We start from the raw sequence: 115,343 nt of genomic DNA on the forward strand, positions 1-115,343 counted from the left end.
TATCTTCTAATTTTATTTCTACATTAACAAATAATCCAGTTAATGCAGCTATAACTGCATATAATGCTTGTTCTATCGGAGTATTCCAAACAAGCCATTTCTTTCTTGTTTCAAACCAAAGCGTTAAGTGGTACACTAAAAAATCTAATATTATCATAACTAATTTATTTTTTAAAATAATCTATTACTCCATCCACAACCATAGTTCCCAAATTCCAGCCTAATTCTATATCTTCCCCTCCGCCTGCCAAGAATATAGTAGTGGCTGTAGCCTCTGTTCCTTTCCAAATACCCATACTTATGTCCTTGCTTAAATTGTAAAGTTGATTCTTTGTAATTAGAGTAAATAGAATAGACACCTGTTGCTTTTTGTATAGCAGCAAAAGATGGTATTTTCTTTCATAAACATTTACAAAGTTCTGATACGACTTTTAAGTGCTTATTTGGGCCGATGAGAAGCTATTTCACTCATTGCCTTAATAGAGATACCGGAAGTGACCAAAATAAATGCAACTATCAAAATCACTACCCAAGTGCCAATGATATTCTTGTATCTTGGTAGCTTATCGAACTCTTTAAAGTAATGTTTCCACTCTTCCTTAAAAATGAATAAAAATGAATTTATTGAAAGTATTACTGATACTGCAATGATCACTTGTAAAGACGTAAGCTCATTAGTTGGATCTATATATTCAATGTAATAGAATTTCAGTGAGAATATGAACACTATTTCCAACATGGATATAGCTGTGGCTGCAGCCATATCGTGTGGAAATACAGTATGCACCGCATCTGTAAACTTATAAAATTTATAAAAAAGATAGAAATAGGCTTTTTTTATCATCAGTATATGTTTAAGTTATAAACCTCCGGATTCCATTTTAACTTGCCTCCATTGTTGTGCATGTTGTGACCAGTCGGATACTGCTTGATTTGCTCCGCCTGGATAAAAAGCATTTAATCCAAAATAACCCACCGATATTGAAGCGCCACCTGGCCCTAAAAAACCAATTATCGTAAATACCCCATTCTCCCCAGCCTCTCCCCAAGTTGTCGTTCTATTAAATATACCAACTAGATCACTTGCTGTTCCAAGTCCTGCCACTGTAAAACCACCAAACTTACCAATTTTGGAGATGCTAATTGTCTTAACAAACTGATTAGCCTTAAAAACACCCCCTTTAATTGTTGCCATATAAATATGTAAATTAGACCCAATTCTTGCAATACCTGATAGATTTTCAGTAGCACTAGTAGCCCCGCTTACGATTGAAAGTATCTGATCCATAATACTTGGACCTCTATTGTCAGCTTTATGATTGGCATGAATTTCCTTGTGTTCATCATCCGCTTTTGAATTTGATGAACCTATATTATCATTAAATAAGGGCACATGCTTTAAATCAGGCTTTTGATAATTATTTTTGGGTGGTATAGGGCCGTCTTTCTTCTTTTTACTTTTATCCTCTCCTTCAGACTCGTTGGTGCTGCCGCCTCCACCTGAACCACTCCATATAACACTTCCACTTGAACCATAAAGATAACCATCAGTAACATTTACCGCATCGCCACTTTTTTCCCAATCCGATAAATTCGAACCATAAGGCCCATCATTATTTTCCACCGCTTCCATCCCATCTTTATCTATAAACCGTTCCGGGTTATCTAATGCATAGTTGTAGGGAGAAAAGCGGCGCATTTGCTCTGCCAATGGATCAACACCATTCCACCGGCCTAATTGAGGATCTTGCATTCTGGCTCCAAAATCATACAGTTCTATACCACTGCCATCACCAAACTCCCTGTGCTGTAATTCCTTGCAGTTGTATTTGTATTTGTTCTCAGTGCCGCCTGCTGCCTTACTGCTTATTCCCGCCATTGTTAAGCCGAACGGATAATAATGTGTTTCTTCCAACAAAGGCCCTCGGGTATGTACTACCTGTACATTATCAAAGAACACATCTACCGGACTTTCATTGCTGCAGTAAATATAAATATATCCATTTTTGGGTATTTGTATACCCTGCATACTGGCATCGTTATGGTGGTCTTTTACTACTCCACTACTGCCTACCACACTAAAGCCTCCGCTAATATACTGAAATAATAATGCTATACAAAATTATTAATATGGGTTTTTGCAAGAAATTCATAAGCGTTTAATATCAAATAAAAAAGCAACCTTTTACAAGATTGCCTTTTGAAAGAATATGTTGGCAGTGGTGGGGTTTTGATGTAGAGGTGATTATTGGATGAAATTTGCTACGGGTAGCTGGAAGCTACAAGAAAATACGGCGTAGGCTAAGCCAACGCCGAGGGGAAATTTTTATGTTGGATAAACTTAAACTACGCTTAGGTTGGGTAATAGTAAAAAAGCTGCCGTAGATAAACAAACATTGAAGCTGATGCATGAGATTGAAGACCTGGAACCTGCTGTAAAAGACAAGCTCCTGTTCCTGGCTAATGCTGTCATCAGAGATGCAAAAACCGGTAAAGCGTATGCACATTAAAAAAGCAGGTCAAAAGACCTGCCTTTATCTTTTACTTCGCGGTGCACTGTCGCTAACACTACGAAGAACTGGGCGATGCGGCGAAAAAAAATAATTATTCAAACCCATCACAGCTTTTCTGAAGAAACGAAAGTAATGAAGTACTCACTCCAATAAACTCATTATCTAACATAATATCGCCAAACCGATCTATACAAGCCACTGAAGTTTTACCATTTGAATAATGGATATAAGCCTTTGCTCTAACATCTATATTTTTTACTAATGGCGGCGCTTTATAATTACTCAATGATTTCATGAATAGACATATTTGGGCTTTAATTGTTAGGTTTTTAACCATAAAGCCTCCTTTCCCCTTATAAGCATCAAAGTCATTACAGGATATATCATGTTGAGTATCTGTTTTTGAATAAATATAATGAATAGTAATTCGCTTGACCGCAACGCTATCATTTGCTTTTAAGACATTCCAAAAAGACATAACTAATATGATATATATTATCTTAATTTTCATTTTTTTTCTTATGTGGTTTTGATGTAATAATCACGGGAGCTAAAGTGCCTACACTGCCAGGAGCTGGAGTGACTATGCCATTTGTTGACAATGGGTCGCTTGTCGCAATCGTCCCCGAATAACTATGGTCAGTGCGGGTTACTTGACCGTCTTTAATCTCACCCATACCCAAAGCAGTCGTTTGTTCGGAACCTGTAATTACTCTGGCTTCTTCAGCATTACCGTAATTCGCATCCGGAGTATTTTCCCTTGCTTCATGACCTTTGGGGTCAGTTAACGCGTCATTGGCATGATCGGCTTCATGCTCCAAACCCGTTGCAGCTGAAATCTTTGTACCATTAGTTGTCTCCAAGCCTTCTTTAGGATTCCAGTATATTGTATTGGTTTTAGAGTCATACCGATCCCCTTTTTTATCCTTACTATTAATTTCAACAACATTGACCTTTTCTTTTCCTGCTGCTAAATTTGCTATGTGCTGCCCGACACCTTTATTTACCATACCCATGATTGCTTGCCCTGTGGCTTTTATAAATTGCTTTGAACCATTTGGAAAAACTAATGTATCACCCAAAGGGTCATTATGTAAAACAGGATTATTGCCCATTGAACTATATGGGCTTTCTGCATAATCCGGCTTTGGGTCGATCTGCCACCATCTTCCTAACTGTGGATCAAGTTGTCTAAAATGTGTATCATACATTTCCAATCCGCTACCATCAGAGAACTCTTTATTCTGCAACTCTGAACCTTTATTGAACTTGCGGAGATTTTCTAATTTTCCTGCGGCTTGTGAAGATATGCCCGCCATTGTCAATCCGAACGGATAATAATGCGTCTCTTCAAGTATCGGCATTCGTGTATGCACTACCTGCACATTATCAAAGAACACATCTACCGGACTTTCGTTGCTGCAATAAATATAAATATACCCGTTTTTCGGTATTTGTATACCCTGCATACTGGCATCATTATGGTGGTCTTTTACTACTCCACTACTGCCTACAACGCTAAATCCTCCGCTAATATACTGAAATGAATAATGCTATACAAAAGGATGAAAATTGGTGATGGTAGCTGAAAACTACAAACCTGTGCGGCGTAGGCACAGCCTTACGCCGAATGCGTTTTATTATTTTGATCTTGATAAACTCGGCATATCCAACAACTGACGTATTAAAACAACAAAGCCCCGAAAGGAGCTTTGTTGTTACTCAAATTTTGGTAATGTAAATTTTTTAATGTTAGGAACAGGAGGTTTAAACATTTCCTCATCCGTTAATATTTTAAATAATAAGGCTGTTATTTGTAGATAGTCCTTGCTGTTATTGTCAACATCTAATATTTTCCCCATTCTCCATGTGTTTGATTTACTAATTAACAATCCTATTTCAGGATTAAAAAAATAAGAAGTGGCTCCATCAGTTACGTTTTTGTCTGCTATTAGCTTTAGTAACTTAAAATCTTTTCCATTTACAGTGTAAAACTTTTCTACCTCTAAGTCAAAGATTACGGTATCAGCTTTAGTAAATATGCCTTTATAAGCTCTATTAGCTGTATCACATAGAAAAGCAAAGTTTTCCCTATCACCCTTGTAGCTAAAGACAATTGTTCCGTTTGGAAAAGTTTGCTTACTAATTCTATAATTAAGAATATAGGCACTATCTTTTTCAATAACAGAGAAAGTCCTCGAACTATTTTCAGGTGATGGTAACTCTTGCTCATTTTTATTACTTCCCTCCTGAGTGCATGAGAAAAGAATTGTGAAGAGTAAACCTGCTATTATTAAATATTTCATAAGCTCTTACTAATAATTACGGAAGTCGTTAATCTTTTTATTAATATAATCAGATTTACTTGTAACCTTCCCTTGAGATTTTTGCCTGTTATAATCAGCCTGCCACAGTTGCTTATTTTCAATGTAAAAGCTATATCTCTCCTCGTATGCTTCAGATGTAACTGGTTTCATAAAATCTCTGTGAATAAGATAAGGGCTTATTATGGCTTTATCTGTAATTAAGGTTTGTTGGTCTGCTCGAACATGCTGAGTTTCATGCAAAATTGCTTCACCGCCCTCTACTTGTTCTGTAGAATTGTTCATGTCATCACCCTCTCGTAGGGTTACCTCGAACTTCAAATAGCTGTCTTTACTTTGTCCACTTGCAACTTTGTTTATACCAGCATACCTTTTATCTGCAATAAGTTCTGTAGATGATCCGTCTTTTCGATTTACTGAAAATGTTTTTGTATTTCCTTGAGCAGAGTTGTCTTGATTTGTTTTTCCGACTTTAAATATCACTTTTGTTGTCCCGTATTTGCCCCCGGGACTATATAGTTTAACAAATCTCTTTCCTGCTTTGGAGTTAAGGAAGGTATTATATGCCTTACCCCAATTTTTATCAGCTTTTATTTGTGCATCAATTATTGTATCTCCTAAAGGATCATTAAATCTAATTGGATTGTTACTCATTGAGGCATAGGGGCTTTCGCTTTCGGTTGCTTTCGGATCAATTTGCCACCATCTGCCAAGCTGTGGGTCTAAGCTTCTAAAGTTGGTTGCATACCATTCTAACCCCGAACCATCGGAGAACTCTTTGCTTTGTAACTCACTTCCTTTATTGAACTTGTATTTGTTTTCGGGTTGTCCGAAGTTGAGTGCCTGCGAGCTTATGCCTGCCATAGTGAGCCCGAATGGATAATAATGCGTCTCTTCCAACAAAGGCCCACGGGTATGAACTACCTGTACATTATCAAAGAACACATCTACCGGACTTTCATTGCTGCAGTAAATATAAATATATCCATTTTTGGGTATTTGTATTCCCTGCATGCTGGCATCACTATGATGGTCTTTTACTACTCCACTACTGCCTACCACACTAAAGCCACCGCTAATATACTGAAATTGATCATTCAAAATAATATAATTTATATAAGCCCTCGGTACGGTGGAGGTGGTGGGTAACCTGCCGGATGTTAAAAAACTACCCACGCCACTACTATTGTTGCCTATACTACTTAGCTGGCTTCCTGTTATTGCCCCATGGGTGGCCGCTGCCATTGGATTAGCAGGTGTACCCAATAAACCGCTTAACAGGGTTAATATGGGTAAATTATAATTGCTATTATCATTAGTGTTATTTTGGCTGTAATAGCTTTTACCAAAAATATCAATTACATCACCGGCCATTACTTTTAGGGTAATACCTAGTCCGCTCTTATCACCTGTACTGCTATTTAATTTGTACACCTGTGTACTATTGGCCGTGGTATTGCTATTGGGATTGTTGTTGGGTATGCCATTGTTATTGGCATAAGTTGGCATAAACCGGGGGTTGGGTACTATGGCTGCCGGATTAATGCTATAATATTGATTTTCTATGTACGCAGCACTGGTATTGCTGGTAATGCTGCCTTCTACTGTAGCAGCAGGGTATATGTCTTGTTTTTGCTCATCGGTCAGTACCATTCGTACATTACCCAAATGGTCTTTAATAAAATAATCCATTGCAAAGCTGGCCGGTACACTGCCAACCGCGGGTATAAATCTTGCCCTGCCTTCTTCATGGCTCACAAACTGTAGCACATCGTTTTGATACACAAAACCATTAATATACAATGTGGCATTGGTAACAGCAGGGTTTAGGGTATTATCCGTTGTTATTTTTGCCAGCTTGTTACCCGATGCATCATATACATATTGAATGTTTCCTTTTGCTGTTACACTTACCTGTTGTGGCAGGTTTAAATAATTGTATTGTATGCTGCTAATGGCTTTGTTCTGGTCGCTGATTAAATTGCCATTGGCATCATAGGCATAATCGGTAGTGGTTTTTGTGGCGGTATTATAATGAAAATCGCCTAAGGTGCTGCTTGGGTTATTGGCCGCATCGGTTACCTGTTGCAATTGATTACTGCTACCATTATTCTGATAGGTATAATTCAACTGGTCTATTAATCCTGAACTGCCAATTAAATACCCATACTGATTCATGGTTAGTATATTGCCATTGGCATCGTAACTAAGGTTGTTCACACTAAAATTTAAAAAGGCATTGTCCCAACTGTTGCTATTGCTGTTTTGCAGAAAATTGGCTGCTGTTATCCGGTTCACATTATCGTAAGTAAAATCATATTTACGGTTAGTGGCATCACCGGCAGATTTCCATACTGTACCTGTAATGTTACCATTGTATTGTGCATTGGCATAAGTTGTGCCTGCAACGGAATTGGTTTTGTCATAAGCTAATTCCATTCCAAATTTATTGGTGCTGCTGCCGCTAATATAGTTGCGGTTAATACCCAATAACCACCCTCTAATATTATAGTCATAGGTAAGCGATTCAATACCACTGCCCAGGGTTTTTGCTTTTAACTGCCCTAATTCATCATATTGATTGCTAACAATTGTTTTTTCAGGGCTGCTAACTGCAACACCAGTTACCGTACTATTGATGGTTTTTGTAATAGTAAGCAGTCGCCCTGCCTGATCGTAACTGTATTTGGATAAAACTGTATGGCTTTGGGCATTATTGCCAGCCTTATTGTGTTGCAGCAGGTTACGCAATATTTTACCGCTAAAATCGTATTGGTTGGTTGAAATATCTATACCGCCTGTATAGTTTTTTGTTTGGGTTTGTATAACCCGGTTATGATCATCATAAAATGTTACAGTCCAAATATATTGTGCGGGGTTACTGCCCATTACCTTTACCATAGTGCCTGTTGGCAAACCGGTAGTATTAGCGTAGGCAATAATGGGTTGTGCATAAGTTGGCGTAGTATTGTAAGCAGTGATGAAATAATTACTATTGGTAGTGTTTGAGGCATCCATAGTTGCCGGTAACGGACTGCCGTTGGCATTTACCCAATTATAATTATCATAAAAGGTTTGTGTTAATAGTTCTGTTGAGTAAGCTGTTAAATTGGGGTAACTATTGGTGTTATAAGCATTGGTAAGATGGTAATTAAAATTATTGTAATTGGCAGGGTCGTACATTAAACCGGTGGCAATGGGCCTGTTAAGATAGTCATATTGGGTATATAACCATTTCTGTGCATTGCGGAGATTGGCATCTTGCATCATCACTAAACGTCCCAGACCATCATACACCATCCAGGTTTCTCCTGCACCGGGTACTTTTTTAATCACCATGCGATGCCGTTGGTCATATTCATAACGAAAGCATAATTGATCGGCAATAGATGTGCTGATTAACCAGTTATTGTTAATGAGTTCAACTGCTCTGGGTGTAATAACAAAACGCAATAAATTAAAATCATCATACACATAATAGGTATTTAGCCAGCCTGTATGATCAATGCCAGGTGTATCAGATAATTGCACTTTTTTTAAAATCACTTTACCCTGCATGTCTTTATATTCAATTACCTGTTTTCCTCGTTCATCAATAGTAACAGTTTTATAAAGCAAGCCATCGGCATAATTTGCAGTTGAAACAGGTATACTTCCCCATACTGCACCAATCGTCCAGATACGAATATTTTCAGCAGCCGTATTCATCTGGTGTTGCACCGTAATTCCCCTGTTACTACCTATCCAACTTGTTCCAGGTGCATAAGTATTTTGAATCCTGTTGAGCGGTGATGCTTCATAAGCAGTTTGACTATAAGCCCAATTGAGGCCGGATGTACCTACATATGTTTCGCCTGTTTGCCCACTTAATTGATTATTATAAAAAGCAACCTGCTGTTGTATTGGATCGAGTTTAAAATTTCCATCATTAATATTGTCGGCACTATTTGCCCTTGTGTTTGCAGCAAAAGGCAGGTATTGGTATTGTTCTCTTCCAAGTGCATCATAAATATTGGCGGTAACCATATCATTTTGTAATGGACTGGTTTGTTTATGCACTGTTTGCACCAAACGGCCTAGCCCATCGAAGTATTGGGTAGTCTGATGCACATCAGTAAAAGGTCTGGTGATTAAATTGGAGGAACTTTGTTCCGGAGCCAAAGCCTCCCATGAACGCACATAATTTATTGTTGCTGCTGAACTGAATGCAGCAGGTGGTGCAATTTGTGCATCAGCAAATTGCACAGCGAAACATGTACAGAAGAGAAGCAAAGAGTTGAATAAAGATTTTGAATATACCTCTGTTCGCATAGGTTACGAATTAATTGTGATCATTCTGATTATTTGGAATGAATATATTTTTCAAAAGTTGTATGGTATTAATCTGTGGATGTTCATAGAAAGCAGATAGTAATTCACCCTTATTGTTCAGGATATAAATTTTATACGCAGCATGATTGTATTCATTTTCAAAATGCCGGTTATCCTTGGAATTATTTAGCCACCTTACCAAACTATTTTTTGTTGTATCATACAGGTTATACTTTGAAACAGAGGCAGAAATAGTAAAAGGGAAATGAAGCATATCCGACAAAATATGTTTCAATGCACTATCTGTTAGCATTGCGCTATTATCTTTTTTAGGCAAAAGAATAACCTGAAAAGCATGTTTAGTTTGTTGATATAAAGTATCTAAAGAAAAAAATAATTGAAATGGAATATCATTAGGTGTATTGGCTAAAAAATTAACCACTACTATTTGCTGTCCTTTTAATTTTCCGATATTCATCGGGTGGTGTTCTATATCCATTTGTTGAATGGCATAAATAGTATGTTCCTGTGCATGAATGAAATGTTGATTCATGAACATTAGAAGCAGCAATATGGAAACATTTTTTTTCATAATGATTATTTATAAAAAATAAATTTAATAAATGGCTACTGTTGTTGTAGCGGTTGATAGGGAAATATTATTGAATGTAGCAGTGGCCACACCCGATTCGGAATAAGTGTTATTAATCATCCACATATGATTGGCACTATAGTCAGACGCATGTAGTGTGATGTTGTAATTTCCATATGGAATCTGACCATAAACACCCGTTCCAATAATTTTAAAATTATAAATCTGGCCTGTGGCTACATTCGTTAATTGTATAAAATAAAATACGCCGGTGACAACATTGGTTACTGAAATGGATGTCATCTGAACTGTACTGGAATATGCGGGTTTTTGGTATTGATAATCAAATAGTTTAATAACATTATTACTATTATCACGAATATCTTTTAATCTGCCAAGACCCTCATACTCATAATAATTTAATATACCATTGGATGATGTAAAAGAAGTCATACCTAACAATGGTGAATAAGTGTAAATATTTGCCTGACTATTAGGTAAATTTTGCGGATTTAACTTACTTAATTCAGTTCTAAGTTGTGCATCAGTGGCTGGATTTTGAATAATACTTTGGTTCAATAAATTATTGGCTGAATAAAAATCTGCCCCAGTTATCTTAGCCACAGGATATTGGTTATTATAACCCCAAATGTAACTGTTTTTAATACCATCTTTTTTAGTAACACTTACCAAATTACCACCATAAAATATATAATTATTTTCATCCTCATATCTGTTATCTTTTGTAATAGAGGTATTATTATATGTTACAGCGTTTGTAAAGCTGGCAGATGGACTTATTATATTTATTTTCTGTGTTTTTTGTGGCGCAACAAAACCTGCGGGATTAGTTACATAGTCATATCTCGTAAAGTCTGCGCCAACTAAACTACTGTTTTTCCAATTTGATGTTTCAATTAATGCATTATCAAATTCATCCTGTAATTCCAATATCGGTTTTAATTCTGTATCAGCATTATTTTTGTCTTGAATGTGATTGTTATTGAAAGTGCTGGTTGGACTTGTAAAATTGGAATAGTGATAATTAACATAGTTGCTTCTTGCTTGAGCCTTATTTATACGATAATTTTCATAACTAAGCCATCTGCAGTTATTGGCGTCATTGGTGGTTGGAGTACAAGAATATATACTATTATAAAAGGTTGAAGTTGCTGTATTGTAATTGGTTAAATAATTTTGATAGCCATTATCAATGCCATCACAATTAGATAACCTGAAATCAAAGGCATAATTGTAATTTGTAATTAAGTTATCACCCAAAGAAGAATAAATAATTTTTTGTGATGGCTGATGATGGAAAGGACTTTGATAATTAATTATCGAGGTGGTACTTATTTGCTTACCATTAATAGGTTCATAATCTGTTTCAACGGTTTTATCTTGAGTCTTAAAAAAGGAATGTAATTCATACTCGGTTCCCCAAAGTAAGTTTGAGGTTGACGATATTGGCACATTCTTACAAATATATCCCGGGGTGCCAACAGAATCTTGAGAATAAGTCGGATAGTGCCATATGTCTTTTAATATTTGATTGCTTTGATTGAAATAGGCTTCATACTTTAGTTCCCCTGTAATTGAATCAAACGGAAGCGGTGCATAAGGATAGCTACTAACAGAACCATCACAACTCAAGTCATTCACATTTCTAACAACAACATCGTTACTATTTTGAAAGGCATCCCAATAATGAGCACTGTAATATCTATATACAGATTTTCCATTACCAGACTGAGATACATCTACCTCACTATAACCAATATGGTTACCCATTGTAGTACGCATCGGCAAAACGGAACTGGGAGATATTAAATAGGCAGCTTCAAATCCACCTCCCGTTAAAGTAGCACATCCATAAGGATTATAAACTCCATTAGAAGTATTACCCCAAATCAGTCCATACATATCATTACGCAACACATTAACATAAGTTGGCATACTATATAAAATACCAGTCGAGGAAGACCCACCAGCATTATAATCATAAGTAGTTACAATATCTTGAGATGCTAATGGGTCGTGATGTACCATGGAATTAATCCGAAGTCCTCCAATAGTAATATTCGTAATATTCGTTACGGGCATTTGATATGAAATGGAAGCTGAGCAACCTCCCCATGCTGTTGTAGTTGTAGTTCCGTATAATCTTGAAGTGTAAGTTGTGCCGGGTGTTAAAGTAATTGCCTGAGTAGTAGAAGTACCAGATTGAATAGTAGCATTAATCACCATATTGCCATTTGGATCAAAAACTTGATAGGTACCACTTACACCGGTTGTTGTACTACTTAAAGAAAGCATATAATTCGAGTATCCTGACGGGGTAGTAAAACTTAATGTCTGATAGGTACTGCCATCATATAAAACGGAAGAATTGGTAACATTGATTGTTTGATAACCGGGAACTGACCTTGTTACATAGTGGGGCTCAAAATTAAATTTGGTATATCCACCGGTAGGATAAGTAATTTGTTGTAATGCTCCACCTCTCATCGCTGGCCATTGTGCATCTCTATTAGCACCGTTAACCGTTTTTGTATTATTTACTGTATAGGTAGGAATTAATGTATTATTACTGGTAATTCCGTTATAATAACCCCAGTGATCAATACCAAAAGCCAATAATCTGGGTACCATTTCACCATAGTAACCAAATTGATAAGGCGGTTCAGTTATGCTTCCATCACAAGAGGACTCTTGTAATGCATCTAATCTTAAACGGTAGGTATCAGATTGTATATTTGATAAATAGGTACCTAATATTCCATTAAGTCCATTGACACCATCATGAAAATATCCATAAGTGAATTGAAATTTTTTACAAAATCCCAATCCATTACTGATTGTAATATTATCCAATGCATTTGCAGTAGTATTCGCATTATCAGCCATTGTTTGTGGCGTATATGCACTTAAATCTATTCTTGGTGTTGCTGCAGGATTAAAGCTAATTGTATTACCATTATAAGTAATAGAACTTAATCGAACCCCCTGTACAAACTGTTTTACTACATCATACTCATACTGTCCAATGGTATTGGTGCTATATATTGGGAACATAGATAAAGTGTAGTAACTATAATTTTCTTGTTGATAAGTAAAATTTATAGTGAACATATTATCTTTTGAGACAATTTTATTTAAATACCAACTTGAAACTGCAGAGCCACTTGATAAGCCGTTTTTCATAGAATATGGACTGGTTATTTCTAAAGGCATTACACTTCCTGTATTACCTGTATTTCCAAAGAAATATTGTGTCCCATCAGGGGTTGTTATTTTAAAACCTTGAAAACAGGTTCCATTCTGATAAGGAGTAGTCAGATATTTATAATCTGGTTCAATTTTCAAATCTTGTTCAGGTACTGTAATGGGAGTTCTATCATCTCTGAAATAAAATTTGCCTGTATATTTCCCGAAATTAAAAAAGTACAAGTCCGGTTCTCCATCTTTCCTGCCCTGATAAAATCCAGCATCATCAACATTCCCATTTGTTGTGCCGAGATAACTATTGTAACCAAAATCTGACCAATGCCCATTTGTAACATTTGTATTACTAAATCCACGATCATCTGGCAAACCCACAACTGAACGTGTTATAACGCCACCAGCATTTAAACTCCATCCTGCACCAACCCAACTAGCTAATTCCTGCACCTTTAGACCCGAAGCATGATAACTTAAACTAATGGGTACTTCCAATGGACCATTTTGTACTGTATAAATGGGAATATTAATATTGGGGATGCCAGTATGATAACTTACAGGATAATCAGCATATTTTACCAACGCTGCTGCAGTTGGTGGGGTAATATTGGTCTCTGCCAATGGATTATTTTGTGCTTCTATTTGACCATTTATGGTGAAAAAACAAAAGAATAAAAACAAAATGCGTTTCATAAAAACATACATAATATTATTTTTAAAAATTATATCCAATTCTAAATTTTAAAGGTTGCGTAACGGGTATATTACGATAGCTTAAAAAATCCCACAATAATTGTACATTACTAGCTTTTTTACCTACTTTCATTTTTTTGGTTATCCCAATTAGTCCACTAGTTTGCCATGCGCTGTAATTCTGTAATTGTGGGATTTGAGTAAAGGCTGATTGGTAATTTTGTTCATATCCTCCTGTAACCCATATACTGCCCTTTATTTTTATATCTAAAAAACTTCTCAGACCTATGCCCTGATTGCTTATTCTTACATCATTGATCCCATTTCCCCAACCCATTTTATAGGCAACACCTACACCAACTGTACTTTTATCATTCAGTTTATATCCTATGGTTCCGGCAATGTCGCTTGTTACAGGTAGATAATAATTAGTTTTTTGTGATTGTATGTTAATACCGTATTCAAATCTTTGCCAAATCGTTTTTGTTTTCTGCTTGTTGGGTGTAAAATCAGGCATGATTAATGCATTATTACCTCCGCCTAGTTGATTAATTTTATCTTTTAATGTATTAAGTTGATTTTGTGCAGACTGCATTTGTTGTTGTATAAACTGTTGTGGGTTACTGCCTGTAGTTACTACCGTGCCGCCCACCTGTTGGGTTAATAGTTGCTGCACCAGTGCTCTACTTTGTAATCCCGCTAATGCCTGCGTTGTACCTATATTGCCTGTAGCAGGAAATAATTGCGCCAACAGGCTATTGCGCTGCCAAAAAGATTGAAAAGCAGGAAGATTTCGCAATTCTGACAAGATTTTTTGTTCTAACAGATTTTTATCATTTAAAATTTCTTTGTAGTACTCAATTTGTTGTTGATAATAATACACCTGTTGCTGAAATAATTTAAAGGAGGATGCATTCAAAGATTGAGGGGAAAGTTGACTCATTAATTGTATTCGCTGGGATAATGCCTGTGTAGTAGCCTTAGTAGCATCAAAGTTTTCCTGCAATAAATTGGAAACCTGTTTTAAATGTGTCAACTGAGACGAATTTATTTTTAAAGCATTTTTTATTCCATTCAATAAATAACTAGTTGCTGTACTGATACTATCTAAAGAAGGAATATAAGCAGTGGCATTACTCATTCTACGATACACACTGCCAGTATTGGGTTGATTTGTCGCATAAATATTATTTCTACTTTCCAATAATTGTTTGACTATCACTGAATCTTTAGGTAGAAAACTTAAACAAACCTTTCTCTCTAAAAGCTTTAGCTTTCTTAAATATTTGCAATTTTTTTTATTAAACTGCTTGTTTAGGCTTGAATACTTTTTATCAAGCTTAGAAATAGGACTATTATAAGTGGATATAGAGAAAAGTACTTTTTGTGAAGCAGTATCAATTACAAAAACTGAATTAAATGTACCCGCATCAACACGGATAATTGAAAATAATAAATAAAAAAAGCAAATAATACCTTTTATGTATGTATTAAACACAAGCAATTAATTTAGTCTTCAAACTTAAATGCATTTTTACAACTATACAATGGGGAAAATTCCCTATTGTATATACAAATAATATTTTTAATAGAAAATAATAATGTTAGTGAAAAATAATATTTATTATATTTAATCACTAATAAAAAAAAGTTATATAATTTCAAAGTTTAAAATCCAATTTATAATGCAAACTTTTTTACTGGCAGATGATCATCCAATACTGAGAAAAGGGATTAGAAATATTTTAGAAAATACTGGGAAGTACAAAATTTTAGCTGAATTCAATAATGGAAAAGCACTGATAGATTTTATTATCAGTAAAAATCAATTCCCTGATTTTGTACTTTTGGATTTAAAAATGCCAATTCTGAATGGGTATGAAACTAGTGAAATACTTTTAAAAAAATATCCAACTATTAAAATAATTATATTTTCAATGTTTATTGATTTAAAAGAAATTAATTATTTACTAAAGCTCGGTATTAGCGGATTTATACAAAAAAATCTAGAACCAGAAGAATTACTAGAAAATATAGAAAAAATTCACCAAAATCAGAAAATACTATGTATAAATGGAATGAATGAAGTAAATAAATTTATTAATAAATCATATAATTTTTCAGAACGCGAAAAAGAATTATTACGTTATTGTGCATCAGAATTAACATATAAAGAAATTGCAGACAAAATGGGTATTAGTCCAAAAACGGTTGATAAATACAGGGAAGACCTATTTAAAAAACTAAGTGTTCATAGTAGAGTAGGATTAGCTTTATATGCATTACAAGTTGGTTTGTTTATGTTTTAAATAAATATTTATATAAACTAAAATAGAATTTAATTCATAATACATATTAGTTTAATAATCTCAAATAAATCTATAAATAGCTGATGGCAATTTTTATTAAATCATTAAAGCTTTCTAATAAATTTATATAAATATGAATTCTGAAAATGAATCAACTATGAATTACTTCATTAATGTTCCAGAAGAATTTAATACACTGTTTAAATGCAAATAAATAATGTAGCCAATTCCCTTTATTTGCAATGCAAAAAGCACTTTAATAATAAATGTATATTTAAATTACCATTACAGTAAACTATGATTCTGCCATTAAAAACAAAACAGTGAGCTACATTCTCCATGAAGAGAAATAAATTCCTGAAAAAAAGTTCAAAATCGAAAATTTTTTAACTATCAATAAAAATAAATCAAAACTTCATTTCTTAATCAAGTTAGTATTATAATGTAAATATTTATTAACTTAATCGATAAGGAACAATTGCAAATCATTCAAATATTGAACTGATTCTAAATAAAATAATTTAAAGAAAAAAAAGTTATTGGATGCTATAGTTTTTTAATCGCGAACTTAAATTCATATAATAAATATTCGTTGTGGATTTCAAAGAAAGAATAAGAAAACTTGTGTTATTTCACAATTCACAATCTTTATAATTTTATTGATTTTTTCAGAAATTCATATTCGTAATTTTTTATCAAAAAAAAAATCATCCATCATATTTATGTTGTTAGTTCGCGCAACATTTTATTATATCAATATGCGTATTTATTAAATGGAAATTAACTTTCTTTTTTTTGAAAATGTTAATAAAATGAAATTTTAAAAAATTAAGAAACTAGCTTTTAATTCAACTCATTAATTTTTGTAGGAGATTTTATAAATTTTTTAAAGAAAAAAATTTTACTCACCACTATTCAAAAGCAAAATACGCTTATTAAAATAATTGCTATTATTAGCCTTAATTTATCAATAAGCGAGATTTCATTTTTTGATTATGGGTTAAAGCTTAATAGAACATTATTTAAAAAATTCCGCTATTCAATTTTAACCATATAAAAAATGAAGTTGTTTTATATTTTAAAATTTTAATCTCACGACAATATAGGAGGCCTTTTTAAAAAGAAAAAAATCCGTAATTATTAATTTAATTATAAGTGGAAACTTTATTAATAATTTCTTAAAAATTAAAAGATACCCTCATGAATTTTGTATACCACATTTTATGTATTTCTTTCTTTAATAAATTCAATGATATTTATAATCTAGCAAAATTCAATTAACTATTATGATATTCACTCATTATGAAAAATAAGTTGTACTTAAATATATAAAGATTAATAAATAAATTTATAAATAGATAAATTCACAGATTGATAAATTGTTTGCTTTGGATTTTATCTGAATAAAATTCAAATAAAGCCTAAAATGATCTAGTTTAATTTTCTTCAAAATCCCCTCAAAAATTATTAAATAAAATAATTGATTGTTATTGTCAAAAAAGCACTAAATGATTCAAAGCATATAACATTCATTTTTATGGATACTGAACTCAAATAAATTAATAAGTATCTTGTTAAATATTTTGTACTTTTATTCAAATAAATTAATTTGCATTTTTAAATGCTAAAATGAAAAATAATATTTTTGATAATTTAAGCCATCTGAGAACCGAAAATTGGTTATTGCATTTGATAGAAGATGCGCCCTTAAATTATTTTGAAGTGATTGAACAACTTTATGAAGAAAAGTTCTCTATTAGGCATGTAGGAATCAATAGACAAGAAATACAGTTTTGGAAAGCTAATCAACTAGTAAATATATCGGAAGCAACAACTGAAAAAAGGGAATGGTCTAAAATATCGTTTTTTAATCTTTGTTGGTTACGTACTATCAAGGAAATGCGGCGTTTAGGAATGGATATATCCACTATTCAAAAAGTGAAAGAATTTTTATTCAACGTTGATCAAAATGCCTTAGACATGATTCTTGAGGCAATCACTAATGCTCCTGAATTTGAAAAATTAAGGGCAGTTGCGGGAGAAAAAGCAATTAAAGAATTTTGCAGACAATTACCAGGAGTGAAAGATTGGGCGTTTGGCCAATTCAATTATTTTGTAATGCTCATTTTGGTATTGTTAGATAAGGATATCCCCATTTATTTAATTGTATTCCCTGAACCAAATCAATCTACTTTCATCTTACCGATTTCAAACGAAATGATTGAAACGAAAGATTTATTGAATCAATTTTTGCAAAACCGTTCATTTTATGCTATTTTTCTAAATACTGTTACTAGTGCTTTTTTTGATAATCCCAAAATTAAAGAAACTGAAATTCAACAACTATTTAGATTATCCAAATCTGAAATAAAAATATTACAATTACTTCGTCAAGAAAACATTAAGGAGATCAAGATTAGGTATAGTATACAAGCTCAAAAAAGGTGTTTAATGGTTGAAGTAACGGAAAATAAGGATATCGGTAAAATGAGAAACAAATTATATGGTTTATTAGAAAAAGAAAAGTTTAAAAAAATTGTTATTCAAACTGAAGGTAAAAATTTGGTATTTGTAGAGGAAACAACCAAGATAAAAATACCAATAGAATAAACTTAGATGAATGTACTGTACACAACAGGCTTATTATATAAAAGAATGTAATATGGTAAACATCCAATTACTTCCCAAGCATTACAACAATGAAGGGAAGAAAAAAGCAACATGGTGATAAAAAGAAAATATTATTTAATAATCAATCCATCACCAATGAAGAACAAAAAATTATTAACAATGAAATATTGCAGCAATTAGAAATTCTTGCTGATATAATTATTGCTGTTGTGTTAGAAAAATCCAAAAAGTAATTTATGAAACATAATACCGTTACAACATCTGAACAATTACTTCAAAATAATTTTTGCAAAAAAGCCTCTACTAATGCTTTACGCAACGGTAATTTATGTTATAGTTATGAAAGAGTATCCAGTAAAAACCAAATGGTTAATGGAAACTCTTTGGTTTGGCAGTATGAACAGATAGATGCATTTGCAGAAAAAAATGGTTATATCATTAAACGTAGATATGGCGGAACATATGAATCAGCCCAAAATGATGAACGAAAAGAGTTTAAACGAATGCTGGAGGATATTAAAAAAGATCAATCAATTTCTGCTATCATCGTTTATTCTTATGATCGTTTTTCACGTTCCGGGGCTAATGGTATTTTTTTAATGGAAAACCTAAGAAAATTAGGGGTTCGGATTATAGCTATCACACAAAAAGTCGAATCTTTTACTCCAACCGGCACGTTTCAAGAAAATTTATACCTCCTAATTAGCAAACTCGATAATGATTTGAGAAAAGATAAGAGTATTGCTGGTACTAAATCTATGCTGCAAAAAGGATATTGGCCTTATTCATTACCAATTGGATATACCAATTTAAACAAAAAGATGACAGCAGACAAGCATCATTATATTATCAATGAAAAAGGTGATTTTATTAAAAAAGCATTTTTGTGGAAAGCCTCAGGCCAACTCACTAATCAACAAATAGTAGATAAATTAGGTACATATGGTTTTAAAATAGGATTAAGAAATTTAGCATGGGTTTTATCCAATCCCTTCTATTGTGGCTATATTTCTTCCTCCATGCTCCCTGGAGAACTTATCAAAGGCAAACATCCTGCTTTAATTGATATCAATACTTTTTTAAAGGCAAATCAAATAAAACAACAAAATCCAAGAACAGGTGTTCCTAAAAACCTAAGGAATGAGGAACTCCCTTTGAAGGTATTCATCAAAGATGAAATAAGTGGTAGCCCTTTTACAGGTTATTATAATAAACCAAAAAAAATTTATTACTATAAATCAAGAGCTAAAGGTACTAAAGTAAATGTTGCAGCTAAATCGTTGCATCAACTATTCATTCAAATTTTACAACAATTTGAGTTTAATGAAGCTTACCAAAGTGAACTTAAAAGCATATTAATTGAAAAATTTAAACAATATATAGAAAATACTCCTGATGAAATAATCCAATTAAAAAAGAATGCTTCTATTTTAAAAAATCAATTAGAACTTTTAGAAGAACGTTTTGTGCTGAACGAAATCACAAGGGAACAATACCAAAAATATTTTGAAAAATACAACGAATCCCTTTCAAAAACTACTGAAGAATTAGAACAAAGACAAGATTTGAGTTCGAACCTAGAAATGGCAGTAGAAAAAGGTTTAAAAATGGCTGCAAATCTTTGCTCTCTCTGGCTTTCATCAAAATTTGTGGAAAAACAAAAGTTACAATATCTCATTTTCCCAAGTGGCATAATGTATAACAAGAAAAATAACACAGTTCGAACCAACGAAGTAAATTCCATATTTGCAGCAATTGCAAGCCAGCAAAGCATATCATCACCCGATAAAAAAAGCAATCTTTGGCAAGATTGCTTTTTGAGTAATGATGTCGGGATGACTGGATTCGAACCAGCGGCCTCTTCGTCCCGAACGAAGCGCGCTACCGGGCTGCGCTACATCCCGCCTCGTTTTAAATCGGCGCAAAAATACAAATAAACCATTTTACAGTAAAACCTAAATCCAATGAATCATCATTTGGTTACATGAATTTCTAATTGAAATTTCTTATGCATCTTGCAACCTGCTTATCTTTACCCTACCATGAAATACTATATTATAGCCGGTGAAGCCAGTGGCGATTTGCATGGCAGTAACTTAATAAAAGCCTTAAAACAAAAAGATGATGCTGCCCATATTCGATGTTGGGGTGGCCATTTAATGGAACAAGCAGGTACCCAACTGGTTAAACATTATCGTGATTTGGCTTTTATGGGTTTTGCTGAAGTAATTAAAAACTTACCAACCATTTTAAAAAACATTGCTTTTTGCAAACAAGATATTATTCAGTTTAATCCTGATGTTTTAGTGCTGATTGATTACCCGGGCTTTAATTTGCGCATTGCTAAATGGGCAAAAAAACAAAACATAAAAGTTGTTTATTACATTTCGCCGCAAGTATGGGCATGGAAAGAAAACAGGGTTAAAGCTATGAAACAATGCATTGATAAAATGCTGGTAATACTACCTTTTGAAAAAGAATACTACCATGAAAAATGGAATTGGGAAGTAACCTATGTTGGGCATCCGTTGGTTGAAGTGGTTGAACAATTTCAATTTACACATTCCGAAAAAATTGCTGCTTCAAAACCTATTGTTGCCATACTGCCGGGTAGCCGTAAACAAGAAATTGAAAAAAAATTACCGGTTATGTTGCAGGTTGCACAACATTTTCCTGATTACAGCTTTGCAGTTGCACAGGCTCCCGGCCAAGAAGATGCATTTTATTCCGAATTTTTAGCTCCTTACAAAAATGTGTTATTGGTTAAAAACAATACATATGGGCTGTTAAACAGTAGTGTTGCCGCCTTGGTTACCAGTGGCACCGCTACACTTGAAACAGCTTTGTTTGGTGTTCCGGAAGTGGTTTGCTACAAAGGCAGTGCCGTTAGTTATGCCATTGCTAAAAGGCTGGTTAAAATTAAATACATATCATTGGTGAATTTAATTATGGATAAACCGGTTGTAAAAGAACTGATTCAACATGAAATGAATGTGGACAATATTGTGACTGAATTGAATGAATTACTAAACAACGCAGCTAAAATCAATGCAATGAAGCAGGATTTTTTGCAGTTGAAACTACTATTGAAAGCCGGTGGCAATGCATCGGAAAAAGCTGCTCAATGGGTGTACAGTATGGCTAACCATGCCGAATAAACTTGTTGCCGTACAAGTGTGCGACGCAACGAAAGTTGAATAGTTGCACAGCAGCCGGCTACATAATAACCCACTACCCTTTGCGTAACAAAGGAAGAATGACCAGTTTAATGAGCATTATAATTACCGCTACAATAAACATGAGTAATGAAATACGGTTCATGCCATGCATAAACTTTATATAGGTATTGCGAGGTTGGTTAGGATCGCGCTTTTTGATATACAGGTACTGTAATATTTGATTCCAAATGCCCATAATGCTGTTTTGTATTGAAACAACCAATGTTGTTTTTTGTTGACTTATTGTTTTAAAATGGGTGCTAAAACTTTTAATTGCCCATCAATTGCATCGGCCTGATATTGTAAACCCAATATTTTAGCTATTAAAGGAAATACATGCACATTTTCAAACCCACGAATTTTGAATTGTTGCTTAAATGCGGGTCCCCAGGCATAAAAGGTAGCCCGCATTTCGGTCATGTTATTATCATATCCATGCTTGCCGGGTGTAATTTTACGGCTGCTTAAATTAAATACTTTAGGGTATTGCGGCACTAGTAAAATATCGCCAACACGATTAAAATAATCGTTGGCGGCATTGTAATGCCAGTTTTCGGGAATTTCGTTGGCTAAATAAACATTATACCCTGTTGCACTATTTTTTAATGCCGTGTAAGTGGGCATAATAGCATTTTTGTTTTTGGCATATAAATGCAATAACATATCGCTACGGGGAACAATGAAGTTGGCAGTATCAACCTGAGCCGGCAAAGGAAGGGTATGGTTTACATCAACATCAACCATTCCATGGTCGGATAAAAATATGTAATTAATGGGCAGGTTTAAGGGGGCCAATGCCTCGTTTAATTTAGCAATGGCTTCATCTACAAACTGCACGGCATGGGCTGTTTCAGGACTAAATACTCCGTGCATATGCTCCTCATGATCTACTTCGGGCAAATAAAAAGTAATGAAATGCGGTCTTTTTTCGGGTGGTAATTGCAACCATTTTTTTACGGCAGCAATGCGCTCATCAATGCCAATTTTTTCATTATAGATGTAATAATAAGTGGGTCTAACACCCTGAATGGCTGCCTCAGATGCTACCCAATAAAAACTGGCCGATAACATTTGCTGTTGTTCGGCTAATACCCACAAAGGTGTGCCACCATACCATGAGCTATCGGCCACCTCGGTTTTATTACCCATTGTATATATTTTGTTTTTATTGGCATCGTAAAACGAATTATCCACCAAACCATTGTGGGCAGGATACATGCCGGTAATGATGGCATAGTGATTGGGAAATGTTAGCGATGGATAACTAGGTTTCATGTACTCGGCTTGAACGCCTTGCGAACGAAAACGAATTAAATTTTTTGCATGAAAACTATCGGCCAAATCGTAACGAAATCCATCGGCTGAAATTAATATTACGTAAGGTTTTTGTTGTTGCGCTTTACTGTTTTGGCGGCCGGGAACAATGTGTTGGGTAGTATCTTGTGCAAACGCCCACAAGCCTAACACTTGGGCAAATAACAATAGTACAAACGCTTTAGCACTTAATTTCATAGTATATAATTTATCTGAATGGTTGGCAAATATTAAGGTAACCAATGCTGCAAAGAACGGGTAATTTGTTCAGTTTCTATAATAAACCCGTCGTGTCCATAGGTTGAATCAATTTGAATTAATGTGGCATTGGGCATGTGTTGTACCATAAATTGTTGTTCGGCTATAGGGCATAAAATATCGCTGGTAATACCAATAATTAAAGTAGGTGTTTGTATTTGGTGCAACACCTGTATTAAATCGCCGCCACGCCCACGGGCTAAATGGTGACTATCCATTGCTTTGGTTAATAACCAATAACTATAGGCATTAAACCGATTTACTAATTTATCGCCTTGATAGTTGATGTATGAAGATGCCTTGAAGCCATCAATTTTTTCCGGATCGGGGTCGGTTTGTTTTTGTTGAAAAGTTTCATAATTCCGATAGGTAAGCATTCCAATTGCCCTTGCTGCTTTAAGCCCTTTTGCGCCGGCTTTTGCATTGGGTTGTTGCCAGGTGCAATCGGCTTCAATAGCTAAGCGTTGTGCAGTATGTACGGCCACTCCCCAAGCACTTTCAGAAGGGGAAGTGGCAATTAAAAACAATTGTTGCACCACTTGCGGTTCCATTACGGCCCACTCTAGTGCTTGATAACCGCCCATACTACCGCCCATTAGTAAGTGAATACTTTCAATGCCTAAATGTTTCCGCAATAGTATATGCGCCTGCACCATGTCGCGAATGGTTACAGAAGGAAAAGAAGCATAGTAGGGTTGTTGTGTTTGCGGATTGATGCTTAAAGGACCGGTTGTGCCATAACAGGAACCCAAAATATTGGCCCCTACAATAAAATGTTCATTGGGATTAATATAACACCCCTCGCCTACCAAGCCTTTCCACCATTCTGCTGCATCGGCATTAGCAGTAAGCGCATGGCATACCCAAACTACATTGTTTTTTTGTGCATTCAAAGTTCCGTAAGTGGTGTAAGCAATGCTAATTCCGGGCAATATTGCTCCATTTTCTAAAACAAAATTGTGTGGATACTCAAAAACATGCGTCATATTAATTCCGTATTTAAACAGCAAAATAAGTACATGATTAAATTACATTTGCATAAATCTTTTGAAGATGACAACAATTGCAATAAAAAGAGTGGATGATGCCTATGCATTTGAAGGAACGGATGCCAACGGACACACCATTAGAACTGATGGTGCCGTTGAAATTGGCGGACACAATAGTGGATTTAGACCTATGCAAACTTTATTAATGGGTTTGGGTGGTTGCAGTGGTGTAGATATTGTTTCTATTTTAAAAAAACAGCGCCAGGAAATTGAAGATTTTTCCATGAAAATTGATGCTGAACGTGAACATGGTAAAGAACCTGCTTTGTGGAAACACATACATATTCAATTTATTTTCAAAGGGAATATTGAGGTTGAAAAAGCTAGAAAAGCCTGCGCCTTATCGATTGATAAATATTGTTCGGTAGCAGCTACCTTAAGAGCTGCGGGTTGCACCATTGAATGGGATGTAACAGTACAATAATTATAAACCATAACAAAAGCGGTATGCAACAAAATAAAATTACACAAGCCATTCGCATTCAAACCGAACGTACACCGGAAATGGAACATAGCACTCCTATGTTTTTAACCAGTAGTTTTTGCTTTAACGATGCAGAAAGTATGCGGGCTGCATTTGCCGATGAAACTGACGATAACATTTACAGCCGCTTTAGTAATCCGAATGTGCAAGAATTGATTGATAAAGTGTGTGTATTAGAAGGTGCTGAAGCCGGATATGCCACGGCTTCGGGCATGAGTGCTGTATTTGGTTCATTTATGGCACTGTTAAAGCAAGGCGACCATTTGCTGGCTTGTAACAGTATTTTTGGAAGTACACATACCGTAATTACCAAGTATTTAAATCGCTATGGTATTGCTTACAGTTATATTAGTGCTACTGCTACTGAACAAGAATGGGCTGCCGCCATTCAACCCAATACAAAAATGATTTACGTTGAAACGCCCACCAATCCGGGGTTAGACATATTAGATTTGAAAATGTTGGGTAAACTGGCTAAGCAAAATGGCATTATTTTAAATGTGGATAATTGTTTTGCTACGCCTTTAGTGCAACAGCCTATTTTATTGGGTGCAGATTTAGTAATTCATTCCGCTACCAAATGGATGGATGGACAGGGCCGTGTGTTAGGCGGTGTAATTGTGGGCAGAAAAGATTTAATAAAAGAAATTTACGCTTTTTGCAGAAGTACCGGGCCTGCTTTATCACCATTCAATGCGTGGGTACTAAGTAAAAGTTTAGAAACATTAGAAGTGCGTATGGAACGTCATTGCAGCAATGCAATTTATCTTGCCAATGCCTTACAACACAATAATAAAATTGCTTTTCTAAAATATCCATTCTTACCAACACATCCACAATATGCCATTGCCCAACAACAAATGCAAAACGGAGGTGGTATTATTTGTTTTGAGCTAAAAGGCGGTTTAGAAAGTGGCAGAAATTTTTTAAATGCATTGCAAATGTTGTCATTAACCGCCAATTTGGGCGATAGCCGCAGCATTGCATCGCACCCTGCCAGCACTACACATGCTAAGCTTACAGAAGCTGAACGCCTGGCAGTGGGTATAACCCCCGGACTTATTCGCATAAGTGTAGGCTTAGAGCATAAAGATGATATTTTGAAGGATATTGAACAGGCTTTACAGCAATGCTAATCCGTTACAATGGTTTATTACAAGTGGCCACTGCAATGTTAGAATCGGCAGTGCCATAATATAACCACCATTTTTGTTGAAAATAAACCAGCCCTTCTATAAAACAAACATTGTTTACCTGTCCGGTAATTTCGTAAGGCTCTGTAGGCTTCATAAAATAATGATTGAGTCTGTGAATTAACTGCACAGGATTTTTTGCATTGAATAAAGCCTGCCCGGAAGCATAGGTACCCTCGGGTAAATTTTTGTCGCCAATGGCGGGAATATTTCTGCCATTGTACAGCAAGCGGATACCGTTAGGTGAATACATAGCAGCAGGCCCTGATTCTACCAAATCACTATCAAATTTTCCTTTTCGGGTGGGTAATACAATTTGCAGTTGTGGCATGTTGAATGCCTGACCTCTTAAAGCTACAGGCGGCTTCATGCCTTTAGGCATTTCAATGGGTTGCCAGTTAATAAGGTCGGTTGAAGTAGCAGCCCAAATAAATTGGTCGCCCCAATACATCCAATATTTTCCGTTTACCTTGGTTGCAACAATGTTATTGGGTGAATAAGTTGCCACAATAGCGCCGGATTTAGACCATACATTTAAGTATTTACCGCTGTAAGCTTTTGCAAAGGCAGGGCCATGTTTTTGCCAATGAATTAAATCGGTTGAGGTAGCCACCATTAAGCGCGCCAATTGCCCATCGAAAGCGGTGTAGGTTAAATAGTACGTACCATTGGCATCAGCAACAATGCGGGGATCTTCACAACCACCGGGCCATTCATATTGCTTAAAAGAGTCATTATCGGGAAACAATACCGGCTGTTGGTTGCGAGTAAAATGATGCCCATCGGTACTAACAGCAAGGCCTATACGTGAGGTACCGGCACTATCCTGCGCACGATATAACATATAAACAGTATCATGACGTATTATCATGGCAGGATTAAAAACATGCGCTGCTTCCCATTTAACCGTTTGTTGGGTAATGGGGTCGGTAAAAATGCTGCTACCCGGCGTAAGAATGGGATTGTATTGGTTTTCTTTTACAAAAGGCAAAAGCGCCCATTGGTTTTGGGTTTGAAGGTTTTGGGCAAATACGTTTTGAGAGGTGAATTGTAGCAGTAGTATGAGTAAAGCCACATTAACGAAAAGAATATGTTTATAATGTTTCATTCCCCAAACTTACCAGTTTATTCTTGATTGCAAATAGTGCCAATCCTACCCTATTTTTAATGCCTAATTTTTCAGAAAGCGATTGCCGATAATTTTCAACCGTACGCTCTGCAACGCCCATGGTTTCGGCAATTTGCCGATAAGTTAACTCGGTTGCGCACAATCGTAAAAATTCTAATTCTTTTTGATTGAGGCCATATTGTTCGTACCAATCTTCAATATGTTTACCGGACTTTAATGATTTGATGAGTTGATCGGAAACCAATTCATTGCTGTAGAATCCATTTTGATGAATAGCAGTAATGGCCGCATATAATTCCTCTGGGGAAGATTCTTTCAGCAAATATCCACCTGCACCTGCTTTCAACATTTTAATAATATCAATACTTTCATCAAACATACTTAAAGCCAAAACGGCCGTTTTAGGATAATGCGTACTTATCCATTCGGTCGTATCAAATCCATTTAATCCGGGCATTTTAATATCCATCAATACCACATCAATAGGCAGGTGTTGTGGAAGCAGTAATTGCAATTCTTTTCCGTTCGATGCTTCAAAAACAATCATTAAATCATCAAATTCTTTCAATAAAGCAGCAATACCACTTCTAAATAAAGCGTGGTCATCAACTAAAGCAATTCTAATAATTTCACTTTCCATTAGTTACAGGGTATATTAAACAAAATTCGGGTTCCTTTTTTTTCGGCAGTCATAATACGCATGGTGCCGTTCAATAGTTGAATACGTTTTTGCATGTTATTAATTCCCATTCCATTCGATTGAAAATTAGATTCATTATACCGAAAGCCCTTACCGTTATCACTAATTTCCATTGTAAAACAATCGTCTTTTACACCTAAAAATATAAAAATTTCGGTTGCGTCGGCATGCCGAACAATATTGCTTAAACACTCTTGCAATAAACGATAAACAAATAAGTTGGCATAAGGATGGGAAAGCGTAAAGTTATCGGGCAAATTATTTTTAAATTCAACTTTAAAATATGCATTGCGCTGAAACCATTGCACTTCCTGCGAAATGGCATCCGACAAACCATTTTCCATTAAGCTTTCGCCTTGGTGCAACTTGGCTAAAATTCGAATTTCTTTTATGGCTCGTTTAATTAATTCTTGTGCCGATGAAATTTTTGAAGCCGTTTTAGCAGCATCATTCACATTTACGGAAGCCAGGGTAACATTGGTTAAGCTTAGCAGTTGACCAATGTTATCATGTAAATCCGCGGCAAAATTTTGTAAGGTTTGTTCCTGCACTTCTAATTTGGTTTGAATCAGTTGTTCTTCAAACAATTGATTCATTGCGTTTTTCTCGGCTTCATATTTTTTCTTTTTACGGGCATAATTAATAACCTGTACTACAATGTAAAAAGCCACCAATAAAAAAACGGCCGTTAAACATAAAATGATGAAGATGATATAGTTTTCCGATACTTGCATATAAAAGCATAAAGCCAGGCGCTATAAAAAAACACATTGAATAATACTCTTAATATAGTGATAACCGATATGCCCCAATTGGCATGGTCGGATAAATATAACTGAACAATATAGGAAAAAAATAAATTAATAAAAAAACTGGCAAACTGATATAGAAATATTCCCGTAACCAACCAAAACACATAATCGTTTTTAGCCTGTACTGCTATTTCAAGCTGAATAAGGCGATAATAATAAACAAATCCTACTACTATAAAATAAAATGAAATAAAAGTATGGCTAAAGAACACAAAAGCATCCATAATGCCTTTATGGTATAAAATTTCGGCCAAGTATAATGCAAAAAAAATGAAAAGGCCAATTTTGGGCCATTTATGCCATTGCAATTTGGGCGGAATATTTTTTTGCATGATAATAACCAGCAAAACAAATTCAATTGCCACAAACACATTATAAATAGATTGATTGTGTATGTTATGTTGAGCCGTTATTTTGCCTAAAATTTCGGTAAAAAATGTTAAAACATACAGTATTTTAAAGAAAATTAGCCCGGGAAGGTTAAAATTTTTGAATTTCAGAAATAAATAATAAATCCCTGCCAGTAACAGTAAAAGCTCGATATAGACTAAAGTTCCGACCATTTATAGAATGATATATGTAAAAATAAGTGATTTCACTACGTAGAAATACGTTTTTTTGAATGCATGCTTTAAATTATGTTCGCACTATAATTCTAAACCAACCACAGCTTTATATTTTTTGGTTTTTGATTGGGGATAAGAGAGGGAAGGATTGTGGCCTCCCTCTTTTTTTATTCACCAATTTTGCTGTTAAATATCTCCACCTTTTAGTTGTGCCCTTTCAAATATGAGTTGAGCAATAAGACTGGTCCAGCCTGTTTGATGACTGGCCCCTAAGCCATGACCGGTATCACCATGAAAATACTCGTAAAACTGCAATAAATGCCTGTTTTCAGGGCGTTGATAAAACCAATTATATTTACCATATAATTTACGTTCGCCTTTTTCATTCAAAGTAAATAAGCGAATGACACGTTTTTCCAACTCATCTGCCACATCGGTTAATTCAATAAACTTTCCGGAACCGGTGGGGTATTCCACTTTTAAGGAACCATCATAAAATTCACCAAACTTTTGAATGCTTTTAATAATTAAATAATTAATGGGCATCCAAACCGGGCCACGCCAGTTGCTGTTTCCACCAAAAAAATCGGAAGTAGAGTCGCCCGGATCGTATTGTATGGAATATTGTACCCCATCAATGGTAACCGAATAGGGATTTTTTTCGTGGTACTTTGATAAAGCACGAATACCGCCATCCGATAAAAATTCAGTTTCACTAAGCAAGTGCTTCAATAATCCAACCAATCTATCTTTGGGCAATAAGGATATTAAAATTTTATCTTGTTCCGTTTTCTCTTCATTGGGCCAAAACTTGTTGTTTTTTAACCGATATTGTTTATACCAACTAATTCGTTTATCAAAATCTTGCAACTTTTTCAAAACTTTTTTATCAATTACCGAAACGGCAAATAATGAGGTAAGGCCAACAATAGATTGAATGCGCAATTGAATGGTTTCGCCACCGGCCAACCCCAGTTTATCGTAGTAAAATTCATCTTCTTCATTCCACATACCTAACTGGTTCAATGCCTCTGCAATTAAAATGAAGTGCTCAAAAAATTTAGTAGCACTGTCTTCAAATGCATCATCCTGCATGGCAATTTCAATGGCAATATCCATTAAATTCAAAGCATACATACCCATCCAACTGGTACCGTCTGCTTGCTCTAACTGTGCCTGATTATTAATTTGAATACTTCTATTAAACACACCAATGTTATCTAAGCCTAAAAAACCTCCTTCAAACATGTTATTTCCTTGCGGGTCTTTCCGATTAATCCACCAGGTAAAATTGATAATAAGTTTATTGAAAACTTTTTTCAAAAATCGAATGTCTCCTTTTCCGGTCTTTTCTTTTTCAATATTATAAATTTGCAGTGCGCTCCAGGCTTGTACCGGGGGATTAACATCACTAAAATGCCACTCGTAAGCAGGTAACTGACCATCGGGCTTCATGTACCACTCACGCATTATTAAAGTAAGTTGGTGTTTGGCGAAATTGGTATCAACCAAAGCCATTGAAACGCAATGAAAAGCCAAATCCCAAGCCGCATACCATGGATATTCCCATTTATCGGGCATCAATATAATATCTTGATTTTTTAAATGTTGCCATTCACTATTGCGACCATGAGTTCGTTGCCACGAAAGTGCTGTAATACCATCACTTTCTTGTAACCAGCGTTCAACATCGTAATAATAAAATTGTTTACTCCACAAAAGGCCTGCCAATGCCTGTCGTTGAATGTTTTTTAGTTCGGAAGAAATATTTTTTGGCAGAATACTATCATAAAATTCATCGGCTTCTGCTTTACGATTAATGAACAATTCTTCAAAATTATATCCAAAGGGATTGTATTGAAGTAAAGTAGATGAAATGCGTAAGTATAATACTTTGGTCTCACCTGGTTCAATTAAATATTCATAAACAGGTGCGAATTTAGTTCCCGATTTTTGTGAGCTTAACAATAACTTATTTTTATTGTGAATGATGGCATCATGAAAAGCATCTTTCACAAATGGGGTAGCGTTAGGAATACCGAATAATTTTTCCGTATTGGTTTCATTTTCAGTAAAAAGCTGCAAATGTGTTTCGGGATAATAGAAATAATAATTGCCTAATCGTTCATGCATGGCTTTTACCACACCCGGTCGATTCATTGTTTTTATTACAGGTTTTTCATCGGTAATTTTCGATTGCCATCTATTAAAAAACCAAATAGTGGGCAAAACCGTTATGGGTGCCGCTTTTGAAAAGCGATTGGTAATTTCTACTTTAATGCCAATATCTTTTTTATTTAATTTGGCATAAGTAACCAATACATCAAAATATTCATTGTTGTCGAAAATACCGGTATCTAATATTTCGTATTCGGGTTCAAATTTGCTGCGCTTTTTATTTTCAGCAATAATTTGTTCATAGGGGAATGCCTGTTGCGGATATTTGTACAACATTTGCATATAAAAATGGGTAGGCACATTGTCTAGATAATAATAAAGTTCTTTTACATCTTCCCCATGATTGCCATCGGAATTACCCAAACCAAATAATCTTTCTTTTAAAATACTATCCTTTCCGTTCCATAAAGTAACGCTAAAGCAAAGATTACCGAAAAAGTCAGATATGCCACACAAACCATCTTCACCCCAACGATAGGCCCTTGATGAAGCATGATGAAAAGGGAAATAATTCCATGCATCACCATTGGTGCTATAATCTTCCCTAACAGTACCCCATTGCCGTTCAGATAAATAAGGCCCCCATTGTTCTAATGGTACTTTTTTTGTACTATTTTCTTTTAATCGTTTTTCTTCTGCGGTCATAACATCTGCAAATTAATGCTGCAATGTATAGAATAACAGATTAATTGAAGATTTGTGGAGAAAATGTTGGCATATTTTGTATTTTAACAGAAAATAATGCACAGGTAAATATAATTTATTTACCCAACCATTCTTTAAACTCGGTTACCCTGTCCAGACTTACAAATAATTCGTCTTTAAATGCAGGCTGCACATCTACTTTTAATTTCCCCTTGGGAAAAACATGTATTGCAGATATAGCATTTAGTTTAACAATGGTTTGCCGATTGATTCTAAAAAACTCAGTAGGGTTTAACAATGCAGATAATTTATCTAAACTAAATTCAACAGGATAACGTTGATTATCTGCCGTAACTAAAAAGGTAATTTTATCGGCACTGTAAAAATATTGAATATCAGCAGTTTCAACTGTTTTTAACCGTGAACCCAAAGAAATTAAAAATCTTGATTTATATGATGCAGTACCCGGTTGCAGTGAATGCATTAACTGTTGTAAACCTTCTGTTGGCCAATTCTCATCTTCATTACAAGCAGGAGAATGTAATTTTTTAAATTTTTCTATCGCTTGTACCAACTCGTCAAAGTTAATTGGCTTCATTAAATAGTCAATACTGTTTACTTTAAATGCCTTTATCATATACTCATCATAGGCGGTTGTAAATATGATGGGTATTTCTAAATTAATTGTTTCAAATATTTGAAAACATTGCCCATCTTCTAAATGAATATCCATAAAAACTAAATCAGTTCCCTGATTTTCTTTAAACCATTTTACCGCATCAGCTACCGAAGGCAAAATGGCCTGTACTTCAATATTACTATCATATTTATTCAGCATACCATCTAAACGCTGGGCAGTTAAAAACTCATCTTCAACAATAACTACTTTCATAATATTAATTTTTTATAAGTTATTTTAATTACATTTCCAATAATATTTTAAACTAGTTTAATTTGGCAATTAAAGGCACTGATATGGAGAAGAATTGATCGTTTTTTTCTATTTCCACTTTACTGGAAGTTCTATAAGCTACCCTACGAGCAATATTTTGTAAACCTATACCTGTTGATTTTTCCGTGTGTTCCCGTTTATTAATACTATTGCGAACAATTATTTTATTTTCCATTGCCGTAACATCAATACATAAAGGATGAGTAGTTGACATGCTATTGTGCTTTACAACATTTTCAACCAGTAGTTGTAATGTTAATGCAGGTATTAGCCATTCATCTGCATTAACCTGTATATCCATATTTAAACAAACTTTTTTATTAAACCGAATTTGCAACAAATAGAAATAGGTATCTAAAAATGCCAGTTCTTTTTCAAGTGAAACCCATTCTTCATTTTTTTGGTCTAATATATACCGATAGGCTTTTGATAATTGTAGAATAAATTTTTCAGATGCATCTTTATCAACATGTACCAAATTCGATAATACACTTAAGCTATTAAATAAGAAATGCGGGTTGATTTGACTTTTTAACACTTGCAATCGCATTTCAGCATATTCTTTTTGCAGCTTCTCGGCAAAAGCTGCTTTTTCTAAAGCAGATTGATAAAAATAAAACGCCCTGTTTAGCAAGTAAATAAATGATACACCTAAAATGTTTTCAACCAAGTATAAGCGAAAATAAACCATATCCAACAACTCGGCAGTGCTGATAGGCCTACTTAAACGAAACTTGTAGATGATTAAAATAAAATAATAGGAAACAATACAAACAAATAGCCATTCTAACCAATAGCGAATTGGACCTGCCTTATGAAAATAAAGTTCGCTGTATTTTACCAGATACACAATAAAGAAAGTAAAAAATATTCCAATACCCCAGGTATAGGCTAAATCTTTAAATAAATTAACCAAGCTGTTTTCATTACCTAAATAGGCAAATAGCAAAGGGTACACCGTATATACTATCATTACAACCAAACTAAATCGTAGTAATGGAAATTTACCGGTATTTTTAAAGAGTTTACTCATTGTTATTTTTTATCAATGGAATGACGATGAAATTCTCCAACGTATTTGTATTTGTGTATAATTCAATTTTTTTGTTTATCTGTGCATATCGGTTTTCTAATTGCTGAAATGGCTGTAACACCCCATTACCCGATATTTCTTTTACCTGACCTGTATAAGAAAAAAGTGCTTTTTTTTCGGAAACTGATACAACAATATGTAAAGGATTGAGCACTGACATACTTGTTTTATTGATGATATACTCCATAATGACCAGAAATGTATTGGGAATAATTGAATAAGCAATTGACTCATCATGGTGTACATTAATATCTAAAAAAAGCTTATCTGCATAACGCTGTTGAATTAAGAAAATATAATTTTTTAAAAAAGCAATTTCATCTTTCAACGGTACCCATTCTTTTTCTCTTTGATCGAGCAAATAGCGATAGGTTTTGGATAATTTTTCGATGAATTGCTCGGCTATATCGGCATTAATTTGTACTAATGAGCTTAATATGCTGAGACTATTAAATAAAAAGTGTGGATTCAACTGGTTTTGTAAAGCCTCAAAACGCGATTGTGCATATTCCTTTTCAAGTCTGCTTACCTGTGTTTTTCTTTGTTCCATACTTTTAAAAGAATTGAATCCTGTAATTACAACATAGGTAAGCATTAAATAGGTATGCGTCATAGCCAGTAAATTTCTTAGCCGCATTTCGAGCGATTCCGTATTTGCTTCTGGTATCACAATTAGTTTTACAAATAGAAAATAAAAAATGCTCTTCAGTGCAAATCCACCCAAAAAAACAACCGGTATTTCAATGGCATATCGTTTTATTGATAAAGTATTGGCGGCAAATTTTTTGTTGAAAAATTGTATGGAATAATACACAAAATACATGGATGTTACCATATCAACCAACAGGAAGAAACCTTCACGTATAATGCTGTGAACATCTAATAAAGGCCTGAAACTTCCTGTATTAATAAATGCAAGAGATGCTAAAAAAAGAAAAAAGAATACAATACCACTTATTGGCAACCAAAAGTGTACACTGCCGGTTATCTTTTTTACAACGTTTATTTCAATTTTACTTTGCAACATTTAAGTTATTTATAGGCTAACGAAACATAGTGTACCGGGCTTTTGCTTATTCAGCAATGATTTTGTGCTGTTAAAATGCATTAAAAAATTTACATGAATGCCCATATTACTTCCAAATAAACTAAAATATTGGAAGAATGCCTTTAAATAAGGGATGAAAATGTTACAAGAATTGGTTTGAATAACAACTAAGAATAGATACCAAAATAAAAAAAAATCCCACTACGAAGCGGGATTATTGGTGGAGAATACCGGAGTCGAACCGGTGACCTCTTGCATGCCATGCAAGCGCTCTAGCCAGCTGAGCTAATTCCCCATTTAACTTTTAGGATTGCAAATGTATAGCCTGATACTTGTTGCACAAAATTTTTCTTCCTCAAATTATTAATACCAGTGTACCCACAATGATAAGTAGTGCCCCAATGGCCATTTTCAAAGTAACTACTTCGCCCAAAAAAATAATTGACAATATAATGGCAATAGCTACACTGGCTTTATCAACCGGGGCAACCTGTGCCACATTACCTAACTGCAAGGCTTTAAAATAAAACAACCACGACAAACCGGTAGCTATGGCAGACAAAATTAAAAACAACCAATTTTGGCGGGTTAATGCTAAAACACTGCCTTGTATATTTCCTTTAAAAAAGGCAATGCCCCATGTTAAGATTAAAATAAAAGAAGTACGAATGGCAGTTGCCAAATCACTATCAATATGGCTAATTCCCTTTTTAGCAAAAATGGCTGTTAAAGCTGCAAAGAAGGCTGAAAGCAAAGCATAAATCCACCACATTAAATCTAATTTTTTTGAAATTAATATAAAAAAACCTGTAAACACAAAGTTCGTGCCTACAGGTTAAAATTAAATTGACCGCAGAACTATGCATGAAAGATTATCATACACAATTAGCTAATGATACTTATTCCCAAATTTCATCTTCGCCTTTTAACCAACGTTTTACAGCTGAAGTGGTAACACTTTTTGGACGTTCAATGGGGAAACCTAAAGCTCTGTCCCAACATAAGTTGGCTAATACGCCCAATGCACGGCTTACCGCAAATAATACAGTGTAAAATTCGTATTCAACCAATCCATAATGTACTAATAAAGCCCCGCTATGCGCATCTACATTTGGCCATGGATTTTTTATTTTACCTAATGATTGTAAGATGGGGGGAACCGTTTCATAAATTTTCCAAACGGTATTCACCAATTTATCATCGGGCATGTGTTTTTTACCAAATTCCATTTGCGCAGTAAAACGTGGATCAGTTTTGCGCAACACGGCGTGTCCATAACCGGGAACCACCTTACCGGCCGCAATGGTTTTTTTCACGTAATCTTCAATTTGTTCTTTTGAAGGATTATCGGTTCCCAATTCTTTCTGCATTTCAAAAATCCACTTAATTACTTCTTGATTGGCTAATCCATGTAATGGACCTGCTAAACCATTCATACCCGCAGCATAACTTAAATAAGGATCGCTTAATGCACTGCCAACCAAGTGCGTAGCATGTGCACTTACATTACCACCTTCATGGTCAGCATGTATAGTCATATACAAACGCATTAATTCTTTAAAGCTTTCATCTTCAAAACCCATCATATGTGCCAAATTACCTGCCCAATCCAATAAACCATCGGGTTGTATATGTTCGTTATTTTTATATTTACGACGATAGATGTAAGCGGCTATGCGCGGTAAACGCGCTATTAAATCCATTACATCATCATAAGTAGGATTCCAATAATCTTTTTTGCTAATGCCTTTTGCGTATTCACGGGCAAAATCGCTTTCCGTTTGCAAAGCCATTACACCCACTACAAACATCGTCATGGGATGTGTTGAAATGGGTAATGCATCAATAGCTTTAAACACATGTGTAGGCACATGGCTTCTACGTTGCCAAACATTGGTTACATGATGTACATCTTCTTCAGTTGGCAATTCACCAATTAACATTAAATAAAATAAACCTTCGGGTAAAGGTTCGCCGTTAGGAATAGCAGTCGGTAAACTTTTTTGTAATTCAGGAATAGAATAGCCGCGAAAACGGATACCTTCTTGCGCATCTAACAAACTGGTTTCAGAAACCAAACCGGTAATGCCCCGCATTCCCTGATAAATTTGAGCAAGTGTTACTTCTCCAATTTTTTTATTACCATGTTCCTTTAATAAATCTTTTATTTCTGCATTGGCTGCATCGGCTTTTAATTTAAACCTTTCTTTAATAATTCCCATAGTGCTAAATTTTATGTTCGAATAATTGTATTTATTGCCTTTTTGAGGTATGCAAGCAAAGAGCTGGCGGCTTAGCTTAACTGATTGAAAAATGGAGTGCAAAATGTTTGCGAACTACACATAACAATTAGCGGCTATAAAGGTAAATGAACTTAACAGTTGTAACAAATGAATTATAGAAATGTTACACTTTTATAACAAGAAATTAATGGGAATGGAAAGGTTATTTGGGCGCTTTTCTATACAAGTAAATAACTACGAATAAAAATAGGAAATTGGGAATCCATGGTGCAATAGAAGGTGGCAAATTGCCTTTAGTTGAAAAAATGGTAGAAAATTTATCTGTAATAATAAAGAGTGCAGCAATAATAAACCCCACTGCCAAATGCAAACCACTGCCCCCCCTTACTTTTCTTCCCGCTACAATAGCACCAATTAAGGTAAGTAAAATAACGGTTATGGGGGTAGCATATCGCCTACCTGCTTCTACTTTTAGTTCATTTAATCCTTCGGCGCCACGCAGTTCCTGTAATTTGATAAAACGAGCCAATTCGGGCGAGGTAAGTTTATCTTTTGTGTATTTATCCTGGCGTATATCAAATGGCGTAAAGTTCAAATTTTTATATAAAGCCGGAATTAACTGCACGTTTTCACCCAAGGGCAGTAAAACACGCTGAACAACATATTCCAATTTCCACTGTTTGGTTAACGTATCCCACGAAATACCTTCGGCACGTGTATTTTTAACCAACTGATTATTGCGAATTTCATCTAAAAATACAGGCCCGCCGCGCTTACTCACCGTATCATAATTATAAATTCCGGCATACGTAAAAGTATCTACTTTCATATAGAAATCGCTGCCACTGCCATTGCGGCTTTTGGTTAGGTTTTCGTATGAAGAATTGGGATCTAAATACTTGGCTTCAAAATTTCCGCGTATTACATTGGCTTTTGGAACAATGTATAAATTGGCTGCCAAAAGCATTAAAGCCAATAAAATACCTGCTATCCAATAGGGTCTTAACCAGCGGTTATAAGTAGTGCCACTGGCCAAAATGGCAACAATTTCACTTCTGCCGGCCATTTTAGAAGTAAAAAATATAACAGCAATAAATATGAATAAAGGAAATAACAAAGCCAGAATATAGGGTACGAAACCAAAATAATACTGTGTAACAATTTCCCGAGCAGTTAAACCCGATTTGGCAAAATCGTCGGCTTTTTCACTAATATCAACTACAACGGCAATTACGGTAAATAGAAATATGGAAAAAAAGAAGGTAGATAAAAATTTATTAATGATATACCAGTCTAATTTTTTCATATTTATTATGCGTCCTTATTAATGAGTGCGATTCAGGCAATGGAAAGATTGGTGGGCACATTGTAGCAACAACACATTTTTCCGTATAAAAAGCCTAAATAAACCGTTGCAAATATAATTGAGATAGCACATGAATGAAGCAGAAACCTGTTAAAGATGGTTCAACGCCATTCAAACCATAAAAAAACATCCATTAAAATGGATGTAGGGGGAACGTATTTCACAGGTAACAGATTAGTAAGTAACGTAAAACTAATTTTAATTTTTTGAAAAGCAAATCAAAAAACTGCACGGTGGATAACTGTTGAATAACTATTGGATTATACACATTTTCTATATAAAAATTATATGTATATTTTATCAATTATTGCAATTAACCCTCCAGAAACCGGTTGAATTACAAGCGTTGCTTTAATATGGGCACCATTTCCTGCTTCCAAGCATAAAAATTGCCGTTTAAAATTTGGTTGCGAGCCTCGCCAACTAACCACAAATAGAAAGAAAGATTATGCAGGCTTGCTATTTGCAAAGCCAAAATTTCATCGGCAGCAAATAAATGCCTTAAATAGGCCTTTGTATAGTAGTTGCTAATGTTAGAAATAAACCCATCATCTATTACTGAAAAATCTGTTGCCCATTTTTTGTTCTTGATATTGATTACCCCTTTTGAAGTAAATAGCATACCGTTACGACCATTTCGGGTAGGCATTACACAATCAAACATATCAACACCCAAGGCAATGCTTTCCAATATATTCCACGGGGTACCTACTCCCATTAAATATCTTGGCTTTTCAACAGGCAAAAATTCACAACAAAGGGCTGTAAAATCGTACATCATAGCTTCCGGCTCACCTACCGATAAGCCACCAATTGCATTACCGGCGGCATTTTTATCAGCTATATATTGAGCTGAAGCAGTTCTTAAATCTTTATAAGTTCCTCCTTGCACAATGGGAAATAAATTTTGTGTGTATCCATATAAATCTGGCGTTTCCTTTAAACGGGCAATACATCTATCCAACCAACGATGGGTTAATTCCATACTATTTTTGGCATATTGATACTCAGAAGGATAAGGTGGACATTCATCAAAAGCCATAATAATATCCGCACCTATATTTCGCTCAATATCCATCACATTTTCGGGTGTAAACAAATGCCTGCTGCCGTCAATATGCGATTGAAAGGTTACCCCCTCTTCCTTAATTTTTCTTTGCGATCCCAATGAAAATACTTGGTAGCCGCCACTGTCGGTTAATATAGGTTTATGCCATCCCATGAATTGATGTAAACCCCCTGCCTTATTTAAAATTTCAATACCGGGACGCAAGTATAAATGGTAAGTATTTCCCAAAATTATTTGCGCCTTAACATCTGCATTTAATTGCTGTTGGGTAACTGCTTTTACTGAACCTACTGTACCCACCGGCATAAAAATGGGAGTTTGAATGGTTCCATGATCGGTAACTATAGTACCTGCCCTTGCTGCACTGGCACTATCCACTTGTTGAATACTAAATTGTAAAGCTGGCATAAGTTTGCAAAAATAAGTGTATGGTGCTTTTGGTGTGCTATTGGAATAAACATGTTTGCAAAAAAGCCATAGGTTACGCAATTGTTATCCACAATATGAATGGTCAGTGCCTACAAGTATGCTTGTCAACTATTTTTGCAGAATGACAATACCTTTACCCTATCCCATTGCATTATATATTTTTATTGCTTTTTGTGCATGCATTGCCATTCAAATATTGTATTATTTATTTTTATTTAGTAAAACGGCATTTTATAAACCAAAAAACTATTATGATGAGGCACTCAAACCTTTATCGGTTATTGTTTGTGCCCGCGATGAGGCGGCGAATTTGGTAAAAAACTTACCGGGCATTTTGGTGCAAGAATATCCTGCAACGCATGAAGTAATTGTTGTGAATGACAATTCAACCGATGAATCGAAATATGTATTAGAAGAATTGAAAGCCGTATTCCCCAATATTCATCATATTGAATTAACACAAGAGGCTAAATTAATTGCCGGAAAAAAATTTCCATTGTCAATTGGTATTAAAAGCGCCAAGTTTGAATATTTGTTATTAACGGATGCGGACTGTGTTCCCGCCAGCGAGCTATGGATGAAGAAAATGCAGGAAGCTTATAAACCCAACACTGAAATAGTATTAGGTTATGGTGCTTATCATAAAAAACCGGGCTTTCTTAATAAAATTATTCGCTTTGAAACGTTTCATACTGCCATTCAATATTTTTCTTATGCTTTAGCAGGAATGCCTTACATGGGAGTGGGTAGAAACTTAAGTTATAAACGCGATGTGTTTATACGCAACAAAGGTTTTTCATCCATGAATCAAATACCCGGCGGTGATGATGATTTATTCATTAACAAAGTAGCTACTAAACACAACACTGCTGTTGTAATTGATCCGGACGCATTTACTCTAAGTGAACCTAAACAAACCTGGCGTGATTGGATGAAACAAAAAAACCGCCACTATTCCACTTCAAAATATTATAAGTTTAAGCATAAGTTTTGGTTGGGCTTATACACTTTCAGCTTTTTTTGTATATATCCATTATTGGCTGCCAGTATAATATTTTTTAATTGGTGGTTGCCATTGTTGGTTTTTGCTTTTAGGTGGTTAATTCAAGGAATCATCTACTATAAAGGCATGAAGAAATTAAATGAATCTGATTTGTTTCCGCTGTTTTGGTTATTCGATATTTGGATGTTTTTTTATTACATATTGTTTTTCCCTGCTTTATGGAAAAAGCCTAAAAAAACATGGAACTAAGCTTTGGCGCTATTAACTTTACCACATGCAGGAAATATTAAAATATTTTGATGAATTTTCGGATAAACAACTACAACAATATAGTGCATTAGCAGCATTGTATAAAGAATGGAATGAGAAGATTAATGTTATATCCAGAAAAGACATTGACAGCATTTATTTACACCATGTACTTCATTCATTAAGCATCGCGGCCATTACATCCTTTCAACCCGGACAGGAAATTATAGATATTGGCTGCGGTGGCGGTTTTCCGGGAATACCATTAGCTATTTTTTTTCCTGAAGTACGGTTTCATTTAGTGGATAGCATTGCCAAAAAACTTACTGTGGTAAATGCTGTTTGCGAGTCGGCAGGTATAACCAACGTTACTACACAACATACACGCGTAGAACAAATTAAGGATAGAAAATTTGATTATGCTATAAGCCGTGCTGTAGCACCTTTAAAAGATTTATGGCAATGGAGCAAACCATTGTTAAAAAAATCAACACCCCATACATCGGAAGATATATTAGCCAATGGATTAATCTGCTTAAAGGGGGGTGATTTGCACGAAGAAATTTCAGCAAGTTTAACCCGGCCAACATTGTATAGCATTTATGATATTTTTCCGGAACCTTATTTTAAAGAAAAGTTTATAGTTTACGTTAAAAAATAAGAGGCACCTATTGAGTGCCTCTTTAATTTTTTGCATCATTTTATTTGGTACCATTAATTCGGGATTACCAACTTGTTATTACTTCTATTAACATCGGCCATACGCTGCGAAGGATCAATTTCAATAGAACGAATATCACCAATATTTCTGTTAATGGTAAAATAATATTCCGGGTCGGTCCATTTCCATTCTTGATGAACTATACGCGGTGTGGCATCTTCGGCGGGTTTTATTCCATACATTAAGTTCATGGGTATATAATGCATTTCAGAAGTACCATCCTTATAAGTAATTAACACATCAATGGGCATAGGCATTTTACCAATGCGTTTTAAAGTAATTTGGGGCTTACCGTTTACCAAATCAATATTACCAATTCCATAATCAATGGTTTTAGTTGAATATATCCAATACTCCTTATACCATTCCAATTCAATGTTGCTTACTTTTTCTGCCACACGGATAAAATCGTTGGCATTTGGGTGTTTAAATTTCCAGGTATTATAATAGGCTAATAACACTTTATTGCGTAAGCTATCGCTGATAATGTAGCCTAATTGCTCTAAAAACACAGCGCCTTTGCTATAGGCGGCTAATGAGTAAGCAAAATTAGTGTTGAAGTGATCGGCATGGGTACTCATGGGTTCTTCATAAGGACTACGCGCTAATGCAAAATAACCGGCATAATTTTCATATTGATTTTTGGGCAGTTTATCAGCATCTTCAATAACCTTATTTTTCAAATAATTCTTAACAGGGATACTGGTGTAGGGCGATTGCTGTGCAAAGTTTTCATTATACCAAGCCATTACTTCAGCTTCGGCATACGAGGTAAACCCTTCATCCATCCAGGGATACAAACTTTCATTGGTACCCAAAATTTGTTGATACCAACTATGCATCCACTCATGAAAAACGGTGCCTAAGCTGGGTCCTTTAATTAAAGTAGCCATGGCGTACTCCATACCGCCATCACCGCCCTGAATAAAGGAATATTGTGGATAGGGATAGGGACCAAAACGTTTTTCCATGTATGGCAATACTTTTTCGGCACTCCACAAAACATTATTCCAAGCGCTATCGGCATGTGCATCACCTGCTTTATAAAATACGTTTAACGTTAAACCGGGTCTAACTTTTTTTGATAAATGTTTATAATCCGGATCAGCAGCCCACACAAAGTCGTGTACGTTATTGCCAATAAAATTCCAAGTAAGTGTGTTGCCTTTATGTTCGGGTACTTTAACACCGGGGGATTCATAACCAAATCCTATTTCATTAGGTTTTTGTAATACGCCGGTTGCTGCAACCATATAATGTTTATCAATAGTAATTTTTACATCAAAGTTTCCCCAAACGCCATAAAATTCACGGGCAATGTAGGGGTTTGCATTCCAACCCTGATAATCATATTCAACCATTTTAGGATACCATTGGCTCATACTATACCGCACTCCTTCTGCATTATCGCGGCCGCTTCTCCTAATTTGTAAAGGAACCTGCGCTTTGAAAGCTACTTTAAAATTAGCTTTACTATTGGGTAAAATTGGGGATGATAGAGGAACCTCTAAAATGGTTTCGTGATAAATCATTTTTTGTTCAACACCATTCATAGTAATACTTGTAACACTATCATAACCAATTTCGTTGGGTTGTAATTTGCTAATTCTGTCTTTTACACGGCTATCCCAATCGGGAATGGGATTACCATTTCTATCTTGCCGAGTAGCTATTTTCCCTAACTCACGGCTTCTAACATCCATACTACTGTTAGGCTGAAAGGCATTCCAGTATAAATGAAAAAATACCCGATGCAAAGTATCAGGCGAATTATTGGTGTAAACAATATTCTCACTGCCTGTAAAGCGATTCGTTACAACATCCATGTTTACATCTATTTGGTAAGCAATGTGTTGTTGCCATCGTTCAGGCTGTGCAAAAAGCATTGATATTGTCCCCAAACCCATCAATAATAAAATTGATATTTTCTTCATCATGTGCAAACAATTTTTAAAATTATATTATTTATATATCACAACAGTATTGAATATGCCTTGCTAATACTGCTTAACAAGGTATAGCAAGGTAAAATAAATATTTTATTTATGCAGTTGAATTTGCTTTATAAAGCAGGCGCATCCTTTTGTAGTTGCCCTTTGGCATTAAAATACAAATAAGTTTTGCGAAATGCGTTTTTGCGAACTTCAATCCGATACAATACTTCATTATTGAGTGAGGTAATTTTTTGTACCAACAAAATTTCCCAATCGTTGAATTTGCTTTTATCGAAACCATCCTTTATCGCATCATTTAATTGATCATAAGGCATTTTGCTAATGGTTTCTAACCATTGGCCCTTGTTGTTGTACTTCACTTGCATTACCGTATCGCTATTTTGAAAATTTGCTTGAAAATTGGTAAGGTTATCTTTCCAACTAACCTGCGCAGCTTTAGGAAATTGCTTAGCAAATGCATCTGTTACTTCAGATGGAATTTTTCTTAATTGGGCTTGAGAGGATATAGAAAAGCCAAAGAAAAGAACAGCAAATGCAACGATTATTCTTTTTATTTTCATACAGTATTTATTTTGCATATTAAGAAATTAGTCATTTTTGCCTTCAATTACCAGCACTATTTCACCTTTAACACCATGCTCCTGAAAATAATTATGCACTTCAAGCAATGATCCGCGTATATGCGTTTCAAACATTTTAGATATTTCTCTACTCACTGAACAATTTCGCGATTCGCCGAAATAATTCATTAATTCGAATAATGTTTTTTGTAGCCGCATAGGGCTCTCATATAAAATAATTGTTCGTTCTTCCTGCGCCAATTTTGTTAATAAGGTATGTCTGCCTTTTTTGGGTGGCAAAAAACCTTCAAATGCAAAGCGATGAGCAGGTAACCCACTTACTACCAATGCAGGAACAAAAGCAGTTGCGCCGGGTAAACAAAGTACATTGATATTGTTTTGTACACAAGCTCTTACTAACAAGAATGCCGGATCGGAAATACCCGGTGTACCTGCATCGGTTATTAATGCAAATACTTTACCCGACTGCATTTGCGAAATTAAATGGGGAACTATTTTATGTTCGTTATGTTGATGGTAAGGCGAAACCGGTTTTTGAATTTGGTAATGTTGTAATAAGCGGGCTGAAGTACGGGTGTCTTCACACAAAATAACATCGGCACTTTGTAAAACTTCTATGGCACGAAAAGTAATGTCTTTTAAATTACCTACAGGTGTAGGAACTAAATATAAGCTAACCTTTTGCTGGTTTGTTGATTGTTGTACTTCCGCCATTACAAATACTTAATTAACCCTGCACCATTTCAATTTCATAAAATTCCATAACAGGGTTGGCTAATAATTTTTTGCAGGCTTCTTCTGCTTTAGTTTTAGCGCTTAATTCAGATTCGGCCTCAATTTGAAGTGTTATATGTTTACCAATTCTTACATCGGAAATTCCATTTAAACCCAAGTTGTGTAAACCGCCTAATACTGCTTTTCCTTGCGGATCTAATAAATCTTTTAATGGCATTACTTTAATTTGCACGTGGTAGGTCGTCATGATGTGATGCTTTGTTTTAAAAGCAAAGATAAAACTACATAAGCTATAAAAGTTACCGGTACGGCCATCCATCCTAAAAATAGTGCAATGATAACAGCAATTAGCGCCAATATTAGGAATGGCCATAATTTTTTAAATTCCAATTTTTTAAATTTCAATGCCATCATAGGCGTCTTAGCAACCATTAAGTAACTCAAAATAATAATTGCGGCATACAAAAACCACTTGTTTACCATTAACTCAATTAACCATGCCTTGTTAGAAAACCAATAAATTAAAGGAAAAGAAGCAACACATAAACCAACTGCAGGAATAGGTACGCCCTTAAAATAGTGGGTTTGTGTATCATCTATATTAAAGCGAGCCAAACGAAAAGCACCCGCACAAGGAATTAAGAAAGCAGGCAGTAACCATAAAACTGATACATCTAATCCATTAGGTTGTCCTGCGTAAGCCCTGCGTAAAAACTCATAAAAAATCATTCCCGGTGCAACACCAAAGCTAACCACATCAGAAAGTGAATCCAATTGTTTGCCTAATTCAGAAGTGGCCTTTAATGCACGAGCCACTAATCCATCTAAAAAATCAATTACAGCGGCTATGCCAATACAAACACTTGCCCAAAATATTTTTTGTGGAATTTCTACGGTTTGTTGACCTGTGTCATCAACACTTAACATTAAACCGGGTTGTAATATTACAACGATGGCAATACAACCAAAAACCAAATTTAACAGCGTAAAAATGTTGGGAATTTGTTTGTGCATAACAGGGTTATAATAAATTGGTTTTATTTTTTATGTTGCATTAATTTTTCAATTTCTTCTACCGTAATGGGAATATTTTTCATTAAATCGGTATTACCATTTTTGGTAATCCAAACATTATTTTCAATGCGCACACCCATTTTTTCTTCTTCAATATAAATACCGGGTTCAACGGTAAATACCATACCCGCAGTTACGGGCTGCAGGCGATTGCCTAAATCGTGTACGTCAATACCTAAATGATGCGAAATACCATGATACAAATATTTGCGATAGGCCGGATTATTTTTGTCTTCATTTTTAACATCAGCTTTGTTCAATAAACCAATTTTTAAAAACTGTTTAGTTGCCTCTTCCCCTACTTTGTCATGATAATCGGATAGTAATATACCGGGTTTTAAAATTGATTTTGCATAGTTATGTAAGTGCAAACAAGCATTGTACACTTCTTTTTGTCGTTTTGTAAATTTACCATTTACAGGAACTGTTCTGGTTAAGTCGGCGCAATAACCACCATATTCTGCTCCAAAATCCATTAAAACGAGGTCGCCGTCTTTACATTCCTGATTGTTGAAAATATAATGTAATGTTCTTGCATTGTCACCACTGGCTATAATGCTGTGATATGCCGGCCCTTCGGCACGCTGACTTAAAAAGCTTCTGTAAATTTCTGCTTCAATTTCATATTCCATTACACCGGGCTTAATGAATTGTAAAAGATGCCGAAAAGTATTTTCCGTAATATCAATAGCTTTTTGAATAACCGCTACTTCTTCTTTGGATTTAATACTTCGTAATTGCTTTAATATTTTGGCTGCCCGTTTATATTCGTGTAAAGGATAACGCGCTTTCATTTCATCAATAAACCTGTACTCATTTGTACGAATCAGCGATGCTTTTCTGTCGTTTTCATTTGAATCGAGATAAATGGTATCAACACTGTGTATCCATCCCTGCAACAAAGCTTCTATGCTATCTAACCATACAATGGTTTCAATACCGGAAATAGCCTGTGCTTCTGAAATGCGTAGTCTTTTTCCATCCCATTTTTCTTTTAGTTCATTGGGCCTTACTAAAACCAAAACTTCTCGGTATTTCTTTTCAGGATTATCCGGATAAAGAATAACCATGCTATCTTCCTGACTAATACCGCTTAACCAATATAAATCGCTATTTTGTTTAAAGGGATGTAAAGCATCACCATTAACAGGGAATGCATCATTGCTAACAAAAATGGCAATGCTGTTGGGTTCCATGGCTTTTATAAAACGATGCCTGTTTTCAGTAAACAATTCGGCAGGTAAAGGCAAATTTTTCATATGCAAAATTTAAAATGGAAAGATAATTCATTCAAGCGAATACTATTGTAATTTATGAAAGGCATTAACAGTTATTTACCATGATGCATAAAAATAAAATTAAATAAAAAACTAAATTAATTTTAAAATTTGTTATGATATTAAAAACAAACTAAGAAGCTTATCCGAAATAAATAACCATTTAAAACCGATTAAATTGTAATAAAACGGCAATAGATAGCATGAAACTGTTAGTTTATAGCTATACATTTGAGTTTCATAATGTTAATTTTTCAAAATATTTCACGAACCCCCGATTCTTCGGGGGTTCCTGTTTTACATAGCCTTATTGGAAAATGCCAAAGGCAATAAGCTCGTTGCATTTTCTACAACAATAATCTCACCCCATTTGGAAGCTAAAATTAAACGCATGGTATGACCATAACGACTTTGGTGCTCTATTATAGCCTGCCGACACATTCCACAAGGAGAAATAGGTTGCAGGCTGTTATTTCTATTTGTGTCATAAGTAATAGCCATAGTAGTAATGTATGCTTCAGGAAATAATGCTGCGGCGGAAGCCAATAAACTTCTTTCCGCGCAAATACTTACCGGATAACTGGCGTTTTCCTGATTGGTTCCCGTAACTATTTCGCCATTGCTTAATAAAGCAGCAGCCGAAACTCGAAACTGAGAATACGGTGCATATGCTAAAGCAGTATTATGCCTTGCTTTTTCCACTAACTTGGCATCTGACTCAGATAATTCATTGATGTCATTATAAACCTGAAAGGTAAATTCAATGTGCTTTTGGTGCATGTAATACAATTTTAGTCAAGCAATTATTACCAATAAAAAATCCTTGTATTAAATACAAGGATTTAAAAAAGTGAAAATAAAGATAACTAATTTATTGATTTAAATATTCGTTTCCATCTTGGACCATTATCCCAACTAAACCAAATGAGTGAGGCTTTTCCTACAATGTTAGGTTCGGGTACAAAGCCCCAAAAACGGCTATCTTGACTATTATGTCTATTATCACCCATCATCCAGTAGTAATTGTAACGGAAGGTGTATTGCGTTTCAGGCTTTCCATCAATAATAAAAGTTCCATCTTTTTCTTCTAAAGAATGATGTTCATATACACGAATTAAACGTCTGTAAAAAGCAATATTATTGGGAGTTAGTGTAACGGTAGCGCCTTTTTTAGGAATATAAATAGGACCATAGTTATCTACTCCCCATCCTAAAGAAAGCTGGTAAGGAAAAATACTGTAAGTAGCTTCTGAAGAATCAAAGGGAATAACAAAGCGTTCAACCGAAATAACGTTAGGCACTTTGCGTAGAGTAGTAGCATCATCATGCGTTAATGGCATGTAATAAGCACCGCTTTGGCGAAACATATTTTGCAAATCTTCGTGCAATTGTTCGGTTTTTTCATCATTTCGAACGTCAATATTGTACTGAGATTTCAATAAGTCGAAATCGAGTGGACGGCCATTGGTTTTTACAACGTAAGTAGTTTGTGAATATTTAGGTTGGAATGCTCTTTGACCATTTACGTAAAGAATGCTTTCTTTTACTTGAACAGTATCGCCCGGCATACCAACGCAACGTTTAATATAATTATCGGTTTTATCCATTGGGTGAACAATGATATTATCGCCAAATTGTTGCCAAACAGCTTCACGCCCTTGCCTGCGAACAAAATCATAATAAGGTTGTGCCGAACCATAACCCGGTAAATTAATAATGGTATCGCCTTCGGGAAAGTTGAATACTACCACATCATTTCTTTTAATAGGTGCATAACCCGGCAAGCGCATATATTTTAATTTAATCCAGGTTAAATACGAAGGTGTTGTTTCACTGAATGGCATGGTATTATGAACAAATGGAAATGATAATGGTGTTTCAGGAATACGAGGCCCGTATGCCATTTTGTTTACAAACAAAAAGTCGTGCACCATTAATGTTTTTTCCATACTTCCCGTTGGAATTACATAAGCTTCAAAAATAAACGTGCGAATAATAGTTGCCGCTACTATAGCAAATACGGCAGCGTCAATCCATTCACGTGCAGCTGATTTTTTATATTGCTTTACAACTTTTTCACCACCCCATTTTGCATTAGCCGAAAAACCTAAATAAGGGAAATAAATAAATGGTAGGAATACAACTAGGCTGTGTTCAATTAAATTAAACCTTCCAAAATGCATGGTAAAAATAATGGTTATCCAAATTGTAATGAATTGCCCTGCAATAGGAATGAATTGCAACCAAAACCACCATTTTTTTATATTACATTTTTCAACAATTAGCCAGGTATTGTAAAATGGAATAAATGCTTTCCAAGCCTCTATTCCCGCTTTTTGAAACATGCCATACATTCCAACATGCCAACCTATAATACCAATAATAAAGAGTGCTATACCCATACGTAAGTTTTAAATAACGCTATATTTTCTTTTGTTTTTTTGCTTTTAACAATGTTACAAAGCTTGGTTTAGATTTGTTAAACAAAACCCAAACTTATATTAAGCCGGTAAAGCATAGTTGGTTACATCGTCAACAGTGATGGTTTTACCCGATAATATCACTAACCTTTCAATTACATTCCGTAATTCACGAATGTTACCCGACCATTTTTTGTTTTGTAATGCTTCTATGGCTTTTTTATCAATCGCTTTTTTTGCTTCACCATATTCCTCGGCAATATCTTCTAAAAATTTTTCAATTAATAAAGGAATATCTGAAACTCTTTCATTTAATGATGGTACGTGTATTAGAATAACGCTTAGCCGATGATATAAATCTAATCGGAAATTTTTTGCTTCCACTTCCTCCAATAAATTTTTATTGGTAGCGGCAATTACCCTAACATCCACATTAATTTCTTTATCGCCACCAACTCTGGTTATTTTTCCTTCTTGCAAAGCTCTTAATACTTTAGCTTGTGCCTGAAGGCTCATATCGCCAATTTCATCGAGAAACAAGGTGCCACCGTTAGCTTGCTCAAACTTGCCAATACGTTGTTTAATGGCAGAGGTAAAAGAGCCTTTTTCGTGACCAAATAATTCACTTTCAATCAATTCGCTCGGTATAGCTGCACAGTTTACTTCAATTAAAGGTGCACTGGCTCTATTGCTTTTTTCATGTAACCAACGGGCTACCAGTTCCTTTCCGCTTCCATTTTCGCCGGTTATTAAAACACGGGCATCGGTGGGTGCTACTTTATCAATTGTATCTTTAATTTTTTGAATAGCTTCGCTTTCACCAATAATTTCCTGAACCCTGCTTATTTTTCTTTTTAAAACTTTGGTTTCCTTTACTAAGGTTGTTTTATCCAAAGCATTGCGAATGGTTATGAGCAATCTGTTTAAATCGGGTGGTTTTGAAATATAATCAAAGGCACCTTTCTTCACGGCATCTACAGCTGTTTCAATATTACCATGCCCACTAATAATAATGATGGGCACTTCCGGCTTTTCAAGCAATGCCTTCGATAAAAACTCAATGCCATCCATTTTGGGCATTTTTATATCGCATAATACCACATCGAAAGTTCCGGCTACAAATTTTTTCCAACCATCTTCTCCATCAACTGCCTCTTCTACCTTGTAGCCTTCATTACTAAGAATATCTTTGAGCACACTTCTAATAGCACGTTCGTCATCTATTACCAAAATTTGTGACATATAACTACTTATAGTTTTTGCTAAGATAAGTGTTTCGTAATTGTTTTAAACAGAACCACTGTTAAAGCCGCCTAAAGCTGTAATTGACAACCTATATAGAAGTTACGTAATGGAGCAGGATTATAATAGCGGCCACCAGCTGCATTAATATCATTTCCCAGGCTATATTGCTGATTTAGTAGATTATCTGCTCCTACAAATGCATTCAATTGCCATTTTCCCCATTGAAAGTTCTTGCCCATTTTCAGTTGTAAATTTTGATAGCTATTAGCAAATACTGAGTTGGCATCATTTAAAGGAATTGCACTTGTTGCAAATAGCATGATATGCAAATAGTATGCATTGCGGGTATGCACATCAATTCTGCCGCTAAAATTATTTTTGGGCACACCTGTTACGCCATTTCCAGAATAATCGGTATTGCCTTGTTTGTAATTATAAAAGTGATATGGTTGATAGCTATAGCTTCCCCAAACAGACAATTTTTTTATTAGCTTAAAAGGCTGTTGCAAAATTTTATAATGAGCAGTTACCTCAACTCCCTTTTCCATGGCCCCCCCGGCATTGACAAAATATTGCTGACCCTGTGCATTAATACGCATCACTATGGCATTTTGCAATTGAAACCGATAGGCTGCCACGTCAAACTGCAATGCATTATTGAGTAGGCTACCTTTAAATCCTGTTTCTAAGTTCCAGCCATATTCAGGTTTCAATTCGGAATGAAAAATTCTGTCCTGCGGAAAAAACTCGGCCAAAGTGGGTGGCGAAAAACCTTTAGCGGCAATACCGTACCAAGTTATAGAGCTATTAATTGCATAACTTACCGAAAAACGCGGTGTTATTACTTGTTGGCTTTGTGTTCGCAAGTCGTGCAACATAGTAGTATCAGTTAATCTGCGATAACTGAGTAACTGATTATTATAACTGAGTCCGGCACTAAAAATTAATTTGTACAATTTGATTTGTAATTGAGAAAAGAGATACCACTGATTAGCAAATAAGTTATCTTTAAATTGAACTGGTCCTGCAACACCATTTAAGTTGTAATAATCATCAATTCGGGAATGATTATAAAGCCATTCTCCCCCATTGATCCAAGTTACATTGAATTGTTTTTTTTGCAAACGATAAATAAATTGTTCGGATAAACCGGTATTGGTTTCATCTCTATTTTCATATTTAGTTAAAAACGGATTGGTAATGGCATTGTGATTTAACATAACAGTGGCCTCATTAGAAAATGCAGAACTGATTTTCCATGTATGATGCACTCCCACCAAACCTGTTTTATCATATATAGCAGATTTTTGTTGTACAGCACCGGGAATATTACCCGATGGTGGTCTTGCAGAAGTAGGATTTTTAAGCATTTCAGCCAATGTTAAACCTCCCGGCGTTTGGTAATACATATTGGTATAATAGGCTAAAACATCAAAGGTTTGCGAATTTGTTTGCCATTTTCCTACCCAATTATAAGTATCCCTTCTAACGGCACTCTGTTGACGATAACTGTTTGATTGTAAATGGCTTTGCTGTAAGGTTGATGCAAATTGTTTGCTTTGATAGGTGTAACCTGTGTTTTCAGCCATCAAACCATATGAGCCTGCTGTGATACCTGCTGTTACATGATGTTGTGCCTCATTACTAAAATTAGGTAGTGAATTCATTAATAATACACCGCCTGTTCCTGCCCCATAAACACTGGAAGAAGGGCCTTTGATAATTTCCATGCTATTAATCTGGCTAACATCAATTAAATTCAAATAGGTATTTCCACCACCATCGGTAATGGGAATATTATTCCAATAAACTTTTACATTTCGTACACCAAAAGGTGAACGAAGTGTACTTCCCCTAATGGAAAGACGATAACTACCGGGAGAACGTTCTTCCATTCTTACCCCGGCTACTGAGTTAATGGCAGGCAGTAAACTGGTAGGCGCAGTTTTTTCTATATCCGAATGATTAATAATTGCAACAGCAGCAGGTGCCTCTTTCCATTTATTATTCAGCATAAATGCATGTACCGTTACATCGGCCAATGTATCATTACCAAAATCAATCCGGTTATTTGCTGTTTGTGCACTAACTTGTTGAATAAATAATATGCCGATTATTAATACTAAATATTTCATTATTAGCATCCACTATTAAAACGCCTGTAATTACAGGTATAAAATTATGCCATTTAACTTGCCTTTACCGTTGTTAACTCAATAATTAATTGAGCAAAAAAAATCCCGAAAAACTTCGGGATTTTATATTAAAAATAATTGCACTTATTTTTTCATATACATCACTTCCTTAGCTAACTTAACGGTACGCTCAACATCAGGAATGGCTAAAGCGGCTAAGTTAGGCGCGTAGTGCATAGGTGCATCAGCACTTGTAATTCTGCGTATGGGTGCATCTAAATAGTCGAAACCCTCTTTTTGAATACGATATGAAATTTCAGAACTTACGGAAGCAAATGGCCATTGCTCTTCTACAATTAATAAACGATTGGTTTTCTTAACACTTTCTAAAATGGTTTGCCAATCTAAAGGGCGAATGGTTCTAAGGTCAATTACTTCGGCACTTACCCCTTCTTTTTCCAGTTCAGCAGCAGCACCTAAAGCAACTTTCATCATTTTATTAAAAGAAACGATGGTAATATCCTTACCTGATTTTTTGATATCGGCTTTTCCAATGGGAATATAATATTCTTCATCAGGAACTTCACATTTATCACCGTACATTACCTCACTTTCCATGAACACTACCGGATCTTCTTCATAACGTATGGCTTGTTTCAACAAACCCTTTGCATCATAACCATTAGAAGGAGAGATTACTTTGATCCCGGGAATATTGGCATAATAACTTTCAAAAGCAGTTGAGTGTTGCGCACCTAATTGACCGGCACTACCGTTAGGCCCTCTGAATACAATGGGACAGGAAATTTGTCCCCCACTCATGGCTAACATTTTTGAGGCGGTATTCAAAATTTGGTCTAAAGCCAAAACAGCAAAATTCCAAGTCATAAACTCAACAATCGGTCTTAATCCGTTTTGAGCAGCTCCAACGGCAACGCCTGCAAAACCCAATTCCGTAATGGGTGTATCTATGACACGCTTAGCACCAAATTCTGCTAACATACCCTGGCTAACTTTGTAAGCACCATTATATTCAGCTACTTCTTCACCCATTAAAAACACTCTTTCATCTCTTCTCATTTCTTCTTGCATGGCCTCTCTTAGTGCCTCTCTAAAAGCTATTGATCGCATAAAATTATCGGTTAGTGAAAATTGAGTAGCAAAAATAGAAGATTATCGGGTATAAAACCAAAAACAGGCTATTTCATCCATAAAAAAGCCCTTTGAAAAGTTTTCAAAGGGCCATTTTTTAAAAAATTAAGTTAGGTATTAAAAAACATTATAACCGTAACTGATGTAATACAATCCGCCAATTTGGGCATTACCAAAGCCATTGGTATAGTAATGGTTCAACAAATTGGTTCCACCAATTTTAATCATTGATTTAGTTGCAGGTAATTTAAATGTAATTACCCCATCAATAGTTGAAAAAGAGGGAACGGTACCGGTACCGAAAGTACCTTCATAATAAAAGCTGTCTTGATAATGGTACATTAAACTAAAGCCCAAGCGGTTGTTCAACAAAAATCCGGAATTGCTGAAGCCAATGTTTGTTCTGATTTTTGGAGTATTAAAATAAGATACAAAACCGGAAGGAAGGCTGCCAATTTGATCGGAATACAAATTAGCATTCAAAGAGAAGTTCCTGGGCAATAAATATTGCACAGAGGCACCCCAACCATTTGTAGAAACATTACCCGGTGTATTTACGGAAATACTGTAAATGGTACGTGTTGCTGCGGCATTACCTGAACTTCCATTTGGATTTAAGCCTAACAAACCTAAAGGTGAACCATTTTGAGATTGTACTACCGTTACACTACCCAAAAAGTCTTTGTAAGAAGCCCAATATGCATAAACATCAATTAATAATTTTTGTGCTATTAAGCCTTTGTATCCTACTTCAAATGAATTAGAAGATTCCGGCTTAAATTTTCCGAAATTTTGAACCTGCAATAATCCAGGATTGGGTGTACCGGCTTGAACTGATGCACCAAAGGCTTGCACGCTTGCCAAGGTATAAGAAGGATTATTATTGAAGTTATAATAATTACGCAATTGTGGCAAACCGCCCATTAAGCGCGTACCTCCACTTACTAACAAATTGATCCATTGGTTTTGCGTAGATGGGAAACGATAAGCGGTTTGATAAGAGAAACGGAGATTATGATTTTTGGCCAGTTTTACAACTGCAGAAAAACGAGGTGTGAATTTTCCATCGAAATTGCTGTTTTTATCATAACGTCCGGAAGCTGTTAATTTTAATACATCATTGAACAATTGTTGTGACAGCTGAGCATATGCGCCTACTTCATTAATATATATTTTGCCTGCTGTATCAGCAAATAAAGTTCCTTGAGAATTTAAAGCATATTGTTTCCAGTTTCCACCCACTAACAAATCTGTTTTAGTTTTTTCCAAACCTAATGCATGAGTTAAATTGTACTGTCCTTCAACCATATACAATGCTGTTCTATCCACAAACAAAGCGCCGCCTTTGGAAATAGGAGTTTGTACAATTTTTTGGAATAATGGATTATTATAAATAGCACCGGTGGGCCTACCAGAAGCGGCATCAGTTGCTGCACGGGCATACATTTGTGCAGCAGCGTCACTTAAAGCAGCTCCGCCTAAAGCAACCGGCAATCTTGACTTAATATAATTCTGAGTGTATTGTGAAAACCATCCTGTTGGTCCGCCACTGGGTAACAATGCTTCATTGAATAAACGAGCAGCAATGGTTGAGTTGTAAGAATCACCGGCATTTTCTTGTGTTGTGTATGCTCTTAAAAACCAATTTTTATTCCTCATTTCAATTTTATATTGCCCCATTTTCAGATTCTTTAAAGCATATCTGTCTGAACCTGTATAAACGGTACTACCGGTACCCCAGTTACCCTCGGCAATTAAATCGGTGCGGCTGTTAATCTTATAAACTGCCTGACCTGAAATTTTAAAATTGTAGGTAGTAGGCGCAATTACATATTTTTCATCGAACCCTGTACGAGAAACATTTTGATTAGGCGGTATGGTAGATACGATATTGTTAATAACGGAACTTGGTACTCCTTGTGCAATGAAAGCTTGTCCAACTTGTTGTGCTAAAGTGTTAAAAGTAATACCACCTGCATTTACTAAATTGGTTTCATCACCATAAACGTTTACACCATCATAAGCGGGGTCCGAATCGCGAGTACCCGGAATAACCTGACCGTTAGGTGTACCTGTGGTACGGGAATAATCGCGTTTATCGTTTGCCACCCAATCTTGCGCTTGAACATATTGAGATGCGATTTTGAAAGCGAATTTGTCAGAAACTTTTTTAGCCCAGCGCATACTCCAATCATAATAAGGTGCAGCATTGCGTTGGTAATTATCAACATGGTTTACTCCTTGCTTAATTTGAAAACTTAAACCCTGGTATTTAAAAGGATCTTTACTGTTGATTAATACAGTACCATTCATTCCCCCCGGACCATACAAAGCTGAAGATGCCCCCGGTAGCAATTCAATGCTTTCTACGTCTAACTCTGTTAAACCAATTACCCCACCTACCGGGAAGTTTAAACCGGGTGCCTGGTTATCCATTCCATCTACAATTTGGTTTAAACGCAAATTACCATTCACATTAAAACCACGGGTACCCACTGATTTAAATGTTAAACTGGAAGCTACCACATCAACACCATTTAAATTGCCTATAATATCATAGTAGCTGGAAGCCGGTGCCTGACGAATAGTTGATGCACCTACTCTTTCAATAGTTACAGGTGATTCTATAATTTTTTCAGGAACACGTGAAGCGGCAACAACCACTTCTTCACCTAAAGCATAATGAGGTTGAATACTTGTTTCGATAGGTGAGCCTGTGAAATTTACTTCTTTTGTGGTATAACCAACAGAAGAAATAACAAGTGTGAATGGAGGTTTTTGCGAGGTGGTAAATTTAAAATACCCTCTTTCATCGGTGTAAGCACCACTGGTACCTCCTTTAATAGTTACAGAAACAGAAGATACAGTTTCATTATTGTTGGCATTTTTAATAACCCCACTTACAACAGTAGGTTCCTGGCCAATAGATAGCTGTGGAAAAATTATCCAACATACCAAACATAATGAAAGCACCAATTGTAATTTTCTCATATGGCAGATTTTGTTTTTAGCAATATAAAAAAATGTTGGCTGAATAAAAAAATTATTAAAAAAATAATTGTAAAAAAAATTGAGAATTAAACACATCGCAAAAAATTAAATGTACAGATTTTTAAATAGCACCCTGTATTTTTGAGGTATGGCAGCAACATATCAATTCCCAAAACAAACAAATTTTTATAAAGGCAAGGTAAGAGATGTTTACACCATTGCAGATAATACACTGGTTATGATAGCCAGTAACCGTATTTCTGCATTCGATGTAATTTTACCGAAACCCATCCCTTTCAAAGGACAAGTATTAAACCAAATTGCGGCACATATGCTGCATGCTACACAAGATATTTGCAAAAATTGGTTGTTGGCTGTGCCTGCACCAAATGTAAGCATTGGAAAAAAATGTACCCCGTTTAAAATTGAAATGGTTGTTAGAGGAAACTTAACCGGCCATGCTTGGCGTACGTATCAATCGGGCAAAAGAAGTTTGTGTGGTATACCTTTACCCGAGGGCATGAAAGAAAATGATTTTTTCCCTTCCCCCATTATTACACCCAGCACTAAAGCAGCAGAAGGTCATGATGAAGATATTTCTAAAGAAGCTATTATAGCTCAAGGCTTAGCAACTGAGCAAGAGTGGCAGCAATTAGAAAAATTGACTTTAGCATTGTTTGCAAGAGGTAAAGAATTAGCTGCTAAACAAGGCTTAATATTAGTTGATACCAAATACGAGTTTGGGAAAATTGGTAATGAAATTTATTTAATGGATGAAATTCATACACCGGACAGCTCACGTTACTTTTATGCCGATGGGTTTGAAGAAAGGCAACAAAAAGGTGAAAAACAAAAACAACTAAGTAAAGAGTTTGTAAGAGAATGGTTAATTGCTAACCATTTTATGGGTAAAGCGGGAGAAGTAGTTCCCGAAATGAGTGAAGAATGGATTACCACTATACAAAATCGTTATATTGAGTTATATGAAAAATTGATTGGTGCTAAATTTAAACCTGAACCACTTTCAGAAGCTGAAACTTTTGAAAAAATTGTGGCTGCATTAAAAGAAATTGGCGTTTATTAACTAAACGCCATTTATTTCGTCAAGACGTGGCCGTAAGCGCGCCTTAGATTTATGGAAAATATTTTGACCTTTGTTTATTCCTTTTCGTAATTGTTTTTGACGTTCAAGCGGCAAGTTCAAAGTATCTGCACATTCTTTGCTGCAACATCCATTGTAAGCTTTGGCACAATCTTCACATTGTATAAACAACAAATGACAACCATTATTCTTACAATTGGTATGTGTATCGCATGGCTTACCACATTGATGGCAACGTGCAATAACATCATCGGTAATTCTTTCACCCAAACGATTATCGAATACAAAGTTCTTGCCTTTAAAATAACTTTCTAAACCAAGCTGTTTCGCCTGCCTGGCATAATTAATAATTCCCCCTTCTAAATGATACACATTTTTAAAACCTTTGTGTAACATGTAAGCACTAGCCTTTTCGCAACGAATACCACCGGTGCAGTACATGATGATATTTTTATCTTCATTTCCTTTCATCATTTCTACGGCCATGGGAAGTTGCTCACGAAAAGTATCAGAAGGAATTTCAATTGCTTTTACAAAATGACCTACTTCATACTCATAGTGATTACGCATGTCAATTACTATCGTATTCGGATCTTCCAGTAATTTATTCATGGTAATGGCATCAACATATTTACCCTTTTTATACATATTGAAAGAGGGATCGTTAATACCATCTGCCACAATTTTTTCACGCACTTTAACTTTCAATACCCAAAAGCTTTTGCCATCATCATCAACCGCAATATTTATGCGCAAACCATTTAAGGCAGGAATACTGTATAAAAAGTTTTTCATGGCCTCAAAATTTGACTCGGGTACACTTGCTTGTGCATTAATACCCTCTTTAGCCAAATAAATCCGGCCAAATACTTTCAAAGCATGCAAATTTTTGTACAAATAATCGCGGAAAGCAGGAGGATTTTCAATTTCAAAATACTGATAAAAACTTACGGTAATACGTTTTTCAGTTTCTTGCATGAGGCGTTGCTTTAACTCCTCATTGTTAATACGGTTGTGTAACAATGCCATAGTAAAATTACATTTCAGACTTTTTATTGCTTTTCGGCAACAAAAGTTCCATTAACAATATGGACCCACTTGCAGGGTGGGCAAAATATCGGCGCAAAAGTATCAATTTTAAACAATCAATACCGTAAAATTTGTACTTTATATGCTGGAAACATGGAAAGTTTAAATCTTCCGAATTAAACTACCTGTTAAAGCGGCCATTCCGGCAACAATACCACCTACCAATGCTGTTACCAAAATTATAGCTATAGAGGAACCATGAAGTGGTAATATTTCGGCTACTTTTTTCGACAAAATATGGTTATTTGCCGCATCAATCAAAAATGCCCAGATTCCCCACAATAAAAACAATGCAATAAATGCAGCCAAAAAAGCCTTATAAGGTTTTTGATGAATAGCCAAAGCTACTACGAATGCACATATAGCAAAGGTGTACCAAGGAAATGCTGCATATAAGCTAAAAGCAAAACTTAAAAGTGCTGTTATTAAGATAGATATTACAAATTTCATATTCAATTATTTTTATTTTAGTTATGCGTTGGTGCATTGTAAATGCCATTTTATTTCTGAGCTCTTTTCAGCCATATCACGTGTTAAAAAAAGCAATGGATAATATTTTCCCGCAGCCCATTGTTCAATAAAATTATCATAATAAAAGCTGCCCGGATTGCCACTTTGTCCGCCAGGATAAACACCAAATGCCTCAGTTTTATCTGTTAAATGCACAATCATCCGCCAACTGGGTCCGTGATTTGAAGTAGTAGCATTAATAATATTGGCACCACCGCCAATTGGCACATGCAGTTTACTGAAAGCAGGAATTTTCAATAAATGACCAATGTAAGTATCTTTAAATTTTCCCCAAGGCAGTCGCCCATCTTTTTCAATATCTTCTAATGCAGCACAAGCTTTCTTACATGCTTGTTGCACTATGGTTTGCATATTTTCTTTTACATCTTTGGTGCGAATATCATCAGCAAAAATATAATTGCTATCTTTTATCATTGCTTCCACTAATGTTGATTGATCGGGCCACATGTACGGCAAGCCGGTGCTGTTTAATTCATCGGCATAGGTGCCTACAAATACACTATCCCAAAAACATTCAAAAATAGTTGGCGCAGTAGCATCATAATCACTCACCAAATTCCACGATTTTAATTTATCAATATATCTTTTTTCAACAGGGGTTAGTTGCTTTTCATCTAAATATTTTAACAAAGCAGGGCGTGCCATTTCAGCAAAAACATTATAGTTATTGGTTTGCATACGCATCATATCTTCCGGAGTTATATTCTGCATCTGCGATAAAAATCTATTGATAATTATTCCACGATAAATAGGAAAATTCCCTTCACGCCCTAAATAGTATGGATAGGTAGTATCAACAGCCATTTGATTGGCACTGCTTACAAAACCTCGTGCAGGGTTGTACATTAAAGGATTTTCTTTGTTTGGAATAACACCTTGCCACATATAACTACTATCCGTTCCGGGCATTACAAACTCGCCCTGGTGTTTCCATTTAGCAATAAAAGCACCTTGTTGTTGAATAGCTATATCGCCATTTTTGCAAGCAAATGCAAAATTTTGTCCAGGGCATTGAAAATAACCAATGGCATTTTGATAATCGTTGTAATTTTTAGCACGATTTAAACGATAGAATGTAGCCAATTCATTGCTCCCATCGTGTGCTTTCCAGCGAACAGCATAATAGTGACCATCTTTATTTTTACTTTCATAATTTTTATCATACATAACCGGACCAAATATCGTCATGGCTAACGTTTCCACATCATCCGGCCCATCTTTTACTTTTATAACTTCTTTTCGTATTTCAGCCTTTTTCCATTCGTTATTAAACCAGTACTCTTGCATGGTACTGTCTTTAAATTTCATTTCATAAAAATCTTTTACATCTCTACCGGCATTGGTTACTCCCCATGCACAACTATCATTAAAACCAATTATTACGCAAGGTGCACCCGGAAAGGTAGCTCCATAAGTATTTTGTGTGGGTGTGTTTATTTGTATTTCATACCAAAGTGATGGAAGATTTAAACCTAAATGTGGGTCATTACATAATATGGGGCGCCCACTTTTGGTTTTTGTTCCATTCACAGCCCAGTTGTTACTACCATTGTTTTTGTTGGGAATAATGGGTGGAATGGCTGTTGTATTACCACCTGCAATACCATAATAAACAGAATCAATATTGGCAGGAATTTTAGGTATAATAGATGGCTTTTCGAATTTGGTTCCAATAGGCAAAATTGGATCCAATGAATCAGCTCTATCGGGAAATAATTTTTGAAACAAATTGTATCCCAACAAATTTTTGGTATTCGTCATCAATAAATCATCATCGCCCTGTCCGGTTAAATCGTACGACATGAATTTTAGAAACAAAGCAGAACGCATGTTAGTCCACAATTCAGGTTGCACATTCAATAATTTAAATTCAATGGGCCATTCAGAAGGTTTTAGTTGTTGAATGTAAGCGTTTACCCCTGCAGTATAAGCATCCATCGCTGCTTTAACTTCCGGGTCGGCTTCCATTACCTTTAATGAATTTTCAGCCGCATAAACCATACCCAATCTTCTAAAATATTTATCTATGGCTAATCCGTCTTTACCAATCATTTCACTCAAACGCCCACCGGCAACATTTGTTTCAAACTCCATTTGAAACAAACGGAATTTAGCATGCAAATAGCCTTGTAAAAAATAGGCATCCGCATCATTTTCTGCATATATATGCGGCACCAATCTACTATCGAAATACACATCAGCTTTTCCTTTTAGTTGCGGTAATATCAATTTACCGCCAAAATTGGTATTTTCAGCTTCGGCATTTTGCCAAAAGCCTAGTTGTGGCGATAAAAAATAACCCAAACGAGGGGTTTTCGACTTTCCCGCAGGCAACTGAACATTTAATACAACAATTAAAGCAATGGTAATAATTGCAGCTATTGCAGCGTAAACATATTTCATAGACAAGATTTGTTTCAATGGTTTTTAATCAGCACTATCTTGGAATTAATTGCAAATAATCATTATTTATATCCGAATACAAATGATTGTTGATTGAAAATAACAAATTTTTGCATACATCAACAAATTTGTTACAGAGATTTATGAAGCTTTCATATTGTTGAATAATTGCAACAATCGTTGAATCTCTTCTTTCGTATTATAGGCATGCAAAACTATTCTTAGTCGCTCTGCACCTTTGGGTACGGTGGGATATAGTATGGGGCGCACTGCTATTCCATTTTTCTGTAAAAACTGAGCTACTGTAATTACCTGTTCATTGCCGGGTATAACCACCCCTTGAATGGGAGTTTGTGAATTGAGTTTTTGAAATGGAATGTTTGCTTGTTGAAATTGTTGAATGTGCTGCTGCAATAAACTACGTGCTGATTCCATAGTTGGGAACAGTTGATACGACTTCATTATACCCTGTACCAATATGGGTGGCAAAGCCGTAGTATAAATAAGCGGGCGAGAAAAATTAATTAAATATTTTTTTAACCTGTTAGAACCTACAACCACAGCACCCTGGCATCCTAATGCTTTTCCAAATGTATGAATACGTGCAAACACACTGTTTTGTACTTGCAAATGTTGGGTTAACCCCTCGCCTTTATTTCCAATAATACCGGTTGCATGCGCTTCATCAATAATTAAATGAGCCCCATACTTTTGCGATACATGAATCAAATCTTGTAATGGACAAACATCGCCGTCCATACTGAAAACCGATTCTGTAACAATAAAAACATTGCCTTTTGCAGTCTTTAATTTATCTTCCAACTGCTGCATATCATTGTGCTTAAATGAAAAACTTTGTGCAAAAGAAAGCCTTACCCCTTCGCGTATGGAAGCATGCGAGAGAGCATCGTATAAAATAGTATCGCCTTTTTGTGGTATGGAAGATAAAACGCCCACATTTGCATCATAACCGGAATTGAATAAAAGTGCCGACTCTGTTTCATGAAAACCGGCAATTATTTTCTCCGCTTCTTCTATTAATGCATAATTGCCTGACAAAAGACGTGACCCCGTTGATCCGAATGCCAAATAATTGGAAGCTTCCACATGAATCAACTGATTTTTCACAATGCCCAAATAATCATTCGAAAAAAAATCAACAGCATTCATATCGGGCAATTGCAGCTTTCGTAATAATCCAAGTGCAGTTCGCTCTTCAATTTTTTTATCAAGAAAATGGTCGTTATACATAAGTCAAAACTAATGAAATACTATTGTTTAGCTGAATATGAGGAAAGAATACCTGAGGGTAGTAATTTTGCCGGGAATACTTTTTTATGGAAGATACCGTAGATGTAAAATCAATTTTAAATCTGCAATTGGTAACTGACCCACGTTGGGTACAATTGGCCTCCATTAGTACGGAAGCTATTTTAACCGATCATGCTTACTGTGAACAAAAAGCGGCCATTTCATGTATTTCAATTATTCAACACTATTCTTCCAAAAAAGAAATAGTGCATAAACTGTCCCCCATTGTTACGGAAGAATGGGGACATTTTCGGTTGGTATTGCAAGAATTGGAAAAAAGAAAACTGAATTTAGGGAAGCAACGTAAAGACGTGTACGTTAATCAATTGTTAGCCTTTCAACAAAAAGGCGGTAGTGAAGAAGGACGTTTATTAGATAAACTTTTAACCATGGCTTTGATTGAAGCACGCAGTTGCGAACGTTTTAAGCGACTTAGTGAAGGATTAGAAGATGCCGGTTTACGAAAATTTTACAGGCGCTTTATGGAAAGTGAAGCCGGCCATTATACATTATTTATTGAATTAGCTCGATTGTATTTCCCTGCTGAAAAAGTAAATGAACGTTGGAAGCAATGGCTGGCTTATGAAGCACAAGTAATGCAAAGCAGTGAATTAAGAGGCGATAGAATACACTAATGATAAGACATATTTAATCATTGATTGTATTTGTAAAATAATCCAGCACATGGTGCAAAGGAAGGTATGGATGCACTTTCAACAATTGCTGTGTTAGAGTAGCATATTTTCTTAAAAATGTTTGATGCTGTTGTGATTTGGGATTTGAGGAAACATGCCGCCTGGCTATTTGTATTTCCTCAATTTGTTCAATTAAATCAATAGTTTCAGCAGTCATACAAGCTTCTTTCAGCTTAGTCCAAACATATTCTGTTGCTGCATGGTTAGGGTGAACTAAATCTTCCGCATAAAACCGATAATCGCGCAAATCATCAATTACTAGTTCATAAGCAGGGAAATAATAAAGCTGTGGTAACTGCTCTACTAAATAATGCACAGCACTAATTAAAGCTGCTTTGCTTCGGTTATTATTAATTACACCTTCGCGTAAATGCCTTACAGGACTAATTGTAAAAATTACTTTTATGTTTTTATTAAATGCACCCAATCTATCTAACATAGTTCCCAATACAGTAATTACTTGTGTAGTATCCATTAATTTTTTTTGAAACCATGCTGCAGGTGCTTTATGATTATTTGCAGCAACGGTACCGGGTTTAGCATTGGCCGCTTCAGCAGTTAAAGTATATACCCAAGCAGAACCTAAGGTAACAATAAGATAATCGGCTGTTTGCAAAAATTGATGCGCATTAACAATTGAAGCATTCATTTTTTCTGTTGCTTCATCGGCAGTTACACCGGAAAAGCGACTATGAAATTGCCAGCTATGCCAACTTTCATTCAAAAAGAATAAATCAGCAGGGGTATATTCTTTTTTTGAAATAATGTTAATGATTGCTTCAGCTACACTTACCGGATTAAATAAAATTCCATTAGGATTTTGATGTACCCGAAATCCTGCATTGATTAATTTTTCACCTATGTTTTCTGTAAAACAGGAACCTATCAACATTATTTTGTGTTGATGATGAATAGGCATTGCTAATTTTTGAACATCAAATTCGGCATGAAACTTCATGAATGAAAAAAATACGGATTAAACAAAAATTTCGGCGGCCAGTTGAATACTTTTTTCTAATGCAGATTGATTAAAATTAAAGTCTTTACCAATTTGTTGAAAGTATTCCATAATTACCAGGCTATCCATATTTCCTACCAATTCATCTTGTGCCATTGGGCAGCCGCCATAACCACGAATAGCACCATCAAATCGAATGCAGCCACCTTCGTATGCTGCAGATAGTTTAGCCATTCTATTTTGGGCGGATGCATGCAAATGTGCACCAAAAATAATGTTAGGATATTCCGGAATAAGTACTTCAAAAGCAGCCTTTATTTGATTTGGGGTTGCAACACCCACTGTATCGGCTAATGAAATAATGCCAATATTTTTTTGCACCATAGCATCGGCCCATTGCAATAATATTTCACCATTATAGGCATCACCATATGGATTACCAAAGCCCATGCTTAAATACACCACCAAAGTTTTATTATTTTTTAAACACAATTCCTGAATAGCATCAATGGTATGCAAACTTTCTTCTTGTGTACTGTTGGTATTGCGTAACTGAAAAGTGGGTGATACAGAAAATGGAAAACCTAAATAAGTTATTTCATCAAACATTACTGCCGATTCAGCACCACGTACATTAGCAACTATGGCCAATAACTTAGTGTTTGTATTGTGAAGGTTTAAACCTTTTAAAACATCAACAGTGTCGGCCATTTGTGGAATGGCTTTGGGGGAAACAAAGCTGCCAAAATCAATAGTGTGAAAACCAACTTGTAATAATTGATTGATATAATTTATTTTTTGCTGAGTGGGTATAAAATCATGCCATCCTTGCATGGCATCGCGGGGGCACTCAATCAATTGTATATTGTTCAATGTGTCATTTTTCATAACCTACGTAATTAGGATAATTTATTTGCAGAAATAGAACTAAACTGCCTCTGCTTTAATGCTTCATACAGTACAATACCAGCTGCAACCGATACATTAAATGAATCAAAATTTCCTGCCATAGGAATTTTAAAAAAATAATCTGCTGCTTTGGCTAAGTAAGGTTGAACGCCCCTACCTTCAGCACCCATAATAATACAGGCAGGTATTGTTAAATTTAATTCAAATACATTTTTTTCAGCTCTCATTTCTGAAGTATACACTTGTATGCCATTTAAATGCAGTGTATCTACAGCTTTCAACAAACTATTTACCCTACAAACTTGAATATGTTGTAGGGCACCGGCACTGCTTTTTAAGGCTTCTTCATTCAATGCACCTACTCCTTTATCGGGAATAATGATAGCCTGAGCACCACAACAAACAGCACTTCGTGCAATGGCACCAATATTGCGCACATCAGTAATGCCATCTAACATAACAAACAGTGGTGCTACACCCTGCTGCACAACAAAATCAATAACCTGTTGCAAATCCATGTATGGCACTAATGCCGCAAAGGCTATGATGCCTTGATGATTAGCCTTAGTTAATGTATTCAGCTTTTCAACAGGTACCAATTGAATGGGTATTTGGTGTTGTTTAGCCAATTGCTTAATGGTAGCAATAGAATCGCCTGAAGTGTTTTTTTGCAATAGTATTTTATCAATAGCTCTACCCTGCTCAATGGCTTCTATTAATGGCTGCCTACCAATTATTAATGATGCAGATGATTTACCCATAATGCAAAATTAGGGTTTCCATTTGCCCTGCATCCATAATAGTTGCAGTTTTTGTAAAGCAATAATTGATACAGCATCTGTAATGGTTCCATTTTCAACCATTGCAAATGCTTGTTGTAAGGGCACTTTTTTAATTTGTAATTCTTCCGTTTCTTCAGGCGAAGCCGAAAATTGTTGTAATTGTGTAGCTACAAACAATTCCGCAATTTCATCAGTAACAGAGTTTGATAAGTGTGCACTACCTAAATATTCCCATTTGCCTGCCTTCAACCCGGTTTCTTCCAATAATTCGCGTTGGGCTGTTTGCTGTGGCTGTTCCTTATCAGGACAACCACCCTCGGGTATTTCCCAACTGTATTGTTGCAAAGTAAATCGATATTGTCCCACCAAATAAGTATTCATTTCCTCATCAACAGGAATAACACCTACGGCTATATTTTTAAAATGCACTTTCCCATAAATACCTTCATTACCGGAAGGATTAATTACTTGATAGTGGTGTAATGCAATCCAATTATTTTCATATACTAAATTTTCACTTAGTATTTTCCATGGATTTTTTTCTGCGAATGGCATGACAATATTTTTATGATGAAGCAGTTACAAATGTAAGCACAAGAAAAAAGGCCATCAAAACAGACGGCCTTTTACTATTTAGTGCAAGTAGTTAGCTATTTATTTAATTCCGAAAGCTTTTTTTACCTTGGGTACATAATCTAATTTTTCCCAAGTAAATAATTCCACTTTCATTTTCTTTACTTTACCATCTGGTGATCTAAACTCTTTTGTTACTACTTCATTCTTACGGCCCATGTGTCCGTATGCAGCGGTTTCACTATAAATTGGATTTCTTAATTTCAAACGTTGTTCAATGAAATAAGGACGCAAATCAAATAATTCCATTACAATTTTACTGATTTCATTATCAGTCATGTTCACTTTAGCAGTGCCATAAGTATTTACATAAATGGATGTGGGTTGTGCAACACCAATGGCATAAGAAACTTGTACCAAAATTTCATCGGCAACACCTGCTGCTACTAAATTTTTCGCAATGTGGCGCGTTGCATAAGCTGCAGAGCGGTCAACTTTTGAAGGATCTTTACCGCTGAATGCACCGCCACCATGTGCACCTTTTCCACCATAAGTGTCAACAATAATTTTTCTTCCGGTTAAACCGGTATCACCATGTGGGCCACCAACTACAAACTTACCGGTTGGGTTTATATGGTATTTAACTTGATTGTTGAATAACTTAGCGTATTTTTTATATTTAGCTTTCACCCTTGGAATCAGAATTTCAATCATGTCTTTTCTGATTTTGGCCTGCATTTTAGCATCAGTGTCAAAATCATCATGTTGTGTTGAAATAACAATGGTATCAATCCTTACGGGTTTGTTATTATCATCATATTCCAATGTAACTTGACTTTTTGCATCGGGGCGCAAATATTTAATTTGTTTGTTTTCGCGACGCAAAGCAGCTAATTCAATTAAAATTTTTTGTGCCAGGTCTAATGAAAGCGGCATATAATCTTCGGTTTCATTAACGGCATATCCAAACATCATACCTTGGTCGCCGGCGCCTTGTTCCTCTTTCTTTTGGCGTTCAACACCTTGATTAATGTCAGGTGACTGTTCATGAATTGCGGATAAAACGCCACAAGAATGTGCTTCAAACATGTATTCGCTTTTAGTATAACCAATTTTGCGAATAACACCACGAGCAATTTCTTGCACATCTAAATATGCTTTTGAGCGCACTTCACCTGCCAAAACAACTTGACCGGTTGTTACTAAAGTTTCACAAGCAACTTTAGAATTTGGGTCGAATGCCAAAAAATTATCGATTAATGCATCGGAAATCTGATCGGCAATTTTATCGGGATGCCCTTCAGATACGCTTTCAGAAGTAAATAAATATGACATGAATACTTGATTTTATAAATACGTTTGCAAATATAAGCGTAATGTTATTTGAAATGTTTGTAATTAAACGGTTGTTCGTTTTATGTGCATAAGGTTTATTTAGACAGTTCCTGAAACAATTCAATGTATTCAGAAAGGTCAGAGTCTAACCCTTTAAAAGGAACTATTGTTTTACCTTTTAGTTTAGCAATATCATCAGCTAATTTTTTTTCAATCATTTCATCGCCAATAGTAACTGCATCCGCAAAATGAGCACCTCCCCTGAATAGGGCAGTGTTGTTGGCCTCTTTATATAACTCTAAATCTTTTTCTTTTATGTTGGCATTAATAACAGCCTTTTTTACAAAATCAGCACCTAAGTTTTCTTGAAAGGTATTTTGGCCAACCGTAAATACAACTTTACTATTGCTAAACATTGCTTCGCGTTTATACGCTGTTTTAATATAGGCAGGAATAAGGCCTGTCATCCATCCACTGCAATGAATTACATCGGGTGCCCATCCAAATTTTTTTACGGTTTCCAAAGCCCCTCTTGCAAAAAATATGCTTCTCAAACCATTGTCTTCAAACCAATTTTCATCATCATCATGAAAAATGTGTTTGCGTTTAAAGAAGTCTTCATTTTCTAAAAAATATACCTGTAATCTGGCATTGGGTAATGATGCTACTTTAATTTGTAAAGGATAATCATCATCATCAACTGAAACATTAATACCCGATAAACGAACTACTTCATGCAAGCGATGCCTGCGTTCATTAATTACACCAAAACGCGGCATAATGCACCGCACTTCCAAACCACTGTCATTGCTTTTTATTGCAAGCCTGTTCACCACTTCTGCAAACTCTGTCAGCTCTAAATAGGGCGACATTTCGGTTGCAATAAATAAAATTCTTTTCTTTGACATGAATTAAGTCAATTTACGTGAGGCAAAATTTAAGGGTGCAAAGTTAAATAAAATACACCAAATAGGTGATAAATGCCCTTTTATACAAAATAATTTTGAACAAAATGATTATTTGCAAAACAAAACAGGCATTGCAAAAAGTGCTTCAATTACAAAATAACCCCATATCCATTGGTTTTGTGCCTACTATGGGCGCATTACATAATGGCCATTTGGCTTTAATTGATGCCAGTAAAAAAGCCGGAAATTATACCGTTTCCAGCATTTTTGTAAACCCCACCCAATTTAACAACAAGGAAGATTTTGACAAATATCCCATCTCAATTGAGGCTGACATTAACTTGCTAATACAACATCAATGCGATGTTTTGTTTTTGCCTACGGTAGCAGAAATGTACCCTGATGGCCCAAAAATTCCACATCATTATCCCTTGAATTATTTGGAACAAATTTTAGAAGGGGAATACCGTCCCGGCCACTTCCAAGGTGTATGCTATATTGTTGAACAATTGCTTAAGTTGGTAACTCCCACCCATTTATACATGGGTAGTAAAGATTACCAACAGTGTATGGTCATTCAATTTTTATTACAGTACAATCAACAACTTTCCAATATTCAATTGCATATTGAGCCCACTGTTCGCGAGGCCAATGGATTGGCCATGAGTTCAAGAAACAGAAGGCTTTCAACTGAAAATTTTAACAAAGCTGCAACATTATTTCAAACCCTTGTTTTCATAAAACAAAACATAGGTCAATACAGTTTAGATGCTTTAATCAACATGGCTAAAACCAAACTCATAGAAGGCGGCTTTGAAAAAATTGATTACATAAGCATAGCCGATGCCCACACGCTGAAACCTATTGAACAATTCAACCCACAACAACCGGCCATTGTTTTAGCAGCAGCATTTTTACAAAATGTTCGGCTTATTGATAATTTACCGCTTAACTAATGCTTTGAAAACTTGTTATAATCAAAGCATCTTTTACTTTTGCGCTCATTATGTTAATAGAAGTATTAAAATCGAAGGTTCACCGAGCTGTCATTACAGAAGCTAACTTGAATTATGTGGGTAGTTTAACCTTAGACGAAGACTTGATGGATGCTGCCAACATGATTGAAAATGAAAAAATTCAAGTGGTTAATGTGAACAATGGAGAGAGATTAGAAACTTATTTAATTAAAGGTCAACGAGGATCCGGTGTTGTGTGTTTAAATGGTCCTGCTGCCCGTAAAGCCGCTGTTGGCGACATTATTGTAATTATGTCGTATGCACAAATGGATTTTGAAGCAGCCAAAACATTTAAACCGCATGTAATATTTCCAAAAGCAGGAAATAAATTATAATTAATCAGGCTTCTGTAAATTGCAGTAAGAATTAACCTGCATGGCAAGAAAACTGAAGGTATTTATCAAATACTTATTTTTTTTAGGACTAGGCATTTTTTTGGTTGCCTGGAGCCTACATCAAATACCGGCCAATCAATGGAATGAATTTACCGGCGCTTTGAAGCATGCCAGGTACATTTTATTTATTCCTGTTTTTTTCATTTTAACACTAAGCCATATATTTCGTGCCTTACGTTGGAAAATTTTAATGCAACCTCTGGGCTATTTTCCTACACTAATCAATACCTTTTTTGCCGTTATGATTGGTTATTTAGCCAACCTTGCAGTTCCTCGGTTGGGCGAAGTTTTAAAATGCACCTTACTGGCCCGTTATGAAAAAGTGCCTGCAGAAAAACTGGTTGGTACTATTGTGGTTGAAAGAGCCTTTGATGTACTTTCTTTAGGCATTGTTTTCATATTAGCATTTTTAACCCAATATGAAATTATTGGCGATTATGCCATTCAATTAGTCAAACAACTGTTTCAATCTAAATCGGGTGGCGTATCGCTGCGCAAATTAGGAATTGCCATATTGGTATTAATTGTTGTAATATTTATTATCCGGCACTGGTTTCAACGATTTGCACATCTTAAAATCGTAATTCAAATTAAAAAAATTATTAAAGGAATTTGGGAAGGACTCATCAGTATTAAGAATATCAAACAAAAAGGTTTGTTCATATTTTATTCGGCCGCTATTTGGTTATTATATCTTTTAGGCACATGGATTGGTTTTTATGCTACTATTGGCACCAGCGGTTTAAGCTTTCCGGTTGCTTTTTCTGCTCTGGCATTTGCCAGTATTGGTATGATACTAACACCCGGCGGAATTGGTGCCTATGCTTACTTTATGGCCATGGTATTGGAAAAAAATGGTGTTGCCTATGGAATAGGATATGCCAATGGAACTTTACAATGGTTTGCACAATTTATTATTATTTTACTTTGGGGCTTTGTATGTCTTGGTTTATTGCCTTGGTACAATAAAAAAAGATTACCACAACAAACCCCATCTACAATTCATTAATATGCGATACACACAAGCAATTCAACAAAAAATATTTCATTTAGATGCGTTAAAAGCAATAAGAGCCGGATGGAAAATGCGAAATAAAACGGTTGCCTTTACCAATGGTTGCTTTGATATTTTACATGAAGGGCATATTTCCTCATTATCTAAAGCTGCTGAAGCAGCCGATTATTTGATTGTGGGGGTAAATAGTGATGCCAGTACCAAACGATTAAAAGGAAATGACAGGCCTGTAAATAATGAGCATAGCAGAGCATTAATACTAGCATCATTAATTATGGTTGATGCAGTTATAATTTTTGAAGAAGATACGCCTTTACAACTCATTGAGGCTTTAATGCCCGATGTTTTAGTGAAAGGAGGAGATTATACCATTGAAACCATTGTAGGTGCAAAAGAAGTAATGGCCAATGGTGGGAAGGTGCTTATTAATCCTATTATAGAAGGTTTTTCAACCACAGGCATTCTTCAAAAAATAAGGCAATTGGGTTAATGATTTTGTTAAATTCATACACATACAATAAAGCCCCTAACGCTTTCATTAATTAGGGGCTTTATAATAGGTTTTATATCCAATTATTGAAAGGCTTCTTTCACCCTATCGAAAAATGATTTTTCATTTTTTCCGGGTTGAGGTTTGAAGTTGGGGCTTTGACTTAACTTTTCCAACATTGCTTTTTCTTCAGCAGAAACAGTTTGCGGTGTCCAAATATTTACATGAATAAGTTGGTCACCTTTAGCATAGCCTTGTACTTCCGGGAAACCTTTTCCTTTTAACCGAAATATTTTACCACTTTGTGTACCGGCCGGTATTTTAATTTTAGCCTTACCATCAATGGTAGGCACTTCAACCTGTGTTCCAAAAATAGCATCAGGAATAGAAATATGTAAGTCGTAAGCAACATTCAATCCATCGCGTTGTAATTCTGGATGTGGTTCTTCTTCAATTTGAATTAATAAGTCGCCGGGCATTCCACCACGTTCACCTGCATTGCCTTTTCCGCTCATACTTAATTGCATACCCTCTTGCACGCCTGCAGGCACATCAATTGAAATAGTTTCTTCACCATATACCCTACCTTCACCTTTACAGGCAGTACATTTATTGGTAATAGTACTTCCTTCACCATTACAAGTAGGACAGGTAGTAACAGTTTGCATTTGTCCTAAAAAAGTATTGGTAACTCGGCGAACTTGGCCTGTTCCACCACAAGTAGCGCAGGTTTGAATACTGCTTTTATCTTTTGCACCATTGCCACCACAAGTTGAACAAACTACATATTTTTTTACTTTAACTTGTTTGTTCACACCATTGGCAATTTCTTCATAGTTCAGTTTAATCTTTATTCTAAGATTACTACCTCTTTGGCCTGTAGGTCTTCTGTTACTGCCACTACCGCGTCTTGAACTTCCGCCACCAAAAAAGCTACCAAAAACATCATCGCCAAAAATGTCACCAAAATGGCTGAAAATGTCTTCCATATTCTGAGCGCCGCCAAATCCACCTGAGCCGGGGCCAAAGGCCTGATGACCATACCTATCGTATCGAGCCCTTTTATCCGGGTCACTTAGCACTTCGTAGGCTTCTGCTGCCTCTTTAAACTTTTCTTCAGCGGCCTTGTCACCGGGATTTCTATCAGGGTGATATTGCATGGCCACTTTGCGATAGGATTTTTTAATTTCTTCAGCAGTAGCTGTTTTTGTTACGTTTAAAATTTCGTAATAGTCTCTTTTTGTTGACATAATTTTTGGATTGTGGAGTAGTAGAAACTACCAAATTTTATTTTCCTACAACAACTTTTGCAAAACGAATTAATTTGTCGTTTAAATAATATCCTTTTTGAATTTCATCTAACACTTTACCTTTTAATGCTTCTGTAGGCGCATCTATTTCAGTAATGGCTTCATGCTTTTCAGTGTCAAATTCCTGTTGTAAACTATCCATTACTTTTAAACCTTTACTCTGCAAAATATTGCGCAGTTTATTGAAAACCAACTGTATGCCTTCTTTTTGCAAAGCAATATTATCCGATTCATTTAATTGCTTCTCTGCCCTGTCGCAATCATCTAAAACTTCCAACAATGACATTATAACTTCTTTTCCGGCAGTTTGTTGCAATTCAATACGTTCTTTGGCTGTTCGGCGTTTGTAGTTCTCAAATTCAGCCAATAAACGTAAATATTTATCTTTTTGTTCTTGAATTTCAGCTTCTAACTTTTCTATTTGGCCTTGTTCTGCCACAGGTTCATTTAAATGAGCAGATCCTGCTGCATTTTCGTCAGTATTTAATGTTAAATCGGTTTCATTTACCTGATTTTCCTTCTCATTTACGTGTTTGTGATGTTTTTCTTTTCCTTGCATAGCTCAAATTTGAAGTGTTACCTGTAAGGCAATTTTTTTGCCAATTAAACTTAAGCAGCAAAAATGGCAGTACTTGCGCTTACTTTTGCAAAATGACGAAGGTTTTTTTAAACAAAAAAATGAATGAAAGAATTGCCGGTGGCCACCCTTGGATTTTTGGTAATGAATTGCAACCAATACCCCCTGATAGCATTAAAGCTGGCAGTTTAGTTGAAGTTTATACAATTGACAAAAAATGGATTGGAATAGGTTATTTTAACCCTAAATCACAAATTGCTGTTCGTTTATTAACCAGGAAAAAAGAACCGGTTGATGCGCATTTTTTTTATAAAAGAATTTTGGACGCTTGGCAATACCGTCAAAAATTGGGTTATTACGAAAATTGCAGATTGGTATTTGGCGAAGCCGACGAACTACCTGCCCTTATTATTGATAAGTTTAATGATTATTTTGTTATACAAACATTGGCTTTGGGAACAGATGTTTGGAAAGCCGCCATTGTTGATGCATTGGAAAAAATTTTTAAACCCAAAGGCATTTATGAGCGTAATGATGTTCCGGTTCGCGAATTAGAAGGATTAACTCAACAAAAAGGTTTTTTATCGGCTCCCTTTGAAACGGAAATCATTATACGAGAAAATGGTTTGCAATTTTATGTTGATATTGAAAATGGCCAAAAAACCGGCTATTTTTTAGACCAACAACACAATAGAAGTGCCATTGCACCCATAGTAAAACAAGCAAAAGTATTAGGTGCATTTACCTATACCGGTACATTTGAAATACATGCTGCACATTATGGAGCCACTTCCGTAAAAGGCATTGATATTAGTGAATCAGCCATACAACAAGCCAAACGCAATGCTGCACTTAACCATTTAGAAAACATTTGCCACTTTGAAGTTGCCAATGCATTTGATGTATTGAAGCAATGGGCTAAAGAGGAACAAAAATTTGATGTGGTAATGTTAGATCCACCGGCCTTTACAAAAAGCCGCCAAAACATTCAAAATGCTTTGAATGGTTATAAAGAAATTAATTTAAGAGGAATGAAATTGGTGGCGAATGGTGGGTTTTTAGTAACAAGCAGTTGTACCAATTTGGTGAATGCACAACAGTTTTTGCAAACCATTGAATGGGCTGCTAAAGATGCACGAAAAAAAATCAGGCAAGTTACTTTCCAAACACAATCCAATGACCATCCTATTATTCGCGGACTGGAAAATACGGAATACCTAAAATTTTTAATTGTTGAGGTAAGAGATAAATAGGAACCAATCCATTATTTCACCACCTGAAAACGACCGGATTGTACAATCATGCCATTTTGATTGCGTAATTGATAAACATACATACCACGGTAATACTCATCTAAAGGAACAGTTATTTTATTGCCATCTACGGCATACTCGTTCATTTTTTTGCCAATGAAACTAAAAATATACAGTGTGTAATTTTTATAATTTTGATTGGATTCGAATTCAAAATTTACAAATGATGTAGCGGGATTAGGATATACAGTCACTACTTTTACCTGATCGAAAACATCGGGAAACGGGCTTTTTTCAGGATTAGCATTACCTGCAAAAAAACTGAAAGCAAATAAAAAAGTTAAGTAAAGTTTAATCATTCAAGCACACTTAAACAATGCTAAGTTAGCAATAAGGATTGAAAAAATATAGTGCCTTAACAATTACTACAACATTTGTATGAACTTCTCAGGAGGGCTTGTAGAAAAATTAAGGGAGCATTAACAAGTTATACCCCCTTAAAATACAGTTAAACCAAATAAATAAAGGCATTAGGCTGCCAGCGTTTGTTGAATAGCATTAAAGTTAGGTAACTCGCCGGCATTTTCCAACACTTCGGCATATTGAATTATGCCGTTAGCATCAATAACAAAAGCAGCACGCTTACTTACGCCTTTCATCCAACCAATAAAATTATCATATATTGCTCCATAAGCTGTAGAAACTTCTTTATTAAAATCGCTTAATAAAGGGAAGTTCAATTGTTCTATTTCTTTAAACTTAGCCAATGTGAAAGGCGAATCAACAGAAATGCCTAAAACAACGGCATTTGCATTGTTGTAAACAGCAATACCATCGCGTACAGAACATAATTCTTTAGTACATACTCCGGTAAATGCCATTGGAAAAAATAGCAATATAACCTGTTTACCCCTGAATGAACTTAATGTAACCTGATTTTTTTCAGTATCGTACAAAGTAAAATCGGGCGCAGGCATGCCTGGATGTAATTGCATAAATGAGGTTTTAAGGTTTAAAAATAAAATTTATAATACAACATACGAAAACTAAATTGGTTGCTTTCATTATCATAAAGTAATTGAAATATTATTTTTTTAGAATTTGTAAACAGGCTTGCAGGCTATTTTGCCATTCGGGTGGCCGAATACCAAATACCTGCGTAATTTTTTCGGTATTTAAACCACTGTATGCCGGCCTTTTGGCAGCAGTTGGAAATTGTGCCGTTGTAATGGCATTTACTTTGCACTGCAACTGCATATTTTGTTGTATGGCCAACGCAAATTGATACCAACTAATTATACCCTGATTAGCATAATGATAAATTCCGTAAGGAACTGATTGCAATGATTGGGTACTAAGTGTTGTAATGATTGTCATGACTGCTAATGCTAAGTCGGCCGCGTAAGTTGGACTTCCATACTGATCGCTTACAACGCCAATTTCATTTTTTTCTTTCATCAGTCGAATCATGGTCTTAACAAAGTTGTTGCCGTAGCTGCTATATACCCATGATGTTCTTATAATGATGGCTTTGGCGCAATTTGCTAATGCCAGTTTTTCGCCCATATATTTTGTATAACCATAGTAATTTATGGGATTGGTTAGACTGTCGGGTAAATAAGGCTGAGTAGCAGTACCATCAAACACATAATCGGTTGAGAAACTAACCAATACAGCATTATATTTTGAACAAGCTTTAGCTAAATAACTAACAGCATCAGCATTAACGGCATAGGCTTGTTGCTGATTAGTTTCGGCTTTATCAACGGCAGTGTATGCTGCACAATTAATACAAAACGCAGGTTTATATTGCTGAAAAAGTTGTAACACTTCAGTTTCGTTCGAAATGTCAAGTGCCTCTTTATCGCAAAAAACAAAACGAAAGTGTTGGGCAAATTTTTCCGATAACTGCTGTAATTCAGTTCCTACTTGCCCATTTTTACCGGTAACTAAAATAAGAGGTAATTCCATATTCGAAATTTATAAAGTCCAGTATTTTCTGGAAAATATTTTGTTGGCATAAATTCCTTTCACGTCAACAATTAAAGCATGCGGCAAAGTTATTTGGGCAAAATAGGCATCATCCAATGCTTTATATTCATTATGCGCTACGGCTATTACCACAATGTCGTAATTGTTTTGTATTTGATCAATCAATCCGAAACCATATTCTTTTAATAATGCTTCATGGCTAGCCCTGGGATCAGTAACATGCACCTGAATTTGAAGTTGCTGCAAGGCTGTTACCACATCTGCGATTTTTGCGTTGCGAATATCGGCCACATTTTCTTTAAAGGTGGCACCCATAATTAACACCTTAGCCTGCTTAACCACATCAACCGCAACAATTAAATGCTGAATAATTTTATCGGCAATGTATTTGCCCATACCATCATTAATCATTCGTGCAGCGGTAATAATTTGTGAGTTATAGCCTAACTTCGCAGCTTTGTAAGTTAAATAGTAAGGGTCAACACCAATACAATGCCCACCCACCAATCCGGGTGTAAAAGGCATAAAGTTCCATTTTGTTGCTGCAGCTGCTAACACCTCATGGGTATTTAATTCCATTTTATCAAAAATCATGGACAACTCGTTCATTAAACCAATGTTTAAATCACGTTGAGTATTTTCAATAATTTTAGCAGCTTCGGCCGTTTTAATATTAGGCGCAATATGAATACCCGCTTCAACTATTGCCCCATACAGAGTCGCAATTTGCTTAGTAGCAGTTTCATTACATCCGGCCACTACTTTTATAACCTTTTGTAAAGTGTGTTGCTTATCACCCGGATTAATTCGTTCGGGCGAATAACCGTACATAAAATCTTCGCCGGCTTTTAATCCGCTGTTCTGTTCAATAACAGGAATACAATCTTCTTCAGTACAACCCGGATAAACCGTAGATTCAAATACAACGGTACTGCCTTTACTAATAACATTACCCAACGTATGGCAAGCTTTAAGCAAAGGTGTTAAATTGGGAATACGCTCCCCATTTACGGGGGTGGGTACCGCTACAATATAAAATGAACAGTTTTTTAAGCACTGTTCATCATTCGAAAAAGTTATGTTTAATGCTTCAAATGCTTCCGCATTAAACTCTTGGTTGGGATCAATGTTTTGTTGTAGTAATTGAATTTTATTTACATCAATATCATAACCAACCACTTTAAATTTTTTTGCGAAAGCCAATGCCAACGAAAGGCCTACATAGCCCATACCAATAATAGCCACCGTGGGGTTGGGTTGCATACGCAATTGAATTTTGCAATTAATGCTGTGTAAATTCTTTCGGTTGTTTAAACAATTCTTCTTTTGGTAACTGTTTAAAATATTCGTAGGTTCTTCTTAGGCCTTCACTCCTATCAATGGTAGGTTGCCATCCTAATATTTCTTTCGCTTTGGAAATATCAGGTTGTCTTTGTTTAGGATCATCAACAGGTAAAGGCTTATAAACTATTTTCACCTTTGCACCTGTAAGTTTTAAAACTTCTTCAGCAAAATCTTTTAAACTTATTTCGTTAGGATTACCAATATTCACCGGATAAGGATAATCACTTAAAAGTAACCGATAAATTCCTTCAATTAAATCATCAACATAGCAAAAAGAGCGCGTTTGGCTACCATCACCAAAAACCGTTAAATCTTCACCACGCAAAGCCTGGCCTATAAATGCAGGTAGAGCACGGCCGTCATTTAACCGCATACGGGGCCCATATGTATTAAATATGCGCACAATTCTGGTTTCTAATCCGTGATAAGTATGATAAGCCATTGTAATAGCTTCTTGAAAACGTTTGGCTTCATCATACACACCCCTGGGGCCTATTGGATTTACATTTCCCCAATAGGATTCTGTTTGCGGGTGCACCAATGGGTCACCGTAAACTTCAGAAGTAGAAGCAATTAACATGCGTGCTTTCTTTTCTTTAGCTAATCCCAAACAATTATGCGTACCTAATGAGCCTACTTTCAGTGTTTGAATAGGTATTTTTAAGTAATCGATGGGGCTGGCCGGTGAAGCAAAATGCAGTATATAATCTAGGCGACCCGGCACATGTATAAATTTAGAAACATCATGATGATAAAATTCAAAATCCGGTAATTTGAAAAGATGTTCAATATTTCGCAAATCGCCGGTAATTAAGTTATCCATTCCAATTACATGGTAACCTTCTTTAATGAATCTATCGCATAAATGTGACCCTAAAAATCCGGCTGCGCCGGTAATTAATACGCGCTTTTTTTCCATTTATTTACATTTTTGGACGGCCAATACTTTCGTAATAAAAACCTTTATCCTGCATTGCTTTTACATCAAATAAGTTTCTGCCATCGAATATAACTTTATGTTTCATTTTTTGAACCATCATATCAAAATCAGGCGTTCTAAATTCATTCCATTCGGTAGCAATTATTAAAGCATCTGCATTGTTTAATGTACTGTACTGATCATTAGCATATTCAATAACATTACCAATTTGTTGTTTTACATTATGCATGGCCTCAGGGTCAAATGCGGTAACAGTTGCACCTTCAGCTAATAATGCTTTAATAATGTATAAAGCCGGTGCTTCGCGTATATCGTCGGTATTGGGTTTAAAAGCCAAGCCCCAAATTGCGAAGTGCTTACCTTTTAGTTGGTTATTAAAATAATGCTTTATTTTAGGCAATAAATGTAATTTCTGATTTTCGTTAACTGTTTCAACTGCTTTTAAAATTTTAAAATCATACTGCACTTGTTCAGCCGATTTAATTAAAGCCTGAACATCTTTGGGGAAACAACTTCCGCCATAACCAATACCCGGAAATAAAAATCGCTTCCCGATTCTTTCATCGCTACCAATACCCCGTCGAACCATATCTACATCAGCACCCAATCTTTCACACAACTGCGCAATTTCATTCATAAATGATATTTTAGTTGCCAAAAATGAATTGGCTGCATATTTGGTTAATTCTGCACTTTTTTCATCCATGTAAATAACGGGGTTACCCTGACGCACATAAGGTGCATATAGTTCACCCATTATTTTACGTGCTCTTTCCGAGGTAGTTCCTATTACTACTCTATCGGGTTTCATAAAATCATCAACAGCAACGCCTTCCCGTAAAAATTCGGGATTGCTTACTACGTCAAATTCACCTTTGTAATGTTCAGCTATAGCATTCCGAACTTTTTCGGCAGTACCAACAGGCACGGTGCTTTTATCAACAATTACTTTATAATCAGTTAATAACTTACCTAACTCACTTGCTACACCCAACACATATTTCAAATCGGCCGAACCATCTTCACCCGGCGGTGTAGGCAAAGCCAAAAAAATAATTTGTGCATCTTTTATGCCTTCAGCTAAATTGGTAGTAAAATCTAAACGCTTTTCATTTAAGTTACGAATAAATATTTTTTCCAAGCCGGGTTCATAAATAGTGATGGTTCCAGATGCCAGCTTTTTTACTTTTTTTTCATCAATATCAATACAAGTAACATGATTACCGGTTTCGGCAAAACAGGTGCCGGAAACTAAACCTACATATCCGGTTCCAACTACTGCTATCTTCATATGTTGTTATTTACGAATTTTAAAACGTGTGAGCTAATATATTCTAATTGTTCATTATCCAATTCTGTGTGCATGGGTAAAGAAATAACTCTTTCAGTAAGCCAATCGGTAACAGGCAAATTCACTTCAGGCAAACCAAATGTGCTAAACATTTTTTGTTTATGCCCCGGTACAGGATAATAAATCATTGAAGGAATTTTTTGCTCGGCCAAATAAGTATTTAATGCATTGCGGTTTATTCCGTTCAATACTAAAGTATATTGATGATACACATGATTGGTATAATTAGCCACTCCCGGAATTGTGATTGCAGCATTATTGGCAAAGGCATTGTTGTAAAATGCTGCAGCCGCATTACGAGCAGCAATATACTCGTCTAAATGTTTCAATTTAACATCTAAAATAGCTGCTTGTATAGCATCTAATCTGGAATTACAGCCCACCACTTCATGATAATAACGTTCTTTTTGTCCATGATTAGCAATCATCTTAATTTTTTCGGCAAGGGCATCATCGTTGGTAAAAATAGCGCCCCCATCTCCATAAGCACCTAAATTTTTACTGGGGTAAAATGAGGTACAACCAATGTGGCCGATGGTGCCGGTTTTAACAGTTTTGCCATTGCTAAACGTATAAGCACAACCAATAGCTTGTGCATTATCTTCAATTACATAAATATTGTGTGCATTAGCAATAGCCATAATAGCTTCCATATTAGCAGCCTGTCCATATAAGTGAACGGGCACAATTGCTTTCGTTTTGGGTGTAATTGCTTTTTGCAAAGCTTCCGGATCTATACAAAAAGTAACCGGATCTACATCAACAAAAACGGGGGTTAAACGCAACAAGGCCACTACTTCGGTAGTAGCAATATAAGTAAACGATGGGGTAATTACTTCATCGCCCGGTTGTAACCCTAATGCCATAAGGGCAATTTGCAAAGCATCGGTTCCATTGGCACAAGGAATAGTGTGTTTACTACCCATGTACTGATTGAGTGATTGAGTAAATCTTTGAACTGCAGGACCATTGATATAAGCAGCACTTTCCAAAACCTCCTCAATTCCTTGTTGTATGGCCTGCTTTATTTTCAGATACTGGCCTTTGGTATCTACCATTTGTATAGGCTTCATGGGCTTCATTTAAGTGCGGCAAAAGTAAAACAAAAACATAATTGAAAACAGTTTTACATATTTCATGCCATAAGTGGTACAGGTAATTGTATAAAAGTGTTTATTTGTGGTTACAATGAAGTGGCAATTACCTTTTTATAACCTTTTTTTAAGCCTTTACGTATTTGTTGCCCATGTTATAAAAGGCGGCAATAAAAAAGCTGCTTTGTGGCTAAAGGGCAGAAAAGATATTTTTGAAAAATTAGCTTTGGCTTTAAAAAACAACAAAGCACCAATCATTTGGTTTCATTGTGCAAGTATTGGTGAGTTTGAGCAAGGACGTCCTTTAATGGAACAGTTAAAATTGAAGTTTCCAAACTATAAAATTCTGGTTTCTTTTTTTTCACCATCGGGTTATGAAGCCAAAAAAGACGACAGCATAGCCGATTGGGTATTTTATTTACCGATAGATGGCAGCAAAAATGCCGAAAAATGGCTATCAATTGTACAGCCTTCTTTAGTTGTTTTTGTGAAATATGAATTTTGGTATTACTATTTAAAACGCATTCACGAAAAAAATATCCCGGCAATTTTAGTTTCGGGAATTTTTAGAAGCAACCAACCTTTTTTTAAATGGTATGGTGGGCTACATCGTTACATGCTACATTGCTTTAAACATTTGTTTGTTCAAAATGAGCAATCCAATCAACTGTTAACCAAAATTGGATTAGAACAAAAAACTACTGTAATGGGCGATACTCGTTTTGATAGAGTAATACATATAGCTAAAGAATTTTACGAGAATAACTTAATTGAACAACTGATTGATAACCGACAAGTAATTGTTGCTGGAAGTACTTGGACGGAAGATGATGAGGTGCTTGATCATTTTGCAAATACCCATCAGGAATTATTTTTCATTATTGCGCCGCATGAGGTTGATGAAGATAGAATTGCCGAATGTAAAAACTTATATAAGCATCATATTTGCTACTCAGATTTATTGGCGGGAGTTACCGCAGAAAATAAAAATGTTTTAATTATCGATAATATTGGTATGCTAAGCAAATTGTATCGCTATGCTACAATTGCTTATGTTGGTGGTGCCTTTGGCGATGATGGTGTACACAATGTATTAGAAGCCGCTGTTTATTTTAAACCGGTAGTATTTGGACCGGTTTACGATAAATTCGTAGAAGCAGCATCGCTTATTGAAGTGGGTGGTGCTTTTAGCATTGAAGATGCGCTTCACTTAGAAAAAATTTTCATTCAATTATTATCCGACCCCGAATACTATGGTAAAGTTTGCAACAGTGCCGGCAATTTCGTTTTGCAACATGCTGGTTCAACATATGGCATCATTCAATTTATTCAAGAAAACCTGCGCCTAACCAATTGATTAAAAACAGCTACTACTTCATTATCATCTTTCCAGCCTAACTTTTGTTGTAATTCTTTTTGCACCCAAAAAGCAGCTTCGGGGTAAAGTGAAAAATTATTAATTGTTTTAATACTCTTTTCAAATAAATTTTCATCGCCATTAAATAACTCTTTCACAAACAGATAGCGATCATTTATACCAATTGCTTTTCGTAAATCTTTAATAGGTGTTTCCTGTAAAGCGGCAGCCAATTCTTTTTGTTGTGGTTTTAATTTATCATTTAAACTTGTTACATTTTCAAAAACATTAGGCATATCCATTTTTTCCTTTGTTCCAACTGTTGCATTAATTTTAATGAAAGTGTTGCTTTTCAAACTATCATCAGTAATGGCATTTGTATGAACTTTTTGTTCTATGGATTGAGGTGATTGTTGTTGTGTGATAGGAGTTTGAAAAGGCATTACTACAGAAACAAAAGCATGCTCAGTTTTAACCGTTGTCATCTCTTCCTGTAAGGCTGTCCATAATTGTTGAATGGTAGTTAATAAATTAACCACGGGTTCGCCTGCGGCTCTTTGCTCATTTAATTTATGAAGAAGAGTATCTACAGTTTGCATAGTATGTAATACATTTGAGGTTTGAAATGATGGCTAAGTTAACAAGCTTTTTTCAATTAACACTTTATTAAAATGTTTATAGAACCACATATTAAAGGCGATAAAATTGGTTGGATAGAAGTAATATGCGGCAGCATGTTTAGTGGTAAAACGGAAGAATTAATCAGGCGCTTGAAAAGAGCTAAAATAGCCAATTTAAAAGTTGAAATTTTTAAACCGGCCATTGATACGCGATATGATGCTCAGGATGTAGTTAGCCACGATGCCAATGCTATTGCCTCAACTCCTATTGAAAACTCGCAAACTATTTTATTATTAGCACAAGATGTTGATGTGGTAGGCATTGATGAAGCCCAGTTTTTTGATGATGAAATTAGTGAGGTTTGTGAAAAATTGGCTTTACGTGGCATACGGGTTATTGTAGCCGGATTAGACATGGATTATTTGGGTAACCCATTTGGCCAAATGCCCAATTTATTGGCTAAAGCAGACTACATTACTAAACTGCATGCCATTTGTGTAGTATGTGGTAATATTGCCAACATATCACACCGTAAAACAGATCAAATGGGGCAAGTTTTATTAGGTGAAAAAGATATATATGAACCTCGCTGCAGAAAATGTCATCAAATTAAGCCTTAATGAATAAACAACATATAATTGCTTTAATTAAAAAAGATATTTTGCTGGAAACCAGGCAGCAATATACTTTTTATGGTATTCTTTTATATGTTGCCTCAACCATTTTTGTAGTGTATTTAAGCATGGGGCAGCCAGAAGATAAGGTATGGAATGCCTTATTTTGGGTTATTCAATTGTTCATTTGCATTAATGCGGTAGCTAAAAGTTTTTTAGCAGAAAGCAGAGGCAGAATGCTTTACTTTTATTCCATTGCCGGAGCCGGCGATTTTATTATTGCCAAGCTTATTTTCAACGCTCTGCTCATGCTGCTAATGAGTTTGTTAAGCTTGGCAGTATTTACCGTATTATTGGGAAACCCTTTAGCCAATGCCACTGCTTTTATTGGAATAAGTATGCTGGGCGGAATTAGTTTAAGCTTGGTATTTACTTTTTTAGCCGCTATTGCAGCAAAAGCAGAACAACAAGCTGCATTAATGGCTATAATGGGCTTCCCTATTATTATTCCACAATTACTACTTTTAATAAAAATTTCTTCAATAGGATTTGCAAGTGTTGTGCAAGGCGGTTTATGGCAAATGATTGCGTTAATGACCGGTTTAGATGCCATGGTAATCATTCTCGCCTACATTTTGTTTCCCTTTTTATGGAAAGACTAGAAACGCAAATGCCTTACCGTTAATCCATTATTTTTTAATTGAAGTAAAGAATCAATGCCAATTTTAATGTGCCTATCAACAAACTTGCTGGTAACCTTTTTGTCACTTGCTTCAGTTTTTACCCCTTCCGGTATCATTGGCGAATCGCTTACCAATAATAAAGCACCGGTTGGTATATGGTTGAAGAAACCAACGGTAAAAATGGTTGCAGTTTCCATGTCAATAGCATAAGCCCTTATTTTAGTAAGGTATTCTTTGAATTTTTCATCATGCTCCCATACCCTTCGGTTAGTAGTATAAACAGTTCCGGTCCAATAATCTACCTTATAATCACGAATGGTGGTTGAAATTGCTTTTTGTAAGGCAAATGCAGGTAATGCAGGAACTTCAGGCGGAAAATAATCATTTGAAGTTCCTTCGCCTCTTATAGCAGCAATTGGCAAAATTAAATCGCCTATCTTATTACGCTTTTTTAAACCACCACACTTCCCTAAAAATAAAACAGCTTTTGGTTCAATGGCTGAAAGCAAATCCATTACCGTTGCTGCACCGGGACTTCCCATGCCAAAATTAATAATGGTTATATCATTTGCAGTAGCACAGGTAAATGAGCGGTCTCTACCTACCACTTCTACATTATTCCATTCGGCAAATTTTTCAACATAATTACTAAAGTTGGTTAATAGAATGTATTCCCCAAAGTTTTCTAACTTTTCGCCAGTATAGCGGGGCAACCAATTTCTAACAATTTCTGCTTTTGTTTTCATAACTTTTTTATAATGTACTATTTGTTGAATAAAATGCTATTCGTCGGCAAAAAACTAAATTACCACCTACCCCTTTTAGTTTAACCGATAAAAGTAATAGTTTTTGGCAAATAATATTATTCTTTCAAAAAAAATATTAGCACACTATATTTATGCTTCTTTAGCGAAATTTTTAATCTTTTTGCATGATAATTCAACTTAAATATCCGCCACCGAACTTTCAAATAAAAAAAAAGAACGATAAGAATTTTATTTTTGATACTTACAGAAAACGTTGGATTTTATTTACCCCTGAAGAGTGGGTACGTCAAAATTTTTTAAACTATTTAGTGCATCAAAAAAATTATCCGGCTTCGCTAATAGCTGTAGAACAAGAAATTTCATTAAACGATAAAAAAAAACGCTTCGATATTGCTGTTTATAAAAATAATTTACCCTGGATGCTGATAGAATGTAAAGAAATGGAAGTAAAATTATCAATCCAAACGATTGATCAAATTCTAAGTTATCAACAAAAGTTACAATGCCAATTTTTAGTATTAACGAACGGGAATGAAACCTTTTGCTGGGATACTCATAATGCCGTGGCATTAAATCAATTACCCGACTATTAATTGATTGGACTATTGCCTGGTGCCACTTCTGCCATTCCCTTTTGATTAAGTTTATATGGAAGTGACCGAATTTTGAGTACACCGCCATTTTTTAGTGCACTAAAATCTTTCACTACTAAATTGGGAAAATATAAACTTCCACCTGTAGTGGCTGCAATGGTAACATAATCCGGGTGCACACCTATTTGCCCCCCGCATACCAATATTTGTATTGGTTTCTTTATTTGATTCACCAATACTATATCACGCACCGGCGCATAATTATCGGCTATAAGAAAAACCTCTTCGCAATTGTTACATGCTTCAAGGGCTTTTATAATAGCTTCACAAACATTTTCAGGCGTATCACCACCCGATCCTTTTTGCATGGCTAATTCCATTAAACCGGCTGCAGCTGCCATATTAACATACTTGGCAGTATATACTCCACCTGTTTTACCCACCACTTTTTTTTCAGTAACTATGTCATTACCATCATTAAAACATGCAAATGTGGATATACAATGCAAACTATCCATTTGCTGTAACCAATGTAACAGTTGAATAGTATATAATGACATACTGGCCGTTACATCTGCAATGACTAAAGCATTTTTACAAGGCAAACTTTTTAAACTGTGTAACAACCCTGTATCGGGCAAAGCAATAATGGCATTGGTAGAAGGATTGCTTCGTTTGGGGGTATCCTCTTCCCATTTTCTGGGTGGGCCTACTAAACAATATAGTTGCTGCGTTTTTTGATATTGCTGTACTTGTCTTCTCGTTAATATTCTTTTTTGAATGGCAATATTGGTTGGAATACTAAAACTTGAATCAAACTCGGTTAAATGAATAAAGGGGGTATCTGCAACTTGCAACAAAGGTCTGTTGTTAATATAAAACGTGGGAGTAGCAGGGCTTGATGTTGACCCATAAATTTCGTCCCAATACCTTACTTTCTGTTTTTTTGTAATAGGTTCTGATGAAGCAGTTGCCTTAGCAATTGCATTTGTTTTTTTTATTTCTGTTAATGATGTAACAGTTTGTTTTATTTGAATTAATTCTTTGTTCCTGTTTTCTAAAGTAACCGAATTTCTATAATGAATAACGAACCCGTGTTTTAATAAAGCGGCACTGTTTGCATCTTTCCCATCCATTTGCCGAATTACCCTCCATTGCGTAAAACTTTGATGATGAATAAATGGAATTAATTGCAATAAAGATATAAATCTTGCTGCATTTAATGCAAACAAATTATTGGATGCAGGATAATCGGTAAATACCAAATCAACAGATAAAATATCGGCATTTTGCAAATGACTAACTCCATTGGTATCCAAAAAATTAGATTGACCAAATGCCATAGGTAGATACAGCATATGCGTACTTATTGTATCTACCGAATAAACAGGTAACCGAATAAGGTTATCGCTTAATATTTTATTGATCCAATTAGGAGTTTGTGCCATAGAAAACAGAGGAAGTAATAAGATAACCGATAAGTACTTTAACATGGCACCAATTATTTTTCATCAATTTACAACTATTTATAATTGAAAAATAAATGAGCTGATTCTTTGAATAATTTGCCTATTTCTGTTCCAACATAACATTGCCTGTACCGAATCAAATAAAAAAGGCTGACTACTTAAAGCCAGCCTCGTTTATTTATAAAATAATTGATAACTACTATGGGAATATACCCAATTCATTATAAGAAGTAGCCACTTTATTAATAGCACAAACATAAGCGGCAGTGCGCATATCGGGTATTTCAGGATTGTTATTCCAAATTTCCATAATTTCCTGAGTAGCGGTAATCATGGTTTCTTCTAACCCACTATGTACAAGGTCAACTTCTTCAGGACCATGTAATATGAATTTGCGTTCTGCTTCGGATACATTTTTGCTGGTTAAATTTTCCATTTGGCTTAAAATATGCATATTCATATTCTCGGTAAATCTTTTTTCTAAACGGCCATAACGTACATGCGACAGATTCTTTAACCATTCAAAATAAGATACTGTAACACCACCTGCATTCAAATACATATCAGGTACTATTAAAACTCCTTTTTTATTAAGAATTGCATCAGCTTCAGGAGTTAAAGGACCATTAGCCGCTTCACCAATAATTTTTGCTTTAATTCTATCTGCATTGGTTTCATTAATTACATTTTCCAATGCGGCAGGAATTAAAATATCGCATTCCATTTCTAATGCTTCTTTGCTATTGGTTATATTGGTAGCGCCGGGGAAGTTTAGAATTGAGCCGGTTGCTTTTCTGTGTTGAAAAACTTCTTCTTCATTTAAACCATTTGCATTATAAATGGCACCTTCATATTCAGCAATGGCAATTACTATTGAACCATGTTCTCTGAAGAATTTGGCAGAATGGTAACCCACATTACCTAAACCTTGAACAATTACTTTTTTGCCCTCAACACCGGGTGTTAATCCTAACTTCTTCATTCTATCGGCCATGTTGCACACTTCGCGAACACCATAAAAAACTCCTAAACCGGTAGCTTCTTTTCTTCCTCTAACACCACCTTGCGAAACAGGCTTTCCGGTTACACAACCGGCAGCATCTAATTCACCGGGTTTTAATGAAGCATAAGTATCTACTATCCATGCCATTTCTCTTTCTCCTGTTCCATAATCAGGTGCCGGAACATCAATACCGGGGCCAATAAAATTTTTCTTAACCAATTCACTGGTGTAGCGGCGCGTAATTTTTTCTAACTCATATGCACTGTAATTCCGGGGATTAATTTTAATACCACCTTTTGCACCACCGAAAGGCACATTTACAATGGCACATTTATAAGTCATTAAGCTTGCCAAAGCCATCACCTCATCTTGGTCAACAGCATCACTAAAACGAATACCACCTTTACAAGGAGTTTTGTGCTGGCTGTGTTGCACACGATAAGCTTCAATTACTTCAATTCTACCATCATCCATTTTTACGGGGAAACGCATTCTGTAAACACTGTTACAGGCTTTAATTTGTTCTAATAAACCTTTATCCCATTTGGTAAATTTTGCTGCTTTATCAAAACTGCGTTCAACGTTATGAAAAAAGCTGTACTGTTCATTTGACATAATCAATCGTTTTAATATTAATATATCGATTTTATGAAGAAATTGTTTTTAAAAATAATAAATTTAAAGCATTTAATTTATTTTTTATTTATCCTTTTCTATTTGGCGCAACTTCCTGTCTAAAGCAAAGAGGTATATAAACAAACCCAAAACAATAACTATAACTACTGCCATAACTACATAAATCTTTCCATTGCTTTTCATTAAACTGCCATCATCCGGCACATTGGTTTGTGCCAATACAACATAGTTAATTAGTAAAAATGCGCAAGTGAGTAGCCAAAATTTTGATTTTTGTATCATTAGTTATAAGCTTTTTCTTTAATAAAGTAAAGGCGTATGCGTAAAGTTGTAATCCAAACGCCCAATAAGGTCCAACCAAAAACTGCCGGCCAAAACACTAAACGCATGGAAGCATCTAAATCGTTTCCATTTAAAGCAGGATTTCCATCGCTGCCTAACCCACCCGGATGCAAACTTTCTACTAACCTGGGTAAAATCCAAATAGATGGGTACAACATGAAGAATGCAAAAATATTATATACGCCACCCACCCTAGCTTTCTTCTCTTCGTCATTTAAAGACCCCCTTAAAACAAAATAGGCCAAATAAATTAATAAGGCAATGGCAGCACCATTCTGCTTCGCATCACCACTCCATGCTGCTCCCCACTGATATTTTGCCCAAATAGCACCTGTAATTAAACCTAATATACCAAATACAATTCCGGTTCGGGCAAATTCAAGTGAATAGGCATCATATTTCTTTAAGGGATTACGCAAGTATTTAATCGCATAAATGAATGACACTAAAAACAAAATGTTCATTCCAAACCACATTGGTACGTGGAAAAATAAATTACGGATACTTTGCTGCAAAGGAACACCCGGTGGTGTTGGCACTTTTACCAAAAAACCCATAGTACAAGTGTACATTAATAAAACAAAACTTAATATCTTCCACCAGGCTAACTTAATCATAATAAATGGGCTGAGCCAACAAATTTAGTTCAGCAAAATTAGTGCTTTGCCATCCAACTAAAGCATAACAAATTTAAAATTTACGCAAACATTAACCTACCAGCATTTTGCATAAACACTATTTAAACAATATTGCAAATTTTTAGAAATTGTATGCAAAAAAATGGTTTAATTAGCGTAATGTTCAACCCATTATTAAATATAGACCAACTTTCAGTTGATTTTGTACATTATCACCAATCAACTTCGGCTATTAAAAATGTTAGTTTAACTGTTCAAAAGGGGGAATGGGTAGCCATAGTTGGTGAGAGCGGTAGCGGAAAATCGGTTACCGCCTTATCAGTTCTACAATTAATAAGCGGCTCGCAGGTTCATTATAAAAATGGTCACATTTATTTGAACGTGAATAACGAAACTATTGATTTACTAAAAGTTTCTAACAAGCAATTACGTTCAATAAGAGGTAATAAAATAGGCATGGTATTTCAGGAACCAATGTCATCATTAAACCCTTTAATGACTTGCGGTGCTCAAATTGTAGAAGCTTTACAAACGCATGTAACCATATCTTCAAAAAAAGCGCAACAAAAAGCAATAGAATTGTTGCAACAAGTTGAATTAAAAGATCCTGAAAGCATTTTCAGAAAATTCCCTCACCAATTAAGTGGTGGCCAAAAGCAAAGGGTAATGCTTGCTATGGCCATGAGTTGCCAACCCGATTTATTAATTTGTGATGAACCCACCACTGCTTTGGATGGAACAGTACAAAAAAAACTACTCGATTTATTGCAGCAACTGCAAAAAAGTCAAAACATAGGAATATTATTCATTAGCCACGATTTAGGAGTTGTAAAGCAATATGCCCATAAAATTATGGTTATGTATAAAGGGCATATGGTAGAATGCAATACCACCCAACAAATATTCAATAACCCGCAGCATCCTTATACCAAGGCGTTGTTGGCATGCCGTCCTTCCAATTATAAACATAATGAAGTTTTGCCATTGGTACAAGACTTTATAGAAGAATTACCTACCGGGGAAATAATAGAAAAAAAACAAATAAATAAATCAGCAATTACAAACCCCTTTTATTCAACAAAAGAAAACAATGAAAAACAACCTATTCTTCAATTAAACAATGTTTGCGTAAGCTATGTATTAAAGAAAAATTGGCGTGGACAACCTATTGCTGCCAAAGAAGTTGTAAAACAAATTTCAATGGAAGTATTGCAAGGCGAAATTTTTGGCATAGCCGGCGAAAGTGGTTGTGGTAAAAGCACTTTAGCAAAAGCCATTATGCAAATTGTACCCTTAGCGAAAGGATCTATTTATTTCAAGAATGCACCCATTACCAAGCACACAAAACAAGCCATACAAATGGTGTTCCAAGATCCGTATGCTGCGTTAAACCCACGGCAAACCATTGGCGCAGCCATTGCCGAACCTATGAAGGTTTATCAATTATACCATTCGGCTGAAGAGCGCAAAAAGCAGGTTTTACAACTCATGGAGAAAGTAAAATTACCGGCACAATATTTTCATAAATATCCCAGGGAACTCAGTGGTGGGCAACGGCAAAGAGTAGTAATAGCCAGGGCTTTGGCGGTAAAACCTGAATTCATCATTTTTGATGAAAGTGTTGCTGCGTTAGATGTTAGTGTTCAAGCTCAAATTTTAAATTTAATTAATGAATTAAAACATTCATTCCGGTTCAGTGCAATTTTCATTTCACACGATTTGGGTGTTTTACAATATTTATGTGATAAAATTATGATTATGTACCAAGGCAAAATTGAAGCTATGGGTACGCCTGAGCAGATATTTCAAAATGCCAACAGTACATACACCCAAGAATTGATAAATGCCATATTATAAAATATTCTATTAGTTATACATTCGTTTTGTAATAAGCGCAAATAATGGTAACTTTGCCAACTTCAAAAATTCATGCCGTAACATGAAGCGAGTCGCCCCGTAAGGCGGCGGCAAACTGAATGTGGCTATCATTTAAAAAAGATATGACACATGAAACTTTCACAATTTCGTTTTGATTTACCCCTAAATTTAATTGCCCAAACCCCCACCAAACGCAGAGAAGACAGCCGAATGATGGTAGTTGACCGTAAAACCGGCAACATGGAAAACAAACACTTTCGCGACATTTTAGATTATTTTGACGACAAGGATGTGTTTGTTGTCAATAACACCAAAGTATTTCCGGCCAGAATGTATGGTAGAAAGGAAAAAACAGGTGCTAAAATTGAAGTTTTTTTACTTCGTGAATTGAATAAACCCAATCGTTTATGGGATGTAATTGTTGACCCCGCCAGAAAAATTAGGGTGGGTAACAAACTTTATTTTGGTGATAATGAGGAATTGGTTGCTGAAGTAATTGATAATACCACCAGCCGTGGACGTACCATACGCTTTTTATGGGATGGGGATGATGCCAGTTTTAAAGAAATGTTGGAAACCTTAGGTGAAACACCCCTGCCTAAATACATTAAGCGCAAACCTGATGAGGAGGATAAAGAACGCTATCAAACTGTTTATGCAAAATACGAAGGTGCTGTTGCTGCACCTACTGCCGGCCTTCACTTCAGTAAAGAATTAATTAAACGTTGTGAAATTAAAGGTATTCGTTTTGCTGAAGTAACACTTCACACCGGTTTAGGCACATTTCGCCCAATTGAGGTAGAAGATTTGAGCAAACATAAAATGGATGCAGAATACTATCAAATAACAGAAGAAGCATGCCGTATTGTAAACACAGCTAAGCAAACAGGTCATAGAGTTTGTTCTATTGGCACCACTACCATGCGTGCCATGGAAAGTAGCTTTACTGCACAAAAATTATTAAAACCTAGCGAAGGATGGACCAATCATTTTATTCACCCACCTTATGAATTTAGCGTTGCTGATAGTTTAGTAACCAACTTTCATTTACCAAAGACAAGTCTTTTAATTATGACTTGTGCTTTTGCAGGGTATGAATTAACTATGGAAGCTTACAAAAAAGCTATTAAAGATAAATATCGCTTTTTTAGCTATGGCGATGCTTTATTGATACTTTAATTAAAATAGTTGTTTGAAAAAAAGACTGCCGCAAATGCGAGCAGTCTTTTTTTTTGAAAACTTAGATATTTTATCTGCATCTACTCTAAACCAAATAAACCTTTGTTCAATAGTTGCAAAGTTTCCTTTTTATAACCGGATGGTACTAACAATGAAATATTGTGTGGACTTCCGCCATAACTTACCATACGAACAGGAATAGTGTGAATAGCATCAAATAACTTTTTCAGCACATCTTTCGTTTCGGCTATTTGGTTACCGACAATAGAAATAATTGTTTGTTCAGTATCAATTTCAACTACACCAAAAGGTTCTAATTCTCTAACAATTTCTTTTAAATAAGTAGGTTGATCAATTGTAACTGACACAGCCACTTCAGAAGTGGTAATCATATCAATAGAAGTTTTGTATTTTTCAAACACTTCAAAAACTTTTCTTAAGAAACCATAGGCCAATAACATTCTACTGCTTCTAATTTTAATGGCAATGATACCATCTTTGGCAGCAATTGCTTTTACACCAACACTTCCAGCCTCATGCATTATAGTTGTGCCTTTTGCTGAAGGTTGCATAGTATTCAATAACTTAACCGGCACATTTTGTTGCTGTGCAGGCCAAATACAAGTAGGATGTAAAATTTTTGCCCCAAAATAAGCTAACTCAGCAGCCTCATCGAAACTAAGTTGTTCTATGGCTACAGTTTTATTTACTACACGTGGATCATTATTGTGCATACCATCTATATCCGTCCAAATTTCACAAACACTTGCATTCACAGCCGCAGCTATCAATGAAGCAGTATAATCACTACCACCACGCTTTAAATTATCCACCTCACCACGTGCATTTTTACAAATATATCCTTGGGTAATAAACAATTTAACGGAAGGGTATTGTCGTAATAAATCGTTCAATTTTGTTTTAATAGCAGGTAAGTCAGGTTCTTCATTAGCATCTATGCGCATGAATTCGAGTGCCGGCAATAAAACGTGATTAATTCCTTGCTCTTCTAAATAAACAGAGAATAAACGAGTACTCATTAATTCACCTTGCGCCAAAATATCTTTATTCAATGCATCGCTGAATGAAATGCGGGTAATGATATGTAAAAACTCAAAGTGCTCCGCTACAATACTTTTGGCTTTTTGCAAATATTGAGGCTGTTGCACCAACGATTGAATAAAATTCTGATAATGCCCTTCTAATTGTTCAATAAGTTTTCTGCCTTCTTCTTTATTGCCAACAGATAATGCGTTACTTATTTCAACCAAAGCATTTGTAGTACCACTTAATGCACTTAAAACGGTAATTACGGGTTCATTACCCTGAGTTATTAGTTGCGCCACTTGGTGCATTCTTTCCGGTTTGCCTACACTGGTGCCGCCAAACTTCATTACTTTCATAGTTGCCTGCTGTATTTTTTAAATAAAATAAAATTTATATTTAACGAATAAGTAGCTTTAACCAATTTTCGTTAAATTGTTTGCAAAAGTAATAGGCAATATGCATATAGCATTGCACTTTTTAAATAACAAACGTTAGTAGATTATAAAAGCAATAAAATGAACCTGAACGCACATTCTATATCATTATGGTTAATGATAATGCTGTATGTTACAGCAGGTTGTAATCATTTTATTCGCCCGAGAATATATATTAAAATCATGCCTGATTATTTCCCTTTAAAATGGTGGTTAAATTATGCGGCAGGACTATTTGAAATTGGTTTGGGAATAGCACTTTATTTTGATGCCACCAGGTATTGGGCTGCCTGGCTAATTATGGCTATGCTTACAAGTTTTTTCCCCGTTCACATCCATATGCAACAATTGGCGCCTTTTAAATGGGGAAAAATTACTATTACCAAGAAAATAGCTTTCATTAGAACTCTATTGCAGTTTGCCTTAATTTATTGGGCGTATACCTTTACACGATAAGTTATAATACCCTGTTGAATGGTTTTTGATTGGCACATCCGATGTTTGGACCGGGTGTAACATGCAAATAATTACAAAAATATTGGTAGTACCCCATACGACTATATTGAGTATATGGCTTATTATTTCCACATTCAATACCGCCATTTATAATATTGATTACCGTACCAAAGCCGGGCAAAATATTGCGTGAACTATCATATGCATTAGGTTTCCAAATGCCTGCCATTACCTCATGGCAACTAGGCTTGGGCTTTTGCGGATGCATCCAAAACCACAAAGCAGAAGCAAAACTTACTACCCCGTTGGTAGCTACTATTTCGGGATGTTGCAATAATGAGTCTTTATTCCCAAATAAAAATTCACTAAACTGACCATAATTGTAATTCCAACTTAATTGTAAGGGTCCTCGTCCATGGTACGATTTTCCCGGAACCGGCATCCAATTTTTTTTTGAAGTATCTGAATATTGTTGACAACCATTAAGGCATGCTTGTTCCTCAACAAAATGCAATCCCCATTTAAAATAACCATCGGGTGCGGTAGGCCACCCACCCCCGGTTTCATAAGCCATATTTGCCAAAAAAGCCGCCAACTCCCTTTTTTGCAAAACTTTATCATTAGTATTTAAGAAATCAGGGAAATACTGAAGCGCTTGTAAAAATGCATTGAAGGAATAAAAATCGTTTGAAGATTGACCATTCTTTATACCAAAGCGATGCGGAAATAACTCATTCCATTTTTGGACATTTAAATATTGTAAAACGCGTTTTTGAACCGGAAGTAATTCTGATTGATTTGCTTTTATTGTTCCATTGTTAAATAGCGGTGACGCATTTGTTATACTAACAGTGCAAAGCAAAAGCACAATTATTAAAGTTCTAATCATTTTAACATAGTTACCCATCATTCAACAATTCATTAAAAACAAATTCATTTTAGCAAATACGTTGCCAAAGCACAACTTATTTTATGCATTTAAAAACCGGTATCAATATTCATTTTTTGGGCAATATTTCTTAAATCATTTACAACCGGCTCCAGTAAAGGAATCCCTGATTTCATACGGATAGATTCTAACTCACGTTCCGGATCGCCGGGTATTAGTACTTTTTGCGCTTCATTAACAGGTTTAGCATTTCTGAAACGCTCAATCCAGTTATCCATATGATGTTTGAAATCTTCTGCCGGCCTAAAAGCATCAACCCGCATTGCACCAAAAAAATGACCAAGTCCCTTACCGGGCATATTTTCCGGCATAGGCACATAAGCCGGGAATGGTGGAACCCATGGGCCATAAGATGCACCACTTAAAACAGCCGAAAAAATATCAACAATACTACCTAATGCATAACCTTTATGACTACCATGTTCTCTATCACTTCCTAGGGGCAACATAGCACCTCCCGATTTCAAAATTGCTGCATCGGTTGTAGGCTCACCATTAACGGTTTGTACCCAGCCCAATGGCGCTGCTTGATTTTTGCGTTGCAAAATTTCTAGTTTTCCATTAGAAGCAGTGGTGGTGGCAAAATCAGCCACAAACGGAGGCTGCTTTCCGGCAGGTATAGCTACTGCTATAGGGTTAGTTCCCAACATTTTCTCAATTGAAAATGTGGGTGCAACAAGTGCACTGGCATTTGTCATGGCAATACCAATCATATCATATTCTAAAGCCATCATGGCATGATAGCCTGCAATTCCAAAATGATTGCTATTTTGAACACTTACCCAGCCGGTTCCACATTGTTGTGCTTTTTGAATGGCCACATTCATGGCATAAGGGGCAACCACTAAACCTAATCCGGCATCTCCATCAACCACAGCGGTAGAAGGTGTTTCGTGTACAACTCGAATATTCGGTGTGGCATTAATTCGCCCTGCTTCCCACAATCTTACATAACCACTTAATCTGGCAACACCATGGCTGTCAATGCCTCTAACATCAGCTGATAATAAAACGGTTGTAGCCATTTGTGCATGTTGTTCACTACAACCCATTTGTAAAAAAGTATTTTTCGTAAACTGAAATAAAGTAGAATAGGATACCAACATGAATTCAATGATATTTTTACTAGAAAAAAAGGCAATTTATACAATGCTTGCTGCAAATAAATGTTTTAGCCGTTAATATGTTGGAAAAATTTAAAAAACACCCATCCATAAAACAAATAAAAAAGCCGGATTTTATCAATCCGGCCTATAAGCAGTTATTTCATGGCATTAAAACGGTAAATCATCGGTAGGCTGCTCAGCACCTGCATCCGTCATCGAATCCATTGTAGCAGCATTAGAAGCATAAGCTGTTCCACCAGCATTGTTACCCCCACTTGCTCCTCCTTCGGATTTTGAACCTAATAACTGAATATTAGCAATACGCAATGATAGAGAGGCCCCTTGTCGCCCGTCTTGAGTAGTGTAAGTGCGCACATCAGGCTGCCCTTCAGCATACACCTGTGTACCTTTTTTTAAATAAGGGGCAATAGCCGTTCTATCAGTCCAATAAGCACATTCCACCCAAACCGTACGTTCTTTTTGTGCACCCTGCGCATCTTTATATCGTTCGGTATGTGCTACTGAAAAATTAATGACTTTCCTACCATTCACATCATTCACCACAGCATCTTTACCAAGGTTGCCAATTACCTGAAGTTTAATCATAACCCAAAATTTTGTCGTTATATAATGTAAAAAACATAAAATGGGAAATTAATGAAAAAAAATTAAGTCTGAAAAAAGTAATTGCAGGAAAATTTGTTCAACATATTTAGTCTTATACATAAACATAAAAAAAATGATATGTTTATTGAAAAAAGTTGTAGCTTTTAATCATGAAGAAAAACATTCAGCAACAACAATACATAGTTAGCCATTTAAACGAATATGGACCGATAATTGAAGCCGAAATATACACAAATGAACAAATATTTTTATATAAAAAGAATCATAATAAACCCGTACATTTTAAAACAGTTCAACTGTTAATTGATACGGGGGCTAGCATTTCCGGTTTAGATAATTCCATTATAAAATCGCTACAACTGCCCGAATACAGTGAATTAGCACAAGTTGAAGGTGCAGGCGGAAGAGTTCAACTTAAAAAATATCGGTGCCTGTTATATTTACCTGTTTTTTTACAAAAAGGTTTACCGTTAGATGTTTTGGAAGGAAATTTTAGTCGAGAACCCTATCAGGGAATTTTAGGAAGAGATGTATTGCAATATTGCCATTTTGAGTACCATGGTTATTCAGGAAAATTTGTTCTACGTACCGTAAACTTCTAAATGGTGTGTTTCAAAAATTCACAAATAATAAAAAACAATTAATTGTCTGTTAAATTATGCAGTGCATTTTATTCAACAAATTTTACAATTAAACATTTAAGCCCGGCATAGCAACTAAAATACATATATACCACCAAAATTACAGGCAGCATCTAATCGAGTAACAATTTGTATCTTTGCACGCTTAATGCATTGAATATTTTATGAGCAGACACGGAAAAGTATTGGTGGCCATGAGCGGAGGAGTAGATAGTACTGTTACCGCTTTAATGCTGCATGAACAAGGATATGAAGTGGTAGGCATTACCATGAAAACATGGGACTATGCCAGCAGCGGCAGTAGCAGTAAAGAAACCGGCTGCTGTAATTTAGATTCTTTTAATGATGCCAGGCAAGCAGCAGTGCATCATGGATTCCCTCACTTCATTTTAGACATAAGAGAAGAATTTGGCAGTTTTGTAGTTGAAAATTTTGTTGAAGAATACATTGCAGGACGTACGCCTAATCCATGTGTAATGTGTAATACACATATTAAATGGCGCGCTTTATTAAAAAGAGCCAATGCTCTTAACTGCGACTTTATAGCTACCGGTCATTATGCTTCTATCTACCGACATAATAATCAACGGTATGTTATTTCAAAAGGTAAAGATGAAACCAAAGACCAGAGTTATGTATTATGGGGCTTGCAACAAGATTTATTAAGCAGAACCATTTTACCCTTAGGCAATTATCATAAAACAGAAATCAGGCAAATGGCCCACGATTTTGGCTACCCCGAATTGGCCAAAAAAAGCGAAAGCTATGAAATATGCTTTGTACCTGATAATGATTATCGAGGATTTTTAAAAAACAAAGTAGCAGGATTAGAAGAAAGAGTAAGCGGCGGCTGGTTTGTTGATAAACATGGTAAAAAATTGGGGCAACATAAAGGTTATCCTTTTTACACTATTGGCCAACGGAAAGGCCTTGACATTGCTTTAGGTAAACCGGCTTTTGTTACTGCCATTCACCCTGAAACCAATACGGTTGTTTTGGGTGATGAAAAAGACCTGGAACAAAACAAAATGCTGGTTACCCGCCTTAATTTTATAAAATACGATGGCATTGAAGATGGAATGGAAGCAGTGACTAAAATTCGTTATAAAGATAAAGGCACCTTTAGCCATTTATTCAATCATGACCAAGGCATTGAAGTGCAATTTTTTGAACATGTTAAAGGCATTGCACCCGGGCAAAGTGCGGTGTTTTATGAAGGCAATGATGTAATTGGGGGCGGCACCATAATGCGCAGCCAATTGGATTAAAAGTATAATTGAAAAAGGAATCAGTTTCGTTGCAATAAAGCGGCATACATGGTATCTGCCTGCATCTGATAACCTTCCATTAATTGTTGCTTCATCAATGACAATGGGAAATTTTTCAATATATACTGTACCATTTCTTCATTTTCCTTTTTAAATACCGAACAGGTTATGTAAAGTAGAAAGCCTCCCGGTTTTAATTGTGGTATTACTTGTTGTACAATTTTTTGTTGCAACCGGGCATATTCCTCTATTTGTTGTTCAGAAAAAAAATACAATTGCTCAGGTGTTCGGCTCCAGGTTCCACTTCCACTGCAGGGTACATCGGCTATAATTAAATCATAATACCGATTTTTTAATGCTGGTGTTAATGGTTTTGAAACATCTGCTAAAAATAAATCATAGTCTTTAATACCGGCAACGGCAAATCTTTGCTGCAAATTGTGCAAAATGCTTTGCCTTATATCGCTTACTGTTAATTGAATTGCATTCAACGTATCTTTTACTAAAATTGATTTTCCACCACTGGCTGCACAGCAATCCCAAACTGCCAATGATTTTGAATCATGGGGAATGCATTGTAATAACTCCCCTACTCTTTGTGAGCTGTAATCTTGAATGACACAATTTTTATTAAGGGGCAATATATTTTCAATTTTCATGCCTTGTTCTAATGCAATACAAGTTTTATTTAACTGGGTGTAAGTTACTTTTTGTTGTTGCAGTATGGCTATAATTTCATTTTCTTTTCCGGGCCTTATGCGAAGAAAAACTTTCGGTTGAAGTAGAAAAGCAGCGGAAAAATCAGTTGAATGAATATTCTCAGACAATGCACTTTGAAGAGGAAAAATTGCAGTGTATTGTAGGTTTGGAAAAGCTGTTTGCAAAATTTTCCAACGTTTTGCAAGCGTATCATATTCTTGCTGCAGCCAGTTTTCGGGAAAAACAATTTGCCATTCCTGTTCGTGCCCCCACAACAAAAACAAAGCAACTTTTAATCGCATTGCGTTATTCAATTCCTGCAAAGCCTTACCCAACCGATAATAAGCATAACAAGCTTTTGTAATCATTTTTCTATCGCTGCTGCCATGCTTTTTATGCAGTGCAAAGTATTGTTTTAAAAAATGCGCTAAAGGCATCTCACCATGATAAGCATTAATGATATTGAGTGCGGTATTAAAATATGATTGATAGCGCATGAATGAAAAAAAGAATGATTATTGAACATAAAAATAGCCGATTGAATGTAATCAATCGGCCAAAAAAAGTTTTGTACTTTAATTTTATAATTCCAACAAAGTCTTAACCGGATCTTTTCCAAATAGCAGTAATTCCGGATTTTCTAATAACTCTTTTATACGCACTAAAAAGCTCACGCTTTCTCTTCCATCAATAACACGGTGGTCGTAACTCAGCGCTAAGTACATCATAGGGCGAATTTCCACTTTGCCATTAATAGCCATTGGCCGCTCTTGTATTTTGTGCATACCCAAAATAGCACTCTGTGGAATATTAATAATAGGTGTGCTCATTAAGCTGCCAAATACACCACCGTTAGTAATGGTAAAGGTACCACCCTGCAATTCTTCAGCAGTTAATTTGCTATCGCGGGCTTTTGCAGCAAGCTCAACCACCTTCTTTTCAATATCCGCCATACTTAGGCTTTCCACATTTCTAATAACAGGAACAGTAAGGCCACGAGGTGTACTAACAGCTATGCTAATATCAGCATAATCATGATAAACTAATTCATCACCATCAATAAAAGCATTTACTGCCGGCCATTCACTCAATGCAATGGCAGAAGCTTTAGCAAAGAAACTCATAAAGCCCAGGTTCACACCATGCGCTTCTTTGAATTTATCTTTATGTATTTTTCTAATATCTAAGATGCGAGTCATATCCACCTCATTAAAGGTGGTAAGCATGGCAGTTGTGTTTTTGGCTTCAACCAAGCGTTTACTAATGGTTTTGCGCAGGTTGCTCATTTTTTCTTTGCGCACATTACGCGAAAACAATTCAGCACCTGAAAAAGCTTTTTTACCGGGATTAGCCAATGCATCCAACACATCGTGTTTAACTATTTTACCACCAAAACCGGAAGGGGTAATTTGAGCGGGATTAATATTTTTATCGGCAATAATTGCGCTGGCAACGGGGGTGGCCTTTATGTTGTTAGGCACTGCAGTTACCGGCGATTGTGCAGGTGCAGCGGCAGTATCAGCAGATTTTTTTTCTGCCACCGGTGTTTCTTTTACTGAAGGCGCAGGTGTACCGGCAGGCTTTTCGGCAGTATCATCAATTTGTGCTAAAACTGCACCAATTAAAATTGTATCACCTTCATTCGCCATGGTTTTTAAAATGCCGGCTTTTTCTGCATTCACCTCAAATGTTGCTTTTTCACTTTCTAATTCAGCAATTACTTCATCTCGTTCAACATAGGTGCCATCTTTTTTAACCCATTTCAGTAAAGTAACTTCACTGATTGACTCTCCTACGGTTGGTACTTTAATATCTATCATAAAATAAACTTAATGTGTTTTGTTATCGGCTTTATTACTTGTTGCAGCATTTGTTGCGTCGCACACTTGTACGTTTTGTTCTATGTGCATCAGCTTAAATACTAAAAGCGGTATTAATAATTTCAGCTTGTTCCTGTGCATGAATTTTAGAATAGCCCGTAGCTGTGGCTGCGCTGGCATTTCTACTAATAATACCAAAATTAAGTTGTGTTAAATTCATTTTCAGGAATGTGGCGGCGCCCATATTTAAAGGTTCCTCCTGCACCCAAAACCAAGTAGCTTTATTGTATTTTTTCTGCAATGCTTCAATTTGACGATAAGGTATCGGATAAATTTGTTCTAACCTTACAATTGCTACATTGTTAACATTTTCTTTCTTTTGCCTTTCCGCCAACTCGTAATAAATTTTACCGGAACAGAAAAGCACTTTTTTAACGTTTTCAGGCTCAGTAATTGATGGGTCATCGATTACTTCTTTAAACCCACCAACAGTAAATTCTGAAACATGTGAGTAGGTTCCGGGATACCGCAAATAAGCTTTGGGTGAGAAATTAATTAATGGTTTTCTGAAAGGAAATGCCAATTGCCTGCGCAATACGTGGAAGAAGTTAGCAGCAGTAGTAATGTTGGTAACAATCATATTCAATTCTGCACACATTTGCAAATAGCGTTCCATGCGAGCACTACTGTGTTCCGGCCCCTGCCCTTCATAACCGTGTGGCAGTAACATTACTAAGCCGTTCATTCTATTCCATTTTTGTTCACCACCCGCAATAAACTGGTCAATCATGGTTTGTGCACCATTGCTAAAGTCGCCAAACTGTGCTTCCCAAATTACCAGAGCATCCGGATTGGCTAAAGCATAACCGTATTCAAAGCCTAAAACGCCATATTCGCTAAGCAATGAATTATAGATGCGGAATTTTTCTTGATGTTCTTGTAAGTGCTTTAAACGATTGTAACCTTTATTGGTTTCTTCATCGCGTAAAACTGCATGACGGTGTGAGAAAGTACCCCTTTTCACATCCTGGCCACTCATGCGCACTATTTTGTTTTCAACTATTATACTGGCATAAGCCAATAATTCGGCTGTTGCCCAATCAATTTTATCTTCTGTTTCCAGTAATTTAATTTTTTCCTGCAACAGTTTTTCAACCTTTTTCAAAGGTTTAAAATCGTCGGGCCAGCTCATAATGCCCTTGAACAGCCTACGTACTTCTTCTTCAGCAATACCGGTTTCAGGTGATTGAATAAAATCATCGGGCGTTGCTTTACGCAAACTTTTCCAAGCTAGTTCCGGAGGTTGATAGGTATAAGGAAGCGGCTTTTGCTTTACTTCATCTAAACGTTCTTGCAAATCGTTCCAGAACTTTTTCTCCATTTCTTTAGCCAATTCCTGAGCTTCAGTATCGCCGTGTTCCATTAAATATTTCACGTAAACTTCACGTGGATTGGGATGCTGATCAATTAACTTGTACAGTTGCGGTTGGGTATATTTAGGATCATCGCCTTCATTATGACCATGGCGACGATAGCAAACCATATCAATAAAAATGTCAGAATTAAATTCCTGACGGTAACGAGTTGCAATTTCTACACATTTTACTACTGCTTCTGCATCGTCACCATTTACATGTAATACCGGTGCTTGTACCATGGCAGCTACTGAGGTAGAATAGTCAGCACTTCTTGCATCATCAAAATCAGTTGTAAATCCAATTTGATTATTGATAACAAAATGTAAAGTACCGCCAGTGTAATAGCCCTTCAAATTGCTCATTTGCAATACTTCGTAAATAATTCCTTGTCCGGCTACAGAAGCATCCCCATGAATTAAGATAGGCAAAATTTTATCGTAATCACTTTTATATAATACATCTGCTTTCGCTCTTGAAAATCCTACTACAACGGGATCAACGGCTTCCAGGTGCGAGGGGTTAGGCATTAATTTCAGGTGAATGGTTTTATTATCAAAGGTTGTTACTTCACTACCAAAACCCAAATGGTATTTAACATCACCACTACCCATGGTTTGATCCACTTTTGCTGTGCCTTCAAACTCGCTAAAAATTTGCTCATAAGTTTTACCCATAATATTGGCTAACACATTTAGCCTGCCTCTGTGGGCCATTCCTATTACAACTTCCTGCACATCATTATTGGCAGCAGTATTTATAATAGCATCAAGTGCAGCAATAGTAGTTTCACCGCCTTCCAATGAAAAGCGCTTCTGACCAACGTATTTAGTGTGTAAAAACTTCTCGAAAATAACTCCCTGATTCAGTTTTTCTAAAATTCGCCTTTTTTGGTTAAGCGGAATGGGTTCAAAAAACTGTTTTTCAATGGCATTATATAACCAATTCACTTTATTTTGATCGCTAATGTATTTGAATTCAATGCCTACATGTCCTGCATAACATTTTTGCAAATGCTGTAAAATGTTACGAAGCGTAGTGGCACCTAATCCAATTAAATTACCAACCTGAAAGGTTTGGTCTAAATCAGCTTCCGTTAAATGATAAAATTCAAGGTTTAAATTAGCCCCACGATCCTTACGTGGCCTAATTGGATTGGTATTAGCTATTAAATGACCCTTATTTCGGTATCCTAAAATTAGCCGATATACGTTTACTTCTTTTAACCAATCAATATTACCGGGCACAGTGGCAGCTGAAGCAGAAGTGCTAATACTACCATTTGAGTTAGCTACGGCAAAATCAAAACCTTCAAAAAACTTTCTTAAATCCGGATCAATATTTTCAGGGTTTTTAACAAATTCCTGATATAAACTTTCAATGTATGCCGGATGCGAATTGGTGATGTATGAAAAATCCTTCATTTTGTGCGAGATTGAGCTTGCAATTTAATGGTGTGCAAATATCGTACATTGCAATAAGAAAACGACCGAATTATTGAATAGTTTTATAGATAATTTAAGTACAGGACCAAAGAATTAATGTGAAAAAAATAATTTTTGAATTTTAATTTTTAATTTTCCCTGAATGCCCTTACCTTTGCCGTCCTTAAAAAAAGGTCACAATGGCAAATCATAAAGCTACTAAAAAAGATACCAGGCAAGCAGCCAAACGCAGAGAAAGAAACAAGTATTACGGTAAAACTACTCGTAATGCTATTCGTGGTTTAAAAGCTACAACTACTGAAAGTGAGTATAAAGATAAATTACCTGAGGTAATTTCTATGATTGATAAATTAGCTAAGCGTGGTGTTATACACAAAAACAAAGCTGCCAATTTAAAAAGTAAATTAGCTAAGAAAAAAGCAGCAGCCACTGCTTAATTCCATTTTGCCTTGTTTGTAAAATGATATAATTTTTTGAATAACAAAATATAGCCTCCTTTTTGGGGGCTTTATTTTTTTGGGTAACTCATTCAATTTTTGGGTAAAACAATCGTAAAACAATTCAAGTTGTTGTTAATTGCTTCGTATGTTAATTGGCCTTTATGCAGTTGCAATATTCTATGTACGATTGATAAGCCTAATCCGTAGCCTTTTACTTTTTGAACATTTGCTCCCCTAAAAAAGGGTACTATCAATTTATTTGCCTCTTCACTACTTAATACTGTACCCGTATTTTCAAACTTAATTTTCATATTTTGTTTTTCGGGTACCAAGGTAATTTGCACCTTTTTATCGGTTGAATAATTAATGGCATTTTTAATAAGGTTAATAATGGCCACTTTTAGCAAGCCTTCATTTCCTTTAATTAAAATTTCTTTTTCATCATCAGGCAAAGAAGAAAATTGAAACATAATGGATGCTTCCGGAATCATTTTTTGAACAGTGGCCATGCTCTCATAAATAACTTCATCTGCTCTAATGGCCGGCCATTCTTTTTGCTCAGCCATTTTTTCATATTGAGCTAACAACAGCAAAGAATTGGTTAGTTCAATAATATTCAGTTCATCTTCTTTTAACGATTGCAGAACCTGTTTATATTCTTGCTCAGTAAGTTTTTTATTCAGGGCTGACTCAGTTTGCGATAACATACTGGCTAAAGGTGTTCTTAGTTCATGTGAGGCATGGTGTACAAAGCTTTTTTGATTTTCAAAAGCAGTATTCAATCGGCTTAGCATTTCGTTGAAGTTCTGCGATATTTGCCATAACTCATCATGTGTTTTCCTTTCGGGTAAACGTTTATTTAAGTTTTGCTCAGTTGTATATTTCATTTGTACACTTAACAACCGTAGTGGCTTCAGTGCACCATTTACAAATAAAAATGAAAAGAAGGCGGTTAATAATAAACCCCCAAGAAATACAATGGTAAGTATTATTCGTAAGTCCGTTAATTTGTTCATGCCTACCAAATCAACACCCGATGCAATAATATAGTGTTTTGTTTGGGGCATATACATAGCAACAAACTGACGTTGATTTTCCTGATAATGATGTTCCCCCACTTTTTTAATATGGGCAAGAAATGAAGTGGTAAAATGATAATTAACTGTGTCCGGTATTTTATCGATGATTTTACCGGAAGAATCCAATAAAAACAAAGCTTCATCCCACAAAATGGTTTCGTGCAGCATTTGCAATTTTTGGGTGGGAATACGATTCTTTACAGTAGAAATTTGGGTTTCGTAGTCATAAAACTCCAACCCTTCACTTTTCACTAAATCGTAAAAGTCGGCCTGCCTATAGCTATAGTACAAAAAATAAATGGTTAATGAAGAAATGAGTAATACGATTGCCACAAAAATGGTAAAAAGCAGGGCAAAGCGCAATCGTAAACTCATAAATGCTTGGGCATTATTTTATATAATAACCAAATCCGGGTTTGGTATGTATTAGTTTATCGTTAAAAGGTTTATCAATTTTGTTACGTAAAAAGCTAATATACACTTCAATGGTGTTAGTGCCGGTATCGAAGCTTAAATCCCATACCTTTTCTAAAATTTGCTGCTTGGAAATAACTTTTCCTCTATTTCTAGCCAATAAAGCCAATAAAGAAAATTCTTTTGCAGTTAAAGGTATTTCAACCCCTGCCCTAGTAACCATTTTGGTAGAAAAATCAATGGTTAAATCACCAATTTCTATATTTTCAAAAACCTCTTCAGTGGTTTCAGCATGTTTTAGAGCCACCTTAATGCGTGCATTTAGTTCATCGAAATGAAATGGCTTTACAATATAATCATCTGCCCCTAAATTAAAAGCATCCATTTTATCTTGAATTTCACCCAAAGCAGTTAGCATAATAATGGGAACTTTCTTATTGGTTTCTCTAAATTGCTTGCACAACGCAAAACCATTTTTATAAGGCAGGTTAATATCTAACAATATTAACGCATAATTATGCTCTGCAAAAAGCTTTTCGGCAACTAAACCATCGTAGGCTAAATCTACCCTATAATCAAGCCTTGTTAATTCTTCCTGTATTACCTGCCCTAATTTGGGTTCATCTTCGGCTAATAATATTCTGTAGTTTTTTTCCATTATGTTTCAAGTATTAACACAGCAAAGTAATGAAAAAACTTTTCCACAACATCATATTTCCTATTTAAGCTACATTTTTTCTTCAAAAAAAGTAAAATTTTAGGGCTTCAATTCAAATAATTTGGTTCTACATTTATCCAAAATGGGCAAAAGAGGTTGCTATTACCAATAATAATATCAATCTATTTTTCTTATGTTTCCAGAGCCGGCAATATGTTGGGTAACAGTGGCATTGCCTGAGTAATTAACAGAACCACTTCCGGCAATATGAATATCTAACTTATTCTCTGCAAAAACATTAACAGAGCCACTTCCGGCTATTTTAACGTTTACATTTTCTGCTTTCAAATCGCCGCACTTTATGGTTCCACTACCGGCAATGGAAATAGTTTCATCTTTTGTTTCACCATCCAAGCTAATGGTGCCCATTCCTGCAATTTTTGAAGTAACGGAAGGGGTATTTACTGTCAATTTAATTTTACCACTACCGGCAATTTCTGTATGTAACTCTTTGGCACCCGAAAATTTCCCGTTTCCGGTTATACTTCCCGAACCCACTATATAAGCTCCTTCTAAACTTTCTAGTTTTACTTTTATTTGAATGGGTTGAGTAGCATTTAAACGATAATGTTCTCTCGCTTTTATTTCTAAAGTACCATTACCGGTAACATTGGTTAAAATGTAGGGTATAACATTTTCATCGGCTACTATGCTTATATTTTCCGGTAAATCCTGTTCAACCAAAACATCAAAATTGCCAATGGCTTTTATAGTGTTTATGCCATTTATGGAACGTTGCTGGGTAATAATGTGCCCATTTCCATTTACTCTTTCGTCAAACAAATAGTTACAGGCGCTGGACAAAAAAATGAGCGAAGCTAAAATAGTGTATAGTTGAATTTTAGGTATCATGCAGTAGTTTTTAGGTTTGTGAATATAAGTAAATCAATGTAAGAAAATAATACCGGCTTTTGGTATTCAAAATAAGCGTAAATACTTCGTTTAAGGCTTACAAATAATAACAATGGTTTTTACGCCTGAAGACCGGACAAATAATTACATAAACATAACAGTTTTGCTGGAATTTCCTATTGATGAAGCACTGTAGAAAGCCCATTTTGGGTTACCTTCGCCGCATGACAGAAAAAATCATTATTCTAGATTTTGGTAGCCAATATACTCAATTAATTGCCCGTGCCGTTAGAGAGGCCAACGTGTATTGTGAAATCATTCCCTACTATCAACAGTTCGATATAAATGAAACTTTAAAGGGTGTTATTTTAAGCGGTTCGCCCTTTAGTGTAAATGAAGAAAAAGCGCCGGTAGTTGCCATAAGCGATTTTAATAAAGCATTGCCCATTTTGGGCATTTGCTACGGGGCACAACTAACCGCAAAAACCTATGGCGGTGTTGTAAACAAAAGCAACAAACGCGAATACGGAAGAGCTACACTAATATTAAAAAATGAACAAGATGCTTTGTTTGATGGTGTACCCCAACAATCGCAGGTTTGGATGAGTCATAGTGACTCAATTCAACAATTACCGCCTCATTTTGAAGTATTGGCTACTACGGAAAGTATTCCGGTGGCTGCGTTTAAACAAAGTAATCATAGCCCCAATCCTCTTTACGGATTACAATTCCACCCTGAAGTATTTCATTCAACTGAAGGTAAAAAAATTATACGCAACTTTTTAGTAAACATTTGTGGCTGCAGCCAAAACTGGACTCCCGCCAATTTTGTGCAGGAAAGTATTGCACAATTAAAAAAACAAATTGGTGACCGCAAAGTTATTATGGCTTTGAGTGGTGGTGTGGATAGCACTGTTGCTGCAACCTTAATCAGCAAAGCCATTGGCGACCATTTATACTGTTTATTTGTTGACAATGGCGTGTTACGCAAAAACGAATATGAACAAGTATTGCATACATACCAACAACTACATTTAAATGTTGTGGGAATTGATGCCAAAGAACATTTTTATACCAAACTGGCCGGCAAAACCGACCCGGAAGAAAAAAGAAAAATTATTGGCAATACCTTTATTGAAATTTTTGACAGAGAGGCCAAACGAATGAATGACATTGGTATGTTAGGCCAAGGAACTATTTATCCCGATGTAATTGAAAGCGTTAGCGTGCATGGCCCATCACAAACCATAAAATCGCACCATAACGTGGGGGGATTGCCGGATTATATGCAATTAGAATTGGTTGAGCCTTTACGATTTTTGTTTAAAGACGAAGTTAGAAAAGTGGGTATTGAATTGGGCATTCCTGCAGAACTGATCAATAGACATCCATTTCCCGGACCGGGATTGGCCATTCGTATTTTGGGTGAAGTAACCGAAGAAAAAGTGCATTTATTACAACAAGCCGATGCTATTTTTATTGATGCATTACGCAATGCCAACTTATATTCTAAGGTTTGGCAGGCCGGTGCCATTTTATTGCCTGTTAAAAGTGTAGGTGTAATGGGCGATGAACGTACATATGAATATACTTTAGCGCTACGTGCAGTAACAAGTGTTGATGGCATGACAGCCGATTGGGCTCATTTGCCTTATGATTTTTTGGCCAGTGTTTCCAACGCCATCATTAATCAGGTAAAAGGAATAAACCGTGTGGTTTACGATATTAGCAGCAAACCGCCTGCTACCATTGAATGGGAATAATTTTTGATAAAGAATAAGCCACCAATTCAGTTTAAAAAATTTTAGAATGAAATTTATTTTTCGCGCTGTTTTCTTGGTTATGGTGCTTTTGTTGAGCAATATTTTGCCTGCACAGAATAATCCAATAAGGGTAGCAATATTCTCACCCATATATATGGACTCTGCATTTATTGGCGATACTTATAAATTGGGCGATGCGAATTTGCCTAAACAAATGTTGCCGGGTTTAGAATTTTATAATGGTGCTATGGCGGCTATTGATTCTTTAGAAAAACAGGGCATGAATGCTGAAGTAATGGTATATGACACTAAGAGCAGTAATCATTCACTGCATAACATTCTTCAGCAATTGGAAGAAAATCCGGTTGATTTAATGATTACTTCCTGTAACGACAGGAATGAATTAATGCAAATGGCACAATTTGCTTTACAAAAGCACATTCCGTTAATTTCTGCAACTTATCCCAACAATGCCGGTATTTACAACAACCCCTACTTCATTATTTTAAATTCAACGCTGCAAACTCATTGCAGCAGTATTTACAAATATTTACAACGCAATAATGCATTTGATAAAATTGTGTTGTTTACACGAAAAGGTAAGCCTGCTGAAATTATACAAGGCATATTCTCGCAAATGTTACATAACACGTATAGTATTCCATTAAAATATTTAACGGTTCAACTACCCGATACATTTACGGTTAATCAGGTAAAGCCTTATTTAGACAGTACGAAAAAAAATATTATTATTTGTGGTTCGTTGAATGATATGTTTGCATTGCAGTTAATTAAGGCTGCAGGTGATGCAAAAAATTATGACATAGAAGTTATGGGGATGCCCACCTGGGATGCCATGCAAGGGTTAGATCAACCCGCCTATGCATCTACCACCATTGTTTATACCACACCATTTTATTATAACAGAACATCACAACTGTACAATAATATTGCCCAACAATATAGAACACAATTAAATGCCAACCCAACTGATATGATGTTGAAGGGATATGAAACCACTTTTCATTTTCTACAACTTTGGCAACAATTTGGCCCTGAAGCCATACATCACTTATCTGAAAACAAATTTGTTCTATTCAACAAATACAACATCCAACCAGTAAGAGATAATAAAGATTTATCAGCCATTCATTACTTAGAAAATCAACAACTCTATTTTGTGAAAAAACAAGGTGGGGCAATAAAAAGTGTTAATTAACAACTAAAATAAATTTAATATTTTTTTCAATTGAATTTAACTGATTCATTTAGCTACTGCTAATTTGCAAACTGCTTTAATTTTTAATGAATGATGCATTAACTGATGTATTTATTGCATTTATGCAAGCACACCTTCCATTTATAAAAAAATGAATAACTTTAAATAAAAAAATGGATAACAGTAACACCACCATTTTCGAATTTTTAGAAGAAGCGAAGGAAAGTTTAACGGCTTATGTTAACGTGCAAATAAAACTATTTAAACTGCAGTTGGTTAAAAAAAATGCAACCATTGGTGGACTATTAATATGGTTACTTATATTGTTTTTCTTTCTGTTTGGTTTAATGCTATTTGCCGGCTTTGCTTTTAGTTTTTGGATAGGCGCCTTATTGCAAAATATACCCATTGGCTTTGCCATTACAGCATTAATTTTTGCAATACTTATTTTATTAATTACCCTGTTCCGAAAGCAATTGTTTATTAATCCCATCATTAAAATCATCATTCAGCAACAAATGAGTGATATAGATGAATAAAAAAACAGTTATGAAAGCTGCCAAAAATATATCGAATCTTACCGAGTTAAACGAAGCTATTCATGAATTAAAATTGCAGAAGCAAGAGTTGGAATTTACTATTGCCAATCAATGGAATGATTTGCAGGACAATTATCCGGTACTTTTAAAAAATGCGCTATTTCAAAAATTTCCGCTGTTAAAAAAAGGAAACATTTTAATTACTTTACTCGGAATTCCGGCCATTCAACAAAACGCACAAAAAATAGTTAACAAATTGGCTGAAAAAGCAGAAAACGCATTGGATAATTGGATTGATAGATTGTTAACTAAAAAAGAAAAAGATACACCCCAAAATTGAACTTAACAAAATACTAATAAGCTTGTTAAATAAGTTTGTTAAGTAAATTTAGTGGGTATGCATAGGAAACAATTGTTGGGCATATTGTGCATTATTGCGTTCATAACCTTATCGGCAACCGTAACCAATAAAATGAATAATGGTGAAAAGCCTGAACCAATTCCTGCCTATCAACAACAAGTTGGTGATGCACAAAAAGGCTATGAGTACCTGGTTACAGGCAACTATGTGAGTAGCGGATTCCCTTATAAATTTTATAAATTAATTGCAGGAAAAGACAATACCAATCTTTTAAACAGAACCGGTAAAAACGCTACTGTTCCATTTGGTTTTAATGTAATTAAAAACGAACAAGGCATTGATATGGTTGTACCAAATTGTTTGCAATGCCATGCACAAGTTTTTAATAATCAATTGTATGTTGGTCTTGGTAATAGTTTTATTGATTTCAGCAACACAAAAAAACAAAGTAACATTTTTACGAATGCCACCTTTCAATTACTAAAAACAATAGCGCCCAAACAATTTGAAGGAACCCAAACAATAGTTCAATCATTTAAAACTGTTTATCCTGATTTACAAACTGAAGTTAGAGGCGTAAACGCAGCAGACAGGTTAGCAATTTTACTTGTGGCACACCGTAACCCGGTAACGCTTCAATGGAGTGATTCCGCTTTATTAAAAATTCCGAATGAAGTAATACCCACCGATGCGCCTGCATGGTGGTTACTAAAAAAGAAAAATGCAATGTTCTATACGGGTTTTGGCCGAGGCGATTTTGGAAAATTTTTAATGCTTAGTAATTTACTTACTGTAAAAGATACTACTGAAGCAGCAACAGTATATCAACATTTTGCTGATGTACTGGCTTATATCAAAACTATAGAGCCGCCAAAATATCCAAAGCCAATCAATCAATCATTAGCAATGGAAGGACAATTATTATTCACCACCAAATGCAGTAAATGTCATGGCTCATATGGTGCTGATGCATATTATCCAAACTTACTTATTCCCGAAAAAATTATTGGTACAGATTC

At 35.6% G+C, this 115,343-nt stretch carries 102 protein-coding genes, 2 tRNA genes and 1 pseudogene (1 of these 105 running past the window's edge); 31 read left to right on the forward strand and 74 right to left on the reverse strand.

All coding sequences use genetic code 11. From position 1 onward, the window contains the following. Nucleotides 1-164: 164 nt before the first annotated feature. From LX80_RS14665 to LX80_RS05230, 10 genes are all read right to left on the reverse strand, one after another. Nucleotides 165-296, reverse strand: coding sequence for a hypothetical protein (locus tag LX80_RS14665; RefSeq protein ID WP_262509753.1), 132 nt, complete (start codon nt 294-296; stop codon nt 165-167). Between the two features lie 143 nt (nt 297-439). Continuing rightward, nucleotides 440-844, reverse strand: coding sequence for a hypothetical protein (locus tag LX80_RS05190; RefSeq protein WP_111294015.1), 405 nt, complete (start codon nt 842-844; stop codon nt 440-442). A 15-nt stretch (nt 845-859) separates the two neighbouring features. Then, nucleotides 860-2,077: an RHS repeat domain-containing protein gene (locus LX80_RS05195; protein WP_211307710.1), complete on the reverse strand. Its 1,218-nt coding sequence runs from the start codon at nt 2,075-2,077 to the stop codon at nt 860-862. Between the two features lie 527 nt (nt 2,078-2,604). Continuing rightward, complete coding sequence (locus tag LX80_RS05200; RefSeq protein WP_146250386.1) at nt 2,605-2,991, reverse strand: hypothetical protein; 387 nt, start codon at nt 2,989-2,991, stop codon at nt 2,605-2,607. A gap of 22 nt (nt 2,992-3,013) precedes the next feature. After that, entirely contained in the window at nt 3,014-3,982 is a 969-nt protein-coding gene (locus LX80_RS05205) for an RHS repeat domain-containing protein (protein WP_111294017.1), read from the reverse strand. A 249-nt stretch (nt 3,983-4,231) separates the two neighbouring features. Further along, entirely contained in the window at nt 4,232-4,819 is a 588-nt protein-coding gene (locus tag LX80_RS05210) for a hypothetical protein (RefSeq protein ID WP_111294018.1), read from the reverse strand. Nucleotides 4,820-4,828: 9 nt separating this feature from the next. Next, nucleotides 4,829-9,082 carry a DUF6443 domain-containing protein gene (locus tag LX80_RS05215; RefSeq protein WP_170120382.1) on the reverse strand — a complete coding sequence of 1,418 codons (4,254 nt, stop codon included), beginning with the start codon at nt 9,080-9,082 and terminating at the stop codon, nt 4,829-4,831. A gap of 76 nt (nt 9,083-9,158) precedes the next feature. Further along, complete coding sequence (locus LX80_RS05220; RefSeq protein ID WP_146250388.1) at nt 9,159-9,740, reverse strand: hypothetical protein; 582 nt, start codon at nt 9,738-9,740, stop codon at nt 9,159-9,161. 24 nt (nt 9,741-9,764) lie between these two features. Further along, the gene (locus tag LX80_RS05225; protein ID WP_146250390.1) at nt 9,765-13,667 is read right to left on the reverse strand and encodes a hypothetical protein; all 3,903 of its coding nucleotides are present in this window, start codon (nt 13,665-13,667) and stop codon (nt 9,765-9,767) included. Between the two features lie 10 nt (nt 13,668-13,677). After that, on the reverse strand, nt 13,678-15,153 hold the full coding sequence (locus LX80_RS05230; protein ID WP_111294022.1) for a hypothetical protein: 1,476 nt from the start codon (nt 15,151-15,153) through the stop codon (nt 13,678-13,680). 187 nt (nt 15,154-15,340) lie between these two features. Between LX80_RS05230 and LX80_RS05235 the strand changes: the two genes are divergently transcribed. The 4 genes and pseudogenes from LX80_RS05235 to LX80_RS14695 all read left to right on the forward strand — a co-directional run. Continuing rightward, nucleotides 15,341-15,964 (forward strand): response regulator transcription factor, encoded by a 624-nt coding sequence (locus LX80_RS05235; RefSeq protein ID WP_111294023.1) that lies wholly within the window; start codon nt 15,341-15,343, stop codon nt 15,962-15,964. Nucleotides 15,965-17,593: 1,629 nt separating this feature from the next. Beyond that, nucleotides 17,594-18,574: a hypothetical protein gene (locus tag LX80_RS05240; protein ID WP_111294024.1), complete on the forward strand. Its 981-nt coding sequence runs from the start codon at nt 17,594-17,596 to the stop codon at nt 18,572-18,574. Nucleotides 18,575-18,663: 89 nt separating this feature from the next. After that, nucleotides 18,664-18,828: a hypothetical protein gene (locus LX80_RS14440; protein WP_170120383.1), complete on the forward strand. Its 165-nt coding sequence runs from the start codon at nt 18,664-18,666 to the stop codon at nt 18,826-18,828. Between the two features lie 3 nt (nt 18,829-18,831). Beyond that, nucleotides 18,832-19,689 (forward strand): annotated as a pseudogene (locus tag LX80_RS14695) (recombinase family protein); the annotation flags it as partial. A gap of 736 nt (nt 19,690-20,425) precedes the next feature. Here the strand turns inward: LX80_RS14695 and LX80_RS05250 are convergent. After that, nucleotides 20,426-20,499 (reverse strand) — tRNA-Pro (locus tag LX80_RS05250). A gap of 138 nt (nt 20,500-20,637) precedes the next feature. Here LX80_RS05250 and lpxB point away from each other — a divergent pair. Beyond that, nucleotides 20,638-21,753, forward strand: a complete 1,116-nt coding sequence (gene lpxB / locus LX80_RS05255; RefSeq protein WP_111294025.1) for a lipid-A-disaccharide synthase — start codon at nt 20,638-20,640, stop codon at nt 21,751-21,753. A 73-nt stretch (nt 21,754-21,826) separates the two neighbouring features. Here the strand turns inward: lpxB and LX80_RS05260 are convergent, their stop codons facing one another. Genes LX80_RS05260 through metX form a run of 3 tightly spaced genes read right to left on the reverse strand, consistent with a single transcriptional unit; the run spans nt 21,827 to nt 24,371 of the window. Continuing rightward, complete coding sequence (locus tag LX80_RS05260) at nt 21,827-22,009, reverse strand: DUF6728 family protein (protein ID WP_111294026.1); 183 nt, start codon at nt 22,007-22,009, stop codon at nt 21,827-21,829. Between the two features lie 44 nt (nt 22,010-22,053). Continuing rightward, complete coding sequence (locus LX80_RS05265; RefSeq protein WP_111294644.1) at nt 22,054-23,325, reverse strand: alkaline phosphatase family protein; 1,272 nt, start codon at nt 23,323-23,325, stop codon at nt 22,054-22,056. A 32-nt stretch (nt 23,326-23,357) separates the two neighbouring features. Continuing rightward, nucleotides 23,358-24,371, reverse strand: coding sequence for a homoserine O-acetyltransferase MetX (gene metX, locus LX80_RS05270; RefSeq protein ID WP_111294027.1), 1,014 nt, complete (start codon nt 24,369-24,371; stop codon nt 23,358-23,360). Nucleotides 24,372-24,438: 67 nt separating this feature from the next. Here metX and LX80_RS05275 point away from each other — a divergent pair, with 67 nt between their 5' ends. Together LX80_RS05275 and LX80_RS05280 are read left to right on the forward strand one after the other, a co-directional pair. Further along, nucleotides 24,439-24,858: an OsmC family protein gene (locus tag LX80_RS05275; RefSeq protein ID WP_111294028.1), complete on the forward strand. Its 420-nt coding sequence runs from the start codon at nt 24,439-24,441 to the stop codon at nt 24,856-24,858. Nucleotides 24,859-24,881: 23 nt separating this feature from the next. Further along, nucleotides 24,882-26,054, forward strand: coding sequence for a trans-sulfuration enzyme family protein (locus LX80_RS05280; RefSeq protein ID WP_111294646.1), 1,173 nt, complete (start codon nt 24,882-24,884; stop codon nt 26,052-26,054). Nucleotides 26,055-26,058: 4 nt separating this feature from the next. On the opposite strand, the gene LX80_RS05285 is transcribed toward LX80_RS05280, so the two are convergent. The 13 genes from LX80_RS05285 to tgt all read right to left on the reverse strand — a co-directional run bounded on the left by LX80_RS05285 (nt 26,059) and on the right by tgt (nt 40,320). After that, nucleotides 26,059-27,219: a glycoside hydrolase family 130 protein gene (locus tag LX80_RS05285; RefSeq protein WP_111294029.1), complete on the reverse strand. Its 1,161-nt coding sequence runs from the start codon at nt 27,217-27,219 to the stop codon at nt 26,059-26,061. Further along, a complete protein-coding gene (locus LX80_RS05290; protein ID WP_111294030.1) occupies nt 27,206-27,880 on the reverse strand; it encodes a response regulator transcription factor in 675 nt (224 codons plus the stop codon). The genes LX80_RS05285 and LX80_RS05290 overlap by 14 nt, the downstream gene beginning before the upstream one ends. Continuing rightward, nucleotides 27,880-28,674 carry a sensor histidine kinase gene (locus LX80_RS05295; RefSeq protein ID WP_111294031.1) on the reverse strand — a complete coding sequence of 265 codons (795 nt, stop codon included), beginning with the start codon at nt 28,672-28,674 and terminating at the stop codon, nt 27,880-27,882. The genes LX80_RS05290 and LX80_RS05295 overlap by 1 nt, the downstream gene beginning before the upstream one ends. Continuing rightward, the gene (locus LX80_RS05300; protein ID WP_170120384.1) at nt 28,629-29,084 is read right to left on the reverse strand and encodes a hypothetical protein; all 456 of its coding nucleotides are present in this window, start codon (nt 29,082-29,084) and stop codon (nt 28,629-28,631) included. Before LX80_RS05300 ends, LX80_RS05295 begins: the two co-directional genes overlap by 46 nt. Nucleotides 29,085-29,504: 420 nt before the next feature. Next, entirely contained in the window at nt 29,505-32,141 is a 2,637-nt protein-coding gene (locus LX80_RS05305) for an MGH1-like glycoside hydrolase domain-containing protein (protein WP_111294033.1), read from the reverse strand. A gap of 115 nt (nt 32,142-32,256) precedes the next feature. Further along, on the reverse strand, nt 32,257-33,033 hold the full coding sequence (locus LX80_RS05310) for a LytR/AlgR family response regulator transcription factor (protein ID WP_111294034.1): 777 nt from the start codon (nt 33,031-33,033) through the stop codon (nt 32,257-32,259). Nucleotides 33,034-33,085: 52 nt separating this feature from the next. Continuing rightward, nucleotides 33,086-34,126: a sensor histidine kinase gene (locus LX80_RS05315; RefSeq protein ID WP_111294035.1), complete on the reverse strand. Its 1,041-nt coding sequence runs from the start codon at nt 34,124-34,126 to the stop codon at nt 33,086-33,088. After that, nucleotides 34,119-35,213 (reverse strand): sensor histidine kinase, encoded by a 1,095-nt coding sequence (locus tag LX80_RS05320; RefSeq protein WP_111294036.1) that lies wholly within the window; start codon nt 35,211-35,213, stop codon nt 34,119-34,121. Before LX80_RS05320 ends, LX80_RS05315 begins: the two co-directional genes overlap by 8 nt. A gap of 239 nt (nt 35,214-35,452) precedes the next feature. After that, nucleotides 35,453-35,529, reverse strand: a tRNA-Ala gene (locus tag LX80_RS05325). A gap of 60 nt (nt 35,530-35,589) precedes the next feature. Beyond that, nucleotides 35,590-36,006 (reverse strand): EamA family transporter, encoded by a 417-nt coding sequence (locus LX80_RS05330; RefSeq protein ID WP_111294648.1) that lies wholly within the window; start codon nt 36,004-36,006, stop codon nt 35,590-35,592. A gap of 127 nt (nt 36,007-36,133) precedes the next feature. Then, nucleotides 36,134-37,456 (reverse strand): citrate (Si)-synthase, eukaryotic, encoded by a 1,323-nt coding sequence (locus tag LX80_RS05335; protein WP_111294037.1) that lies wholly within the window; start codon nt 37,454-37,456, stop codon nt 36,134-36,136. A gap of 223 nt (nt 37,457-37,679) precedes the next feature. Further along, nucleotides 37,680-38,783, reverse strand: a complete 1,104-nt coding sequence (locus LX80_RS05340; protein WP_111294038.1) for an LptF/LptG family permease — start codon at nt 38,781-38,783, stop codon at nt 37,680-37,682. Nucleotides 38,784-39,180: 397 nt separating this feature from the next. Continuing rightward, nucleotides 39,181-40,320, reverse strand: coding sequence for a tRNA guanosine(34) transglycosylase Tgt (tgt, locus tag LX80_RS05345; RefSeq protein ID WP_111294039.1), 1,140 nt, complete (start codon nt 40,318-40,320; stop codon nt 39,181-39,183). Between the two features lie 142 nt (nt 40,321-40,462). Here tgt and LX80_RS05350 point away from each other — a divergent pair, with 142 nt between their 5' ends. Both LX80_RS05350 and rsmG read left to right on the forward strand, forming a co-directional pair. Then, on the forward strand, nt 40,463-41,593 hold the full coding sequence (locus tag LX80_RS05350) for a glycosyltransferase (protein ID WP_111294040.1): 1,131 nt from the start codon (nt 40,463-40,465) through the stop codon (nt 41,591-41,593). Between the two features lie 25 nt (nt 41,594-41,618). Next, nucleotides 41,619-42,254, forward strand: a complete 636-nt coding sequence (rsmG, locus tag LX80_RS05355) for a 16S rRNA (guanine(527)-N(7))-methyltransferase RsmG (protein ID WP_111294041.1) — start codon at nt 41,619-41,621, stop codon at nt 42,252-42,254. A 53-nt stretch (nt 42,255-42,307) separates the two neighbouring features. Here rsmG and LX80_RS05360 read toward each other — a convergent pair whose 3' ends face one another. The 12 genes from LX80_RS05360 to LX80_RS05415 form a co-directional block, all read right to left on the reverse strand. Continuing rightward, on the reverse strand, nt 42,308-44,251 hold the full coding sequence (locus LX80_RS05360; RefSeq protein ID WP_245897995.1) for a M1 family metallopeptidase: 1,944 nt from the start codon (nt 44,249-44,251) through the stop codon (nt 42,308-42,310). A gap of 125 nt (nt 44,252-44,376) precedes the next feature. Then, complete coding sequence (locus tag LX80_RS05365; RefSeq protein WP_170120385.1) at nt 44,377-44,829, reverse strand: PepSY-like domain-containing protein; 453 nt, start codon at nt 44,827-44,829, stop codon at nt 44,377-44,379. Nucleotides 44,830-44,856: 27 nt separating this feature from the next. Then, nucleotides 44,857-45,564: a 16S rRNA (cytidine(1402)-2'-O)-methyltransferase gene (gene rsmI, locus LX80_RS05370; protein ID WP_111294043.1), complete on the reverse strand. Its 708-nt coding sequence runs from the start codon at nt 45,562-45,564 to the stop codon at nt 44,857-44,859. 13 nt (nt 45,565-45,577) lie between these two features. Next, nucleotides 45,578-45,832 (reverse strand): phosphoribosylformylglycinamidine synthase subunit PurS, encoded by a 255-nt coding sequence (purS, locus tag LX80_RS05375; protein WP_111294044.1) that lies wholly within the window; start codon nt 45,830-45,832, stop codon nt 45,578-45,580. Beyond that, nucleotides 45,829-46,599, reverse strand: a complete 771-nt coding sequence (locus LX80_RS05380; protein WP_111294045.1) for a CDP-alcohol phosphatidyltransferase family protein — start codon at nt 46,597-46,599, stop codon at nt 45,829-45,831. Before LX80_RS05380 ends, purS begins: the two co-directional genes overlap by 4 nt. 23 nt (nt 46,600-46,622) lie before the next feature. After that, nucleotides 46,623-47,918: an aminopeptidase P family protein gene (locus LX80_RS05385; RefSeq protein WP_111294046.1), complete on the reverse strand. Its 1,296-nt coding sequence runs from the start codon at nt 47,916-47,918 to the stop codon at nt 46,623-46,625. Between the two features lie 315 nt (nt 47,919-48,233). Further along, nucleotides 48,234-48,716, reverse strand: a complete 483-nt coding sequence (locus LX80_RS05390) for a cytidine deaminase (RefSeq protein WP_111294047.1) — start codon at nt 48,714-48,716, stop codon at nt 48,234-48,236. Nucleotides 48,717-48,802: 86 nt separating this feature from the next. Further along, on the reverse strand, nt 48,803-50,338 hold the full coding sequence (gene lepB / locus LX80_RS05395; protein WP_111294048.1) for a signal peptidase I: 1,536 nt from the start codon (nt 50,336-50,338) through the stop codon (nt 48,803-48,805). A 99-nt stretch (nt 50,339-50,437) separates the two neighbouring features. Then, complete coding sequence (locus LX80_RS05400) at nt 50,438-51,598, reverse strand: sigma-54-dependent transcriptional regulator (RefSeq protein ID WP_111294050.1); 1,161 nt, start codon at nt 51,596-51,598, stop codon at nt 50,438-50,440. A gap of 71 nt (nt 51,599-51,669) precedes the next feature. After that, nucleotides 51,670-53,736, reverse strand: a complete 2,067-nt coding sequence (locus tag LX80_RS05405) for a TonB-dependent receptor (RefSeq protein WP_170120386.1) — start codon at nt 53,734-53,736, stop codon at nt 51,670-51,672. A 144-nt stretch (nt 53,737-53,880) separates the two neighbouring features. After that, nucleotides 53,881-54,867, reverse strand: coding sequence for a pyruvate dehydrogenase complex E1 component subunit beta (locus LX80_RS05410; protein ID WP_111294055.1), 987 nt, complete (start codon nt 54,865-54,867; stop codon nt 53,881-53,883). Between the two features lie 138 nt (nt 54,868-55,005). Next, nucleotides 55,006-57,879 (reverse strand): TonB-dependent receptor, encoded by a 2,874-nt coding sequence (locus tag LX80_RS05415; protein WP_170120387.1) that lies wholly within the window; start codon nt 57,877-57,879, stop codon nt 55,006-55,008. Between the two features lie 148 nt (nt 57,880-58,027). Between LX80_RS05415 and LX80_RS05420 the strand changes: the two genes are divergently transcribed. Then, nucleotides 58,028-58,963 (forward strand): phosphoribosylaminoimidazolesuccinocarboxamide synthase, encoded by a 936-nt coding sequence (locus LX80_RS05420; RefSeq protein WP_111294065.1) that lies wholly within the window; start codon nt 58,028-58,030, stop codon nt 58,961-58,963. Here LX80_RS05420 and trhO read toward each other — a convergent pair whose 3' ends face one another. The 4 genes from trhO to LX80_RS05440 all read right to left on the reverse strand — a co-directional run bounded on the left by trhO (nt 58,964) and on the right by LX80_RS05440 (nt 64,255). Continuing rightward, entirely contained in the window at nt 58,964-60,010 is a 1,047-nt protein-coding gene (gene trhO / locus LX80_RS05425; RefSeq protein ID WP_111294067.1) for an oxygen-dependent tRNA uridine(34) hydroxylase TrhO, read from the reverse strand. Nucleotides 60,011-60,172: 162 nt separating this feature from the next. Next, entirely contained in the window at nt 60,173-60,520 is a 348-nt protein-coding gene (locus LX80_RS05430; protein ID WP_111294069.1) for a hypothetical protein, read from the reverse strand. A gap of 21 nt (nt 60,521-60,541) precedes the next feature. Next, nucleotides 60,542-63,004, reverse strand: a complete 2,463-nt coding sequence (locus LX80_RS05435; protein ID WP_111294071.1) for a penicillin acylase family protein — start codon at nt 63,002-63,004, stop codon at nt 60,542-60,544. 141 nt (nt 63,005-63,145) lie between these two features. Beyond that, nucleotides 63,146-64,255 (reverse strand): aminotransferase class I/II-fold pyridoxal phosphate-dependent enzyme, encoded by a 1,110-nt coding sequence (locus tag LX80_RS05440; protein ID WP_111294073.1) that lies wholly within the window; start codon nt 64,253-64,255, stop codon nt 63,146-63,148. 86 nt (nt 64,256-64,341) lie between these two features. Between LX80_RS05440 and miaE the strand changes: the two genes are divergently transcribed. Continuing rightward, entirely contained in the window at nt 64,342-64,950 is a 609-nt protein-coding gene (miaE, locus tag LX80_RS05445) for a tRNA-(ms[2]io[6]A)-hydroxylase (RefSeq protein ID WP_111294075.1), read from the forward strand. Between the two features lie 13 nt (nt 64,951-64,963). Here the strand turns inward: miaE and LX80_RS05450 are convergent, their stop codons facing one another. The 6 genes from LX80_RS05450 to LX80_RS05475 form a co-directional block, all read right to left on the reverse strand. Further along, nucleotides 64,964-65,968 carry a GSCFA domain-containing protein gene (locus LX80_RS05450; protein WP_111294077.1) on the reverse strand — a complete coding sequence of 335 codons (1,005 nt, stop codon included), beginning with the start codon at nt 65,966-65,968 and terminating at the stop codon, nt 64,964-64,966. An 18-nt stretch (nt 65,969-65,986) separates the two neighbouring features. Next, entirely contained in the window at nt 65,987-66,856 is an 870-nt protein-coding gene (locus LX80_RS05455) for a beta/alpha barrel domain-containing protein (RefSeq protein WP_111294078.1), read from the reverse strand. A gap of 11 nt (nt 66,857-66,867) precedes the next feature. Then, nucleotides 66,868-67,638 (reverse strand): 23S rRNA (guanosine(2251)-2'-O)-methyltransferase RlmB, encoded by a 771-nt coding sequence (gene rlmB / locus LX80_RS05460; protein WP_111294080.1) that lies wholly within the window; start codon nt 67,636-67,638, stop codon nt 66,868-66,870. A gap of 9 nt (nt 67,639-67,647) precedes the next feature. Then, nucleotides 67,648-68,214 (reverse strand): NUDIX domain-containing protein, encoded by a 567-nt coding sequence (locus LX80_RS05465; protein WP_111294082.1) that lies wholly within the window; start codon nt 68,212-68,214, stop codon nt 67,648-67,650. 99 nt (nt 68,215-68,313) lie between these two features. After that, nucleotides 68,314-69,567, reverse strand: a complete 1,254-nt coding sequence (metK, locus tag LX80_RS05470) for a methionine adenosyltransferase (protein WP_111294083.1) — start codon at nt 69,565-69,567, stop codon at nt 68,314-68,316. Nucleotides 69,568-69,662: 95 nt separating this feature from the next. Continuing rightward, on the reverse strand, nt 69,663-70,475 hold the full coding sequence (locus LX80_RS05475) for a glycogen/starch synthase (protein WP_111294085.1): 813 nt from the start codon (nt 70,473-70,475) through the stop codon (nt 69,663-69,665). Between the two features lie 104 nt (nt 70,476-70,579). Between LX80_RS05475 and panC the strand changes: the two genes are divergently transcribed. The 4 genes from panC to rfaE2 are packed head-to-tail and all read left to right on the forward strand — an operon-like array spanning nt 70,580 to nt 73,391. Continuing rightward, nucleotides 70,580-71,431: a pantoate--beta-alanine ligase gene (gene panC, locus LX80_RS05480; RefSeq protein WP_111294087.1), complete on the forward strand. Its 852-nt coding sequence runs from the start codon at nt 70,580-70,582 to the stop codon at nt 71,429-71,431. Nucleotides 71,432-71,481: 50 nt separating this feature from the next. Then, on the forward strand, nt 71,482-71,826 hold the full coding sequence (panD, locus tag LX80_RS05485) for an aspartate 1-decarboxylase (RefSeq protein WP_111294089.1): 345 nt from the start codon (nt 71,482-71,484) through the stop codon (nt 71,824-71,826). Between the two features lie 40 nt (nt 71,827-71,866). Next, nucleotides 71,867-72,895 carry a lysylphosphatidylglycerol synthase transmembrane domain-containing protein gene (locus LX80_RS05490; RefSeq protein ID WP_111294091.1) on the forward strand — a complete coding sequence of 343 codons (1,029 nt, stop codon included), beginning with the start codon at nt 71,867-71,869 and terminating at the stop codon, nt 72,893-72,895. Between the two features lies 1 nt (nt 72,896). Further along, complete coding sequence (rfaE2, locus tag LX80_RS05495; protein ID WP_111294093.1) at nt 72,897-73,391, forward strand: D-glycero-beta-D-manno-heptose 1-phosphate adenylyltransferase; 495 nt, start codon at nt 72,897-72,899, stop codon at nt 73,389-73,391. An 83-nt stretch (nt 73,392-73,474) separates the two neighbouring features. On the opposite strand, the gene dnaJ is transcribed toward rfaE2, so the two are convergent. Together dnaJ and LX80_RS05505 are read right to left on the reverse strand one after the other, a co-directional pair. Beyond that, entirely contained in the window at nt 73,475-74,641 is a 1,167-nt protein-coding gene (dnaJ, locus tag LX80_RS05500) for a molecular chaperone DnaJ (RefSeq protein ID WP_111294095.1), read from the reverse strand. 37 nt (nt 74,642-74,678) lie between these two features. Beyond that, nucleotides 74,679-75,260 carry a nucleotide exchange factor GrpE gene (locus LX80_RS05505; RefSeq protein ID WP_111294097.1) on the reverse strand — a complete coding sequence of 194 codons (582 nt, stop codon included), beginning with the start codon at nt 75,258-75,260 and terminating at the stop codon, nt 74,679-74,681. Between the two features lie 92 nt (nt 75,261-75,352). Between LX80_RS05505 and LX80_RS05510 the strand changes: the two genes are divergently transcribed. Beyond that, nucleotides 75,353-76,531 (forward strand): class I SAM-dependent rRNA methyltransferase, encoded by a 1,179-nt coding sequence (locus tag LX80_RS05510; RefSeq protein WP_111294099.1) that lies wholly within the window; start codon nt 75,353-75,355, stop codon nt 76,529-76,531. 11 nt (nt 76,532-76,542) lie between these two features. On the opposite strand, the gene LX80_RS05515 is transcribed toward LX80_RS05510, so the two are convergent. The 7 genes from LX80_RS05515 to LX80_RS05545 form a co-directional block, all read right to left on the reverse strand. Next, nucleotides 76,543-76,890 carry a T9SS type A sorting domain-containing protein gene (locus LX80_RS05515; RefSeq protein WP_111294101.1) on the reverse strand — a complete coding sequence of 116 codons (348 nt, stop codon included), beginning with the start codon at nt 76,888-76,890 and terminating at the stop codon, nt 76,543-76,545. Between the two features lie 171 nt (nt 76,891-77,061). Continuing rightward, nucleotides 77,062-77,526: a redoxin domain-containing protein gene (locus tag LX80_RS05520; protein WP_111294103.1), complete on the reverse strand. Its 465-nt coding sequence runs from the start codon at nt 77,524-77,526 to the stop codon at nt 77,062-77,064. Between the two features lie 91 nt (nt 77,527-77,617). Then, nucleotides 77,618-78,502: a dTDP-4-dehydrorhamnose reductase gene (gene rfbD / locus LX80_RS05525; protein ID WP_111294105.1), complete on the reverse strand. Its 885-nt coding sequence runs from the start codon at nt 78,500-78,502 to the stop codon at nt 77,618-77,620. 9 nt (nt 78,503-78,511) lie between these two features. Further along, a complete protein-coding gene (locus tag LX80_RS05530; RefSeq protein ID WP_111294107.1) occupies nt 78,512-79,786 on the reverse strand; it encodes a nucleotide sugar dehydrogenase in 1,275 nt (424 codons plus the stop codon). Nucleotides 79,787-79,805: 19 nt separating this feature from the next. Next, complete coding sequence (locus LX80_RS05535) at nt 79,806-80,786, reverse strand: UDP-glucuronic acid decarboxylase family protein (protein ID WP_111294109.1); 981 nt, start codon at nt 80,784-80,786, stop codon at nt 79,806-79,808. A gap of 4 nt (nt 80,787-80,790) precedes the next feature. Then, nucleotides 80,791-82,098, reverse strand: coding sequence for a UDP-glucose dehydrogenase family protein (locus LX80_RS05540; protein WP_111294111.1), 1,308 nt, complete (start codon nt 82,096-82,098; stop codon nt 80,791-80,793). Then, on the reverse strand, nt 82,095-83,231 hold the full coding sequence (locus LX80_RS05545; RefSeq protein WP_111294652.1) for a DegT/DnrJ/EryC1/StrS family aminotransferase: 1,137 nt from the start codon (nt 83,229-83,231) through the stop codon (nt 82,095-82,097). Before LX80_RS05545 ends, LX80_RS05540 begins: the two co-directional genes overlap by 4 nt. A gap of 115 nt (nt 83,232-83,346) precedes the next feature. Between LX80_RS05545 and LX80_RS05550 the strand changes: the two genes are divergently transcribed. Further along, nucleotides 83,347-84,609: a 3-deoxy-D-manno-octulosonic acid transferase gene (locus tag LX80_RS05550; protein ID WP_111294113.1), complete on the forward strand. Its 1,263-nt coding sequence runs from the start codon at nt 83,347-83,349 to the stop codon at nt 84,607-84,609. Here LX80_RS05550 and LX80_RS05555 read toward each other — a convergent pair. Further along, nucleotides 84,582-85,208: a hypothetical protein gene (locus LX80_RS05555; RefSeq protein ID WP_111294115.1), complete on the reverse strand. Its 627-nt coding sequence runs from the start codon at nt 85,206-85,208 to the stop codon at nt 84,582-84,584. The genes LX80_RS05550 and LX80_RS05555 overlap by 28 nt on opposite strands. A 72-nt stretch (nt 85,209-85,280) precedes the next feature. Here LX80_RS05555 and LX80_RS05560 point away from each other — a divergent pair, with 72 nt between their 5' ends. Together LX80_RS05560 and LX80_RS05565 are read left to right on the forward strand one after the other, a co-directional pair. Next, nucleotides 85,281-85,850 carry a thymidine kinase gene (locus tag LX80_RS05560; RefSeq protein WP_111294117.1) on the forward strand — a complete coding sequence of 190 codons (570 nt, stop codon included), beginning with the start codon at nt 85,281-85,283 and terminating at the stop codon, nt 85,848-85,850. Further along, on the forward strand, nt 85,850-86,506 hold the full coding sequence (locus tag LX80_RS05565) for a heme exporter protein CcmB (protein WP_111294119.1): 657 nt from the start codon (nt 85,850-85,852) through the stop codon (nt 86,504-86,506). The genes LX80_RS05560 and LX80_RS05565 overlap by 1 nt, the downstream gene beginning before the upstream one ends. Here LX80_RS05565 and LX80_RS05570 read toward each other — a convergent pair. After that, nucleotides 86,503-87,273, reverse strand: a complete 771-nt coding sequence (locus LX80_RS05570) for an AMP nucleosidase (protein ID WP_111294121.1) — start codon at nt 87,271-87,273, stop codon at nt 86,503-86,505. The genes LX80_RS05565 and LX80_RS05570 overlap by 4 nt on opposite strands. 185 nt (nt 87,274-87,458) lie before the next feature. On the opposite strand from LX80_RS05570, the gene LX80_RS05575 reads away from it, so the two are divergent. After that, a complete protein-coding gene (locus LX80_RS05575; protein WP_245897997.1) occupies nt 87,459-87,887 on the forward strand; it encodes a type I restriction enzyme HsdR N-terminal domain-containing protein in 429 nt (142 codons plus the stop codon). Here the strand turns inward: LX80_RS05575 and LX80_RS05580 are convergent. From LX80_RS05580 to ccsA, 4 genes are all read right to left on the reverse strand, one after another. Then, on the reverse strand, nt 87,884-89,380 hold the full coding sequence (locus tag LX80_RS05580) for a hypothetical protein (protein ID WP_146250394.1): 1,497 nt from the start codon (nt 89,378-89,380) through the stop codon (nt 87,884-87,886). The genes LX80_RS05575 and LX80_RS05580 overlap by 4 nt on opposite strands. A 175-nt stretch (nt 89,381-89,555) precedes the next feature. Next, a complete protein-coding gene (locus LX80_RS05585) occupies nt 89,556-90,974 on the reverse strand; it encodes a Glu/Leu/Phe/Val family dehydrogenase (RefSeq protein ID WP_111294125.1) in 1,419 nt (472 codons plus the stop codon). 84 nt (nt 90,975-91,058) lie between these two features. Continuing rightward, nucleotides 91,059-91,277: a CcmD family protein gene (locus LX80_RS05590; protein ID WP_111294127.1), complete on the reverse strand. Its 219-nt coding sequence runs from the start codon at nt 91,275-91,277 to the stop codon at nt 91,059-91,061. Further along, the gene (ccsA, locus tag LX80_RS05595) at nt 91,277-91,954 is read right to left on the reverse strand and encodes a cytochrome c biogenesis protein CcsA (protein ID WP_111294129.1); all 678 of its coding nucleotides are present in this window, start codon (nt 91,952-91,954) and stop codon (nt 91,277-91,279) included. The genes LX80_RS05590 and ccsA overlap by 1 nt, the downstream gene beginning before the upstream one ends. Before the next feature lie 153 nt (nt 91,955-92,107). Between ccsA and LX80_RS05600 the strand changes: the two genes are divergently transcribed. After that, nucleotides 92,108-93,832 carry a dipeptide ABC transporter ATP-binding protein gene (locus LX80_RS05600; RefSeq protein ID WP_245897998.1) on the forward strand — a complete coding sequence of 575 codons (1,725 nt, stop codon included), beginning with the start codon at nt 92,108-92,110 and terminating at the stop codon, nt 93,830-93,832. A gap of 150 nt (nt 93,833-93,982) precedes the next feature. Continuing rightward, on the forward strand, nt 93,983-95,032 hold the full coding sequence (gene queA, locus LX80_RS05605; protein WP_111294131.1) for a tRNA preQ1(34) S-adenosylmethionine ribosyltransferase-isomerase QueA: 1,050 nt from the start codon (nt 93,983-93,985) through the stop codon (nt 95,030-95,032). Nucleotides 95,033-95,112: 80 nt separating this feature from the next. Here the strand turns inward: queA and LX80_RS05610 are convergent, their stop codons facing one another. Beyond that, nucleotides 95,113-96,435: an aspartate kinase gene (locus LX80_RS05610; protein ID WP_111294133.1), complete on the reverse strand. Its 1,323-nt coding sequence runs from the start codon at nt 96,433-96,435 to the stop codon at nt 95,113-95,115. Between the two features lie 159 nt (nt 96,436-96,594). Between LX80_RS05610 and LX80_RS05615 the strand changes: the two genes are divergently transcribed. Beyond that, the gene (locus tag LX80_RS05615) at nt 96,595-96,969 is read left to right on the forward strand and encodes a DoxX family protein (RefSeq protein WP_146250395.1); all 375 of its coding nucleotides are present in this window, start codon (nt 96,595-96,597) and stop codon (nt 96,967-96,969) included. A 1-nt stretch (nt 96,970) separates the two neighbouring features. Here LX80_RS05615 and LX80_RS05620 read toward each other — a convergent pair whose 3' ends face one another. The 3 genes from LX80_RS05620 to LX80_RS05630 form a co-directional block, all read right to left on the reverse strand. After that, nucleotides 96,971-97,858, reverse strand: a complete 888-nt coding sequence (locus tag LX80_RS05620) for a chitinase (RefSeq protein WP_111294658.1) — start codon at nt 97,856-97,858, stop codon at nt 96,971-96,973. An 89-nt stretch (nt 97,859-97,947) separates the two neighbouring features. Next, entirely contained in the window at nt 97,948-99,024 is a 1,077-nt protein-coding gene (locus LX80_RS05625) for an Ldh family oxidoreductase (protein ID WP_111294137.1), read from the reverse strand. A gap of 168 nt (nt 99,025-99,192) precedes the next feature. Continuing rightward, complete coding sequence (locus LX80_RS05630) at nt 99,193-99,630, reverse strand: single-stranded DNA-binding protein (protein WP_111294139.1); 438 nt, start codon at nt 99,628-99,630, stop codon at nt 99,193-99,195. A 170-nt stretch (nt 99,631-99,800) separates the two neighbouring features. Here LX80_RS05630 and LX80_RS05635 point away from each other — a divergent pair, with 170 nt between their 5' ends. Then, nucleotides 99,801-100,253, forward strand: coding sequence for a retropepsin-like aspartic protease (locus LX80_RS05635; RefSeq protein ID WP_111294141.1), 453 nt, complete (start codon nt 99,801-99,803; stop codon nt 100,251-100,253). A 203-nt stretch (nt 100,254-100,456) separates the two neighbouring features. Beyond that, the gene (mnmA, locus tag LX80_RS05640) at nt 100,457-101,560 is read left to right on the forward strand and encodes a tRNA 2-thiouridine(34) synthase MnmA (RefSeq protein ID WP_111294143.1); all 1,104 of its coding nucleotides are present in this window, start codon (nt 100,457-100,459) and stop codon (nt 101,558-101,560) included. A 20-nt stretch (nt 101,561-101,580) separates the two neighbouring features. Here mnmA and LX80_RS05645 read toward each other — a convergent pair whose 3' ends face one another. The 3 genes from LX80_RS05645 to LX80_RS05655 all read right to left on the reverse strand — a co-directional run bounded on the left by LX80_RS05645 (nt 101,581) and on the right by LX80_RS05655 (nt 106,918). Further along, nucleotides 101,581-102,756: an RsmB/NOP family class I SAM-dependent RNA methyltransferase gene (locus LX80_RS05645; RefSeq protein ID WP_111294145.1), complete on the reverse strand. Its 1,176-nt coding sequence runs from the start codon at nt 102,754-102,756 to the stop codon at nt 101,581-101,583. Nucleotides 102,757-102,840: 84 nt separating this feature from the next. Further along, nucleotides 102,841-104,079 (reverse strand): 2-oxoglutarate dehydrogenase complex dihydrolipoyllysine-residue succinyltransferase, encoded by a 1,239-nt coding sequence (gene odhB, locus LX80_RS05650; protein ID WP_111294147.1) that lies wholly within the window; start codon nt 104,077-104,079, stop codon nt 102,841-102,843. 94 nt (nt 104,080-104,173) lie between these two features. Continuing rightward, the gene (locus LX80_RS05655) at nt 104,174-106,918 is read right to left on the reverse strand and encodes a 2-oxoglutarate dehydrogenase E1 component (protein ID WP_111294149.1); all 2,745 of its coding nucleotides are present in this window, start codon (nt 106,916-106,918) and stop codon (nt 104,174-104,176) included. Between the two features lie 200 nt (nt 106,919-107,118). Between LX80_RS05655 and rpsT the strand changes: the two genes are divergently transcribed. Further along, nucleotides 107,119-107,376 (forward strand): 30S ribosomal protein S20, encoded by a 258-nt coding sequence (rpsT, locus tag LX80_RS05660; RefSeq protein ID WP_111294151.1) that lies wholly within the window; start codon nt 107,119-107,121, stop codon nt 107,374-107,376. A gap of 92 nt (nt 107,377-107,468) precedes the next feature. Here rpsT and LX80_RS05665 read toward each other — a convergent pair whose 3' ends face one another. The 3 genes from LX80_RS05665 to LX80_RS05675 all read right to left on the reverse strand — a co-directional run bounded on the left by LX80_RS05665 (nt 107,469) and on the right by LX80_RS05675 (nt 110,442). Next, the gene (locus LX80_RS05665; protein ID WP_111294153.1) at nt 107,469-108,833 is read right to left on the reverse strand and encodes a HAMP domain-containing sensor histidine kinase; all 1,365 of its coding nucleotides are present in this window, start codon (nt 108,831-108,833) and stop codon (nt 107,469-107,471) included. 13 nt (nt 108,834-108,846) lie between these two features. Next, a complete protein-coding gene (locus LX80_RS05670; protein ID WP_111294155.1) occupies nt 108,847-109,530 on the reverse strand; it encodes a response regulator transcription factor in 684 nt (227 codons plus the stop codon). A 177-nt stretch (nt 109,531-109,707) separates the two neighbouring features. Then, nucleotides 109,708-110,442 carry a head GIN domain-containing protein gene (locus tag LX80_RS05675; RefSeq protein WP_111294157.1) on the reverse strand — a complete coding sequence of 245 codons (735 nt, stop codon included), beginning with the start codon at nt 110,440-110,442 and terminating at the stop codon, nt 109,708-109,710. A 224-nt stretch (nt 110,443-110,666) separates the two neighbouring features. Here LX80_RS05675 and guaA point away from each other — a divergent pair, with 224 nt between their 5' ends. The 5 genes from guaA to LX80_RS05700 all read left to right on the forward strand — a co-directional run. Then, entirely contained in the window at nt 110,667-112,205 is a 1,539-nt protein-coding gene (gene guaA / locus LX80_RS05680; protein WP_111294660.1) for a glutamine-hydrolyzing GMP synthase, read from the forward strand. Nucleotides 112,206-112,251: 46 nt separating this feature from the next. Further along, nucleotides 112,252-113,424, forward strand: coding sequence for an ABC transporter substrate-binding protein (locus LX80_RS05685; protein ID WP_111294159.1), 1,173 nt, complete (start codon nt 112,252-112,254; stop codon nt 113,422-113,424). Nucleotides 113,425-113,597: 173 nt separating this feature from the next. After that, on the forward strand, nt 113,598-113,963 hold the full coding sequence (locus LX80_RS05690; protein ID WP_111294161.1) for a hypothetical protein: 366 nt from the start codon (nt 113,598-113,600) through the stop codon (nt 113,961-113,963). Between the two features lie 10 nt (nt 113,964-113,973). After that, the gene (locus tag LX80_RS05695; protein WP_146250397.1) at nt 113,974-114,303 is read left to right on the forward strand and encodes a hypothetical protein; all 330 of its coding nucleotides are present in this window, start codon (nt 113,974-113,976) and stop codon (nt 114,301-114,303) included. A 57-nt stretch (nt 114,304-114,360) separates the two neighbouring features. Further along, nucleotides 114,361-115,343 carry the 5' portion of a c-type cytochrome gene (locus LX80_RS05700; RefSeq protein ID WP_111294165.1) on the forward strand. 409 nt of this gene lie beyond the right edge of the window, so 983 of the gene's 1,392 nt are visible here — the first part of the coding sequence; the start codon lies at nt 114,361-114,363; its stop codon lies beyond the right edge, outside the window.

It is taken from the genome of Hydrotalea sandarakina (assembly GCF_003254115.1).
Classification (GTDB): domain Bacteria; phylum Bacteroidota; class Bacteroidia; order Chitinophagales; family Chitinophagaceae; genus Hydrotalea; species Hydrotalea sandarakina.

Bases quoted from the DNA above. Each gene is read 5' to 3' on its own strand.
- LX80_RS14665 (WP_262509753.1), bottom strand. From the start codon at position 296: ATGGGTATTTGGAAAGGAACAGAGGCTACAGCCACTACTATATTCTTG.
- LX80_RS05190 (WP_111294015.1), bottom strand. From the start codon at position 844: ATGATAAAAAAAGCCTATTTCTATCTTTTTTATAAATTTTATAAGTTT.
- LX80_RS05200 (WP_146250386.1), bottom strand. From the start codon at position 2,991: ATGTCTTTTTGGAATGTCTTAAAAGCAAATGATAGCGTTGCGGTCAAG.
- LX80_RS05205 (WP_111294017.1), bottom strand. From the start codon at position 3,982: ATGCAGGGTATACAAATACCGAAAAACGGGTATATTTATATTTATTGC.
- LX80_RS05210 (WP_111294018.1), bottom strand. From the start codon at position 4,819: ATGAAATATTTAATAATAGCAGGTTTACTCTTCACAATTCTTTTCTCA.
- LX80_RS05220 (WP_146250388.1), bottom strand. From the start codon at position 9,740: ATGAAAAAAAATGTTTCCATATTGCTGCTTCTAATGTTCATGAATCAA.
- LX80_RS05225 (WP_146250390.1), bottom strand. From the start codon at position 13,667: ATGTATGTTTTTATGAAACGCATTTTGTTTTTATTCTTTTGTTTTTTC.
- LX80_RS05235 (WP_111294023.1), top strand. From the start codon at position 15,341: ATGCAAACTTTTTTACTGGCAGATGATCATCCAATACTGAGAAAAGGG.
- LX80_RS05240 (WP_111294024.1), top strand. From the start codon at position 17,594: ATGAAAAATAATATTTTTGATAATTTAAGCCATCTGAGAACCGAAAAT.
- LX80_RS14440 (WP_170120383.1), top strand. From the start codon at position 18,664: ATGAAGGGAAGAAAAAAGCAACATGGTGATAAAAAGAAAATATTATTT.
- lpxB (WP_111294025.1), top strand. From the start codon at position 20,638: ATGAAATACTATATTATAGCCGGTGAAGCCAGTGGCGATTTGCATGGC.
- LX80_RS05260 (WP_111294026.1), bottom strand. From the start codon at position 22,009: ATGGGCATTTGGAATCAAATATTACAGTACCTGTATATCAAAAAGCGC.
- LX80_RS05265 (WP_111294644.1), bottom strand. From the start codon at position 23,325: ATGAAATTAAGTGCTAAAGCGTTTGTACTATTGTTATTTGCCCAAGTG.
- metX (WP_111294027.1), bottom strand. From the start codon at position 24,371: ATGACGCATGTTTTTGAGTATCCACACAATTTTGTTTTAGAAAATGGA.
- LX80_RS05275 (WP_111294028.1), top strand. From the start codon at position 24,439: ATGACAACAATTGCAATAAAAAGAGTGGATGATGCCTATGCATTTGAA.
- LX80_RS05280 (WP_111294646.1), top strand. From the start codon at position 24,882: ATGCAACAAAATAAAATTACACAAGCCATTCGCATTCAAACCGAACGT.
- LX80_RS05285 (WP_111294029.1), bottom strand. From the start codon at position 27,219: ATGAAACATTATAAACATATTCTTTTCGTTAATGTGGCTTTACTCATA.
- LX80_RS05290 (WP_111294030.1), bottom strand. From the start codon at position 27,880: ATGGAAAGTGAAATTATTAGAATTGCTTTAGTTGATGACCACGCTTTA.
- LX80_RS05295 (WP_111294031.1), bottom strand. From the start codon at position 28,674: ATGCAAGTATCGGAAAACTATATCATCTTCATCATTTTATGTTTAACG.
- LX80_RS05300 (WP_170120384.1), bottom strand. From the start codon at position 29,084: ATGCAAAAAAATATTCCGCCCAAATTGCAATGGCATAAATGGCCCAAA.
- LX80_RS05305 (WP_111294033.1), bottom strand. From the start codon at position 32,141: ATGACCGCAGAAGAAAAACGATTAAAAGAAAATAGTACAAAAAAAGTA.
- LX80_RS05310 (WP_111294034.1), bottom strand. From the start codon at position 33,033: ATGAAAGTAGTTATTGTTGAAGATGAGTTTTTAACTGCCCAGCGTTTA.
- LX80_RS05315 (WP_111294035.1), bottom strand. From the start codon at position 34,126: ATGAGTAAACTCTTTAAAAATACCGGTAAATTTCCATTACTACGATTT.
- LX80_RS05320 (WP_111294036.1), bottom strand. From the start codon at position 35,213: ATGTTGCAAAGTAAAATTGAAATAAACGTTGTAAAAAAGATAACCGGC.
- LX80_RS05330 (WP_111294648.1), bottom strand. From the start codon at position 36,006: ATGTGGTGGATTTATGCTTTGCTTTCAGCCTTCTTTGCAGCTTTAACA.
- LX80_RS05335 (WP_111294037.1), bottom strand. From the start codon at position 37,456: ATGGGAATTATTAAAGAAAGGTTTAAATTAAAAGCCGATGCAGCCAAT.
- LX80_RS05340 (WP_111294038.1), bottom strand. From the start codon at position 38,783: ATGAAAAAATTAGACTGGTATATCATTAATAAATTTTTATCTACCTTC.
- tgt (WP_111294039.1), bottom strand. From the start codon at position 40,320: ATGCCAGCTTTACAATTTAGTATTCAACAAGTGGATAGTGCCAGTGCA.
- LX80_RS05350 (WP_111294040.1), top strand. From the start codon at position 40,463: ATGACAATACCTTTACCCTATCCCATTGCATTATATATTTTTATTGCT.
- rsmG (WP_111294041.1), top strand. From the start codon at position 41,619: ATGCAGGAAATATTAAAATATTTTGATGAATTTTCGGATAAACAACTA.
- LX80_RS05360 (WP_245897995.1), bottom strand. From the start codon at position 44,251: ATGATGAAGAAAATATCAATTTTATTATTGATGGGTTTGGGGACAATA.
- LX80_RS05365 (WP_170120385.1), bottom strand. From the start codon at position 44,829: ATGAAAATAAAAAGAATAATCGTTGCATTTGCTGTTCTTTTCTTTGGC.
- rsmI (WP_111294043.1), bottom strand. From the start codon at position 45,564: ATGGCGGAAGTACAACAATCAACAAACCAGCAAAAGGTTAGCTTATAT.
- purS (WP_111294044.1), bottom strand. From the start codon at position 45,832: ATGACGACCTACCACGTGCAAATTAAAGTAATGCCATTAAAAGATTTA.
- LX80_RS05380 (WP_111294045.1), bottom strand. From the start codon at position 46,599: ATGCACAAACAAATTCCCAACATTTTTACGCTGTTAAATTTGGTTTTT.
- LX80_RS05385 (WP_111294046.1), bottom strand. From the start codon at position 47,918: ATGAAAAATTTGCCTTTACCTGCCGAATTGTTTACTGAAAACAGGCAT.
- LX80_RS05390 (WP_111294047.1), bottom strand. From the start codon at position 48,716: ATGCACCAAAAGCACATTGAATTTACCTTTCAGGTTTATAATGACATC.
- lepB (WP_111294048.1), bottom strand. From the start codon at position 50,338: ATGGGTATAGCACTCTTTATTATTGGTATTATAGGTTGGCATGTTGGA.
- LX80_RS05400 (WP_111294050.1), bottom strand. From the start codon at position 51,598: ATGTCACAAATTTTGGTAATAGATGACGAACGTGCTATTAGAAGTGTG.
- LX80_RS05405 (WP_170120386.1), bottom strand. From the start codon at position 53,736: ATGAAATATTTAGTATTAATAATCGGCATATTATTTATTCAACAAGTT.
- LX80_RS05410 (WP_111294055.1), bottom strand. From the start codon at position 54,867: ATGCGATCAATAGCTTTTAGAGAGGCACTAAGAGAGGCCATGCAAGAA.
- LX80_RS05415 (WP_170120387.1), bottom strand. From the start codon at position 57,879: ATGAGAAAATTACAATTGGTGCTTTCATTATGTTTGGTATGTTGGATA.
- LX80_RS05420 (WP_111294065.1), top strand. From the start codon at position 58,028: ATGGCAGCAACATATCAATTCCCAAAACAAACAAATTTTTATAAAGGC.
- trhO (WP_111294067.1), bottom strand. From the start codon at position 60,010: ATGGCATTGTTACACAACCGTATTAACAATGAGGAGTTAAAGCAACGC.
- LX80_RS05430 (WP_111294069.1), bottom strand. From the start codon at position 60,520: ATGAAATTTGTAATATCTATCTTAATAACAGCACTTTTAAGTTTTGCT.
- LX80_RS05435 (WP_111294071.1), bottom strand. From the start codon at position 63,004: ATGAAATATGTTTACGCTGCAATAGCTGCAATTATTACCATTGCTTTA.
- LX80_RS05440 (WP_111294073.1), bottom strand. From the start codon at position 64,255: ATGTATAACGACCATTTTCTTGATAAAAAAATTGAAGAGCGAACTGCA.
- miaE (WP_111294075.1), top strand. From the start codon at position 64,342: ATGGAAGATACCGTAGATGTAAAATCAATTTTAAATCTGCAATTGGTA.
- LX80_RS05450 (WP_111294077.1), bottom strand. From the start codon at position 65,968: ATGAAGTTTCATGCCGAATTTGATGTTCAAAAATTAGCAATGCCTATT.
- LX80_RS05455 (WP_111294078.1), bottom strand. From the start codon at position 66,856: ATGAAAAATGACACATTGAACAATATACAATTGATTGAGTGCCCCCGC.
- rlmB (WP_111294080.1), bottom strand. From the start codon at position 67,638: ATGGGTAAATCATCTGCATCATTAATAATTGGTAGGCAGCCATTAATA.
- LX80_RS05465 (WP_111294082.1), bottom strand. From the start codon at position 68,214: ATGCCATTCGCAGAAAAAAATCCATGGAAAATACTAAGTGAAAATTTA.
- metK (WP_111294083.1), bottom strand. From the start codon at position 69,567: ATGTCATATTTATTTACTTCTGAAAGCGTATCTGAAGGGCATCCCGAT.
- LX80_RS05475 (WP_111294085.1), bottom strand. From the start codon at position 70,475: ATGTCAAAGAAAAGAATTTTATTTATTGCAACCGAAATGTCGCCCTAT.
- panC (WP_111294087.1), top strand. From the start codon at position 70,580: ATGATTATTTGCAAAACAAAACAGGCATTGCAAAAAGTGCTTCAATTA.
- panD (WP_111294089.1), top strand. From the start codon at position 71,482: ATGTTAATAGAAGTATTAAAATCGAAGGTTCACCGAGCTGTCATTACA.
- LX80_RS05490 (WP_111294091.1), top strand. From the start codon at position 71,867: ATGGCAAGAAAACTGAAGGTATTTATCAAATACTTATTTTTTTTAGGA.
- rfaE2 (WP_111294093.1), top strand. From the start codon at position 72,897: ATGCGATACACACAAGCAATTCAACAAAAAATATTTCATTTAGATGCG.
- dnaJ (WP_111294095.1), bottom strand. From the start codon at position 74,641: ATGTCAACAAAAAGAGACTATTACGAAATTTTAAACGTAACAAAAACA.
- LX80_RS05505 (WP_111294097.1), bottom strand. From the start codon at position 75,260: ATGCAAGGAAAAGAAAAACATCACAAACACGTAAATGAGAAGGAAAAT.
- LX80_RS05510 (WP_111294099.1), top strand. From the start codon at position 75,353: ATGACGAAGGTTTTTTTAAACAAAAAAATGAATGAAAGAATTGCCGGT.
- LX80_RS05515 (WP_111294101.1), bottom strand. From the start codon at position 76,890: ATGATTAAACTTTACTTAACTTTTTTATTTGCTTTCAGTTTTTTTGCA.
- LX80_RS05520 (WP_111294103.1), bottom strand. From the start codon at position 77,526: ATGCAATTACATCCAGGCATGCCTGCGCCCGATTTTACTTTGTACGAT.
- rfbD (WP_111294105.1), bottom strand. From the start codon at position 78,502: ATGGAATTACCTCTTATTTTAGTTACCGGTAAAAATGGGCAAGTAGGA.
- LX80_RS05530 (WP_111294107.1), bottom strand. From the start codon at position 79,786: ATGCAACCCAACCCCACGGTGGCTATTATTGGTATGGGCTATGTAGGC.
- LX80_RS05535 (WP_111294109.1), bottom strand. From the start codon at position 80,786: ATGGAAAAAAAGCGCGTATTAATTACCGGCGCAGCCGGATTTTTAGGG.
- LX80_RS05540 (WP_111294111.1), bottom strand. From the start codon at position 82,098: ATGAAGATAGCAGTAGTTGGAACCGGATATGTAGGTTTAGTTTCCGGC.
- LX80_RS05545 (WP_111294652.1), bottom strand. From the start codon at position 83,231: ATGAAGCCTATACAAATGGTAGATACCAAAGGCCAGTATCTGAAAATA.
- LX80_RS05550 (WP_111294113.1), top strand. From the start codon at position 83,347: ATGAAGTGGCAATTACCTTTTTATAACCTTTTTTTAAGCCTTTACGTA.
- LX80_RS05555 (WP_111294115.1), bottom strand. From the start codon at position 85,208: ATGCAAACTGTAGATACTCTTCTTCATAAATTAAATGAGCAAAGAGCC.
- LX80_RS05560 (WP_111294117.1), top strand. From the start codon at position 85,281: ATGTTTATAGAACCACATATTAAAGGCGATAAAATTGGTTGGATAGAA.
- LX80_RS05565 (WP_111294119.1), top strand. From the start codon at position 85,850: ATGAATAAACAACATATAATTGCTTTAATTAAAAAAGATATTTTGCTG.
- LX80_RS05570 (WP_111294121.1), bottom strand. From the start codon at position 87,273: ATGAAAACAAAAGCAGAAATTGTTAGAAATTGGTTGCCCCGCTATACT.
- LX80_RS05575 (WP_245897997.1), top strand. From the start codon at position 87,459: ATGATAATTCAACTTAAATATCCGCCACCGAACTTTCAAATAAAAAAA.
- LX80_RS05580 (WP_146250394.1), bottom strand. From the start codon at position 89,380: ATGTTAAAGTACTTATCGGTTATCTTATTACTTCCTCTGTTTTCTATG.
- LX80_RS05585 (WP_111294125.1), bottom strand. From the start codon at position 90,974: ATGTCAAATGAACAGTACAGCTTTTTTCATAACGTTGAACGCAGTTTT.
- LX80_RS05590 (WP_111294127.1), bottom strand. From the start codon at position 91,277: ATGATACAAAAATCAAAATTTTGGCTACTCACTTGCGCATTTTTACTA.
- ccsA (WP_111294129.1), bottom strand. From the start codon at position 91,954: ATGATTAAGTTAGCCTGGTGGAAGATATTAAGTTTTGTTTTATTAATG.
- LX80_RS05600 (WP_245897998.1), top strand. From the start codon at position 92,108: ATGCAAAAAAATGGTTTAATTAGCGTAATGTTCAACCCATTATTAAAT.
- queA (WP_111294131.1), top strand. From the start codon at position 93,983: ATGAAACTTTCACAATTTCGTTTTGATTTACCCCTAAATTTAATTGCC.
- LX80_RS05610 (WP_111294133.1), bottom strand. From the start codon at position 96,435: ATGAAAGTAATGAAGTTTGGCGGCACCAGTGTAGGCAAACCGGAAAGA.
- LX80_RS05615 (WP_146250395.1), top strand. From the start codon at position 96,595: ATGAACCTGAACGCACATTCTATATCATTATGGTTAATGATAATGCTG.
- LX80_RS05620 (WP_111294658.1), bottom strand. From the start codon at position 97,858: ATGATTAGAACTTTAATAATTGTGCTTTTGCTTTGCACTGTTAGTATA.
- LX80_RS05625 (WP_111294137.1), bottom strand. From the start codon at position 99,024: ATGTTGGTATCCTATTCTACTTTATTTCAGTTTACGAAAAATACTTTT.
- LX80_RS05630 (WP_111294139.1), bottom strand. From the start codon at position 99,630: ATGATTAAACTTCAGGTAATTGGCAACCTTGGTAAAGATGCTGTGGTG.
- LX80_RS05635 (WP_111294141.1), top strand. From the start codon at position 99,801: ATGAAGAAAAACATTCAGCAACAACAATACATAGTTAGCCATTTAAAC.
- mnmA (WP_111294143.1), top strand. From the start codon at position 100,457: ATGAGCAGACACGGAAAAGTATTGGTGGCCATGAGCGGAGGAGTAGAT.
- LX80_RS05645 (WP_111294145.1), bottom strand. From the start codon at position 102,756: ATGCGCTATCAATCATATTTTAATACCGCACTCAATATCATTAATGCT.
- odhB (WP_111294147.1), bottom strand. From the start codon at position 104,079: ATGATAGATATTAAAGTACCAACCGTAGGAGAGTCAATCAGTGAAGTT.
- LX80_RS05655 (WP_111294149.1), bottom strand. From the start codon at position 106,918: ATGAAGGATTTTTCATACATCACCAATTCGCATCCGGCATACATTGAA.
- rpsT (WP_111294151.1), top strand. From the start codon at position 107,119: ATGGCAAATCATAAAGCTACTAAAAAAGATACCAGGCAAGCAGCCAAA.
- LX80_RS05665 (WP_111294153.1), bottom strand. From the start codon at position 108,833: ATGAGTTTACGATTGCGCTTTGCCCTGCTTTTTACCATTTTTGTGGCA.
- LX80_RS05670 (WP_111294155.1), bottom strand. From the start codon at position 109,530: ATGGAAAAAAACTACAGAATATTATTAGCCGAAGATGAACCCAAATTA.
- LX80_RS05675 (WP_111294157.1), bottom strand. From the start codon at position 110,442: ATGATACCTAAAATTCAACTATACACTATTTTAGCTTCGCTCATTTTT.
- guaA (WP_111294660.1), top strand. From the start codon at position 110,667: ATGACAGAAAAAATCATTATTCTAGATTTTGGTAGCCAATATACTCAA.
- LX80_RS05685 (WP_111294159.1), top strand. From the start codon at position 112,252: ATGAAATTTATTTTTCGCGCTGTTTTCTTGGTTATGGTGCTTTTGTTG.
- LX80_RS05690 (WP_111294161.1), top strand. From the start codon at position 113,598: ATGGATAACAGTAACACCACCATTTTCGAATTTTTAGAAGAAGCGAAG.
- LX80_RS05695 (WP_146250397.1), top strand. From the start codon at position 113,974: ATGAAAGCTGCCAAAAATATATCGAATCTTACCGAGTTAAACGAAGCT.